Here is a 110,042-nt window from a genome sequence, read left to right as displayed (position 1 = left end):
GAAGGCCCGGTTGAGTGCCACGCGTGCCGGTTGCGCAGGCACAGCATCGAGGCTGCCCCACAGGACGCGCATGCGTTCGATAGCCACCGCATGGCGTGGATCGGCCTGGCACCAGGTGTTGAATGCCTGGCGCTCGGCGTCGCTGACGTCTTCGTCGTGCAGGCGTGTCAGCCAATTCGCCGCTTGTTGAATGATCTGTTCGGAGTTCATGCCAGCGGATCTGCCGCATGCAGGCTGTGGTAGCAGTGCACAAGGGCGCTGGAGATGTAGTTTTTGACGGTGCTGGAGGACACCTCCAGGCGCGTGGCGATTTCGCTGTAGGTCAGGCCGTCGAGGCGGCTCAACAGAAAGGCTTCGCGCGCCTTGGCCGGCAGGCCGGCGAGCATTTCGGCGATGCGCTCCAGCGCTTGCAGCGCCACATGGATGGCGGCCGGGTCGGGCATGCCGGCGTCTTCGCATTGGATTACCAGGGCTTCCATGTAGGCTTTTTCGATGCGCCGACGCCGCGCGCCGTCGATCAATAACCGCCCTGCCGTGGTGGCCAGGAACGCCCGTGGTTCCTTGATATTTTGCGGTTCGGCGAGCATCAACACGCGGATAAACGCGTCGTGGGCCAGGTCGGCAGCATACTGGGAGCAGCCGAGTTTTTTGCGCAGCCAACCGTGCAACCAGCCGTGGTGCTCGCTGTACATCGCCGTAAGGGTCTGCTGACGCTCTGAATCGCCCAGCGCGGCCGGAATGTCATGCATGCGCAAAAAGATCTCAAATGGGAAGAGTTACCAATTGCGCAAACAATGCCAGTAAATCGGTGTAGGAGCAAGAGCGCCCGCCCGATGCACCAGGGAAAGTTTCGCCTCCTTGTGGTGAGCGGGCTTGCCCCGCGTTGGGCGGCGAAGCAGCCCCTGTCACTGCTGGCGATGAGTGTCAGGTTTATTGCGTTGGGTCTTAATGGGGCGGCTTCGCCACCCAACGCGGGGCAAGCCCGCTCGCCACAACAAGCCTGCCAGCAACAACAAGCCAAGCCCTTCATCACAATGAGCCTATTCACCACAGGCGGCGGTCGCTGCAGGTGGATACTACGTTCACGCTCCGTCTGTGCCACGGCGCGCTGCAGAGATTAAATGGGCCATGCCCAGCCCCTTGTGGTGAGCGGGCTTGCCCCGCGTTGGGCTGCGAAGCAGCCCCTGTCACTGCTGGCGATGAGTGTCAGGTTTATTGCGTTGAGTCTTAATGGGGCGGCTTCGCCGCCCAACGCGGGGCAAGCCCGCTCGCCACAACAAGCCTGGCAGCCACAACAAGCGCATTCTTCACGACAAGTTCACCACAGGCGGCGGTCGCGGCGGGTTAACGCCAGCTCCATGAGACGCCGGTGTAGATGCCGCGACCGTCTGCCGGGGTCGAGCGGGCCGTGTCCAGGCCTTTGTCGTCGTAGCCGGGGGTCACGGTGTTGGCGTAGCGCCGGTTGGTGAGGTTGCGCAGGTCGACCCACGCTTGCCAGTCCTGCTTGGGCGCGTCGTAGCCGAAGGTCGCCCCCAGGGTCGTGTAGGACGCGGCGTAGTAGGAGTTGGCGTAGTCCACCGCCACACGCGAGGAATACTCGGTGTTGAGGCTGGTGTAGAAACCGGTCGGGTGGCTGTAGCGCAATTGGGCCTGGTAGTAGTGCTTGGGAATGCCCGGCAAGGTGTTGGCGCCGAAACGGTCGTCGTCGCGGTAGTGGAAGTCACTGAAGGTATAGGCCTGGCGCAGGGCCACCTGGCCGCTGCGGCCGCCTTCCCACAGCGGGCTGAGCAGGCTCAGCTCCACGCCCTGGTGCACGGTGGGGCTGGCGTTGGATTCGGCAATGATGGCATTGCTGGAAGAGGTCTGGGCCTGGGTTTCCACACTGAGCAGCTCGTGGCGCACTTCTGAACGGTACAGCGCGAGGTCCCACTGGCCGATCCACGCCTCGCCCCGACTGCCGACCTCCAGGGTGGTCGCGGTCTGGTTTTTCAGGCTGACGCCTTCACGCTGCAGGCCAGTAGCCGGGCCGCTGCCTGGGCCGAAGTATTTGTTGGAACCCCAGATCATCGACCAGGCGTGCGGCGGCTCGACCGAACGGCTCAGGTTGCCGTACACCTGCAATTGCGGGGTGAAGTCATAACGCAGGCCGATGCGCGGGGCGTAGTCCCAGTCATGCTGGCTCAGCGGCGCCTGGCCTTCGGGGTAGGTCACCTGGGTTTCCCGGCGGGTGTAGATCGCCGCAAGGCCTGTGGTCAGCCACAGGTCCGGGACCAGCTCCAGGTCGTTACCTATATGCAGCACGGTGTCGGAGCCCAGGTAGCTGTAGTCGCGGGTCTTGGTTCCGGGTGCGTAGGTGGCCGTGTTGCCGGCGGGCGTGCGTACATATTCCGACGCGCCGTTGTTGGGCATCGCCTGGGTGGTGCGCAGGCCGACTGTGGTGGTGCTGTCGTGGCCGAACAGCGTGTCCTGGCGGATGTAATTGAGGGTGCTGCTGATGTCGGTGTAGGCAACCTTCAGGCGGTTGGTGCCTTCACGCAGGTCCATCGGATAGTCGTGGTAGGCCAGTCCGACTTCGACGCGGGAGCTGTCGTCCAAGTGCAGGGTGGTCTTGTTGGCGATCCAGGTCGAGCCCGGTTGCAGGCGCTTGGAGTCGCGGGCGGCGTTAAGGCTGTTGGCCGCACGCGGGTCGTGGCTGATCTGCGCACGGGTAAGTTTGCCGGGGGTGTCGTTGGTGGTTTCGCGGTAGCGGAAGTAGAAACGGGTTTCCAGGTCAGGGTTGAAGCGGTAGCCGAAGTTGGCCGCCACGCCCTTGCCCGTGGCAGCGCTCTGGCGTTGGTAGCCGTCGGACTCGGAGTCGGTGAGGCTGATGTAGTAGTCGGCATCCCCCAGCACTCGCCCGGAGCTGATCTCGCGTTGGGCGTAGCCACGGCTGCCGGCCTCATAGCGCAGCTGCAGCTTGGGCGCATCGTAGCCGGTGCGGGTCACATAATTGACCGCGCCGCCCAGGGCCAATGCGCCCTGGTCAAAGCCATTGGCACCGCGCAGCACCTCGACGCGGCTTTGCCACAAGGGGTCCTTGAGCTCATAAGGGGTCCCGCCGGGGCCGGTCAGCGGCAAGCCATCGAACATTTCATACAGCCCCGAGGCATGCGAACCCGGGCTGCGATTGAGGCCGGAACCGCGAATCGACAGCTTCACCCCTTCATTATTCGCCGCCTTGGCGTACACCCCAGCCTGATACTTGAATACATCTTCGTTGGTGCTCACCCGCCCCTGCTGCACGCTGTTCATGTCGATGAAATTGGTGCCGCCGGGCACGCTCTTGAGTTGTGCCTGGGCGACTTCACCAGCACTCGCCTCGCTGCTGGTGACTTCGACCGGGGCCAGTTGCAGGTCTTCGGCTTGCACCAGCGAACTTAAGGTCAGGGCGGCAAAAAAGAGCGGGGGTTGGCGCAGCAGCATCGAGGCAGGTCCTTGGAATTCGGGAGCGTGGCAGGCTGGACCTGGCACGCGAACAGTGTTGGGAAGGCAGGCGCGCCCGCCAGGTCACGCCTTATTAACGGACCAGACGCTTCCCACAACAGTGTCGGACCCAATTTATGGGTTAAGTCCAAAATCGAATTACCACATGCAAACTCAGTATTTAAAGAAATAACCGGCAGGCATTACTGTGGAGCCACTGAACCAACCACGCCGCACGAGACTGCCCCCATGCAAACATCCGCCACCGTCATCGACTTCACGCTCCATCGCAAACGCCGCCAGGCGCGTGCCGCGGCCGAGCTGATGTGGGCGATGTACGCGGCGCGTGCCGGGCTGGCGGTGTTTACCGCACAGGTGACGCCGTCCAGCGATACTCGCCGGGCGTAAGGCCAATGAATTTCCTGCACGTGCTTCCCGAACCACCCGCCCCCCTGCCCAAACCCACTGTTGACGACGACGTGATCAGCTTGTGCGTCGCGCACAACCTGCAACGCCTGCGCAGCAAGCGCCATCTGTCACTGGATGGCCTGGCGCGTGTGTGCGGGGTCAGCCGGGCGATGCTGGCGCAGATTGAATCCGGGCGCAGCGTGCCGTCGATCAAGGTGCTGTGCAAGATCGCCAAGGGCTTGAAGGTGTCGGTCGCGGCGTTCCTGGAGGACCGCGCGTTCGAAGGCGTCGAGGTGCTGCCGGCACACCAGAGCAAACGCCTGGTGAGTGCCGACGGCGCGTTTACCAGCCGCGCGTTGTTTCCCTACGATACGGCGCGCCAGTCGGAGTTCTACGAGATTCGCCTGCGTGCGCTTGGCGAGGAAGTCTCCGAAGGCCACGGCCCCGGCATCCAGGAGAACCTGGTCGTGGCGCAAGGTGTGCTGGAGGTCAGTGTCAACGATGAGCGCTATCTGCTTTCCACCGGCGACTCGATCCTGTTCTATGCCGACCAGCCCCACCGCTACCGCAACCCGGCGGACAGCGAAGCCGTGGCGTTCCTGGTGATCACCTACCCCGAACGCCTGGATTAATCCCGGCAAAAAAAACGCCCCGAATCATCGGGGCGTTTTTTATTGCGCTACCTGTCAGCAGGTGCAGCACATCATCGGCATACCGTTGCAGCTCATCATCATCGGCATGGCGCAGTCGTTCATCATTTTATTCATGAGCATGCAGCAGTTTTTCATCATGTCCATGCTCATGCCCGGCATCGGCATCATTTTGCACATCATGCCGTCAGCCTGCAGGGTGCACTCCATCACGCACTTCATCATCGGCATCATCATGCCCATCGACATCATCGGCATGTTCATCGGCATATTCATGCCCGACATCATCGCCATGGTCTCGGCGGACATGCACATCATCGACATGTTGGCGCACTGCATCATCATCGGCATGCCGCAGTTCATCATCATCGCCATCATTTCGGCGTTGGTCTTGAACTGAGCCATGTCCATGCCCGCCGCCGGCTTCATGGTGCACATCATGGCGTCAGCGGCCATTTCGCATTTCATGGTGGCCATCATCATCGGCATGCCCATCATCGGCATCATTGGCATGGAAGTGTTCATCGGCATCTGCATTGCATTCATCATGTTCGAAACTCCGTAATCGACAGGAAATGAGTAAGTTCTGGGGCCGATTCTAGAGACGCCAGGCAGCGGCGCAAGACGGCGACAGAGCAGCAGGATCGGATGTTCGGAGGGAAGCTTAGTCGATCAAGACAGCTGTGCCGGCTGTGATGGTGGGCATTTCGTTGTTATCGCGTCGTGGATATCCGTGACACGCACCAATTCGACGTCATGGATATTCGATCCAGGCATGTCGTCCAATCTTATGGAAATAAACGGTCTAACGACGGCGTTCAATCGCTAGGCTGCGCCAGTAAGTCCAGCAATTCCTGCGCTTCTGATCCCGGCGCAAACCTGAACCCGTACATTTCTTCGGCGCCGAGGATTTCAACCAGCGCACCCAGCAGCTGCGCTTCGGTTGGCGAACCTTGCAGCAGTGCGTGCGCGGGCAGTAACAGCTCCGCTGAAACACCCTGGACACTCGCGGCATCGATCACGGCAAAGAGCATAAAGCGCAGGCGTATTTCGCGGTCTGTCGGCCAAACCGTTTTTCGCTTACCCAAGGGAGGGCCTCATTTTTTCGGAAAAGTCCGAGGCTATTGCGCACTGAGGGGTGATTCAAGCGGCGGGATGCAAGATAGGCCGTTTCCTACAGAGAAAAGAGACATAACCCAGCAAACCACCTTGATGGACTCAGGATCTGCTGCGCTGCAATTCCAGTGTAGTGCCGATGAGCCGCGTGAAGATGCTCAGGATTTCGAGCATTTGGGTGTTTTCAAACTGCCTGGGCAACACGTCCAACGCGCACAAGGTGCCAAAAAAAGTGCCATCGGAGAACACGATGGGTAACGAGATATAGCTCTCGAAGCCATGCTCCTTGGGCAACGGGTGCTCCCAGAATACCGGGTCGCGACTGGCATGCTCGATGACGATAGATTTGCGATTGGCGCGTAACTGGTTGCACAACGTGGCCTCCACGAGCAACTCGTCGCCGGCCTCCAGCCCGAACTGCAACTCGTCATGAACCGCACACGCCACCCAGTGCGTGTCCGTCATCTTGGAAATGGCTGAAAAGCGCATTCCGGTCAAACGCGAAGTCAGTCGCAAGATATTTGAAGTGGTTTCGATCTCTGTGATCGCGTCCAGCTCTTCAATGGTTAGATGTTTGATAACACGCTCCTCACATGACAGGTCTCACCCCTGCATCGGCCATTGGCGATGAGGCTTAAATCCACGCCGACGAAATGCATCACTGCACCGGCAGGAAATTCATCAGCAACAGGCTCTGCGCGTAATTGAGCCCAATGCGCCGGTAGCGTTCATCCAGCATCTGGGTCAACAGGTCGAGGCGCGCGACGATCTTGCCGAACTCCACGGCGAAGCTCAGGTTGCTGCCCTCCTCCGAAATTTCGTTGGAAAACAGCAACAGCACGCCATTCGCATCCTGGCGCTTGCCGAGCAGCCAGGTGGCCTTCTCGATATTGCGCGCGGCGTTGCTGACGAACTGCGGGTTGATCGAGTCGGTGATGTAGAACTCGGTGCGGCCACCGTGGGCCGTCACAATCATGCTGCCGATGGCATAGATAAAGGCGCCGACCCGGTCGCCTTTGAACTCCGGACTCAGCGAATAACTCAACGCGGCCAAATCGCGGCGGTCGCCAAGGGCCGGCAGTGAGCGACGCTGCTCAATGGCCTGGCGTATTTCCCGCGCGGCGCTCACTGCATCCGGGTAACCCGACTGGCGCCACTGGTTGGGGTTGCGCAGGTAGAGCTTGTTCATCAGCAAATACAGGCTCTGCAAGTTGTCGCGCATGCCCAGGGTGGCCATGCGATCGACACTCGTCTGGAAAAACTCATCGGGTTTACCATTGCTGAACTGCTTGGCGATATCTTGCCCTTGCTGCTGCGTACACCCGCCGACACAGAGCATTAACATTGCCGCCAGCCACAGTGGCTGGCGCCTCCATCGAATCTTGAATAACAGTAACGTGCGATCCATCGGCACCCGATCTGGTTCTCATGCCCCGCGCGGGGGATCGGCGGGGCTGCGACAAAGATAGATAGGAGAAATGCAAAAAAGTGCAATAGGGGCCGGCAGATAGTTGTAAACCGTACGCAGGGGGATCAAACGTGAAGAATTCGGCGCAGGCACTATACTCAGAGGAACAGTTGCGAGTGACTTTGGCGAGCCAAGGAAGATTGACAACACCCATCTCTCTCTTAACAGCAACTGTACTGGAGGGTCGCGGCGATGAAACACCCCATTAGAGCTCAAATCTTTGTTCAGGTAATTTGCTTGCTTTCGGTGGCTCAGCTTTTCTGCTGAGCAGTGCGTCACTGCCTTTTAACTCTGCTGCTGGTGCGGCATGGAGGGCTGTTGCCGTTTACCTGGAATCGCGCGGATTACGCCCGCCAGGCAAACTGGCGCGTAGTGCGGTCCAAAGGATGTTAAGAACATGCACGCCAACCGCAGGCCCCGTTGAAGATTGCCCAATGGCGCTGGACTCGAACCAGCCCCGGGCGAGCGTAGACACCACTTCAGCGTCGCGGGGCTCGGGAGCCATGGTTTAGATAAATTGCCGGGGTTCCTCGGATGAAGCCGAAATCCTTTTCAGGCATCAAACTTCGAACGACTCCGTCACTGCGAGGAGAACTTCTCCGATTTGATAAGGCAATTACAGGAGCCTTCCTTAGATAGTGGCGTAATGACACTCCTGCGGCCGTGCGTCGTGTACAACGTGAAAGGATTCACACTTATGGAACTTCAGCGTTGAAGGCCAATAACCGACCCAATAGTATTTTTCCCGCCCGGGCGCACCTCTTATACGGATATTGTTCTGCGCCAGCTCGGGACTTCTGCGTTGCGCAGGCAATAAAACATTGAGGTTTGCCATGCGTCTTTCCAAACTCGCACCCGCCGCCGCCCTGTTCAGCCTGTTCACCCTGCCCGCCCACGCCGCCGACCTGAGTGCCCTCACGGGTGCGCTATCGTCTGCCCTCGGTGGTGCCAACAACAGCACCGTCAACGCCAATAACAGCAACAGTGCCTCCTGCCAGCAACAGGTTCGCGACCTGCAGGCAAACATCAATGCCGCCAATGCCAAGGGCGACACCTTGCGCGCAACCGCTTACCAGGCGGCGCTCACGCAAACCAACAAAAGCTGCAGCAACTCTACCTACAACGCCCAAGCGCAGGTCGACACCAACCCGCAACGCCAGCAGAACGTCAACAAGGCGGCGGATGCTATCAACGCCTTTGGCGGATTGTTCAAGTAGTCCGTAACACGCAGTGAAAAAGGCCCGCGAATGCGGGCTTTTTCATGGGCATCCGTCCACCCTGGACACCGCTGGAAGCGATAGATCTGGCGCGCTGTGTGGTGCGATTTGGAAACTTCGTCTGCCGGCGGCCAGCGTTCTGGGGCTGCGTAGATGCCTTGGCCAAAAGGATGTGATCGGCGCATCCGTCACCCCTAGGTATCAACATGCCACTAGCACATCTGTTCTATGTTACTGCCCCCATCATGATGCTAGCTTCTTGACCCCTTAGATAGCCACTTCGCAAGTTCAAGGAGTTGAACAACCGATGTCTTTTTATTCTGGAATCAATCAACGTCGTCTCCTATTGGTTGCGCTCCTATCAGTGTTTACTTGCGCATGGGCCAATGACTCAAGTCCCACCGGAGATTGGTGGATCATCTACGGGGATGGCGCGCCCGGCAAGAATGTGACCTATGTCGCAGATCGAACTTCCGTGACGCCCTCTAAAAAAACCAAGGGAGCCCAGTTAGTCGCCGTCACTTTAGTTTATGAAGAACTGGGCAAGCCCATGATTGATGTCTACAACATGGAGGTCCAGTGCCCAACGCATAAGTTTCGATTTATCAATGGTCAATCTGTCTCGCGCATGGGTAGCCTACGGCACTTGAAAGTATCGGAAAAATGGCAGGACGTGAAAGACCCCTGGGTCCAGCGCAGTGCTGAATTCGTTTGCTCGCCGAAGAGCAAAGATATGATTGCGATGGGCAAGATGGAATATATGCAGATGATTAATATTACCCAGCAGATGTTCTTTAAGCTGGCGCCCATCCGCGAGAAAAGTCAGATGATGGAGGACCTGGACTCCATACTGGGCAATAAATAGCAAATCGATCCGCACGCTGACGGAGACGGATACTTAGGGGTTGCGAGCGCGTCAACTTGAACGGGCATCGCGATGGATAAGTATCCGCTAAACCTCAATACAGACATCAGATGTAGTTTTTTACTTTAAGCGAGACAGAGGGCATCGGGATGGAGAAGTTGGCTAAAGCAGTGTTGCTGGGGGTGGTCATTTCATCAGTACTGCTTTTGAATGGTTGTAGCACTATTGCCCAGTCCCGCTGGGAAGGGCGAGACCTCCAGGAGGCACTGGATTTATTTGGCAAGCCCGATTCAATGAAAAAGCAAACAGGCCCGAACGGCGAGGCGCTCGCGGTACTGACTTGGTATAAGTCCTCAAGTTGGACCAATACTGAAGCAGCAGGAACCTCGATGAACCACACGGGCAATGGCATGGTGTACACGGAACATTATCAAACGGTCGGACATAGCTCTTCCTGCAAACTTGAGGCGACGGTCAACAAAGCCAAAAAAATCGTACTGTTTAGAATCGAGGATGGGCGCATCCTCCATGGCAAGTGCACGAACGTCCCCTACGTACCTGGGTATATCCCCCCAGGCTTTTAAAACTGAGCCATCCAATGATAGATGGCTCACCGCGAGTTCCTGAACGCCCCGCCCTTTTTATAGAGTGTGAGTCTGTCGATCTGAATAAAGCCCTTACAAGCGTCCATAGAGAAGATAACTGCAACTGCGTTTGGGGTTTCGCCACCCACAGGTCCTGAGTATCCAAGCCAGAATTCCACTCCATCCTCCTCAAAACGAGGATACCGGCCTATTGAGGCACTCTCTAGCGTCGGGCACACTTAAGCGGACTCGTCGGTAAAAAAGGAATTCACAGTGCCGTTTTCATTGGATGAAAGAACCGCTCTGCTCGCACTCAAAGGTATAGGGCCAACGGTAATTACTCGACTTGAGCAAATGGGTATCGAATCGCTCGCCGAACTTCGAAAATCAGATGTGGGTGACATCCTGGCTCGAGCATCCGCGGCATTAGGCTCGACTTGCTGGAAGAACAGCCCTCAAGCCAGAGCAGCCATCACCGCCGCAGTGGAGCTTGCGAAGAGCTCTACAGATTAAATCCCGGCCCGGTGCAGACGTGTTTGGGGAGTCCCTGAAACCGACCCGCTGACATCGAGTTGCGGAAACTGCCTGAGATAATGCGTAACCGACAAGATCAGCGTCAACTGCCAAGCCAAGCTCTCCGAGGTCATCACCAAAATCAGCGCCATGTACAAAGACAAGAAGTATGTCGTCGTGACCCTGCGCGAGGCCGAAGCGAAGCGCATCGCCGAAGAGCAGGAAGCCCAGCGACTGGCAGCTATCAAGCCAGAGCCATTCGTGGAGAAGGTGGCGGCGCCCGAGCCCGTCCGCGCCACGCCAGTCCACACAGCGGCACCCGTCGCCAGGCTACAAAGCCAGTAACGAGCCACGTGGTCGAGCAGGTAGCGCTGCAGGCCAGCGTGACGGACTTCGAGGCACTGATCAAAGCGGTGGCATATGGTCAGGCGCCGGTCTCGCTGCTTTTGGTCAACTGGGAAGCGCTCGACGCGATGGTCGCAGCGCAGGGTGCAAACTTCAGCATGGCCGGGGTGACACTCGGCAAGGCGGCAGCATGATCAGCAACCTCAGATCTGATATCGAGTTCCGGCGCGAGAAAGCGCTGGAACTTTCCAGCCAGGTACATCAGCACCTGGCCGCCGGCGGTAAATACAGCATCGGCGATAGCCCGGCGATCAATCCGTAGCCGGCGAAGCGTTCGGAATTCATCGACCCGACAACCATCCTCAAGCGCCGCAAGCCGCCCATCACCCGGGCCGAGCGTGAAGCGCTGCGCAAACTCGCGGAGGCATTATGAGCAAGCGCAAGGCGCATAACCTGCAGGCGCGCATCACGCGGTCGTGCCGCTCGCTACTGGCATCCAATCACGTCGCCGTGGTCAACATCGACCCCAGTGGCCGCCAGGGCAAGATCAACTACAAGTCGCTCAAGAACATCGCCCCGGGGAAGATTGGCCAGGCCCTCTGCGGCATCCCCCACCAATGGACGATCTACCTCAGCGCCCTCTGCATCGACGCTTGCGGCGACCGCTACAACAAGTCGGTGGAGGTAGCGCCTGATGGCGTCTACCTCTCCGACCATCTGGAGGACGTAATCGAGCATTGCTACAAGAAGCTGCGCGACGAGGCCAATCAAAGCCAGATGGTGGCTTCAGGTTGGATTGCCATACCTGAATCGATGTCGCTCGATGAGGCACACGCCGCGCGGATCTTCGAAGCAATCGGCGCCTGTCGCCAGGTCAAGGTCGATTCATGCGCCGCATAGCCCGCATCCAGCAACGCAAACGTCAAACCTGGTTCGCACTGCCGGCCAGCGAAATAGAAGAGGTAGGCCATGGCTGCCGAACAGAAGGAACGCACAGCCAAGCTTGCCGAGAATCGGCAGGAACTGGGCGAGCAAGAGTTGCGGCACACGGTCCCGTATGGCACCCCGCAGATGCTCGACGAGCTGATGCTCTGGCATAAGATTGGGGAAGTTAGCGAGGCAGTGCAACTGCTAGCGCTGAATACCAAAGCTGAAGATCTGCCGCCGGCACCGCAGAAGGCCATAGGGCCGTCCGACATCATCCGCCACTACTTCCGCCAAGGGATGCGTGATCGTCTGGCAGCGCTCACCGCCGAGCTGGGCGAAACGAAAGACCGAGCGACCATCTGGAGACTGATAGCACATACCCACTCGATGGGCGCCGAGCAGTCCGCCACTTTCTTCGAAATTAAGCGCCACGGATTCGAGATATCAGAAAACGTAGCGCGCAAATTACGGCAAGCCGGGCTCGCCGAATCGCTCCAAATGGATGCCGAAGATGGGGATAGCTATTAATCATCAGCATCCGGCGATTACTAATTCCTCCGCAGATGTGTTGAGCACGCGATTAGCGATAGCAATCATGAGCCTGAAGCTGAAGCTTGGTGAATTTCCGTCGATTATCAATTCTCCGTCTGCAGCAAGGATCGATCCATTGGGCGCAAAGAGAAAGCGATCAATCACGACCGGATCACCTTTTCCCAGGCTATAAATCAACAAAACTGCTTCCAGCACACCGTTTTCATCTCTGCCTAGAGGACCGTAATGGATAGAGAACTTTTTTCCAAGCACTTGGCCTTCTACCCGGTTATCCCCAGCCAAAGCTGAAACTGAAATTGCGCCGCCCAAAAATTGTTTTCCGAGTTCCTCCCAATGCTCAATGCGCTCTAGCAGATTTGTTTGTGCGCCTTTTAAAGCCCACCGAGTCTTCGCAACTTTATTGGCAAAGAGATCCGCATCGTATTCAAAATCCGTCTTATTCATTTCTTATTTCCAGTTGGCCGGCCCTATGCCGGCACTGCTTCCCTAATACCCCAGACCAAACCAAATTGCCACCTTCGGTCACGGAGGTGGGGTCACACCGTCAGCTGAGCTTTATCTCTTTCACAAATTTAGATTCAATTACCGTTCCTAACACTGTTGTCAGCGTCAGGCAGTCCATTAAATCTTTGCGCGCTTTGAGTACTTGATCATCAGCGCTCGCTCGGTGCGATTCCAAGTCGGCGCCGGTTAAGCCTGTTTCCTCGTTTGCTATAAGTCGTGCGTAATCGCGATTCAGTTCGAGGCAGGTGTGTAAGTTTTCTACCTGAAAGCAACCATCGTAGAACTTAAGCAGTTCCCCAGAAAGCGCCTCGCTAACGTAAAGCGAGGACGACCGAAGAATCATTCCATACGGAGCTAAATCCTGCTGTTTCAAAAATAGTCCGCGGCCACTCAAGAGTTTTCGAACTTCGCAGAACGCGCGATGAAGCTCCTTTTGGTATTGATGAATGGCGATGCAATTAGCCCGCTTCGCCTGTGATACGGACCTCCATGAAAATACAGCAGCTGCTACAGATACAAAAAGGGCTAGACCTGCGATCACATTCGCCCATGTTGCTGCTTCCAAAATTATCTCCTTGAGCTGGCCCCATGCTGGGCTGAACACAAATACCCCAAGCCACCCCAAATTGCCACCACCGGCCACCGGAGGACGGCGCTTACCCGAGGTAAACGAAATGCCCGTACGTCATAGCGTCATCCACAAGATCGACAAGAAGCCCGACGGCAGCCCGGCTGTTCTCTTCCTGGGGGCATCCGAGCAGGTCGAAAGCCAAGCCCGCGACGACCTGATGAGCCAGCTCAACGAAAGCTACAACGCCACTGCCGGTAAGGGCTGGGGGTTCTTCCATCAAGAGTCAGGCGCGTACCCGTTCAGCGGCTGGCTCGGCAAGTACTTGGCCGGCGTTACCAACTTCCTGGCATTCAGCGCCATGGCCGTCGAGCACCTGACCAAGCTTATGGAGGAGTCGAACCTCACCACCGGTGGACACGCCCTCTTCTGCCACTACCAGCAAGGCCTGACCGATTAATTGGTCATCGCCCTGGTGCAGGAAACCGAAGCGGTGACCATGACTGAAGAACTGGCCCTGATGATAGTTAAGCGCCTGGACCTGGATCACATCCGTCTGGCCGCGCGCATCAACATCAGCGAATGGCAGGCCAACCGCCAATCGAAACAGTACATCTCGTACCTGAAGGGCAAGCAGGGCCGGAAGCTCAACGACTATTTCCGCGACTTCATCGGCTTTCAGGAAGGGATCGACGCCCCGGGCGAAACCCGCACGCTGCTGAAGGCGTTCAGTGACTTCGTTGAAAGCGAGGACATAGTCGAAGATGCGGCCCGCGAGAAGACGCACACTTTGGTCAGTTATTCGATGGCCCAGGCCAAGCTAGGCGAGCCCATCACTCTCGATGAACTGTCAGGCCTGATCGACGAAGACCGGCCGAAAAGCTTCTACGACTTCATCAAGGCCAAGGACTACGGTATTTCCGAAAGCCTGCCGCCGGACAAAAAGACGCTCAAGAAATTCCGGCGCTTCACCGGCAGAGCTGAAGGTATGTCGATCAGCTTCGAAGCGCATCTTTTGGGCGACAAGATCGAGTTTGACGAAGCCGGCGGCACGTTGACGCTGCGTGGGCTGCCCACTCAATTGACCGAGCAGCTCAAGCGCGCATAGAGCGAAGCCCCCAAGGGCTTCTCAGGGAGAGGTTAATTAGTATCCCCGCTTGACCTCTCTTTGGAATCCGCCGCCCGGCCCGGATGGATAGAGACTGAAAGACGCGATGTTCGCATTCAGAAAATCTTTTATAGCCTCCACCTCTTCCATCGAAGATCCGGGTGTCACCTCGAAGACTGCGGGGTGATTTGGCATACCTTCAATCAAAGCATCTACCCACATCTGAATGTTTGGTGTTCCACCTTCTTGCTCGCAGACAGTAAATGTGACGCCTGTTGAATTGATCATCTTCTGCTCCTTGATCCGGCTCCATGCCGGTCACCCGTAATACCCCATATCAACGAAAACACCAACACCTGAACAAGTCACCGGCTGTTGAGGATGTCCTCAACATTGCTCGCGTGGCTACTGGCGGATTCCGCTGCCGAGTAAGCATCATCGGCAATGTCCCGGGCATCCATGGCGTAGTAGGCAGACACTCCCGCCAAAGTCAGCGTGAGCAAGTTGGTGGCAATCAGAATTTTGAGCAGCTTGTTCGTTTCCATACCGGCTCCTTTGCGACTCGCACCAATACCCCATATCGACGACTCACGCCAGCCGTAAGGCGGCGTCTAAAGAACTATGAATCAAATCAAATATTCATCGTATTTCGTCGGAAGTAAGGCCACTTCACCCCATCCAATATTTTTCACACTCAACCCTCCGCCATTCACACTAATTTTTCCGTAAAAAATGGCAAACCGACCAATCGATTGAGTATTAAGATCATGAAGATCAGCCTCGCGTTGTGAAATCATGATAGAGAAGTCCCCGTATCCGTTCTTTGCTTTAAAAGCCAACTTAACAAATCGGGTGCTCTGCGGGTACTTACCTGGCTCCCAAATGCTAACGATTCTACCAAATCCAAGAATTGGACTACTGGTAATAGAATCAAGCGTGTTCACGTTACGGAGAGCGTCGAAGAGTAGTTGGGCGTGCTGCTGCTCTGGAAAAACATAGTATCTATAAAGGTTTTGATCAAAGTTTGTGCATAGCCCTCGTACCGTTGTGAGAGTGCTTGGAAGATTAAATTTTTCTCCACGATGGCGTCCTATTGCAACCTCAGAGACTTCACCTTGCTCATCTTCAACAGCCGTCTGATCATATTCTTTGGCTTCTCTATCGGGGGAAACCGGCTTTTCTTTCAGAAAACCTTTTACGATCACTAGCTTCCCATCAACAATTGCCTGACTTGCCTCTTCTTCAGTAAGGTATTTTTTGCCCTCCGCCGGCTTTGTTCTTAACCCGCACTCCGTTTTAATATTTCTGCGATGCGCATAGTAGGCGTTACGCCCATTTTTGTTAGCTTCAACTTCTACCGGCGACCTAAACAACGGGCAGGTACATTCAGGACAGAATATCTCGCCCTTCATTTCTTTTTGATACTCAGATACCAGCACCGGTTTGCCGGTAAGCCTCAGCACCGACTCATTTGCGACCTTAAATATCCAGCCAGGTAAATGTAATGCGTGCTTGATCCGGTTGCGGTCCCAGTCCGTTCCTATCTTTTTGCTACCTGCCATTACGACGCTCCTATGTCGATATAGGCTTTGTAACTACACGAAGTAGCGGCACATTGCCACCCTAAGGCACCGAAACATCGCCGCCCAGGCATGACCAGTCAAGGATTCCCCATGGCTACAGAAGGTCTATAGGTCTGCGCCAGCAATCAGTCTGGTCCCAACCTCGCGCCCAGCAACCTGCGCCAGGCCACGGTCAACATAGGTACGGTCCCCCGCAACAACCGGCACCACCATATCACCACCGCACTTCACCTCGACGTAGATACGCCAGGTCTCCCGGCCTTCCTCGTTCTTGTCGCACTCCATGTAGTTCCAAACCTGAAAGCCTTCGATCTCATCGTAAATATCGTGCTTTGTCATGGTCCAGCCCATTTAGAGGAAGGGGCCATCGTAGCACCACACCGCCCGGGCATGGCCCGGCAGGGACTCCCCATGCTCACAGCAATTGACTTGTTTTCCGGCTTCGGCGGATGGACCCGGGGCGGGAAAGACGCCGGCCTCAACGTCCTCTGGGCAGCCAACCACTGGCCATCCGCCGTGGAGTGGCACACCAGGAACAACTTGGAGACGCAGCACGTCTGCCAGGACTTGCACCAGGCCGATTGGTCGCAGGTGCCAAAGCATGACGTGATGCTGGCCTCTCCTTGCTGCCAGGGCCACACCAAGGCGCGCGGCAAGGCGTCAGGCAACCCGCAGCACGACAACTCGCGCTCGACGGCCTGGGCGCCAGTGGCGAATGCAGAGGTCAACCGACCAGACTTTGCAATCATCGAGAACGTGCCGGAGTTCATGGACTGGATTCTCTACCCGGCCTGGGCCGACGCGATGCAGCGCCTGGGTTACTCGCTGGCTCCGCACATCGTGGACTGCGCCGACCTCGGCGTTCCCCAGCACCGGGTGCGTCTATTCATGGTCTGTTCCCGCAGCAAGGCTCCACTTAACCTGCAGCTCCAGCAGCATCAGCATGTGCCCGCCAGCGAGATTATCGACTTCAACGCCGGCAAGTGGTCGCCGATCATCAAGCCAGGTCGTACCGAGTCGACGCTGACCCGCGTGAAGAATGGCCGGGAGCGGTTCGTGATGCCTTTCCGGGTCTGGGCTCACCGGCCGCAGTCTGGACCGCCCGATCGGCACCATTACTACTTTGGACCGATGGGCCGTGGTCGACGGTGACCGGATGCGCATGATCACTGCCGATGAGGCCATGACCGCGCAATCCTTCCCGAAAGACACGCAGCGCCCGGACAACCATCGGCTGACTATGCACATGACTGGCAACGCAGTACCACCGCTGGCTGGTCAGCGTGTCATTGAGGCGCTTACGGCTGCTGCTTAGTCTCCGTACTAGCTTGGGCAAAAGTAAAGTGAGGGTGCATTCTCTATTTATACCGGTCCTTTAGCGTTATTAATCGCTGCGGCAAGCTCATGAAGTTCTCGGCGTCGATTACTGAATAGCTCCTCCAATAAAAGCTCCATAATTTCGAACGCTTGCAACGCCTGCTCATTTCCTATCGCATCTCCCGGGTGACTCCCATGGTTACCCAACCACCTTAATGCATCAAACAAAACAGTAGCTTGCTGTCGATCAGCAGGAAGCAGATCAATCCGCCGTTTAAAGCCAAGCCGTTCGCCGCTTTCAACCCTGATTTCAGGTATACCAAGCGAAGTAAGAATTTCTTCAGCAGCAATACGAATGTTATTACAACATGCGGATGGGTTAGAAAAGTAAGTGCTGGAAGCTTTCCTTAGTGATAAAACGACATCCTCTGGGGTATTCGCTGCATAATCGATTATCTGGAGCGGGGGCTGAAAGAATTTTGGCGTGTACGATTCAATGATTTCACGACCCCATCCATTGGGACTGCTCTCATCATCATAATAGAACTCACTTACTCGCCCTTCACCCACAACAAACACACTTTCTTCGCAATTGCCACAACGCACAGTACAGGAAAAGTTAAGCTGAACATGATCAGCCTCAAACCACTCTTCGCCATGAAGGCCTCTAGTTTCGACTGACTCCTCCGACAATAGCTCTCCATGAAGCTTTAATATCCCAGTAGAGCATGACGGGCACCGATATGGGTGCACAGCATTAGCATTAAAACCTCGCACATACAATTCTTTATTCAAAATACTCTCCAACTCAAAGAATGAAAAACACTCTAGTATAAACAGATCTTACCCCTGCCTGAAATTGCCCCATCCCTTCAAAGTTAGCCGCTATAGCGACAAGGACGAAGTCATGCCTGAACAAAAGATTACGTTCGTCAACTGCGAACCCGCCAAGTGCGGCTGCAAGATGGAATTCAGCTCTGGCGGCGGGCACTACTCCGACGTGCTTTACGTCACTCCGTGTGAGGCGCACAGCGGCAGCAAGTCGTTCGGGCCGGTCGAGGTGAAGCGCGATGCAGGCGGCTGGTGATATCACCCGAACATTCCAAGCTTTGGCCAAGGCGAAGACCCGGCCCCCGACATTACCTGGGTCAAGGAACACGGACTGGAGCTGAAAGGCTGGCACTCTGGCGACGAACTCAAAGATCTACCTGACGATGATGCTGCGCGCACCGCCTGGAATCCCGAATCGCCAGGGCCTGAATGGTTCCTGATGGGGATCTTCGATACGGATGACGGACCGTATGTTCAGTGGGAGCGCCGGGAGGTGAAGCCGTGAGCCAGATCAAAGAACGCCCCATCCTGTTCTCGGCGCCGATGGTGCGCGCCATCCTGGAAGGCCGGAAGACGGTCACGCGGCCGCCAGTGAAAGATTTCCAAGTCCCTACCGAGGACACTGCCATTCCGACTGGCGATCGTCATCGCTGGAGCGCAATAGGCCAGCGTGACCCGCGCTATGGCTTCTGCGTGTTTGGCTCGACAGAAGCAGAGTGCGCAAAGGAACTGGAAGTGTACGCACCTTGCCCCTACGGCAAGCCCGGCGACCGGCTTTGGGTGCGAGAGACCTGGGCAGCGGACGCACAGGTTGATGCAGTCGCACCGCGGGACCTGAGCCAAGGCGAGCCCATCCATTACCCGGCAGATGGGGAGGTTCGGCAGACCGGGTGCGCGATGATCACTCCAGAGAAGCGCCGCCCACCCATCCACATGCCCCGCTGGGCCTGCCGCATCCTGCTGGAGGTCATCGCCGTTCGCATCAAGCGCCCGCAGGACATCACCGAGGACCAGGCGCAGGCGGAAGGGATTGGCCACCATGAGTTCGGGCATGAGCGACCGTGCGAGCCGAACGGGTACCCATCCTGCAACTGCGACAGCCTCTCCTACATCGATTCCTTCCAGCAGGCGTGGTCATCATTGGGTGGCGAATGGAACTCTAATCCTTGGGTGTGGGTTGTTGAATTCCGAAGAATAGACACTTACGAAAATATGATTCAATAAATTCATCGTTTCCAGCGACTACTGCGCCAGCGACATCGTCCTCAAGGATTTTAAAAGCAATAACTCTCAAAAATTCAAACATCTTCTCACTCAGTGATGAAACCTCTCCCACCAAAGACTTACTGACGGGTGCCCCGTGCGTAACCTGCGAGCGGACGGCATAAACCTTTTTCATAAATTGATAGTTTGATTCCATTTCAACCGGACTACCGCCAACAAAAAAAGAAACTCGCTCGGACAGGCGATGTGTCAGTTCAGTGGTTGTTGTAGAGAAAAGACTCTCTAGAGCGCTACACATTTGCGAGATTTTCATTGCGGGTGCAGAAGCACACCGTCCTATGTAGACGAAGTTTAAAAACCTAGCAAACCTAGTCACTGTTTTCTCTACCACCGGCTGGATAATAGAATATCCAGTGTCATTGAGTCGAGTACGCAACAGAAGGCTGCTAGACGCCCACAAATTAAGCTCATCGCAATCGAACTTAACAACCGCGCGTCTGGATCCATTAGCGGTCGACGCTTGAGAATATAGGTTGTTGTTTGCCCAGCTAACAGTTCCTAGTTCTCTCAAACGACAGTATGCGATTTCACAAATAAAACAGTTATCTTTGACAAGCCAAGAATCTTGAAGTGCCCACTCCACAAATATCATCCACAAGTGAAGTACCTGGTCAGCACTTAGATCATCATCCCAATTATTCAAGTCTTCAGTTTCGCAAATTACTAGATGATTTGCATTGGAGAAATAATTTGACTCTATAATTCCGGCAAACAACTCAAAATCGGATGGGAGGTGCCGCGCTATATTCTCCGGACCAACCACTAGACTCACAGTTGGCATTAGCTTGTAGATCCCTGGTGGCGCGTCAATATTCAACCACCTCAACGTAGTGATAAGAAAAATATCCCTCACAAGCTTTCCCTCTTCCAAACCAGTCACTCCTTCGCTTTAAAACGTTAAACCATGTTCACACAGCTATAGACAAGTTGGCGAGAAAATCCCATGTCGAGAACAAACGCGGCACCGGCATGCGCGCCATCTGCAACAAGACGGAATGCCAAGAACATGGCTGCCAGGGTGGTGGCTGCTCACGAACCGCCGAAGACTACCGAATCCAGCAGTTGCACAAATCGCGAGCGGAGGCAAAGCCATGATCGCCACCCTTTGGTTCGCCTACGTCTTCATCTACAAGGGGCCTAGGCGGTGAATGCCAACTGCAAATAGTCGGGAAACCGTCAGTTCGCCGCGTTGAACATAGGGGCTCATCACACTAGGAGTACCTCATGAAAAACTTTGCAGAAGCAGTCATTGCCATTGCCCCTGTGGCCAGCCGCAAATCCAGAAATCGCTTCTTCCGCGACTACGACAGATGGACTAACCGCCTGCTTATGCGGCGCCTCATCAACCTTCACGAGCGTCAGGATCTGCGTAAGCAAATCGCAGAGGCCTATTTAGCCTCCTTGATGTAACAACCCCCACTAAAGCCTGCCGCCTAGCGGCAGGCCCACCTTCTGCCGCCCGGCGCGGCAAGGACACCACATGTTCGCTATTAAACTCACCCTGATCCTGCTGGGCGCTTTGCTGTACCTGGTCGGCAGCGGCTACTGGTTCTTTTGGATCGGCCCATGCCTTCTTGAGTACGGCGAAACAGCCGACATCCTCTACGCCTTCGCCGGCACCTGCGGCTGGCTGCTGATCACATTCGGTTTCATCATCCACATCATCAAGACAGCGCGGCCCACGGCGGCCGGCAGGAGGTAAGCATGCAAGCAGAGATCCTGTCGGACGACGAACTCGCCGAGATCACCGGCTACAAGCAGCGTGCACACCAGCGAAAATGGCTGAAGGATCGAAACTGGGTATTCATCGAGAGCCGCGGCGGCCGCCCGCTGGTTGGCCGGATGTTCGCCCGCATGAAACTGGGCATGGTGAACGCCACAATCGCAGACCCAAACCCGCCGCCGGCGCGCCTGGCTTGGACACCTGACTTCTCCAGGGTGAACTGATATGCGCCCCCGTAATACTGAATACCGCCACCTCCCGCCGCGCATGTACAAACGCACCAGGAAGCGTAAGAACGGCACTACCTGGACCGCCTTCTACTACAGGGATGCCTCCGGCGAGGACATCCCCCTTGGTAAGGACCTGGACAAAGCTCGACTCAAATGGGCAGAACTGGAGGCTAAAGATAAACCTGGTGATCTGACCATCATGAAAGGCATCTTTGACCGCTATGTTCGCGATGTCATTCCGAAAAAGGGTGCTCGGACACAGACCGACAACCTGGCAGAGCTCAAACAACTCAGGCCAACGTTCGATAGCGCTCCCATTGACTCGATCACGCCAGCCAATATCGCCGGCTATCGCGATGCCCGAACGGCCAAGGTTCGAGCCAATAGGGAGATCGCCCTTCTGTCACATGTGTTCAATATGGCTCGCGAGTGGGGGCTCACCGAGCGGGAGAACCCTTGCCAAGGCGTAAGGAAAAATAAAGAAGTCCCGCGCGACTACTACGCCAACGCGGTGGTTTGGGATGCGGTTTACGGGATGGCAGAACCTGAACTGAAGGAAGCCATGGATCTTGGCTACTTAACCGGCCAGCGGCCAGCTGACGTGATCATCATGCGCAGCGATGACACTGAGGGCGATTACTTCCTGGTCACGCAAGGGAAAACCGGGCAGAAACTGAGGATCCTGATGCGCACAGAATCGGGGGAAAACAGTCTTGGTAAATTGGTCAGGGAGATAACTGAAAGGAATGTCGGCCATCCATCCAAGTACCTGCTGATCAACAGGCATGGAAAGCGGATGACGAAAGGGATGCTGCGCTTGCGCTGGGAAAAGGCAAGGGAGAAGGCTCGACTGAAGGCAATCGACCAGGGCGACCCACTGCTTGCAGCCAAGATCGCCGGGTTTCAGTTTCGGGATATTCGGCCTAAAGCGGCGTCGGAAATCCTCGATATCGGGGATGCAAGCCTGCTGCTGGGGCACAGCAAGCAGGAAATCACGAAGAGGGTTTACGGGAGGATTGGAGCGACCGCGAAGCCTTCAAAGTAGGAAAGTTATGGAACACTTCCACAATAGTAATGGAACGCCTGCGAAAATCGGTGACGAAATCCCCGTACCCCAGAAACACAAAAGCCCCGCAATCGCGGGGCTTTCGTTTGAATCTTGGCGGGAAACCAGGGATTCGAACCCTGGAGACGCTATTAACGTCCGCCGGTTTTCAAGACCGGTGCATTCAACCACTCTGCCAATTTCCCTTGTGCATCACAGGATTATAGTAGCCTATCCCGTCTCAGCGGGCGCCATAATACCCGAATGAAACACACTGTCAAACTCTCGCCATCGCTTGTTACAGAGCGTCTGTTATGATCTTTGCGACTGAACGTTTCAAAACCGAAGGAGTGTCGCCATGCGCGAACAGAATTACGCAGTGAATGGTAACGCGCAGGCTGAGCAGCTTGAAGTCAGCCGCGTGTTGCGCAACACCTATGGCTTGCTTGCCCTCACCCTCGCCTTCAGCGGCGTGATGGCGTTCGTGGCCCAACAGATGCGCGTCGGCTACCCGAACATCTTTGTCGTGCTGATCGGCTTCTATGGTCTGTTCTTCCTGACCAACAAGCTGCGTGACTCGGCCTGGGGCCTGGTGTCGGCGTTTGCCTTGACCGGTTTCATGGGCTTTATCCTCGGCCCGATCCTCAACCGTTACCTCGGCATGGCCGGCGGCGCGGAAGTGGTCAGCTCGGCGTTTGCCATGACGGCCCTGGTGTTTGGTGGTCTGTCGGCCTACGTGCTGATTACCCGCAAGGACATGAGCTTCCTGGGTGGCTTCATCACCGCGGGCTTCTTCGTACTGCTGGCCGCCGTGCTCGCCAGCATGTTCTTCCAGATCAGCGGCCTGCAACTGGCGATCAGCGCAGGTTTTGTGCTGTTCTCCTCGGTGTGCATCCTGTTCCAGACCAGCGCCATCATCCACGGCGGTGAGCGCAACTACATCATGGCGACCATCAGCCTGTATGTGTCGATCTACAACCTGTTTATCAGCCTGTTGCAGATCTTCGGCATCATGAGCCGCGATGACTGATTCATCCGCGCAATAAAAAATGCCCCGTATCGAAAGATACGGGGCATTTTTGTTTTCAGCGGTTCAGTACTGGTTGGGTTCCATTTCCAGGTCGACCTTGAAGCGCTCGGCGATATCCTGCTGGATACGCCTGGCCAGGTTGGCAATGTCGTGCCCTGACGCAGCGCCATAGTTGACCAGCACCAGCGCCTGCAACTTGTGCACGCCCGCATCGCCTTCGCGAAAGCCCTTCCAGCCTGCCTTGTCGATCAGCCAGCCGGCGGCGAGTTTCATCTGCCCATCGGCCTGGGGATACGCCACCAGGTCCGGATACAGCTCCTGCAGTTGCGCAGCCAGCGCCTGGGACACCAACGGGTTCTTGAAGAAGCTGCCGGCATTGCCAAGTTCCGCCGGGTCCGGCAGTTTCTCGCGACGAATGCTGCAGATTGCCCGACTGACATCACTTGGCGTCGCCTCGGTGATGCCCTGCCCGGCCAGGCGCTGCTGCACCGGGCCGTAGTCGAGCTTGAGGTGGCTGGCGCGACTCAGGGCAAAGCGCACCCGCAGGATCAGCCAGCGCCCGGTCTCGTGCTTGAACAGGCTGTCGCGGTAGGCAAAGTTGCACTCTGGCAGGCTGAAATCGCGCAGCTCGCCCGTGTGCCGGTCCAGGGCAGTCAGGCCGGCGAATACGTCCTTGATCTCTACACCGTAGGCACCGATGTTCTGCATGGGGGCAGCGCCCACCGTACCAGGGATCAGGCTGAGGTTTTCCAGGCCGCAGAAGCCCTGCGCCAGGGTCCACAGCACGAATGGGTGCCAGCCTTCGCCCGCTTCGGCTTCAACCACCACCTGCACGCCGTCATCGCTGAGCACACGGATGCCTTGGGTGGCCATACGCAGGACCAGTGCAGGAATATCCTGGGTCAGCAGCAGGTTGCTGCCGCCACCGATGACCAGCACCGGCAATGCCTTTGCGGCGCCGTAGGCCAGGGCCTCGCGCACATCGTCGTCGCTGTGCGCTTCGGCGAACAGTTGGGCACGCACATCAATGCCAAAGCTGTTGAATGGCTTGAGCGATACCTGCGAAAGCACCTGCAAGGTCATAACCGCCCCTTCAATTCGATCACCAATAAGTCACAGGCTCGCTCGATCAGGTCCAGCACCCGCTCGAAGCCTTGCTCGCCTTCGTAGTAAGGGTCTGGCACTTCATCGACTTCAGCCTCGAAGCGGCGCAGGAACAGGTCCAGCTCGGCCTTGCCCTGCGCTGGCTGCAGGGCCTTGAGGTTGCGCAGGTTGCTGTTGTCCATCGCGAGGATCAGGTCATAGCGCGCAAAGTCGGCACGTGATACCTGCTGGGCACGCTGCGCCGACAGGTCGTAGCCGCGAACCAACGCTGCACGCTGGCTGCGCTGGTCGGGCGGGTTGCCGATATGCCATTCACCGGTACCGGCCGAGGCCACTTCCACCTGCCCCGCCAGCCCGGCTTCGCGCAATTTATGGCGCAGCACACCTTCGGCAGTCGGCGAGCGGCAGATATTGCCCAGGCAGACAAACAGAACTTCCATCAAGCCCCCAGCAGGCGCCGGACGCGCTCAAGGTCTTCCGGGGTATCGACGCCGGCAGGAGGCGCTTCCAGGGCATCGCCCACGTGAATACGCACGCCGTGCCACAGGGCACGCAGTTGTTCCAGCGATTCGGTGTTTTCCAGCCAGCACGGCCCCCAACTGACGAAGTCATGCAGGAAGCCGGCGCGATAGGCGTAGATGCCGATATGGCGGCGATACGGCACGCCTTGCGGCAACACGTCAGGCTGCTTGGCAAAGGCATCGCGGGCCCACGGCAAGGTCGAACGGCTGAACGTCAGCGCCAGGCCGTTGATGTCACTGACCACCTTGACCACATTGGGGTTGAACAGTGTGTCGATGTCTTCGATCGGCTCCGCCAGCGTGGCCATGCGCGCTTCGCCATGGGCGGCCAGGTTGGCGGCCACCTGATCGATCACGCTCGGCGGGATCAGCGGCTCGTCCCCCTGCACGTTGACTACGATCGCATCCGGGGCCAGGCCCAGCTGGGTGGCCACTTCAGCCAGGCGGTCGGTGCCGGAGTTGTGGTCCTCGCGGGTCAGCACCGCTTCGGCGCCGAAACCTTTGCAGGCGTCGATGATGCGTGGATCATCGGTAGCCACCACCACGCGCTCGGCGCTGCTCTTGCAGGCCTGCTCCCACACCAGCTGGATCATCGGCTTGTGGCCGATCAGTTGCAGCGGTTTGCCCGGCAGACGGGTCGAGGCGTAGCGCGACGGAATGACAACGGTAAAGGCTGTGGTCATTTATCCAGGCGCTCGTCGGTGGTCAGGGTGCGGGCTTCGCTTTCCAGCATCACCGGGATGCCATCACGGATCGGGTAAGCCAGGCCGGCGCCTTTGCTGATCAGCTCGGTTTTGTCGGCGCTGAGCTTGAGCGGGCCTTTGCAGATCGGGCAAGCGAGGATGTCGAGCAATTTGGTGTCCATGAGTGTTTCCTGGATAGCAGCGTTTAAGGCAAGAGACGAGCGGGCAGCAGACGCATCAACTGCGTGTCGAACCAGGCGACGAACGCTGGCGACGGCACGGCATCCACTGCAAGGTACCACCAGTCTGGCCGTGCAAAGGCGCGGCACTTCACCGCGTCCTTCTCGGTCATGACCAGCGGCAATGACGGCGTAAAGTTCAGGACCTCGGCGCTGTAGGGCGCGTGGTCGGCAAAAGCATGGGGTATTGGCTGCCAGTGTAGCGTTTCAAGGGTATTGAAGAAACGTTGCGGGTTGCCGATGCCGGCGACCGCGTGTACCTGCTGGCCCGCCGGGAAGTAATCGACCGGCTGGCGCTCGCCGCTCTGCAGGTTGACCAATGCGCTGGGTTGCAGGCGAAAGGCGAAGCCGTCCTCACGGTCCGAGACGGCGCCGTTGTACAGCAACGCATCGACACTCTGCAGGCGCTCCACCGGCTCGCGCAACGGTCCGGCCGGCAGGCAGCGGCGATTGCCCAGGCCACGGGCGGCGTCGATCAGTACCAGTTCCAGGTCACGGGCCAGGCGGTAATGCTGCAGGCCGTCGTCGGAGAGGATCAGGTCCAGGGTTTCACTCGCCAGCAGGGCCCGGACCGCGCGACTGCGGTCGGGGTCGATCATCAATGGGACACCGCAGCGCTGCACGATCAACAGCGGCTCATCACCTGCCACGTCGGCGCTGTGGCTGGCCTCGACCCGCCACGGCAACTGCGGCGGCTTGGCACCATACCCACGACTGACCACGCCAACGCGCAAACCGCTGCGCCGGCAGTGTTCGATCAGCCACAGGATCAACGGCGTCTTGCCGGTGCCACCCACGGTGATATTGCCGACCACCACCACCGGCACAGGCGACTGGTAGATCTCGCCCTCGCCCGCCAGGAATCGCGCACGCTTGCGCTGCACCACGCGGCGATACAGGGATTCCAGCGGCCGCAACAAGGCGAGCGCCGGATGGCCGGTGTACCAGGCCTTGAGCAAACGATCGGACATGGCCATCAGGGTTGGCTCGCCGCCTCGACAGTGGTCATGCGCAGATGGCTGAAGCCGAGCTTGCCGGCCGCGTCCATGGCGGTGATCACGGCCTGGTGCTGGGTCTTGCCGTCTGCACTGATCGAAAGCGGCATCTTGGTATCACCGCCGGATTCCTTCTGCAGCGCGTCCATCAGGCTGTTGAGGTCGTTTTTCTCGAGCAACTGGTTATTCACCGAGAACACCCCGTCGGCGCTGATGGCGATGTCGAGCTGCTTGACCTCCTGGTCTTCGGCCGGCGAACCGCTCACGGCTTCCGGCAGGTCGACACGCAGCTGGGTTTGCCGGGTGAACGTGGTGGTGACGACAAAAAACAGCAGCAGGATGAACACCACGTCGATCAGCGACGCGAGGTTGATATCGACATTTTCCCGTTGCTTGCGGCGAAATTTCACGCTCTGCCCTCGACCAGGTCCACATCACGGTCGCCCTGCACCACTTCCACCAACTTGATGGCTTCCTGCTCCATGCCAACCACCAGTTCATCGATGCGGCGTTGCAGGAAGCGATGGAAGAACACCGAAGGAATACCGACCATCAGGCCTGCGGCCGTGGTGATCAAGGCCTTGGAAATACCACCGGCCAGCACCGCGGCGTTGGTGGTCATGCCCGAGCCCATGAACGAGCTGAAAATATCGATCATGCCCAATACCGTGCCCAGCAGCCCCAGCAACGGCGCCATGGCGGCGATGGTGCCGAGGGCGTTGATATAGCGTTCCAGTTCATGGATGACGCGGGCCGCGGCTTCCTCGATGCACTCCTTCATGATCTCGCGACCATGCTTGGAGTTGGCCAGGCCCGCGGCGAGGATCTCACCCAGCGGCGAGTTGGCCCGCAGCTCCTTGAGCTTGTCCTTGTCCAACTGTTTGTTCTTGATCCAGCCCCAGACCTGCCCCAGCAGATGCTCGGGGGTGACGCGACTGGCGCGCAGGGTCCACAGGCGTTCGGCGACGATGCCGAGTGCGGCGATGGAACTCATGATGATCGGCAACATCATCCAGCCGCCGGATTTGACCAATTCCCACACAGTGAATGTCCCCTCGAAAAAGTGCGCCACTTTACCATATAGGTTCGCCGGCGGGGTCCGCCGGCCATGCAGCGGTCGACGGTACGATCAGGGTAACCCCTCGCGCCAGAACCGGCGTTGACTGCGCGCAACAACCGGTGCTGCAAAGGCCCCCAGCTGCAGGCGCACGGCCCCCTGCTCGGCACTATCGTAGACCTGGCTGCCCAGCGCCTGATAGCGCTGCAGCACCTGCGGATGGGGATGGCCGAACGCGTTGCCACGCCCCCGCGATATCAGCACCGAACCGGGTGCCAATCGTTGCAGGAAGGCCTTCGACGACGAACTGCGGCTGCCATGGTGGGGCGCTTGCAGCCAATCGGTCGGCACGGCCAGCGGCGAAGCGAGGAAAGCCTGTTCGGCGGCGCGATCAATGTCGCCGGTGAGCAACAGGCGCTCGCCATTCGCCTGCACCTGCAGCACGCAGGACTTCGCGTTACCGTTGTCGGCGCCTGACCATTGCCACAGCTCGAATGAAACACCGTCCCACTGCCATTGCTTACCGCTGACGCAAGGCTGGGTGCCGAGGAACGCCGGCAGGCCTTCGACTTCACCGCCCACCACACGCTGGATCGGCATGCCCCCGGCAATCGCCGCCGCGCCGCCCGCGTGATCCGCATCGGCATGGCTGAGCAACATCATGTCGAGCCTGTCGACCCCGAACTTTCGCAGCGACGGCAGCACCACCCGCGCGCCCAGGTCAAATGTTCCGGTACGCGGGCCGGCATCGTAGAGCAAGGTGTGATGGCGGGTTCGCAGGATCAGGGATTGCCCCTGCCCGACATCCAGCTGAACCACGTCCACCTGCCCATGGGGCACCCGCTCCTGCGGCGGAAACACGGCAAGCAGCAGCATCGGCAACCCCAGCAGGCGCAACGGCACACCGTTGGGCAACAACAGCAGCACCGTGCCCAGCAGGCTCAACCACCAGTAACCCAGCGGCACCTCGGCCGGGACCCACGCCGGCAGCAGTCCGGCGAGCCAGGCCAGGCCCTCGAACAGCCCGGCCAATGCACCGCCGGCCAGCCACAACAGGCTCTCCCCCAACCACGGCAACGGCAGCAAGGCAGTCCCCAGCAAGGCCAGCGGCAATACCACCAGGCTGATCCAGGGCACCGCCACCAGATTGGCCAACGGTGCACTCAGGCTGATCGGCAACCCCAGCACCAGCAATACCGGAAACAGGCCGATGGCGATCAGCCACTGCGGTCGGATCCATGCCTGCCACACACTCCAGGGCCCCAGCCGCCCGGCGAAGGCCAGGATCAGCACCGCCACCGCGGCAAAGGACAACCAGAAGCCTGGCTGCAAACTGGCCAATGGCTCCAGGATCAGCACGCCATCAAGCGCCAGCAACAATGGCCACCAGACCCCCAGGTGACGAAAGCGCAAACGCCACACCAGCACCAACCCGACCATCACACACGCACGCTGGACCGGCACGCCGAACCCTGCCAGCAGGCCGTACCCCAGGGCTGCGCCGAATGCCAGGCCGCACGCCCATGGCAGCCACGGCCAGGTGCGCGGCCAGCACCCGTAGCGCGCCAACCCGGCGATCAGTCCGTAGACCAGCCCCGCCAGCAGGCCGATATGCTGGCCGGAAATCACCAGCAGGTGCACGGTGCCGGTAGCCTGCAAGACCTGCCAATCTTCGGCCGCCAACCCCGAACCGTCGCCCAGCACCAACGCGGCCAGGCCCGCCTCGCGACCTTGGGCATCCACCGCCATCAGGCGTTGGCGCACGCTGTCGCGCCAGGCATTGCGCGCCGGCGCCAGGCGCTCGCCGTCCTTCACCGACGCGGTGGCACCGATGCGCTGGGCCAACAGCCAGGCCTCTTGATCGAACCCATGAAAATTCAGCAGGCCCGAGGGCCGCTTGAGGCTGACTGCCAGGCGCCAGCGCTCGCCACTGCGCACCTCGGGCCCGCCCCGCCAGGACACGCGAATACGCTTGGGCAGCCGCGCCTTTCGCGAGCGGCTGTCGGTCAGTTCAAAACGTACGCCCTCGCCGGTTCGTTGCGGTAACCCGGTGATCCGCCCTTCGACCCAGCGGGTCTGGCCGTCCAGCGCCGGGTCGAGACGATTATCCAGGGCCGATTGCGCGCTGAGGCAAGCCCAGCTCAAACCGAACAGGAAGAACGCCAGCGGGTAGGTGCGAAACGGCAACAGCATCAGCGCCACCACCAGCAGCATCACCAGCCATCCCGTCGACGGCAACGCCGGTAACCAACGCAAGGCCAGTAACCCCAGCGCCAGCGCAAACATCCCTGTCTTCATGAATCATCCTTTGCAAGTGATCCACTCAGTCTTAGCGGGTTGCCGGGCAGCGCCTATGATGTTTTGTCACAAAGTCTGAATTTTCTGTTTATAGAATGCGGGCATACTTGCCACTCGAACTGACCTGGACCCCTTATGCCCCGGCGCTTATTCAAACGGTACATGCCCGACCCGACCAGTATCAGGGAACACAAGTCATTACAGTTTCTCGGCACGCTGCTGCATGACCCGAACCTCTGGCACCTGAACCGGCACTCGGTGGCCCGGGCCATGGCGGTCGGCCTGTTCGCGGCCTTTATCCCGATCCCGTTGCAGATGCTGCTCGCGGCCATCCTGGCGATTACGGTGCGCGGCAATATGCCCATCGCCGTCAGCCTGGTGTGGCTGACCAACCCGATCACCATGCCGGTGGTGTTTATCTGCACCTACCTGACCGGTGCGTGGTTGATGAATGTACCGCCACGCAGCCTGCCCGATGACCTCACCTGGGAATGGATCAGCAGCCAACTGAGTACCTTGTGGCAGCCCTTCCTGCTGGGTTCGGTGGTATTGGGGCTGGTGTTGGGGGCGCTGGCCTATTGCCTGACCATGCTCTATTGGCGCTGGTGGGTGGCGCACCAATGGAAGAAACGCAAACAGCGTCGCGCGTGAGGGTCAGCGCGCCCGCAGACGCAGGTGCACGCGCAGGCCGCTGCCGGTGTTTTCCGCCCACAGGCTGCCTTCCTGGCGCTGCACGGCGTTGCGCGCGATGCTCAAGCCCAGGCCGAAGCCACCGTCGCCGGGGCGTGAACCGTCCAGGCGGGTAAAGGGCGCGAAGATTCGCTCCAGGTCCTGCTCGTCGATCCCCCCGCCCTGATCTTCGAGCCAAAGGTGCCAGTACTCGCCATCACGCTGCCCGTCCAGGCTGACAATACCGTCCACTGGCGAATGCCGGATGGCATTGCGCAGGATATTTTCCAGGGCCTGGGCCAGGGTATTCAGGTTGCCACGCACCCAGCAATCGGCGCCCAGCAGACACGGCAGGCGCGACGGCGACCAGTCACTTTCAAAGCACGCGTTTTCGCGCAACATGTCCCACAGCGCCTGGAGCTGGATGTCTTCCTGCGGCAACGGCGCCCGCTCGGTGTCCAGCCAGGCCAGTTGCAGGCTGTCTTCCACCAGGCGCTGCATGGCGTCAATCTCGCGGCCGAGTCGCTCGCGCAGTTGCGCCAGGTCCTGCTCACTGTCACAGGCCACGCGCAGGCGGCTTAACGGGGTGCGCAGTTCATGGGACATGTCTCGCAGCAATTGCTGCTGCAGTAGCACGGTCCCTTGCAAGCGCTCGGACATCTGGTCGAAAGCCCGGCCCAGCTCGCCCAATTCATCCTGACGGCTGGTGGCCGCGTGGGACAGCCGCGTATTCAACTGATCGGCACGCCAGGCATTGGCCTGCTCGCGCAGTTGGTTGAGCGGCATGATCAGCAGCCGGTACAAGCCCACACACAGCAGCAAGGTAAACAGGCCGGGGATCACGCCGTTGGTCACCACCCGCCAGAACAGTTGATAACGCCCCGGCACGAAGCGCTGCGGCAACTCGATCACCAGAGAGCCGGCGTTGGGATCCACGGGGAATGGGATTTTCAACCACGGCAGGCCTTTGACATGCCGGCTGACCGGCCATTCCAGGCCACGCAGGAAAGTCAGGCGCTGGCTTTCCTTGACCGTCAGCGGCTTGCTGCTCAGCGATTGCAAGTCGTTGCCGATCACACCGACCCAGGTCGACTCGCGCTTGGCCATGACCTGCAACCACGCGTCCACTCCGGCACGTCCCTGGGTACTCCAGGCCAGCTCGGCGCCTGCCGCGTAGCCCTTGAGAATTTCGCGGGGTTCCTCGGCCAGATAGGCATTCTGCTCTTCCATGTAGCGGCCCCAGGACCAACTGAGCCAGATCATCAGCAGACAGAAGGCGATCAGCAGGCAAGCCAATTTCCAGAATAACGAGTGCTTGCCCGGCAACCGCTGCAACGGACGATCAAAGTCCGTCATCAAGAGCACTCAGCACATAACCCTTGCCCCACACCGTGCGCACTTCGCGCTCGGCATAGCCGATGGCCTTGAGCTTGCGGCGGATCTGGCTGATATGCATATCGAGACTGCGGTCGTGAGGCGCATAGCCACGTTGCAGCACATGCTGGTAGAGGAAGGCCTTGCTGAGCACTTCGTCGCCATTGCGGTGCAGGGTTTCGAGCAGGCGGTATTCGCTGCGGGTCAGCCCGGCCCAGTGTTGCTGGTAGAAGACGTCGCACAGTTCATCGTCAAAACGCAGCGTGCGTGCATCATCGCGCGCCAGGGTCAGGCTCGGCAGCGGGCGCCGATCCAAGGCCACTCGGCGCAGGATGGCTTCGATGCGCACGCGCAACTCGATCATGCTGAACGGCTTGGGCAAGTAATCGTCGGCGCCCAGGCGAAAACCACTGACGCGGTCGGCTTCGGCGCCCAGGGCCGACATCAGGATCACCGGGATCGAATGGCTCTGGCGCAGGTGGGTCAGGATCGACAGGCCATCCAGCCCGGGCAGCAGGATATCCATTAACACCACGTCGAACGCCTGGTCGCGGGCCATCTGCAGGCCTTGCTGGCCGTTCTGGCACCAGGTGACCTGGAAACCACAGCGGCCCAGGTGCTCATGCACGTAGGCGCCGAGCACGGGATCGTCTTCGATGGTCAGGATACTGGGTAGGCCAACTGCTGCGGGATTCATTAGCGTCTGCAAGTCATTCTCAATGACTGATTATTCAAGATTACCCCGCGCCAGGCAATCGCCACCCGGCGCCAAATGGCGCGAAGATTGCCGTATGTCATTAATTTGCAAGATTCCTCGCCGTGCAAATGGCTACACTGCGCAAGTGGTGCGGGCCGGATGCCCGTGCAGAAATTCGATAACACTGTGGTAGCAGGAGAGTGGCGTGCTTAGAAGAATGGGGATAAAGGGCCGCGTACTGTTGCTGACCTTATTACCGACCAGCCTGATGGCCTCGTTGTTGGGGGGCTATTTCACCTGGATGCAGCTCTCGGAACTGCAGTCGCAATTGCTGCAGCGCGGCGAAATGATCGCCGAGCAGCTGGCACCGCTGGTGGCACCCGCCCTGAGCGCGCGCAACACGGATCTGCTGGAACGCATTGCCACTCAATCCCTGGAACAGCCGGACGTACGCGCCGTGTCCTTCCTCGCCCCGGACCGCGCGTCCCTCGCCCACGCCGGCCCGACCATGCTCAACCAGCCGCCGGTCGGCAACAGCTCGCACTTGCTGCAGCGCACCGGCAATGACGCCACGCGGTACCTGCTGCCAGTGTTTGGCCGCCATCGCAACCTCGCCGGCGACCTGATTCCCGATGAGGCCGACCGTCTGCTCGGCTGGGTCGAGGTGGAGCTGTCCCACAATGGCATGTTGCTGCGTGGCTACCGCAGCCTGTTCGCCAGCCTGCTGCTGATCGCCATCGGGCTGATCTGCACCGCGGCCCTGGCGCTGCGGATCAGCCGCACGATCAATTCCCCGATCGGCTTGATCAAACAAGCCGTGGCCCAGCTCAAGGACGGCAACCTGGAAACCCGCCTGCCCGCCCTCGGCAGCCAGGAACTGGACCAGCTCGCCTCGGGCATCAACCGCATGGCCGAGACCCTGCAGAACGCCCGGGAAGAGTTGCAACACAGCATCGACCAGGCCACTGAGGACGTGCGCCAGAACCTGGAAACCATTGAAATCCAGAACATCGAGCTGGACCTCGCGCGCAAAGAGGCGCTGGAAGCCAGCCGCATCAAGTCCGAGTTCCTGGCCAATATGAGCCATGAAATCCGCACGCCGCTCAACGGCATCCTCGGCTTTACCCACCTGCTGCAAAAAAGTGAATTGACCCCGCGGCAGCTGGACTACCTGGGCACCATCGAAAAATCCGCCGACAACCTGCTGGGCATCATCAACGAGATCCTCGACTTCTCGAAAATCGAAGCCGGCAAGCTGGTGCTCGACAGTATCCCGTTCAACCTGCGCGACCTGCTGCAGGACACCCTGACCATCCTCGCCCCCGCCGCGCACGCCAAGCAGCTCGAACTGGTCAGCCTGGTGTACCGCGACACCCCGCTGGCACTGGTCGGCGACCCGCTGCGCCTCAAGCAGATCCTGACCAACCTGATCAGCAACGCGATCAAGTTCACCCGTGAAGGCACCATCGTCGCCCGGGCGATGATCGAGGACGAGCAGGAAGACAGCGTGCAACTGCGCATCAGCGTGCAGGACACCGGCATCGGCCTGTCCAACCAGGACGTGCGCGCGTTGTTCCAGGCCTTCAGCCAGGCCGATAACTCGTTGTCGCGCCAGCCCGGTGGTACTGGGTTGGGCCTGGTGATTTCCAAGCGCCTGATCGAGCAGATGGGCGGTGAAATCGGCGTCGACAGCACGCCTGGCGAAGGCTCGGAATTCTGGATCAGCCTCAACCTGCCCAAGACCCGCGACGATGTCGAAGACCTGCCGTGTGCGCCGCTGCTGGGCCATCGCGTGGCTGTCCTCGAAAACCACGAACTGGCGCGCCAGGCCTTGCAGCACCAACTCGAAGACTGTGGCCTGCAGGTCACCCCGTTCAACAGCCTCGAAAGCCTGACCAACGGCATCACCAGCGCGCATCAGACCGACCAGGCCATCGATCTTGCGGTGCTCGGCGTGACCGCCAATGACATTCCGCCGGAACGCCTCAACCAACACCTGTGGGACCTCGAACACCTGGGCTGCAAAGTGCTGGTGCTGTGCCCGACCACCGAGCAGATGCTGTTCAACCAGTCGGTGCCCAACCCCAACAGCCAGTTGCAGGCCAAGCCGGCTTGCACGCGCAAGCTGCGCAGGGCGCTGTCCGACCTGATCAGCCCCCGCCCTTCGCGCAGCGAACCTGGCGAGCCGCTGTCCAGCCGTGCACCGCGCGTGCTGTGTGTGGATGACAACCCGGCCAACCTTTTGCTGGTGCAAACCCTGCTCGAAGACATGGGCGCACGGGTGCGTGCCGTGGAAAGCGGCTATGCGGCCGTCGACGCGGTGAAGCAGGACACCTTCGACCTGGTGCTGATGGACGTGCAAATGCCCGGCATGGACGGTCGCCAGAGTACCGAGGCGATTCGCCAGTGGGAAAGCGAGCGGCACGGTACGCCGTTGCCGGTGGTCGCCCTCACCGCCCACGCCATGGCCAACGAAAAACGCGCGCTGCTGCAAAGTGGCATGGACGATTACCTGACCAAACCCATCAGCGAGCGGCAACTGGCGCAAGTGGTGTTGAAATGGACCGGCCTGGCCCTGCGCAACCAGGGCCCTGAACGCAGCGCCGATGGCCTCGGCCCTCGCGAGCAACTGCCGGTGCTGGACCACGAAGAGGGCCTGCGCCTGGCCGCCGGCAAGACCGACCTCGCCGCCGACATGCTCGCCATGCTGCTGGCGTCGCTGGAAGCCGACCGCCTGGCTATCAACGTCGCCCGTGATGCCAATGACAACAACGCCCTGATCGAACGCGTCCACCGCCTGCATGGCGCCACTCGCTATTGTGGCGTGCCACAGCTGCGCGCGGCCTGCCAACGTGCCGAAACCCTGCTCAAGCAGGACGACGCCAAGGCCATGCACGCGCTGGACGAACTGGACATGGCTATCGCCCGGCTCGCCAGTGAAGCGCGGGTCAGCGCCTGAACACCGCTGTAGGAGCGCGATTGCTGTGACAAGGGAGGTGGCGAGAGCGCTTGCTCGCCACGACAGGCACACCTGCAACACACTTGCTGCAGCAAGTTGCGCCTACGAGCAACGCAACCATTCTACGATCGCAGGGAGCTATTCAATGCGCGTGATTCTTTTCAGCAGCCAAACCTACGACCGCGACAGCTTTCTCGGCGAGCCCTTGCCCGATGGCCTGGAGCTGCAGTTCCAACCGGCCCGGCTCAACCTCGACACCGTGGCCCTGGCCGAACATCACGAAGTGGTCTGCGCATTTATCAATGACGACCTCAGCGCGCCGGTGCTGGAGCAATTGGCCCAGGGCGGCACACGGCTGATCGCCCTGCGGTCGGCCGGCTATAACCATGTGGACCTGCCGGCCGCCCAGCGCCTGGGCCTGACCATCGTGCGTGTGCCCGCCTACTCGCCCCATGCGGTGGCCGAACATGCAGTGGCGCTGATCCTCGCCCTCAATCGCCGCCTGCACCGCGCCTATAACCGCACCCGCGATGGTGATTTCAGCTTGCACGGCCTGACGGGTTTCGACCTGGTGGGCAAGACCGTCGGTGTGGTCGGCACCGGGCAGATCGGCGCCACGTTCGCCAAGATCATGGCCGGCTTCGGTTGCCAGCTGCTCGCCTACGACCCCTTCCCCAACCCGCAGGTCGAGGCGCTCGGCGCCCGCTACGTGAGCCTGCCCGAACTGCTCGCCGAAGCGCAGATCATCAGCCTGCACTGCCCGTTGACTGCCGACAGCAAACACCTGATCAACGCGCGTTCGCTGGCACAGATGCAACCCGGCGCGATGCTGATCAACACCGGTCGCGGTGGCCTGGTCGACACGCCAGCACTGATCGAGGCGCTCAAGGACGGCCAGCTCGGCTACCTCGGCCTGGATGTGTATGAGGAAGAAGCCCAGCTGTTTTTCGAGGACCGCTCCGACCTGCCGCTGCAGGACGATGTACTCGCGCGCCTGCTGACCTTCCCCAACGTGATCATCACCGCGCACCAGGCTTTCCTCACCCGCGAGGCCCTGGCGGCGATTGCTGGCACGACCCTGGCGAACATTGCAGCGTGGGCCGATGGCCGCGCCCAGAACCGTGTCGAAGGATGATCAGCGGTCATATACCAGGCGCATGATCGGCAGGCACCCGTGATAGGATGCCGCGCCTATTTGGAGGATCCATGGCCGAACACGATTTCCGCTTCAGCTTGCTGAGCCCGCAACACACCCTGATCGAATGCCGCGCCCTGGTGCCGGGCCGTTACCAGGTCACCGGCAACGGTGGCTCGATCAAGCACGGCGACGTGCTGATCGTCACCCTGCGAGGCAGCAAAACCCTGTCGATGCGCCTGACCGTCGAAGGTGACGCGCGCTACTCCATCCGCCCGGCAGGCCAGTGGGTCGCCATGGCCCAGGGGCCGAAATTCGGCGAACTGGAAATTCACACCTGGAAGGTCAACTGCGACAGCTGCGACGCCGTGCTGGAGTTTGAATTCGCGGTGGAAACCAAGCTGACCAAAGAGCCGCTGCAACCGGCCGCCAATGCGCGCATCAAGGAACTGGGTTGGGCCAGCGAGGGCGACAAACACCGCTGCCCGAAATGCCAGCAGGCCGCGCAATGAAAGGCCTGCTTCTGCTCGCCGCCCTCGGTGCGGCCCTGACGGGTTGCGCCGGTGACGCGGTCCGGCTCAAGCAGGATCACAGCTATGTAGTGGAGTGGATTGGTGAGCGGCCGCTGATGGATTACGCGCACCTGACCGTCACCCTCGGTGCCGACGGGCGCGCCTACGGCAATGGCGGTTGCAACCACTGGTTTGCGCCGTACACCGTCGACGGCGACAAGCTCAGCTTCGGCAAGATCGGCAGCACCCGCAAACTCTGCGCCGAGGCGCTGATGGAGCAGGAACACCGCTTCTTCCAGGCCCTGCAAGGGGTGCAGCGCTGGGACATCTCGCCGATCGAACAGACGCGCTTCTGGCCAGCCGAGGGCCAGCCCATCCGCCTCTGGCTGGAAGAAGGCTGACCCACTCCATCCAGAGATGGCTGAGGTCTAAATGTGGGAGGGGGCTTGCTCCCGAAGGCAGTGTGTCAGTCAGCACGTGTATTGGCTGAGCCACCGCATTCGGGAGCAAGCCCCCTCGCACATTTGATCGGGGACCGCCTTTAGCCGCGCAGGGCCTTGAGCTTGGCCAATACGCCTTCTGCAGTCTGCTCACCCATCAACTGCTCGCGCACCTTGCCCTTGTCATCGATGATGTAGGTCACCGGCAATGCTTCGCTGCGCGGAATATCGAAGATCCCGTCCGGGTTCTGCGCCAGCACCGTGAACTTGATGCCCAGCTTGTCGCTGGCTTCCTTCAGCTCTGCGCCTTGCACATTGTCGAAGTTGACCCCGAACACACCCACGCCCTGCCCCTTCAACTGCTCCGCCAGGGCGTTGAGTTCAGGGATTTCCGTGCGGCACGGGCCACACCATTCCGCCCAGTAGTTGACCACCAGCCATTGCTTGTCCAGGCGCTCGGCCGCCACCTTCTGGCCGTTCTGGTCAACGCCGTAGTCATTACCGCAGCCGCTGAGCAGCAGGGTTGTGATGATCGCCAATGCACCGATCAGTCGCCTAGTCATGGGGTAATCCTTCGCAAAAATGAACGTAGGCTGCGACCTAACGCCTCTAACGGTTTAAGGACCGGGCGCAGCGCAGGTAGAATACCTGCCACCTTACGCAAGATGCGACCCGCACATGACCGATCTGACGCTTTATCACAACCCGCGCTGCTCGAAATCCCGCGGTGCGCTCGAACTGCTGGAAGCCCGTGGCCTCGCCCCGACCGTGGTGCGCTATCTGGAAACCCCGCTCGACGCCGCGCAATTGCGGGCCTTGCTGGCCAAGCTCGGCATCAGCGCCCGGCAACTGCTGCGCACCGGTGAAGACGAATACAAGGCCCTGGGCCTGGCCGACGCCAGCCTCAGCGAAGCGCAATTGATTGCCGCCATCGCCGCGCACCCGAAGTTGATGGAACGCCCGATCCTGGAAACCGCCGACACAGCCATCATTGGCCGCCCGCCGGAAAACGTGCTGGAGATCCTGCCGTGACGTCGCCGTATGTGCTGGTGTTGTATTACAGCCGCAATGGCTCGGTGAGCGAAATGGCCCGGCAGATTGCCCGGGGCATCGAGCAAGGCGGGATGGAGGCGCGCTTGCGCACCGTGCCGGCGATCTCCACCGAGTGCGAAGCCGTGGCGCCGAGCATCCCGGAGGAAGGCGCGCTGTATGCCAGCCTCGATGACTTGAAACACTGTTCCGGCCTGGCCCTCGGCAGCCCGACGCGCTTCGGCAATATGGCCGCGCCGCTCAAGTACTTCCTCGACGGCACCAGCAACCTGTGGCTCACCGGCGCGCTCGTCGGCAAGCCGGCCGGGGTGTTCACCTCCACCGCCAGCCTGCACGGCGGCCAGGAAACCACGCTGATGTCGATGCTGCTGCCGCTGCTGCACCACGGCATGCTGATCACCGGCCTGCCGTACAGCGAACAGGCACTGCTCGACACCCAGGGTGGCGGCACCCCGTATGGCGCCAGTCACCATGCCGGGCCGGATGGCAAGCGCCTGCTCGATCAACACGAAATCAGCCTGTGCCGCGCCCTCGGCCTGCGCCTCGCCACCACCGCCACGTTGCTGGAGAACGGCCGTGGCCAGAAAGCCTAAGGTCCTGCCGCCCCAGGCGTGGCTGGAGCCACGGGTCAAGCTCGCGCGCACGCTGAGCCTGCTGGCGTTTTTCGCCCTGGTGGGGTTGCTGTGCGTGTACTACCTGTTCATCGCCGACCTCCACGGCGCCCGCCCGTGGGTGATCCTGCTGATCGAACTGGTGCCGCTGCTGATCCTCGCGCCGGGCATGTTGCTGGCCAGCGCGCGCGGACATTCGTGGATGTGCTTTGTGGTGAACCTGTATTTCATCAAGGGCGCGCTGGCGGCGTACGACCCGAACCGCCAGTGGTTCGGGGTGCTGGAGATGCTCGCGAGCCTGGCGGTGTTCTGTACGGCGTTGCTGTATGTGCGCTGGCGGCATCAGTTGAATCGAAGACTGGCAGAATAACGTTGTGGCGAGCGGGCTTGCCCCGCGTTGGGCTGCGCAGCAGCCCCCGAAATAGTCACCGCATTCTTTCTGATAGAAAGCAGGGCTTGGTTTTGGGGCCGCTACGCAGCCCAACGCGGGGCAAGCCCGCTCGCCACGATAGAACTCGGTCAGTGATTTACTGTGTAAGCCAGCATCATCGACAACTGGCACATCGGCCGGCCGCTCTCGGCATGCCATTGGTTGAACGCGCCCTGCACCGTCGCCAGGTCGCGCAGGCTGGTCGGCGCCTTGTCGACGATCTTCTGCGCATTCAGCGCGGCCACCACGTCATAACTCGGCACAAACGTATCCTTGCCGACCATGCGCAAAAAGCGCGGCGCCGACAGCCCGCCCAATTGGTGGCCGTGCTTGCTCAGGTACTTCCACAACCCAACGATATCGGTCACCGGCCAGTCGGCGACGAACGCACCAAAGCTGCCCTTTTCCTGCTCGATGTCGAGGATCATCTGCGCGTTGCGCGGCACACTCTTGAGCTTGCCCAGGTGGCGGATGATGCGCGTGTCCTGCATCAGCCGCTCCAGGTGCTCGGCGCCCATCAACACGACTTTTTCCGGATCGAAGCCGAAGAACACTTGCTCGAACGCCGGCCACTTGGCGTCGACCACGCTGTGTTTCAAGCCAGCGCGAAAGACCCGCAGCGCCAGGGTCGACAGGTAGCGGTCATCACTGATCTTGCGCAACTGCGCCGGGGTCTTGGGTACAGGCAGGTGGGCTTCCAACTCGGCCGCTGAACCGAAGCGGTTCAGACAATATTCGTGCAGCCACTTGTAATCGCGCATGCCCTCTCCTGGCAATGGAATTGAAAACGGCGCCCGCAAGCGCCGTGTGTCAGAGCGTTGAATCGGCTCAGAGGTTCACAACATTGACGAAGCGCGACGCGGCGGTTTCATCAATCTTCAGGCTGGTGAAGTCAAACAGGTTGCGGTCGGCCAGCTGTGACGGGATCACGTTCTGCAGGCTGCGGAAGATGCTTTCAGTACGGCCTGGGGTCTTGCGCTCCCAATCCACCAGCATCTCCTTGACCACCTGGCGCTGCAGGTTTTCCTGGGAGCCACACAGGTTGCACGGGATGATCGGGAATTGCTTGAAGTCGGAATAGGCCTGGATGTCCTTCTCATTGCAATACGCCAGCGGGCGAATCACCACGTTGCGCCCGTCATCGGCACGCAGTTTGGGCGGCATGGCCTTGAGCGAGCCGTTGAAGAACATATTCAGGAAGAAGGTCTCGACGATGTCGTCACGATGGTGCCCCAGGGCCATCTTGGTCGCGCCGATCTCATCGGCGAACGTGTAGAGCGTGCCACGGCGCAGGCGCGAGCACAGCGAGCAAGTGGTCTTGCCTTCCGGGATCAGCTCCTTGACCACCGAGTAGGTGTCTTTCTCGACGATGTGGTACTCGACGCCCAGCTCCTTGAGGTAGGCCGGCAGCACGTGCTCAGGGAAACCCGGTTGTTTCTGGTCCATGTTGACGGCGACGATCTCGAACTGGATCGGCGCGACCTTTTGCAGGTGCAGCAGCACGTCAAGCATGGTGTAGCTGTCTTTGCCGCCGGAGAGGCAGACCATGACCTTGTCGCCATCCTCGATCATGTTGAAATCGGCGACCGCTTCACCGGCCAGGCGACGCAGGCGTTTTTGCAGTTTGTTCTGATTGACCGTAAGAGTGCCCATGGCGCTTGGATCCGCTAGAGGTGTGTGACGAAAAGCGCGGTATTTTACCGATAAGCACCACCGAGTTCCATTGTAGGCGCTGGCTTGCCGGCGATAGAGATGGTTGCCGTTCCGTGGCAGCCCGTTATAGCGCAATCGCCGGCAAGCCGACGCGTACACAGACCTCACCGCGATTAGGGCCAATGTTTACAGCGCGATTTGCTCTAAAGCCCTACAGTTTTTCCGGTCATCCCTTCCTATACTGCGACTTGAGGTCGCACATCACTATCCAGACCTTTCAGGCCAATTGGCCGGTGGGCGCTCCGATGGGGGGCGATGGTAATAACGACAGGAGTGACTGGCATGATCCATCACGTCGTGGGGCTGTTTACCCATCCCGACCAGGAATGGCGGGAAATTCGTGGCGATAAAGAAGAAAGCATCAGCCACATGTACCTCACTCACACCTTGATTCTCGCGGCGATCCCCGCCGTGTCCGCCTTTATCGGTACCACCCGGGTCGGTTGGGTGATCGGCAGCCGCGCGCCGGTCATGCTGACCCAGGAAAGCGCGTTGTGGATGACCATCATGTCGTACGCGGCCATGCTCGGCGGCGTGGCAGTGATGGGCGCGTTCATTCACTGGATGGCCCGCACCTACGACGCCAACCCCAGCATGGCGCGGTGCGTAGCCTTTGCCACCTACACCGCGACACCGCTGTTTATCGGCGGGCTGGCGGCGCTCTACCCACATATGTGGCTGGGCATGGTGGTCGGGACGGCGGCGATTTGCTACACGGTGTACCTGCTATATGTGGGGCTGCCCACCTTCATGAGCATTGATCCCGACGAGGGCTTCCTGTTTTCCAGCTCGGTACTGGCCGTGGGCCTGGTGGTCCTGGTGGCAATCATGGCGTTTACCGTGATTGTCTGGGGGCTGGGCGTCGGCCCGATCTATACCAACTGACCGGTCAAAGGGGTAGGCAAAGCCGCCGCAAGGTGGCTTTGTGCGTTATGCATGACCATTCGGCGCCTGACAGATTCGGAAACACCCGGTTTTGCGGCATACTGGACGTCTCTGGAGATATGGTCAGCATGCCCGAGCAACTCAATACCCGCGTCGAAGATTGTTTCCTGCAAGCCGAATCCTTTTTCAAACGAAGCTTCAAACGCCCCCAGGTCAGCCTCAAGCTGCGGGGCCAGAAGGCCGGTGTCGCGCATTTGCACGAGAACCTGCTGCGCTTCAACCCACAGCTCTACCGCGAAAACAGCCAGCACTTCCTGAAGCAGACCGTGGCTCATGAAGTGGCGCACCTGATCGCCCACCAATTGTTTGGCGAGCGCATCCAGCCGCATGGCGAGGAATGGCAACTGATCATGCGCGGGGTCTACGAACTGCCGCCGGACCGTTGCCACACCTATGCAGTCAAGCGCCGCCAGGTGATGCGCTATATCTACCGTTGCCCGTGTGCGGACAGTGATTTTCCGTTCTCGTCACAGCGCCACGGGATGGTGGCCCAGGGGCGGCGGTATTTGTGCAGGCGGTGCCGGCAGACCTTGGTGTTTACCGGCGAAACCCGGGTGGAGTGAGGCCCCTTCGCAGGCACGCCCACGCCCCCCGTTTGAATGCATTACGAGGATAGGGCGCGGTCAACATGTGGCAACGGGCTTGGCCGCGAAAGCCCCCGCCCAATCACCCCACAACTTTGGCCTGCCGCAAATCGGCTATCCGCTGCGCACTCAAGCCCAGCTCCGCCAGCACTTCATCACTGTGCGCCCCTACGGCGGCGCCGATATGCCTAGGCTGCGGCAACGCCTCGGAAAACTTCAACGGGCAGGCAATCTGCGCCTGGGTCGAGCCATCGCCCCGTGGCACCTGGGTGACCAACGCCCGTGCCTTCAACTGCGGATGCTCCACCGCCTCACTTAAAGCGAGGACAGGCTCCACACACGCGTCCACCCCGGCAAACAACGCGCACAGCTCATCAAAACTGCGCTTCTCGAACTCGACCTGCAGCGCCAGCTTCAAGGCTTGTTGGGCCTCCGGTTTGGGTGACAAGCCTTGCGCCGCCAGCTCCGGGCGGCCCAATGCCGCGCAGAGTTGTTGCATAAACCCGGGTTCCAGGCTACCGACTGACATCCAGCGCCCATCCCGCGAGCGGTAATAGTCGTAGAAACTGCCGCCATTGAGCACATGCCCCTCCCACGCCGGCTCGACGCCACACGCCAGGTAACCGGCGCCAGCCATGGCATTCAGGCTGAACGAACAGTCGGTCATGCTCACATCCAGGTACTGGCCGAGGCCACTGGTTTGCCGGGCAATCACTGCCGCCAGCAGCCCCACCACCGCATGCAGCGAACCGCCGCCCACATCCGCCAATTGCACGCCCAAGGGCAGCGGCCCGCTGTCCTGGCGACCGGTATAGCTGGCGACGCCGGCCAGGGCGAGGTAATTGATGTCATGCCCGGCGCGATCCTTGTAGGGGCCGGTCTGCCCGTAACCCGTGATGGAGACGTAGATCAGCCGCGGGTTGATCGCCTTCAACGCCTCATATCCCAGGCCCAGTCGCTCCATCACCCCGGGGCGGAACTGCTCGAGCACGATGTCGTACTCCTTGACCAGCGCGTGCACGATCTCCAGCGCTTCGGCTTGCTTGAGGTCCAGCGCCAGGCTGCGTTTGTTGCGATTGAGGTAGGCGTGGCTCGCCGATGTGCCTTGATCGTGCGGCGGCAGTACCCGCAACAGGTCCATGCGCGTGGGCGATTCGATACGCAGCACCTCGGCGCCCATGTCGGCGAGCATCAATGACGCAAACGGGCCGGGCAGCAAGGTGGAAAAATCCAGCACTTTGAGGGACGCCAAGGGACCTGACATGAACACTCCAGTTGTGTTTCGGGTTCCCACAGACTAGGCAGCCTGGCGCCGACCGGCAATCGTCAGAACGATCAGCGGGGGTGACCGTTTTGATCACGGCGGGCTTTTTCGTGCAGGCGGCTTTATCATTGGCCCACGTTTGCTTGCAGAGTGTTCCATGAAGTTTGCGATTGCAGTGTTTTCCGCCGCCCACGCGCCCTCCTCGCGCCGCGCCCTGCGCTTTGCCCAGGCGGTGCTGGCCGGTGGGCATGAGATTGTGCGGCTGTTTTTCTATCAGGACGGCGTCTACAGCGCTGCCAATAATATCGTCGCGCCCCAGGACGAGCAGGACATCGCCCGCCAGTGGCGCGAGTGGGTCAGTCAGCACCAACTCGACGGTGTGGTCTGCATCGCCGCCGCGTTGCGCCGTGGCGTGCTCAACACCGAGGAAGCCACGCGTTATCAACGCAGCGCAGTGAACCTGGATGCGCCGTGGGCGCTGTCGGGCCTGGGGCAATTGCACGACGCCGCCCAGGCCGCCGACCGCCTGATCTGTTTTGGAGGGCCGTGAGATGTCCAAATCCTTATTGGTGATCAGCCGCCAGGCACCGTGGTCCGGGCCGGGCGCGCGCGAAGCACTGGATATCGTGCTGGCCGGCGGCGCGTTTGATCTGCCGATCGGCCTGCTGTTCCTCGATGACGGCGTGTTCCAGCTGGCGTCGCACCAGGACGCCAAGGCCGTGCAGCAGAAGGACCTCAGCGCCAACCTGCAGGCACTGGGCCTGTTCGGCATCGATGATGTGTTCGTCTGCAGCCACAGCCTGGCCGAGCGCGGGCTTATCTCCCCGGCCAGCGCCCAGCCATTGGACAGCGCCGCCATTTCCACGCTGATTGACCGTTATGACCAGGTGATGACCCTCTGATGTCGACTTTACATGTGGTTTCCCACTCGCCGTTCACCGACAGCCGCCTCGCCAGTTGCCTGCGCATCTGTGGCGCCGACGATGCAATCCTGCTCTGCGGCGACGGCGCCTATGGGCTGCACAATCCGGCCCTGCAGGCCAAGGGTGTGAAGGTCCTGGTGCTGGCCGAAGACCTGCTGGCGCGCAATCTGCCGCTGCCGGATTGGGCCGACAGCGTCGACTACCCGGGTTTCGTGCAACTGTCGATCGACTACGACAAGGTCAACACCTGGCTATGAACACCCTGACCGTCGGCGCACGCACCCTGGAACTGGACAAGGACGGCTACCTCGTCGACCTGAACGAGTGGTCGACGGAGGTGGCCCACGCCCTGGCCGCCGCCGAAACGCTGGAGTTGACCGCGGACCATTGGGAAATCCTCACGCTGCTGCGCCAGTTCTATGCCGAATTCCAGCTGTCTCCCGCCACGCGCCCGCTGATCAAGTACACCGCCTTGAAGTTGGGCCCGGAAAAGGGCAACAGCCTGCACCTCAACAAACTGTTCAACGGCACTCCCGCCAAACTCGCCGCCAAGCTGGCGGGCCTGCCCAGGCCGACGAATTGCTTATGACCGACTTTGCCCCGCTGACCCTTGAAACCCCTGCCGAGCACCCATTTGCGCAATTCGTGCGCATCCTGGGCAAAGGCAAGCGCGGCGCGCGCAACCTCACCCGTGAAGAAGCCCGCGAGGCCATGGGCATGCTGCTCGACGAAAAAGTCGAAGACACCCAGATCGGCGCCTTCCTGATGCTGCTGCGCCACAAGGAAGAAAGCCCGGAAGAACTCGCCGGATTCACCGAAGCGGTGCGCGAACGCCTGCACGCCCCGGCCTTGAACGTGGATGTCGACTGGCCGACCTATGCCGGCAAGAAGCGCCACCTGCCGTGGTACCTGCTGGCGGCCAAGTGCCTGGCGCAGAACGGTGTGCGCATCCTCATGCACGGCGGCGGCGCACACACCGCCGGCCGCTTGTACACCGAGCAGTTGCTGGAGGGCTTGCAGATCCCGCTGTGCCGCAACTGGCAGCAGGTCGGCACCGCGTTCGAACGAGGCAACCTGGCATTTATTCCCCTGGGCGACTGGGCGCCGCAACTGCAGCGCATGATCGACCTGCGCAACACCCTGGGCCTGCGCTCGCCGATCCACTCCCTGGCACGCCTGCTCAACCCGCTGAATGCACGCTGCGGTCTGCAAAGCATCTTCCACCCCGGTTATCAGGGCGTGCACCGCGATGCCAGCGGCCTGCTCGGCGACAATGTGATTGTGGTCAAGGGGGATGGCGGCGAAGTCGAGATCAATCCCGACACCATCAGCCACCTGTACGGCACCACCGGTGGCGAAAGCTGGGACGAAGAATGGCCCGCCCTCTCCGCCCAGCGCCATGTCAAACCCGCGAGCCTTGAGCCGGAACATTTAAAAGCCGTGTGGCGCGGCGACGCCGAAGACAGCTACCCGCAACTGGCGCTGATCGCGACCATGGCCCTGGCGCTGCGTGGCCTGGGCCACCCACGGGAACAGGCGTTCACATTGGCGCAGCAGTACTGGGATGCACGGGATAAATCGATTTAATCGATGATTCACGCCCGGTCTTTGCGCTTTTAGTTCGAACTCATCCCTTTAGACTGGGCTCCAACGCTTATTAGCCAAGGAGCCAGTCATGGGTTTGCTGATCGAAGGGCACTGGAAGGACCAGTGGTACGAAAGTAGCGCCGACGGCGCTTTCCAGCGTGAACAGGCGCAACGCCGAAACTGGGTGACCGCCGATGGCGCGCCCGGCCCCAGCGGCGAAGGCGGCTTCAAGGCCGAAGCCGGTCGCTATCACCTCTACGTCTCCCTTGCCTGCCCTTGGGCGCATCGCACGCTGATCCTGCGCAAGCTCAAGGGCCTGGAAAGCCTGATCGACGTGTCAGTAGTCAGCTGGTTGATGCTGGAAAACGGCTGGACCTTCGACAAGACCCACGGCTCCACTGGCGACACGCTGGATGGCTTCGACTTCATGCACCAGCGTTACACCGCCGACACCGCCGACTACACCGGGCGCGTCACCGTGCCGGTGTTGTGGGACAAGAAACTGCAGCGCATCGTGAGCAATGAGTCAGCGGAAATCATCCGCATGTTCAACAGCGCCTTCAACGAGCTGACCGGCAATACCCTGGACTTCTACCCGCAGGCACTGCGCCCGAGCATCGACGCGCTGAACGAGCGGATTTACCCGGCCGTGAACAATGGCGTGTACCGCGCCGGCTTTGCCACCGCGCAAAAGGCCTACGAAAGCGCATTTGATGATGTGTTTGCCGAGTTGGATCACCTGGAGCAGCACCTGCAAGTACATCGCTACCTGGCCGGTGAGTACCTGACCGAGGCGGATGTGCGCCTGTTCACCACGCTGATCCGTTTTGATGCGGTGTATTACAGCCACTTCAAATGCAACCTGCGGCGGATTGCCGATTATCCGAACCTGTCGAATTGGTTGCGGGAGATGTATCAGTGGCCGGGCGTGGCCGAGACGGTGGATTTTGCGCATATCAAGGGGCATTACTATACGAGCCACCGGACCATCAATCCGACGGCAATCGTGCCGAAGGGGCCGTTGCAGAGTTTTGATGCCGCCCATGATCGGGCTCGCCTTGCGGGGAAAGGCGTCTTTAGCTGAGACGACCCGGTGTCTGTGGGGTGGGGCTTCCTATGGCAGCAAGCTTGTCGGAGCTAGTGGGCATCTTGAGGCTAGTGGGATTCTTGAGGTCAGTGGGCTTCTTGAGGTCAGCGGGCATCTTGAGATCAGTGGGCTTCTTGAGATCAGTGGGCTTCTTGTGGCGAGCGGGCTTGCCCCGCGTTGGGGCGCGAAGCGGCCCCAAAACCTGCCTACACGGTCTTCCTGAAACTGCGCGGCGAGTGTACTGGGGCCGCTTCGCGCCCCAACGCGGGGCAAGCCCGCTCGCCACAGGAATCTCCACTGGCCTCAGAAATCTCCACTGGCCTCAGGAATCTCCACTGACCTCTGGAATCTCCACTGACCTCTGGAATCTCCACTGACCTCTGGAATCTCCACTGACCTCAGAAATCTCACTGGCCACAGGAATCTCCACTGACCTCAGGAATCTCCACTGACCTCAGGAATCTCCACTGACCTCAGGAATCTCCACTGACCTCAGGAATATCACTGGTCTCAGGAGTCTCCACTGACCCCAGGAATCTCACTAGCCTCAGGAATCTCCACTGACCTCAGGAGTCTCACTGACCTCTGGAATCTCCACTGACCTCAGGAATCTCACTGGCCTCAGGAATCTCCACTGACCACAGGAATCTCACTGGCCACAGGAATCTCCACTGATCACAGGAATCTCACTGGCCACAGGAATCTCACTGGCTCAGGAATTTCCACTGGCCACAGGAATCTCACTGACCACAGGAATCTCCACTGCCCATAGGAATCCCACAGGCCTCAGAAATCTCCACTGCCCACAAAAATCTCCCCGGCCTCAGAAATCTCACTGGCCTCAGAAAGCCCACTAGCCACAACAACTGCGCAGCCTCAACAAGCCCGGCAGTCACACAGGCCTAAACCTGCGACTGCGCGCCCTCAAACCACTTCAGCTTCTCGCGCAACACCACCACTTCACCGACGATTACCAGTGTCGGTGCATGCACTTCATGCTCCGCCACCATGCGCGGCAAGTCCGCCAGGGTGCCGGTGAATACGCGCTGGTTGGAGGTGGTGCCCTGCTGGATCAACGCAGCGGGGGTGTCAGCCGCGCGGCCATGCTTGATCAGTTGTTCGCAGATGATCGGCAAGCCAATCAAGCCCATGTAGAACACCAGGGTCTGCGACGGTCCCACCAGGTCATGCCAGGGCAGGTCCGAAGTGCCGTCCTTCAGGTGCCCGGTGATAAACCGCACCGACTGCGCATAGTCACGGTGAGTCAGCGGAATCCCGGCATACGCCGCGCATCCGCTCGCCGCCGTGATGCCAGGCACCACCTGGAACGGAATGCCATGGGCCGCCAGTTCCTCGATCTCTTCGCCACCCCGGCCAAAGATGAACGGATCGCCACCCTTGAGCCGCAATACACGCTTGCCCTGCTTGGCCAGGTCCACCAGTTGCTGGTTGATCTGATCCTGCGGGACGGCGTGATCGGCGCGACGCTTGCCGACATAAATACGCTCGGCATCGCGGCGGCACAGTTCGAGAATCGCCGGGGCCACCAGGCGGTCGTACAGCACCACGTCGGCCTGCTGCATCAGGCGCAAGGCGCGGAAGGTGAGCAGGTCCGGATCACCCGGCCCTGCCCCCACCAGGTACACCTCGCCCGGTGCATACGGCGGCGCGCCGTTGACCTTTTCGATCAGCAGGCGCTCGGCCTCGTCACCCTGCCCGGCCAATTGACGGTCGGCAATCGGGCCCTGGAACACTTCTTCCCAGAACGCACGGCGTTGTTGCACATCCGGGTACAGGCCTTTGACCTGGGCGCGAAAACGCGCCGCGAGCCCGGCCAGTTGCCCGTAGGTGGACGGAATCCAGGTTTCCAGCTTGGCCCGGATCAAGCGTGCCAGCACCGGCGCATCGCCGCCGCTGGACACCGCGATCACCAACGGTGAACGGTCGACAATCGCCGGGAAGATCACGCTGCACAAGGTCGGCGCATCCACCACATTGACCGGCACGCAACGACGCTTGGCATCGCTGGACACTTGCGCGTTCAGCGGCTCGTCATCGGTGGCGGCGATAATCAGGGTGCAGTCGTCGAGATCGGCCTCCTGATAACCGCGCAAAATCAATTCCCCGCCACTGCCCAGCACCAACACACGCAGCTGGTCTTCGATCTGGGGAGCAACCACCCGCAGCACTGCACCGGCGTCGGCCAGCAGCCGGGATTTGCGCAAGGCAATCTCCCCGCCACCGACGACCAACACACGGCTGCCGCGCAGGTTATGAAACAGCGGCAGAAACTCCATTTAGCGGATGACCTCGACGCCCGCCATATACGGCTTGAGCACTTCCGGCACACGGATCGAGCCGTCGGCCTGCTGGTAGTTTTCCAGCACGGCCACCAACGTACGGCCTACCGCCAGGCCCGAACCGTTGAGGGTGTGGACCAGTTCCGGCTTGCCGGTTTCCGGGTTGCGGAAGCGCGCCTGCATGCGACGGGCCTGGAAATCGCCACAGTTGGAACACGACGAAATCTCGCGGTATTTGTCCTGGCTCGGCACCCACACTTCGAGGTCGTAGGTCTTCACGGCACTGAAACCCATGTCGCCGGTGCACAGCGCCAGCACGCGGTACGGCAGCTCCAGCAGTTGCAGGACGCGTTCGGCGTTGGCGGTCAGGCCTTCCAGGGCTTCCATGGAAGTCGACGGCTCAACCACCTGCACCATCTCGACCTTGTCGAACTGGTGTTGGCGGATCATGCCGCGGGTGTCACGGCCCGATGCACCCGCCTCACTGCGGAAGCACGGGCTGTGGGCGACAAACTTGATCGGCAGTTGCTTAGCGTCGAGGATCTCGCCGGCGACGATGTTGGTCAGCGACACTTCGGCGGTCGGGATCAGGTACAGATCGGCTTCGCCATCGCGGCTGATCTTGAACAGGTCTTCCTCGAACTTCGGCAACTGGCTGGTGCCCATCAGCGCCGGTGCCTGCACCAGGTACGGGGTGTAGGCCTCTTCGTAGCCATGCTCGCCGGTGTGCAGGTTGATCATGAACTGCGCCAGGGCGCGGTGCATGCGTGCGATCGGGCCGCGCAGCAAGGCAAAGCGCGCGCCGGACATCTTCGCGGCGGTTTCGAAATCCAGGCCGCCGGTCAGTTCGCCCAGGGCGACGTGGTCCTTGATTTCGAAATCAAAAGACGTCGGCGTACCCCAGCGGCGCACTTCGACGTTGCCGTCTTCGTCTTCGCCGACCGGTACGGACTCATGGGGAATGTTGGGAATGCCCAGCAGGATCGAATCCAGCTCGGACTGAATCTTTTCCAGCTCGACTTTACCGTCGGACAGCTCGGTGCCCATGCGCTCGACATCCGCCATCAGCGGCGCGATGTCTTCGCCGCGCTGCTTGGCCTGACCGATGGATTTGGAACGCGCATTACGCTCAGCCTGCAGTGCTTCGGTGCGGGTCTGGACGGTCTTGCGCTGTTCTTCCAGCGCTTCGATGCGCGCAACATCCAAGGCAAAGCCACGGAATGCCAGGCGGTCCGCTACGTCCTGAAGGTTGCTACGTAACAGTTTGGAATCGAGCATGTCGGTCTCTCGTTTATCAAAGTTTGGTCAAGGACAGGCCGGCCCAGGTGGCGAGCAGCCCGCCGAACACGCTGATGCCCAGGTACCCGAAGGCGACCAGGGCCTGCCCGCTTTCCAGCAGTCGCAGCGTGTCCAGTGAAAAGGATGAAAAGGTCGTCAGACCGCCTACAAAGCCGACAATCAAGCCGGCGCGAATTTCAATCGGCACTTCCGGGCGCAACAGGAACCAGCCGTACAACAACCCGATGATCAAACAGCCCACCAGGTTGACCGCCAGGGTCGCCGCATAAAAATGCTTGGGCCAGTTAGCGCTGACCCAGTTACCGGTGGCGAAACGCAATAATGTACCAGCGATGCCGGCTGCGGACACGGCAAGAATCGTCTTGAGCACTACTTTCTCCGCTGTTTAGGGCTGAGGCGATCGAGTTGGGCCAGGTGATTGAGCTTTTCGCCGATCTTCAGCTCCAGGCCACGCGGCACCGGCTGATAGAGCGGCAGCGGCTCAAGCTCATCGGGGAAATAGTCTTCACCGGCCGCGTAGGCATCCGGCTCATCGTGGGCATAGCGGTATTCGTCGCCGTAGCCCAGTTGTTTCATCAACTTGGTGGGCGCGTTGCGCAGGTGCAACGGCACTTCGAGGGAGCCGTACTCGGCAGCGGCGCGCAGCGCGGACTTGAAGCCCATGTACACCGCGTTGCTCTTGGGCGCACAGGCCAGGTAGGTAATGGCCTGGGCCACGGCCAATTCGCCTTCGGGGCTGCCGAGGCGCTCCTGCACGTCCCACGCGGCCAGGCACAGGCTCAAGGCGCGCGGGTCGGCGTTGCCGATGTCTTCGCTGGCCATGCGCACCACGCGGCGGGCCAGGTACAGCGGGTCGCAGCCGCCGTCGATCATCCGCGCAAACCAGTACAACGCGCCGTCCGGGTTGGAGCCGCGCACGGATTTATGCAGCGCCGAGATCTGATCGTAGAAAGCTTCGCCGCCCTTGTCGAAGCGCCGACGCGTATCGCCGAGCAGGCTTTGCAGGAGGTCGACGCCGATTTCGCTGCCGTCTTCGGCCAGGTCGGAGGCGTTTTCCAGCAAGTTGAGAAAGCGCCGGCCATCGCCATCGGCGGCAGTCAGCAAAATCTTGAAGCCTTCGTCGCTGACGCTCAGTTGGCGCTTGCCCAGGCCCTTGTCTTCGTTCAACGCGCGGTGCAGCAGCTTTTGCATCGCCGCTTCGTCCAGGCTCTTGAGCACATAGACCCGCGCCCGCGACAGCAAGGCGTTGTTGAGTTCGAACGAAGGGTTTTCGGTGGTGGCGCCGATAAAGATCAGCGTGCCGTCTTCGACATAGGGCAAGAACGCATCTTGCTGCGACTTGTTGAAGCGGTGCACTTCATCGACAAACAGGATGGTGCGCTTGCCGTATTGCCCGGCCTGCTGCTTGGCGACCTCGACCGCCTGGCGGATCTCCTTGACCCCGGCCAGTACCGCCGAGACCGTTTCGAAGTGCGCATCCGAGACTTTTGCCAGCAGCCGCGCCAGGGTGGTCTTGCCCACGCCCGGCGGCCCCCAGAAAATCATCGAGTGCAGCGCACCCTGCTCCAGGGCTTCGCGCAAAGGCTTGCCGCGAGCGAGCAGGTGTTCCTGCCCGACATACTCATCCAGGTTGGTCGAGCGCAAGCGCGCGGCCAGTGGCTGAGCAATCGGGTCACTTCGAAACAGGTCCATGGGCAGCGTTTGAAACCTCTTGGCAGATTATTCCTGGATCACGTCGGCACCCTTGGGGATGTCGAACTTGAACTTGGACGCCGGCACCGGCTCATTGGCCTTGACCCCGGAGAACAGGATATCGGTGCGCTGGCCGACGCTGTCGACCAGGCGCATGTTGTTGATCACGCCATTGCCAAACGACAGGGACAGCGTGTCAAAGAGCGTGTCCTTGGATTTCGGCTTGAGGGTGAACTCGATCACGTTGCTGGTTTGCTTGGAGGTGATGTCGAAACTCTCGTTGATTTTCGACACATCACCCGACAGCAGCAGCGCTGGCGTCTGGTTCAGGCGCGGGTCGAGCTTCTTGATGGTCGCCTGCTCCAGGTCCGGGTCCCACAGCGTGACTTTCTGGCCGTCGGAGACGATGGTCTGCTCCGCCTTGCCTTCGGTGTGCCAGTAGAACAGCCCAGGGCGCTGCACGGCCATTTCGCCGGCGGTTTCCTGCAACTGGGTGCCGCCCGCGTCCAGGGTCAGCTGGGAGAAGCGCGCGGTCAGGGTCTTGGATTTGTCCAGCAGGTTGGTCAGGCTGGCCACGGAGGCCGGGTCGGCGTGCGCCGAAACAGCAGTCAGGGCCAGTGCTGGCAACAACAGCATGCGGATAAGACGCATGGGAGTCCTCATTGAGTCGTTAGGGCGTGCCGCGTGCTGCCACGCGGCACGTGATCAGTCGCGCATCTGCCCGGGGGCGATGACTTCGCGCGAGCCGTTGGTGTTCATTGCGGTCACGACGCCAGCCATTTCCATGGCTTCGATCATGCGCGCGGCGCGGTTGTAGCCGATTTTCAGCTTGCGCTGCACCGCGGAAATCGAGGCGCGGCGACTTTCCAGCACAAACGCGACGGCCTCGTCGTACAGCGCGTCGGTCTCGGCATCGTCGTCGCCACCGCTGCTGCCGCCGTCGAAGCCGCTGCCGGCTTCCTCGACGCCCGCGAGGATGTCGTCGTTGTATTCCGGAGCGCCACGCAGTTTCCAGGCTTCCACCACGCGATGCACTTCGTCATCGGAAACGAAGGCGCCGTGCACCCGAATCGGCAGGCTGGTGCCCGGCGGCATGTAGAGCATGTCACCGTGGCCGAGCAGCTGCTCGGCGCCACCCTGGTCGATGATGGTCCGCGAGTCGATCTTGCTCGACACCTGGAACGCCATCCGCGTCGGAATGTTGGCCTTGATCAAGCCGGTGATCACATCCACCGACGGACGCTGGGTCGCGAGGATCAAGTGAATACCCGCCGCCCGCGCCTTCTGGGCGATACGGGCGATCAGTTCTTCGACCTTCTTGCCGACGATCATCATCATGTCGGCGAATTCGTCGACCACCACCACGATGGTCGGCAGCTTGCTCAGCAGCGGCGCTTCGTCGTGGATGCTCTCGCGCTTGTACAGCGGGTCGGTCAGCGGCGTGCCGGCGTCCTGGGCTTCCTTGACCTTGGCATTGAAGCCCGACAGGTTGCGCACGCCCATCTTCGCCATCAGCTTGTAGCGACGCTCCATCTCGGCCACGCTCCAGCGCAGGGCGTTGGCGGCGTCCTTCATGTCGGTGACGACCGGGCACAGCAGGTGCGGAATGCCTTCGTAGATCGACAGTTCGAGCATCTTCGGGTCGATCATGATCAGCTTGGCGTCTTCCGGGCCGGACTTGAACAGGATCGACAGGATCATCGCGTTCACACCCACCGACTTACCCGAACCGGTCGTACCGGCAACCAGCAAGTGCGGCATTTTCGCCAGGTCGGTAATCACCGGCTTGCCGCCGATGTCATGACCCAGGGCCAGGGTGACCGGCGATTTGAAGTTGTCGTATTCCGGCGTCGAGAGTACTTCGGAGAAGCGCACGATCTGGCGGTCCTCGTTGGGAATCTCGATACCTACGGTGGTCTTGCCGGGAATCACTTCGACCACGCGCACGCTGGTCACGGCCAGGGAGCGCGCCAGGTCCTTGGCCAGGTTGGCGATACGGCTGACCTTGACGCCTGCCGCCGGCTGGATTTCGTAACGGGTAATCACCGGGCCGGGGTGGATCGAGTCCACCGACACTTCGACGCCGAACTCCTTGAGCTTGATTTCCAACAGGTGGCCGACAGCCGCCAGGGACTCGGGGGAATAGTTGAGTTGCTTCTTTTCGGCCGGATCGAGGATCGAGATCGGCGGCAAGGTGCCTTCGACGGCGCTGTCGACAAACAACGGCGCCTGTTTCTCTTTCTGCACGCGATGGCTTGGCTCGGCGGGCTTGGGCGGTGCCGGAGCAATCACCGGCGGCACCTGCTTCTCGCGGTCCGACATGTGCTTGCTCAGGGCCTGCTCGCGCTCGATCAGGCGCTCCTTGACCTTGGCCTGCTCGCGGCGGTCCGGCGTGCTCGGGGCGACCACCTCGTTGACGCGGGTGTCGACCTCACGCAACTGGGCGACCATGCGCTTGCGCTCGACCCGGGCCGCCCACCAACGGTTGGCAGCGCCCTGGAACAGCTCCAGCAGGTCGAGGGTGATCTTGCCGGTCACGTCCATCACCTTGAACCACGACAGGTCGGTGAACACGGTGAGGCCGAACAGGAACAGCGCGATGAACATCAAGGTGCTGCCCTGGATATTCAGGGTCCTGCGCGCCAGGTCGCCAAGGCTTTCGCCCAACGCCCCGCCCGCGCCCGCCGGCAGGCCGGTAGGCGCATGGAAATGGATATGCGCCAGCGCCGCGCCGGACAACACCAGGAACACCAGGCCGATCAGGCGCCAGGAAAACAGCCAGCCGCTCCACTGCCACGGCTCATGCCGCTGGCGGAAGATCTGCCAGGTCTTGATCGCCAGCAGCAAGGGGAAGATATACGCGAAGTAACCGAGCACCATGAACAGGATATCGGCGCTGTAGGAGCCGGCAGGTCCACCGAAGTTCTGCACGTCTTCGATCTTGCTGTTGTGGCTCCAGCCCGGATCGTCCTTGCCATAGGTGAGCAAGGCCATCATCAGGAACAGGCACAGCGCGCCGATAGCGATCAGCGCACCTTCCTTGAGTCGGTAGTGCAGGTGCTGGCGCCAGGCCGGCACGACTGCTGCTTTGGGTGTTGCGGCGGATTTCTTCAAAACGGGTCTTTTCCTGCGCCTTTAGCGCGTCCATCTGTTGAATAACTGTAAATACTGCCCAATCCGAGCAGCTGAAAAATGAACGAACGTCATTGAATCTACTTTTAACACTGGGCGATTGCTGGATGAAATGGCGATAACGCCACAATCGCCGCATTGTACGGGTTTGTGCCCCTGATGCCACACCACTTGGCGCTCTTCAAGCAGCATAGCCAATTGTGTGTCACAAGATGTTCAATTTGAGCATGCATTGTCTTTGCTGACAAAGGCTTATGAGCTGTTTTTACCAATCCAGGCAAGCTTGGCAAATGGCCTGCATCGGCCAGACCCGATTACGACCACGCCTCAGGCACAGAGTTGCAGAAACACGCGCTCACGCTAATGCGCGCCGATGGCCGATTCGGGCTGGCCCCACAGCGCTGTGTCGACAATAATCACGCTCTCGGTGCAGGCGACATTCCTGCCACTCCCCTCCCCTTCCGTAAGCCTGGATGCCATGCTGACCTGGTTACAACGCGACACCCTGACATTCCCGCCACTGGCCAAAGCCATGCGCGAACCCAATGGCCTGCTCGCTGCCGGCGGTGACCTGTCGGCCGAACGCCTGGTCCAGGCCTATCGCCACGGTTGCTTCCCGTGGTTCTCCGAGGGCCAGCCGATCCTCTGGTGGTCGCCCGACCCGCGCACGGTGATCTTCCCCGACGAACTGCACGTCTCGCGCAGCCTGGGCAAATTGTTGCGCCAGCAGCGCTACAGCGTGACATTCGACCAGGATTTCGCTGCCGTCATCCAGGCCTGCGCCGCGCCGCGCGCCTATGCCGATGGCACCTGGATCACCGAGGGCATCCAGCGCGCCTACCTCGAGCTGCACACGCGCGGCTATGCGCACTCGGTGGAGGTATGGGACGACGGCGAACTGGTAGGCGGCCTGTATGGCCTGGCGATGGGCCAATTGTTCTTCGGCGAATCCATGTTCAGTCGCGCCGACAACGCCTCGAAATTCGGCTTTGCCACACTGACTCGGCAACTGCAGGCCTGGGGATTTGTGCTGATCGACTGCCAGATGCCCAACGATCACCTGCACAGCCTGGGCGCCCGCGCCATCCCCCGCAGCGAATTCGCGGGCCTGCTGCGCGACCATCTGGATCAACCCAACACTGGACCGTGGGTTTCCTAGGCGACTTGCGCGCACCTGGCTTACACTTATTTCAAAGCTTACCCGAGGGTTGATCATGACCGAGTTGGCGCGTTTGAAGTTTTATGCCACTCAACCCCACTCTTGCAGCTATCTGCCCGACGAGCAGGCCACCACGCTGTTCCTCGATCCCAGCCAGCCAATGGACGTGCATGTGTATGCCGATCTCTCGGAAATGGGCTTTCGGCGCAGCGGCGACCACCTGTACCGGCCCCATTGCCAGAACTGCAATGCCTGCGTCCCGGCGCGCATCCCTGTGACGCAGTTTGTACCGGACCGCAACCAGAAACGCATCCTCAAGCGCAACGCCGACCTGACGGTGACCTCGGCCAAGCCGAGGTTCAGCGAAGAATATTTCGACCTTTACCAGCGCTACATCGAGCAACGCCATGCTGACGGCGACATGTTCCCGCCCAGCCGCGATCAGTTTTCCACCTTCCTGGTGCGTGAGCTGCCGTTCTCGCGATTCTACGAGTTTCGCCTCGACGGTCGCCTGGTGGCCGTCGCCGTGACCGATTTGCTGCCTAACGGCCTGTCGGCGGTCTACACCTTCTACGAACCAGCCGAAGAACGCCGCAGCCTGGGGCGCTTCGCGATCCTCTGGCAAATTGGCGAAGCCATGCGCCTGGAACTCGAGGCGGTGTACCTCGGATACTGGATCAAGAACTGCAAAAAGATGAACTACAAGACCCAATATCGGCCTATTGAACTGCTGATTAATCAAAGATGGGTCACGCTTAACTAGAACCCCTTGGCTTAAACACCCTTTTTCGGGCACAATGCACGCCGCTTTTGCCTGGCGCAGTTGCACCGGGCCATTCACTGGATACCGAGGGCTTTACTGCATGTCGAAAGAAGACAGCTTCGAAATGGAAGGCACTGTCGTCGACACCCTGCCCAACACCATGTTTCGTGTGGAGTTGGAAAATGGGCACGTCGTAACCGCGCATATCTCCGGCAAGATGCGCAAGAACTACATTCGTATTCTTACCGGTGACAAAGTGCGCGTCGAGCTGACGCCCTATGACTTGAGCAAAGGGCGCATCACTTACCGCGCTCGTTAAGCAAGTCAATACAAAACGCCCGGTTATGCCGGGCGTTTTTGTGTGCGCTATTTATGCAGGGCTGCAGGACTCATGTGGGAGCTGCGTACACCCGGGGTATAGGCCTCACCTCCAATCCCCTGTGGGAGCGGGCTTGCCCGCGAAGGCGATCCGTCAGTTGATGCATTCGCTGGCTGACCCACCGCCTTCGCAGGCAAGCCAGCTCCCACATTTGATTTGCATACACCCGGGGTCTCAGGCCCCACCCCAATCCCCTGTGGGAGCGGGCTCGCTCGCGAAGGCGGTGTGTCAGTTGATGCATTCGCTGGCTGACCCACCGCTTTCGCAGGCCAGCTCCCACATTTGATCTGCGTACACCCGGGGTCTCAGGCCCACCCCAATCCCCTGTGGGAGCGGGCTTGTCCGCGAAGGCGATCCGTCAGTTGATGCATTCGGTGGCTGACCCACCGCCTTCGCAGGCAAGCCAGCTCCCACATTTGATTTGCATACACCCGGGGTCTCAGGCCATACCCCAATTCCCTGTGGGAGCGGGCTTGCTCGCGAAGGCGATCCGTCAGTTGATGCATTCGCTGGCTGACCCACCGCTTTCAAAGGCAAGCTCCCACATTTGATCTGCGTATACCCGGGGCCTAGACCTAACCCCAATCCCCTGTGGGAGTGGGCTTGCCCGCGAAGGCGATCCGCCAGTTGATGCATTCGCTGGCTGACCCACCGCTTTCGCAGGCAAGCCAGCTCCCACATTTGATTTGCATACACCCGGGGTCTCAGGCCCCACCCCAATCCCCTGTGGGAGCGGGCTTGCCCGCGAAGGCGATCCGCCAGTTGATGCATTCGCTGGCTGATCCACCGCTTTCGCAGGCAAGCCAGCCCCCACATTTGATCTCCACCAACATCAAGACAGCAAAAAGGCGCCTTTCGGCGCCTTTGCTTTATTGCAGCCAACGATCAGGCCATTTCCGCCGTGGTTTCGAAGTCGAAGGTCAGCTCGCCATCCTTCAGGTCGATATGCACCACGCCGCCATGGTCGGACAGTTCGCCGAACAGGATCTCTTCGGCCAATGGCCGCTTGATCTTGTCCTGGATCAGACGCGCCATCGGGCGAGCGCCCATTGCCGCGTCGTAACCACCTTCGGCCAGCCAGTTGCGCGCCGCGTCCGTCACGTCCAGCTGCACGCGCTTGTCTTCCAACTGCGCCTGAAGCTCGGTGAGGAACTTGTCCACCACGCTCTTGATAACCTCATGGCTGAGGCGACCAAACTGGATAATGGTGTCCAAGCGGTTGCGGAACTCCGGCGTAAAGCTCTTCTTGATCACTTCCATGGCATCGGAAGAGTGATCCTGATGGCTGAAGCCGATCGAAGCCCGCGCGGCCGTTTCGGCACCGGCGTTGGTGGTCATGATCACGATCACGTTGCGGAAATCCGCCTTGCGCCCGTTATTGTCGGTCAGGGTGCCGTGGTCCATCACCTGCAGCAGCAGGTTGAAGACTTCCGGGTGCGCCTTCTCGATTTCATCGAGCAGCAATACGCAATGCGGCTGCTTGGTGATCGCTTCGGTCAACAGGCCGCCCTGGTCGAACCCGACATAGCCCGGAGGCGCACCGATCAGGCGCGACACAGTGTGACGCTCCATGTATTCGGACATGTCGAAACGCACCAGCTCAATGCCCATGGCCTTGGCCAACTGCCGTGCCGCCTCGGTCTTGCCGACGCCGGTAGGACCGGCGAACAGGAACGAACCCACAGGCTTGTCCGGCGACTTGAGGCCCGCACGCGACAACTTGATCGCGGTGGACAGCGAGTCGATGGCCGCATCCTGGCCGAACACGGTCAGCTTGAGATCACGCTCCAGGTTACGCAGCAGTTCCTTGTCAGAACTGGTGACGTGTTTTGGCGGAATCCGCGCGATCTTCGCCACGATGTCCTCGACCTGAGGCACGTCGATGCGTTTCACACGCTTCTCGACCGGCTGCAGGCGCTGGTAGGCACCCGCCTCGTCGATCACGTCGATGGCCTTGTCCGGCATGTGCCGGTCATTGATGTAGCGCGACGCCAGTTCAGCGGCCGAACGCAGGGCTTCATCGGTGTACTCGATGCCATGGTGCGCTTCGAAACGCCCCTTGAGCCCGCGCAGGATGCCAATGGTGTCTTCAACCGAAGGCTCGGACACGTCGACTTTCTGGAAGCGACGCGCCAAGGCGCGGTCTTTCTCGAAAATGCCGCGGAATTCCTGGAACGTGGTCGAACCGATGCAGCGGATATCACCCGACGACAGCAGCGGCTTGAGCAGGTTCGAGGCGTCCATTACCCCACCGGATGCCGCACCGGCACCAATGATGGTGTGGATTTCATCAATGAACAGGATCGCCTGCGGACGTTTCTTCAGCTCACCGAGCAACGCCTTGAAGCGCTTCTCGAAATCGCCACGGTACTTGGTCCCGGCGAGCAAGGCGCCCAGGTCAAGGGAGTAGACGACACTGTTGGCCAGCAGGTCAGGCACCTGATTGTCGACAATGCGCTTGGCAAGGCCCTCGGCAATCGCGGTTTTACCCACGCCGGCCTCACCCACCAGCAACGGGTTGTTCTTGCGACGACGCGCGAGGATCTGCGCTACACGCTCGACCTCAAGCTCACGCCCCACCAGCGGATCGATCCGCCCCTGGCGCGCCAGCTCATTAAGGTTACTGGCATAGGCATCCAGTGGATTGCCCGAAGAAGAAGACTCACCGCCCTCGTCGTCCTGCATATCCTGTTCACCCTCGGAATGATCGCCGTGCCCAGGCACCTTGGAGATACCGTGGGCGATGTAGTTGACGACATCAATACGGGCAACGCTCTGCTGCTTGAGCAGGAACACTGCCTGGCTTTCCTGCTCGCTGAAAATTGCCACCAGCACGTTGGCGCCTGTGACTTCACGCTTACCGGAGCTCTGTACGTGGAAAACAGCACGCTGCAATACCCGCTGGAAGCCCAGGGTTGGCTGGGTCTCGCGGTCCTCGTCATGCACGGGGATCAGTGGCGTGGTGGAGTCGATAAACTCCTGCAGGTCATGCTTGAGTTTGTCGAGGTTGGCGCCGCACGCACGTAGAACGGTGGCGGCAGCTTCGTTATCCAAAAGTGCCAGCAGCAGGTGCTCGACGGTCATGAATTCATGACGCTTCGAACGGGCCTCCTTGAAGGCAAGATTGAGGGTGACTTCGAGCTCGCGGTTTAACATAGCTTCACCTCATACCCAAGTGGTCGGCGTTAACCGTCCTTCTCGATTTCACAGAGTAGCGGATGCTGGCTTTCCCTGGCGTACTGGTTGACCTGCATGGCCTTTGTCTCGGCGATGTCGCGGGTAAACACTCCACATACTGCCCGTCCTTCTGTGTGAACGGCCAGCATTACCTTGGTCGCCAACTCGCGGTTCAGGTTAAAAAACACCTCGAGTACTTCGACCACGAAATCCATCGGTGTGTAGTCATCATTGAACAAAACCACCTTGTACATCGGCGGCGCCTGTAAAGCAGGCTTGGCCTCCTGAACAGCAATGCCTGCAGAACCGTCGTCATCGTGTTCGTGATCCGGTCGATCCTGATTGAATGTTAGTCGAATCTGGCTGATTGCATGCATGGAAAGAAAGGTTCGTCAGTGGTTCAAATACAGTGGTGGGGGCGACCTGTCAGAATTTCAACTACTGACCGGCCAGTCGCCTTGACTATCGGCAAAACGGTGTTACAACCAATAGAACCCACAGTGGGTAAAAAAGGTCCGCGCAGTCAACCTTATTTATTCGGGTTAGGACGGATAAACTGGATGATACTCCAGTGATGGAGTCTGGTGCAGAGGGATATGGGCATGGCAAGTGGTAAGGTCAAGTGGTTCAACAATGCCAAAGGCTACGGTTTCGTCGTAGAGGACGGTAAGTCCGAAGATCTCTTTGCGCATTTTTCAGCGATCAAGATGGATGGGTACAAGACGCTGAAAGCGGGCCAACCTGTAAGTTTCGAAATCATTCAAGGACCGAAAGGGTTGCATGCCGTGGAAATCATCGCCAAGGCACCTGAACCCACCGCGGGGTCGACCGCTCATAACGAAAAGAAGCAAACGGCCTGATCCGCCGTCGAGCGCTCAAACGCAATAAAAAACCGGCCACCCCAGCAAGATTGGGACGGCCGGTTTTTTTATGCCTGCGCCTTACATATGCGAAATCAGCGCATCACCAAAGCCCGACGACGACACCAACTTCGCGCCATCCATCAGGCGCTCGAAGTCATAGGTCACGGTCTTGGCCGAAATCGCGCCATTGGTGCCCTTGATAATCAGGTCAGCCGCCTCGGTCCAGCCCATGTGGCGCAACATCATCTCCGCCGACAGGATCAATGAACCCGGATTGACCTGGTCCTTGCCCGCATACTTGGGCGCGGTGCCGTGGGTCGCCTCGAACATGGCCACGGTGTCGGACAGGTTGGCCCCCGGCGCAATGCCGATACCGCCGACCTCCGCCGCCAGCGCGTCGGACAGGTAGTCGCCGTTCAGGTTGAGTGTCGCAATCACGTCATATTCGGCCGGGCGCAGCAGGATCTGCTGGAGCATGGCGTCGGCAATTGCATCCTTGACCACCACATTCTTGCCGGTTTTCGGGTTCTTGAACTGCATCCATGGACCGCCATCGAGCAGGGTCGCGCCGAATTCCTGCGCCGCCACTTCGTAGGCCCATTCCTTGAAGGCCCCCTCGGTGAACTTCATGATGTTGCCTTTGTGCACGATGGTCAGCGAGTCGCGGTCGTTATCCACTACATATTGCAGGGCTTTACGCGCCAGGCGCTGGGTCCCCTCTTTGGAGACCGGCTTGACGCCGATGCCGCAATCCTGGTCGAAACGGATCTTGGTCACGCCCATTTCTTCCTTGAGGAACTTGATCACCTTGATCGCTTCGGGCGAGCCGGCTTTCCACTCGATCCCGGCGTAGATGTCTTCGGAGTTCTCACGGAAGATGGTCATGTCCACATCGCCTGGCTTCTTGACCGGGCTCGGCACGCCTTCGAACCAGCGCACCGGGCGCAGGCACACATACAAGTCGAGTTGTTGGCGCAGGGCCACGTTCAGCGAACGGATGCCGCCACCGACCGGGGTGGTCAGCGGGCCCTTGATGGACACCACGTAATCCTTGACCGCATCCAGGGTTTCCTGGGGCAGCCAGGTGTCCTGGTCGTAGACTTGAGTGGCTTTCTCGCCGGCGTACACCTCCATCCAGGAGATCTTGCGCTTGCCGCCGTAGGCCTTTTCAACAGCCGCGTCGACCACCTTGATCATCACCGGGCTGATGTCGACGCCAATACCGTCACCTTCGATATAAGGGATGATCGGTTGGTCAGGAACATTGAGAGAATGGTCTGCATTGACGGTGATTTTGTCGCCGACTGCCGGAACCTGAATCTTCTTGTATCCCATGCTGAACTCCATCTATGGATTGAACATCTGGCTGCGTTCGAGCCTACTCCAGATAAATGGCGACTGAAACCTCACGCCATGCTCATTTGCATCGAAAACAGCATAAATTGTCGCCTACAAGCCTGAAAGCAAAGGCAAAATCGCCAATCTTGAGCACTGCATGCGACCTTGGTAGCACGTTGGGCCCTGCGACCTTTAGACCAATGGACGACACACCTTTTGTATGAAGGCTCGGCGTAAGCATAGCGACCTATGTATAATGCCGCCGCTGACCAAAGAGTCACGACGGCGGACCGCTCTAGAACATAGCCTTCCGCTACAAAGCAGGACTAATACAATAGTCCACCCGCTTGACGCTCGACTGATGCAACCCAACATCACCGCGAAGAAACCTCGACATTTCGCTCATGGATGACTTTGAACGAACGCGCTCCACCCGGCGCATCTCGAGTTTCTGCGCACGCTTTCAGCAAAGAAGAGAGTTAATCCGAATATGCCCACCCGCTCGAAGATCATCTACACCTTCACCGACGAAGCCCCAGCCCTCGCCACCTATTCACTGCTGCCTATCGTAGAGGCCTTCACCGCTTCCGCTGATATTGCCGTGGAAACCCGCGACATCTCCCTCGCCGGGCGCATCCTCGCAAGCTTCCCTGAGCAACTGGGTACCAAGGCCATCCCGGACCACCTCGCCGAACTGGGCGACCTGGCCGTTACGCCTGAAGCCAACATCATCAAGCTGCCTAACATCAGTGCCTCGACGCCTCAGCTGCAGGCTGCGATCAAGGAACTGCAGGCCCAGGGCTACGCCCTGCCGGACTACCCTGAAACCGTAACCACCGACGCGGAAAAAGAAACCCGTGCACGTTACGACAAGGTCAAGGGCAGCGCCGTGAACCCGGTCCTGCGCGAAGGCAACTCCGACCGCCGCGCCCCGCTGTCGGTCAAGAACTACGCGCGCAAGCACCCGCACAAGATGGGCGCCTGGGCCGCCGACTCCAAATCCCACGTGGCTCACATGAGCAGCGGCGACTTCTACGGCAGCGAAAAAGCCGTTCAGATCGAAGCCGCCGATGCTGTCAAAATCGAGCTGATCGCCAAGGACGGTACCGCGACCGTCCTCAAGGAAAAGACTTCCGTACAGGCTGGCGAGATCATCGACAGCGCCGTACTGAGCAAGAACGCCCTGCGCAGCTTCATCGCCGCTGAAATCGAAGACGCCAAGAAGCAAGGCGTGCTGCTGTCGGTTCACCTGAAAGCCACCATGATGAAGGTCTCCGACCCGATCATGTTCGGCCAGATCGTTGCCGAGTTCTACAAAGACGCGCTGGCCAAGCACGCCACCGTGCTGGAGCAGATCGGCTTCAACCTGAACAACGGCATCGGCGACCTGTACGCTCGCATCAAGGCCCTGCCGGCCGACCAGCAAGCACAGATCGAAGCCGACATCCAGGCGGTCTACGCCGCTCGCCCTTCCCTGGCGATGGTCAACTCCGACAAAGGCATCACCAACCTGCACGTGCCGAGCGACGTCATCGTCGACGCCTCGATGCCAGCCATGATCCGTGACTCCGGCAAGATGTGGGGCACCGACGGCCAGTTGCACGACACCAAGGCCGTGATCCCGGATCGCTGCTACGCCACCATCTACCAAGCGGTCATCGAAGACTGCAAGGCCAATGGCGCTTTCGACCCAACCACCATGGGCAGCGTGCCAAACGTTGGCCTGATGGCGAAGAAAGCCGAAGAGTACGGCTCCCACGACAAGACCTTCCAGATCAAGGCTGACGGCGTCGTCCGCGTCACCGACAGCAAGGGCAACCTGCTGATGGAACAGAACGTCGAGGCCGGCGACATCTTCCGCATGTGCCAGACCAAAGACGCGCCGATCCAGGATTGGGTCAAACTGGCCGTCAACCGTGCCCGCGCCAGCAACACCCCAGCCATTTTCTGGCTGGACCCGAAGCGCGCGCACGACGGCGTCGTGGTCGAGAAAGTTCAGGCCTACCTGAAAGACCACAACACCGAAGGCCTGGACATCCGCATCATGTCGCCGGTCGACGCGATGAAGTTCACCCTGGAGCGCACCCGCAAGGGCCTGGACACCATCTCGGTGACCGGTAACGTACTGCGTGACTACCTGACCGACCTGTTCCCGATCATGGAACTGGGCACCAGCGCCAAGATGCTCTCGATCGTGCCGCTGATGAACGGTGGCGGCCTGTTCGAAACCGGCGCCGGCGGTTCGGCTCCCAAGCACGTGCAGCAGCTGCTGGAAGAAAACTTCCTGCGCTGGGATTCCCTGGGCGAGTTCCTGGCCCTGGCCGCTTCCCTGGAACACCTGGGCGTCACGTACAACAACCCGAAAGCCCTGGTGCTGTCGAAAACCCTGGACCAGGCGACTGGCCAGTTCCTCGACAACAACAAGTCGCCATCGCGCAAAGTCGGCAACATCGACAACCGCGGCAGCCACTTCTACCTGGCGCTGTACTGGGCTCAAGCCCTGGCCGCCCAGACCGAAGACACTGCACTGCAAGCGCAGTTCGGCGAACTGGCCAAGACCCTGGCCGCGAACGAAGCAACCATCGTTGCCGAGCTCAACGCCGTGCAGGGCAAGCCCGTGGACATCGGCGGCTACTACGCGCCGAACCCTGAGCTGACCAGCAAGGCCATGCGTCCAAGCAACACCCTCAATGCGGCGATTGCTGCACTGGTGTGATGCGCTGATGTGACGATGCTTGATTGGTCGTCGCACCACAGCAAAATCCGGAATTCGAAAGGGTTCCGGATTTTTTTTGCGCTTTTTTCCGTAAGTGGGCGCAGGACTTGCTTTGTGTTTTTGCTCAAGCCATTCCAGAAAACAACAAATAAGGAAGTTTTTATGCAAAGAGCTCACTTCCAGGCGCTGGCCTGGGCCTCGGCAATCGCCCTGCTGACCGCCTGCGCGAGCCACTCGCCACCCTACCCGCATGCACAGGAACCGATTGGCGACGTGCAGACCATGTACGACGGCAAACTCAGCCCCGACGCCGCCGTCAGCACCTTTCGCAATATCGACCGCTTGTTTCCGGTGCGCACCATCAAGGCCGGCGGCCACCCTTTCCCACTGCCGCACAGCAGCCGGGCGTTGGGACCGGTTGCATTCGATTACGAAGGCAAACGCTATAGCCTCGATGACTACGTCACCCTCAACCGGGTAACAGGCCTGCTGGTGATCAAGGACGGCCAAGTCGTTACTGAACGCTACGAAAAAGGCAACACCGCCGAAACCCGCTGGATGTCGATGTCGGTGGCCAAGTCGATTACATCGACCCTCGTCGGCGCGGCCTTGCAGGACGGTTCGATCAAGAGCCTGGATGACAAAGTGACCGAGTATTTGCCTGCACTGGCCGGCAGCGGCTACGACCAGGCCACCGTGCGCCAAGTGCTGGCGATGCGTTCGGGGGTCAAATGGAGTGAGAAATACGCCGACCCGACGTCGGATCGACGCATGATGCTCAAGCTGCAGACCGAACAAGTGCCCGGCTCCGCCCTCAAGTTCATGGCGAGCCTGCCCAGCGCCGCGCCGCCTGGCACCCGCACCAACTACAGCACCGGCGAGACACAAGTGCTGGGCCAACTGGTCAGCGCCGCCGTGGGCAAGCCCCTGGCGAACTACCTCAGCGAGAAAATCTGGGCGCCGTATGGCATGCAGACCGATGCGAACTGGTGGCTCGACGGCCCGAACGGCAACGAAGTGGGCGGCAGCGGCATCAGCGCAACACTGGAAGATTACGGGCGCTTCGGACAGTTCGTACTCAGTGGCGGCAAAACCGGCGACAAGCAAGTACTGCCCAAAGGCTGGATGAGCTTTGCCAGCGCCACCACCGGCACCGATGCCGCCTACGGCGACTTTGCCTCAATGTGGTGGCCGGCCTGGACTGCCGCGTCCAAAGCCGACAAAGCCTTCACGGCTGCCGGCATTTTCGGCCAGTTCATCTACATAAACCCTACGCAAAACGTGGTAATCGTCGTGTGGCAAGCGCAGACCAAAGCCACCGGCGGTGAAGTCATTGACGACATGGTCGCCTTCGACGCCATCACCAAGGCCGCCCGGTAACCAAGCGCAACACCCGGCGGGCGCCCCTGTATGATGGGCGCCTGCCCCACTGATCGCTTGAGAGCCCTCCATGACCTGGCAACCCCACATCACCGTCGCCACCCTCGTAGAAGACAACGGCCGCTTCCTGATGGTCGAGGAACTCAAGGGCGGCCGCGCCGTGCTCAACCAGCCTGCCGGCCACCTCGACCCGCACGAAACCCTGACCGAAGCCGCCGTGCGCGAAACCCTCGAGGAAACCGGCTGGGACGTGGAAGCCACCGGCATCGTCGGCATCTACCTGTACACCGCCCCCAGCAACGGCGTGACCTATCAGCGGGTATGTTTTATCGCCAAGGCGCTGAAACACCATCCCGACTATCAGCTCGACGAAGGCATCCTGCGCGCCCGCTGGATGACCCGCGACGAACTGATGGCCGTGCGCAATGACTGGCGCAGCGAGCTGATCATCCGCTGTATCGATGATTATTTGGCCGGCCAGTGCCACAGCCTCGAACTGATCCGCCCTTCTCTTTAGCCTTGCGGGCCCAGGCCTGCTAGAATCGCGTCCTTTTTCAAGACACCCGTTGAAATCCTATGCGTGATCCAGCCCCTTCTGACACACAAAAGAAGCGCGTCATCGTCGGTATGTCCGGCGGCGTGGATTCTTCCGTTTCCGCCGTTCTGCTCATGGAGCAGGGTTATGAGGTGGAAGGCCTGTTCATGAAGAACTGGGAAGAAGACGATGGAACGGAATATTGCACCGCCATGGACGACCTGGCAGATGCCCAGGCCGTCTGCGACAAGATTGGCATCAAGCTGCACACCGCCAACTTCGCCGCCGAGTACTGGGACAATGTGTTCGAGCACTTCCTGGCCGAATACAAGGCCGGCCGCACGCCGAACCCGGACATCCTGTGCAACCGCGAGATCAAGTTCAAGGCGTTCCTCGACTACGCCATGATGCTCGGCGCCGACCTGATCGCCACCGGCCACTATGTGCGCCGCCGCGACGTTGATGGTCGCACCGAACTGCTCAAGGGCCTGGACCCGAACAAGGACCAGAGCTATTTCCTGCACGCCGTCGGCGGCGAACAGATCGCCAAGACCCTGTTCCCGGTGGGCGAGCTGGAAAAACCCGAAGTCCGCAAGATCGCCGAGAAACACGGCCTGGCCACTGCCAAGAAGAAGGACTCCACCGGTATCTGCTTTATCGGCGAGCGCCGCTTCAGCGACTTCCTCAAGCAGTACCTGCCCGCGCAACCCGGCGAGATCAAGACCACCGAAGGCGAAGTGATCGGCCGCCACCATGGCCTGATGTACCACACCATCGGCCAGCGCCAGGGCCTGGGCATCGGCGGTTTGAAAGACGCCGGCGAAGAGCCGTGGTACGTGCTGGTCAAGGACCTCGAGCACAACGTGCTGATCGTCGGCCAGGGTAATGAGCACCCGTTGCTGTTCTCCGGTGCGCTGCTGGCGTCGGAGATCTACTGGGTCAACCCGATCGACCTGAGCACTCCGCGCCGCCTGACCGCCAAAGTGCGCTATCGCCAGAGTGACCAGCCCTGCACCCTGGAAAAAACCGCCAGCGGCTACCGTGCCACCTTCGATGACCCGCAACGCGCGGTCACGCCAGGCCAGTCCGTGGTGTTCTATGACGGCGAGATTTGCCTCGGCGGCGGCGTGATTGAAGTCGCCGAGCCCTGGAGCAACCCGGCATGAGCCCGACCCAGGAGCAATTGACCGCCCTCGGCGGGGTATTCCTCGCCGCGGTGCTGGTCGACAAGATCGCCAAGACCGGCCAGGTCACCGAGGCAGGCCTGACCTGCATGCTCGGCAGCCTGCTGATCCGCGACCCCAAGGACACACTGGAAGTGTATGGCGGCGACGACCTGGCGCTGCGCGAAGGTTACCGCGCGCTGATCGGCGCCCTGGAACGCGACCCGAGCACCTTGCAGCGCGAGCCGCTGCGCTACGCCCTGTCGATGCTCGGCCTGGAGCGCCAACTGGCCAAGCGTGAAGACATGCTGGAAGTCATCGGCAAGCGCCTGCCGCAGATCCAATCCCAGGTAGAGCACTTCGGCCCGGCCCACGAGAACGTGATTGCCGCCTGCGGTGCGCTGTACCAGGACACCTTGAGCACCTTGCGCCAACGGATTCAGGTGCACGGCGACATGCGCAACCTGCAGCAACCGAACAACGCCTCGAAAATCCGCGCCCTGCTCCTGGCCGGTATTCGTTCGGCACGATTGTGGCGCCAGTTGGGCGGTCATCGTTGGCAACTGGTGATCAGCCGACGCAAATTGCTCAAAGAGCTTTACCCGTTGATGCGCAACGAATAAGTCGCAACAGCCACGTTTTTTATAGCCCCACGCGTAATACGCCGGTCAGTTGGCAACGGACCGGCGGATTTTTTCATGTATGATACGCGCCCCATTTCGTTGCCCGACTGTCCGAGAACACCCCATGCAGCTTTCTTCGCTCACTGCGGTTTCCCCTGTTGACGGCCGCTACGCCGGCAAAACCCAGGCCCTGCGCCCTATTTTCAGCGAATACGGCCTGATCCGTGCTCGTGTATTGGTTGAAGTGCGCTGGCTCCAGCGCCTGGCCGCTCACCCCGCCATCAGCGAAGTGCCGGCGTTCTCCGCCGAAGCCAACGCTGTGCTCAACACCCTGGCGGAAAACTTCTCCCTGGAGCACGCCGAGCGTGTGAAAGAGATCGAGCGCACCACCAACCACGACGTCAAGGCCATCGAATACTTGCTCAAGGAGCAAGCGGCCAAGCTGCCGGAATTGGCCCAGGTCAGCGAGTTCATCCACTTTGCCTGCACCAGCGAGGACATCAACAACCTGTCCCACGCCCTGATGCTGCGCGAAGGCCGTGATGACGTGATGCTGCCGCTGATGCGCCAGACCGCCAACGCCATCCGCGAACTGGCCATCCGTTTCGCCGACGTGCCGATGCTGTCGCGCACCCACGGCCAGCCGGCGTCGCCGACCACCCTGGGTAAAGAACTGGCCAACGTGGTGTACCGCCTGGAGCGCCAGATCGCTCAAGTGGCTGCCGTCCCGCTGCTGGGCAAGATCAACGGCGCTGTCGGCAACTACAACGCCCACCTGTCGGCCTACCCCGAGATTGACTGGGAAGCCAACGCCCGCGCCTTCATCGAAGACGAACTGGGCCTGGGCTTCAACCCGTACACCACGCAGATCGAACCGCACGACTACATCGCCGAGCTGTTCGACGCCATTGCGCGCTTCAACACCATCCTGATCGACTTCGATCGCGATATCTGGGGCTACATTTCCCTGGGCTACTTCAAGCAGCGCACCATTGCCGGTGAAATCGGTTCGTCGACCATGCCGCACAAGGTCAACCCGATCGACTTCGAAAACTCCGAAGGCAACCTCGGCATCGCCAACGCGCTGTTCCAGCACCTGGCCAGCAAGTTGCCGATCTCCCGCTGGCAGCGCGACCTGACCGACTCCACCGTACTGCGTAACCTCGGCGTGGGCTTTGCCCACAGCGTGATCGCGTACGAAGCCAGCCTCAAGGGCATCAGCAAGCTTGAGCTCAACGAGCAGAAGATCGCCGCCGACCTGGACGCGTGCTGGGAAGTATTGGCCGAGCCGATCCAGACCGTGATGCGTCGCTATAACATCGAAAACCCCTACGAGAAGCTGAAAGAATTGACGCGCGGCAAGGGCATCAGCCCCGAGGCGTTGCAGACTTTCATCGATGGCCTGGACATGCCAGCCGCGGCCAAGGCCGAGCTGAAACTGCTGACCCCGGCCAACTACATCGGTAACGCTGTAGAGCAAGCCAAGCGCATCTGATCCACGCACGACCCTTTGAGACGCCCGGCCGCGCCGGGCGTTTTTATTCCAGTCTGAAAAGTGCTTTTTTTCAATAGGTTACACATGAATCCTGATATCCCTCTTCAACTTCTGGGCGGCATCACGGCACGGGAATTCCTGCGCGACTACTGGCAGAAAAAACCACTGCTGATCCGCCAGGCCATCCCTGACTTCGAAAGCCCGATCGACGCCGACGAACTCGCAGGCCTCGCGCTGGAAGAAGAAGTCGAATCGCGCCTGGTGATCGAGCACGGCGAGCGCCCGTGGGAACTGCGTCGCGGCCCGTTCGCCGAAGACGCTTTCAGCACCCTGCCCGAGCGCGAGTGGACCCTGCTGGTACAGGCCGTCGACCAGTTCGTGCCGGAAGTCGCCGAATTGCTCGAACACTTCCGCTTCCTGCCTAGCTGGCGCATCGACGACGTGATGATCAGCTTCGCCGCACCGGGCGGCAGTGTCGGTCCGCACTTCGACAATTACGATGTGTTCCTGCTGCAGGCCCAGGGCAAGCGCAACTGGAAGATCGGCCAGATGTGCAACGCCGAAAGCCCGCTGCTGCAACACGCCGACCTGCGCATCCTCGCCGAATTCGAAGAGAGCGCCGAATGGGTCCTGGAACCGGGCGACATGCTCTACCTGCCGCCGCGCCTGGCGCATTTCGGCATTGCCGAAGATGACTGCATGACCTACTCGGTCGGCTTCCGCGCGCCGAGCGCAGCTGAAGTGCTGACCCACTTCACCGACTTCCTCAGCCAGTACCTGACCGACGAAGAGCGCTACACCGACGCCGATGCCCAGCCGGTCAGCGATCCGCACCAGATCCAGAGTGATGCACTCGACCGCCTCAAGAGCCTGCTGGCCGAGCACATGAGCGACGAGCGCATGCTGCTGACCTGGTTCGGCCAGTTCATGACCGAACCGCGCTACCCGGAACTGGTAGCCGGCGAAGAGCTGGGCGAAGACGACTTCGTCACCAGCCTGCAAGACGGTGCGATCCTGGTACGCAACCCGAGCGCGCGCCTGGCCTGGTCCGAAGTCGACGACGACGTGCTGCTGTTCGCCAGCGGCCAGAGCCGTTACCTGCCGGGCAAATTGCGTGAGCTGCTGAAGCTGGTGTGCTCTGCCGATGCGCTGCACAGCGAGAACCTTGGCGAATGGCTGGCCGACGAAGATGGCCGCGACCTGCTGTGCGAGCTGGTCAAGCAAGGAAGCCTGGGGTTTGCCGATGAATAAGATTCACGTAAGTGTCGCGGACTGGCAAAAGGATATCGCCGAGATTCGGCGCATTCGTGAAGCGGTCTTTGTCGCTGAACAATCGGTCCCACCTGAGCTGGAGTGGGATGCGGACGACGCAGACGCAGTGCATTTCCTAGCCTTCGAAGGCGACTTTCCGATCGGTACTGCGCGCCTGCTGCCCAGCGGCGAGATCGGCCGCGTGTCGGTACTTAAGGACTGGCGCGGCCTGAAGGTCGGCGACAAGCTGATGGAAGCGGTAATTGGCGCGGCCGAGCAACGCGGCCAGACCCGGCAATTTCTCAGCGCACAGGTGTATGCGGCGCCATTCTACGAGCGCCTGGGTTTCAAGATCGTCAGTGACGAGTTCCTTGAAGTCGGGATTCCGCATGTGGATATGGTGCGCGGGGATTGATCCAATACCGCGCCGCTGCTATCGCCGGCAAGCCAGCTCCCGCATTTGACCGAGTACATACTTTGAATGCGGCCAAGTGTGGGAGGGGGCTTGCCCCCGATAGCTATTTCAGCAAAACCAACAATGCCCTGCCTTGCCAGGGCATTTTGCCGTCTACGATTCAACTTGCGCCCTGCCAGGCCGACAAACTGGCACTATCACGCCCAAATGACTCGCAGAGATAACGGACATGTCCCTACGCACCCTGCTCACCGCCCTCCTCCTGGCTGCCAGCTGTTCGGCCATGGCCGACACCGAAGTCGTCAACCTCAGCAACCGTACCAGCGCCGACCTGCTGCCGGTGGCGCAGAATTTCATCGGCAAGGACGGCACCGTCAGCGCCTACGGCAACCAGCTTATTGTTAACGCCGACCCCGGCAAGATCCAGGACCTGCGCGCCCTGCTCGCGCAGCTGGACACGCCGGCCAAGCGCCTGCTGATCACGGTCGACAGCAATGAAAACAACCAGCAGAACAGCGGTGACAGCCAGACCCGCATCATCAGCTACGGCACTGCCAGCCGCGACGGTGGCATCCAGCAGATCCAGGCGAGCGAGGGTGTGCCCGCGCTGATCCAGGTCGGCCAGAGCGTCCCCCTGACCACCACCCAGCCGGATGCCTACGGCCGCCCGCAAAACCAGACCCAGTACCGCAATGTCACCCAGGGTTTCTATGTCACCGCCAGCGTTACCGGCGAGACCGTGCACCTGGCGATCAGTACCAACCGTGACCGCATGAGCCAGGAACGTCCCGATGTAGTGAACGTGCAAAGCACCGACACAACTATCAGCGGCCGCCTTGGCGAATGGATTCCACTGGCCGGCATCAATCGCGAGACCCAGGCCGACAAATCCTCTACAACCCGCAGCTACTCTACTCAAGGCCGCGATGACCTGACTGTGCGGGTCAAGGTCGACACCCTGAACTGAAGCACCAAAAACTGACTGATGAGTCGTATTAGACTAAAGATGTAGTGCTTGAAAAAAAGCACTACAAAACATTTGACGATCCAAAAAAGCATGGGCATGATGGCCTCGCTCCCGCTAATCAGGGGCCCTGGCAAGGGCCTTCGGATCGCCGCTCTAAGCTACCCACCTGAGCCGATTCGTGTCTGTACCGCCCACAAGGTGTGTTTGACGAGGTTGCGACTGGAACGAAGTTGTCCCGAGGGACGGAAGCTAACCAGGTAACCCGGCAACACGCTGTTGGATCGTACAAAGGCCCACGACGCCCGAAGACCGTTCGCAGTTCGCCCTTACCTGCTCAACTCTCCCTTGAGCCCCATCGTTCATCCCGTCGCCTTCTCCGTCGAACCTGTCTTGAGCGCCTACGCTTCTGATCAGCGAGCAGCCCTGCCCACGCAATGAATGCATGGCTGGCAAACGGATACTTCAAACAAGACGCGACGAGGTTTTTCCCCATGGCACTGACACGCGAACAGCAAATTGCAGCCCTTGAAAAAGACTGGGCTGAAAACCCACGCTGGAAAGGCGTGACCCGCGCTTATTCCGCTGCTGACGTCGTCCGCCTGCGTGGCTCGGTTCAACCTGAGCACACCTTTGCAAAACTCGGCGCCGAGAAGCTGTGGAACCTGGTCACCCAGGGCGCCAAGCCGTCCTTCCGTCCCGACAAAGATTTCGTCAACTGCATGGGCGCCCTCACTGGCGGCCAGGCAGTCCAACAGGTAAAAGCCGGTATCCAGGCGATCTACCTGTCCGGCTGGCAAGTGGCAGCGGACAACAACTCCGCTGAATCCATGTACCCCGACCAATCGCTGTACCCGGTGGACTCCGTGCCAACCGTGGTCAAGCGCATCAACAACTCGTTCCGCCGCGCCGACCAGATCCAGTGGAAAGCCGGTAAAGGCCCGGGCGACGAAGGCTACATCGACTACTTCGCACCGATCGTGGCTGACGCCGAAGCCGGTTTCGGTGGTGTGCTGAACGCTTACGAACTGATGAAGAGCATGATCGAGGCAGGCGCTGCCGGCGTGCACTTCGAAGACCAACTGGCCTCGGTGAAGAAATGCGGCCACATGGGCGGCAAGGTACTGGTTCCTACCCAGGAAGCCGTACAGAAGCTGACCGCTGCTCGCCTGGCTGCTGACGTTGCCGGTACCCCGACCATCATCCTGGCCCGTACCGACGCCAACGCCGCTGACCTGCTGACCTCGGACTGCGACCCGTACGACCAGCCGTTCGTGACAGGCGAACGCACCCAGGAAGGCTTCTACAAGGTGCGCGCCGGTCTCGACCAGGCCATCGCCCGTGGCCTCGCCTACGCGCCGTACGCCGACCTGATCTGGTGCGAAACCGCCAAGCCGGATCTGGACGAAGCGCGCCGCTTTGCCGAAGCGATCAAGAAGGAATACCCGGACCAACTGCTGTCCTACAACTGCTCGCCTTCCTTCAACTGGAAGAAGAACCTGGACGACGCGACCATCGCCAAGTTCCAGCGCGAACTGTCCGCCATGGGCTACAAGCACCAGTTCATTACCCTGGCCGGCATTCACAACATGTGGCACAGCATGTTCAACCTGGCGCACGACTACGCCCGCAACGACATGACTGCCTACGTGAAGCTGCAGGAGCAGGAATTCGCCGACGCCGCCAAGGGCTACACCTTCGTGGCGCACCAGCAGGAAGTGGGCACTGGCTACTTCGACGACATGACCACCGTGATCCAGGGCGGCACCTCGTCCGTGACCGCGCTGACCGGCTCGACCGAAGAAGAACAGTTCCACTAAGCACCGCGTACACGGCCACTGCGGCCCCAAGGAAGACCTAACCGCAGTGCCGCACCACAATCACGCCCCGACTGGTTCGGGGCGTTTTTTTTATTTAAAGAACACCAAAATCCAAGGTGGAGCTGGCTACAGGGAGTTGGGGATGAGGCCTAAGTCCCCGGGCGCATGGAGATCCAATGTGGGAGCTGGCTTGCCTGCGAAAGCGGTGAATCAGTCACCGAATGCATCAACTGACGGATCGCCTTCGCGGGCAAGCCCGCTCCCACAGGGGATTGGGGGTGAGGCCGAGGTCCCCGGGTGCATGGAGATCGACTGTGGGAGCTGGCTTGCCTGCGAAAGCGCTGGGTCAGTCACCGAATGCATCAACTGACGGATCGCCTTCGCGAGCAAGCCCGGCTCCCACAGGGAATGCTGGCTACCTGGGGATTTTGCGCAAAACATTGATCCAGAGCGGTATTTACTCGACTCAAATCAGTTAAAAGATCCCCTCCACCAACTAGCGCCACTCCAGCAAGTAACGGCAACTTCCCCCGCCACATGAGAAACAATCGCTTAAACCCCACGCAAACAATATTCATTATCATTTAGCGCATGAAAACTTCGTTACAGGTTAAACAAAACATAATTGGTGAAAAGCCCGCTAATGCCCACACCGCAAGGGCTGCAGCCCCACAAAGGTGCACTATGTCCTTATTCCATCGAATAATTTCGCTATAGGAATTTTACTTGCCCGGTGTTTAGCCATAAAATCACCGCGATTGATTGCAGTGCGACATATCGTCACTGCATCGTTACTTTTTCGAGCTCAGAGACCTTTGCTCTCTGTTAAGGATTTCCAGCATGACCGAAGCGACAGGACTCATGGCCCACAACTGGGGCTTTGCCATTTTCCTCCTCGGTGTTGTCGGCCTCTGCGCCTTCATGCTCGGCGTCTCCAGCCTCCTCGGGTCAAAAGCCTGGGGCCGCAGCAAAAATGAACCGTTCGAGTCCGGCATGCTCCCTACAGGTGGCGCCCGCTTGCGGCTCTCAGCCAAATTCTATCTGGTCGCGATGCTCTTCGTGATCTTCGACATCGAAGCCCTCTTTCTCTTTGCCTGGTCTGTGTCCGTCCGCGAAAGCGGCTGGACCGGATTCGTCGAAGCCCTCGTTTTCATAGCAATTCTGTTGGCAGGCCTTGTCTACCTATTCCGAGTGGGCGCCCTTGACTGGGCTCCGGAAGCTCGTCGTAAGCGGCAAGCGAAGCTGAAACAATGAGGCTTTGGCGATGCAATACAATCTCACCAGGATCGACCCGGATGCTCCTAACGAGCAGTACCCCATCGGCGAACGGGAAACCGTTTCCGACCCGTTAGAAGACCAAGTCCACAAAAACATCTACATGGGCAAGCTGGAAGACGTGCTGAGTGGCGCGGTCAACTGGGGGCGTAAAAACTCCCTGTGGCCGTACAACTTCGGTCTTTCGTGCTGCTACGTGGAAATGACCACCGCCTTCACGGCGCCCCACGACATCGCGCGCTTTGGCGCCGAAGTTATCCGGGCATCGCCGCGCCAGGCGGATTTCATGGTTATCGCCGGAACCTGCTTCATCAAGATGGCGCCGATCATTCAGCGTCTCTACGAGCAAATGCTCGAGCCGAAGTGGGTTATCTCCATGGGTTCGTGCGCCAACTCCGGTGGCATGTACGACATCTACTCCGTGGTTCAGGGGGTGGACAAGTTCCTGCCCGTGGACGTCTACGTGCCTGGCTGCCCGCCTCGCCCTGAAGCTTTCCTGCAAGGCTTGATGCTGTTGCAGGAGTCGATTGGCAAGGAGCGTCGCCCGCTTTCCTGGGTCGTCGGCGATCAAGGCGTGTACCGCGCCGAGATGCCTTCGCAAAAGGAACAGCGCCGCGAACAGCGAATCGCAGTCACCAACCTGCGCAGCCCCGACGAAGTCTGATCCAGCCCCGCTTCTTTTATAGAACGAAAACCTGGCTTCATTCTTTACGTTGACCGAAAGCGATAAAAAACCATGACTACAGGCAGTGCTCTGTACATCCCGCCTTATAAGGCAGACGACCAGGATGTGGTCGTCGAACTCAATAACCGTTTTGGCCCTGACGCCTTCACCGCCCAGGCCACACGCACCGGTATGCCGGTGCTGTGGGTGGCGCGTGCCAAGCTCGTCGAAGTCCTGACCTTCCTGCGCAACCTGCCCAAGCCGTACGTCATGCTCTATGACCTGCATGGCGTGGACGAGCGTCTGCGCACCAAGCGCCAGGGGCTGCCGAGCGGCGCCGACTTCACCGTGTTCTATCACCTGCTGTCGATCGAACGTAACAGCGACGTGATGATCAAGGTCGCCCTGTCCGAAAGCGACCTGAGCGTGCCGACCGTGACCGGTATCTGGCCGAACGCCAGCTGGTACGAGCGTGAAGTCTGGGACATGTTCGGGATCGACTTCCCGGGCCACCCGCACCTGACGCGCATCATGATGCCGCCGACCTGGGAAGGTCACCCGCTGCGCAAGGACTTCCCTGCGCGCGCCACCGAATTCGACCCGTTCAGCCTCAACCTCGCCAAGCAACAGCTTGAAGAAGAGGCTGCGCGTTTCCGTCCGGAAGACTGGGGCATGAAGCGCTCCGGCACCAACGAGGACTACATGTTCCTCAACCTGGGCCCGAACCACCCTTCGGCTCACGGTGCGTTCCGCATCATCCTGCAACTGGACGGCGAAGAAATCGTCGACTGCGTGCCGGACATCGGCTACCACCACCGTGGTGCCGAGAAGATGGCCGAGCGTCAGTCCTGGCACAGCTTCATCCCGTACACCGACCGTATCGACTACCTCGGCGGCGTGATGAACAACCTGCCGTACGTGCTCTCGGTCGAGAAGCTGGCCGGCATCAAGGTCCCGGACCGCGTCGACACCATCCGCATCATGATGGCCGAGTTCTTCCGGATCACCAGCCACCTGCTGTTCCTGGGTACCTATATCCAGGACGTCGGCGCCATGACCCCGGTGTTCTTCACCTTCACCGACCGTCAGCGCGCCTACAAGGTCATCGAAGCCATCACCGGCTTCCGCCTGCACCCGGCCTGGTACCGCATCGGCGGTGTCGCCCATGACCTGCCTAACGGCTGGGAGCGCCTGGTCAAGGAATTCATCGACTGGATGCCCAAGCGTCTGGACGAGTACCAGAAAGCCGCGCTGGACAACAGCATCCTCAAGGGCCGCACCATCGGCGTCGCCCAGTACAACACCAAGGAAGCCCTGGAATGGGGCGTCACCGGTGCTGGCCTGCGTTCCACCGGTTGCGATTTCGACCTGCGTAAAGCGCGCCCGTACTCCGGCTACGAGAACTTCGAATTCGAAGTCCCGCTGGCGGCCAATGGTGATGCCTACGACCGTTGCATCGTGCGCGTCGAAGAAATGCGCCAGAGCCTGAAGATCATCGAGCAGTGCATGCGCAACATGCCGGCCGGCCCGTATAAGGCGGATCACCCGCTGACCACGCCGCCGCCGAAAGAGCGCACGCTGCAGCACATCGAAACCCTGATCACGCACTTCCTGCAAGTTTCGTGGGGCCCGGTGATGCCGGCCAACGAATCCTTCCAGATGATCGAAGCGACCAAGGGTATCAACAGTTATTACCTGACGAGCGATGGCGGCACCATGAGCTACCGCACCCGGATTCGTACCCCAAGCTTCGCGCACTTGCAGCAGATCCCTTCGGTGATCAAAGGCGAGATGGTCGCGGACTTGATTGCGTACCTGGGTAGTATCGATTTCGTTATGGCCGACGTGGACCGCTAAGCATGAACAGCACGCTTATCCAGACAGACCGTTTCACCCTCAGTGAAACCGAGCGCTCGGCCATCGAGCACGAGCTGCATCACTACGAAGACCCGCGCGCGGCGTCGATCGAAGCCCTGAAGATCGTCCAGAAGGAACGTGGCTGGGTGCCGGACGGCGCCCTCTACGCCATCGGCGAGATCCTCGGCATCCCGGCCAGTGATGTTGAAGGTGTGGCAACGTTCTACAGCCAGATCTTCCGCCAGCCCGTGGGCCGCCACATCATTCGCGTGTGCGACAGCATGGTCTGCTACATCGGTGGCCACGAGTCGGTGGTCAGCGAAATCCAGAACAAGCTGGGCATCGGCCTTGGCCAAACCACCCCGGACGGCCGCTTCACGCTGCTGCCGGTGTGCTGCCTGGGCAACTGCGACAAGGCGCCGGCGTTGATGATCGACGACGACACATTCGGTGACGTGCAGCCTGCTGGCGTGACCCAATTGCTCGAGGGCTACCCATGACCCTTACATCTTTCGGCCCGGCCAACCTGATCAAGCGTTCGCCTGAGACCCACCCACTGACCTGGCGCCTGCGTGACGATGCCGAGCCGGTATGGCTCGACGAGTACCAGGCCAAGAACGGCTACGCCGCTGCGCGCAAAGCCTTCGCCGACATGGCCCAGGACGATATCGTCCAGACCGTGAAAGACGCCGGCCTCAAAGGTCGCGGCGGTGCAGGCTTCCCCACGGGCGTGAAGTGGGGCCTGATGCCCAAGGACGAATCCATCAACATCCGCTACCTGCTGTGCAACGCGGATGAAATGGAGCCGAACACCTGGAAAGACCGCATGCTGATGGAGCAACTGCCCCATCTGCTGATCGAAGGCATGCTGATCAGCGCCCGCGCGCTGAAAACCTACCGCGGCTACATCTTCCTGCGTGGCGAATACACCACCGCCGCCAAGCACCTCAACCGTGCCGTGGCAGAAGCCAAGGCCGCTGGCCTGCTGGGCAAGAACATCCTCGGTTCGGGTTTTGACTTCGAACTGTTCGTGCACACCGGCGCCGGGCGTTATATCTGCGGTGAAGAAACCGCACTGATCAACTCCCTCGAAGGCCGCCGCGCCAACCCGCGCTCCAAGCCGCCCTTCCCTGCCGCCGTGGGCGTGTGGGGCAAGCCGACCTGCGTGAACAACGTCGAGACCCTGTGCAACGTGCCGGCGATCATCGCCGACGGCGTCGACTGGTACAAATCGTTGGCCCGCGAAGGCAGCGAAGACATGGGCACCAAGCTCATGGGCTTCTCCGGCAAGGTCAAGAACCCGGGCCTGTGGGAGCTGCCTTTCGGCGTGACCGCCCGCGAGCTGTTCGAGGACTACGCCGGCGGCATGCGCGACGGCTACACCTTGAAAGCCTGGCAGCCAGGCGGTGCCGGTACCGGCTTCCTGTTGCCCGAGCACCTCGACGCACAGATGTATGCCGGCGGCATCGGCAAGGTGGGCACCCGGATGGGTACCGGCCTGGCGATGGCGGTGGACAACACCGTGAACATGGTCTCGCTGCTGCGCAACATGGAGCAGTTCTTTGCCCGTGAATCGTGCGGTTTCTGCACCCCATGCCGCGACGGTCTGCCGTGGAGCGTCAAGCTGCTGATGGCCCTGGAAAACGGCGAAGGCCGCGAGGGTGACATCGAGACCCTGCTGGGTCTGGTCGGTTTCCTCGGCCCAGGCAAGACCTTCTGTGCTCACGCACCGGGCGCCGTGGAGCCATTGGGCAGCGCAATCAAATACTTCCGCTCGGAGTTCGAAGCCGGCATCGCGCCTACCAGCGCCGCCGTCCCGCCTCTGGCGAGGCCGATCGTAGTCGGCGCGTAACGCTTAAAGAGCGAAGGGTCCGTGCCCTTCGCTTTCTCATGTGCTGACGCCGTCAAGGCTGTGTAGATGCACATGAATAACAAGATTCCATTAGCCACGCCCGCTGACAACGGGCCAACGAAGAACTTTGAACCATGGCCACTATCCACGTAGACGGCAAAGCGCTCGAAGTCGATGGGGCGGACAACCTGTTACAGGCGTGTCTGTCACTAGGCCTCGACATCCCTTATTTCTGCTGGCACCCCGCGCTTGGTAGCGTCGGTGCCTGTCGCCAGTGTGCGGTCAAGCAATACACCGACGAGAACGACACCCGTGGTCGTATCGTCATGTCCTGCATGACCCCAGCCACCGACAACACCTGGATTTCCATCGACGATGATGAATCCAAGGCGTTCCGCGCCAGCGTTGTCGAATGGCTGATGACCAACCACCCCCACGACTGCCCGGTCTGTGAGGAAGGCGGTCACTGCCACCTGCAAGACATGACGGTGATGACCGGCCACAACGAGCGTCGTTATCGCTTCACCAAGCGTACCCACCAGAACCAGGACCTCGGCCCGTTCATTTCCCACGAGATGAACCGCTGCATCGCCTGCTATCGCTGCGTGCGCTTCTATAAAGACTACGCCGGCGGCACCGACCTGGGCGTCTTCGGCGCCCACGACAACGTGTACTTCGGTCGCGTTGAAGACGGCGTGCTCGAAAGCGAGTTCTCCGGCAACCTCACCGAGGTCTGCCCGACCGGTGTGTTCACCGACAAGACTCACTCCGAGCGCTACAACCGTAAATGGGACATGCAGTTCTCGCCGAGCATCTGCCATGGCTGCTCCAGCGGTTGCAACATCTCCCCGGGCGAGCGCTACGGCGAACTGCGTCGGATCGAAAACCGCTTCAACGGGTCGGTCAACCAGTACTTCCTGTGTGACCGTGGCCGCTTCGGCTATGGCTACGTCAACCGCGAAGACCGCCCACGCCAGCCGCTGCTGGCCGGTGGCGCCAAGCTGAGCCTGGACGCGGCGCTGGATAAAGCCGCCGACCTGCTGCGCGGGCGCAACATCGTCGGTATCGGTTCGCCACGCGCCAGCCTCGAAAGCAACTACGCGTTGCGCGAGCTGGTCGGTGCCGAGCACTTCTACTCCGGTATCGAAGCCGGTGAACTGGAGCGCATCCGCCTGGTGCTGCAAGTGCTGAACGACAGCCCGCTGCCCGTGCCGAACATGCGCGACATCGAAGACCACGACGCCATCTTCGTGCTTGGTGAAGACCTGACCCAGACCGCTGCTCGCATCGCCCTGTCGCTGCGCCAGTCGGTCAAGGGCAAGGCTGAAGACATGGCCGAGGCCATGCGCGTACAGCCGTGGCTCGACGCCGCCGTGAAAAACATCGGCCAGCACGCGCTGAACCCACTGTTTATCGCCAGCCTGGCTGAAACCAAGCTCGACGACATCGCCGAAGAATGCGTACACGCAGCCCCCGACGACCTGGCCCGCATCGGTTTCGCCGTGGCCCACGCCCTTGACGCCAGCGCGCCTGCCGTCGACGGCCTGGACACTGAAGCCGTCGAACTGGCCCAGCGCATCGCCGACGCCCTGCTCGCGGCCAAGCGCCCGTTGATCATTGCCGGGACCTCGCTGGGTTCCAAGGCGCTGATCGAGGCGGCTGCCAACATCGCCAAGGCCCTGAAGCTGCGCGACAAGAACGGTTCCATCAGCCTCGTCGTGCCGGAAGCCAACAGCCTTGGCCTGGCCATGCTCGGTGGCGAATCGCTGGACGCGGCGCTGCAAACCGTAATCGACGGCAATGCCGACGCGATCGTGGTGCTGGAAAACGACCTGTACACCCGCACCGATGCCGCCAAGGTTGACGCTGCGCTCGACGCCGCCAAGGTGCTGATCGTTGCCGACCACCAGAAGACCGCCACCAGCGAACGTGCCGACCTGGTCCTGCCAGCCGCCACCTTCGCCGAAGGCGACGGTACCCTGGTCAGCCAGGAAGGCCGCGCCCAGCGCTTCTTCCAGGTGTTCGATCCGAAGTACATGGACGCCAGCATCCTGGTTCACGAAGGCTGGCGCTGGCTGCATGCCCTGCGCGCGACCCTGCTGAACCAGCCGATCGACTGGACCCAGCTCGACCACGTCACCGCTGCCGCCGCCGCAAGCGCACCGCAGCTGGCACGTATCGTCGATGCTGCACCGTCCGCCTCGTTCCGCATCAAGGGCTTGAAACTGGCCCGCGAACCGCTGCGTTACTCCGGTCGTACCGCCATGCGTGCTGACATCAGCGTGCACGAGCCGCGTACCCCGCAAGACCCGGACACCGCGTTTGCCTTCTCCATGGAAGGTTACTCGGGTTCGGTCGAGCCGCGTCAGCAAGTGCCATTTGCCTGGTCGCCGGGCTGGAACTCGCCGCAGGCCTGGAACAAGTTCCAGGACGAAGTCGGTGGTCACATCCGTGCTGGCGACCCGGGCACCCGCCTGATCGAAAGCACAGGTGATTCGCTGAACTGGTTCGCCGCGGTACCGCGTCCGTTCAACCCGGCCCAGGGCACCTGGCAGGTTGTGCCGTTCTTCCACCTGTTCGGCAGTGAAGAAACCTCTTCCAAAGCCGCGCCGGTACAAGAACGCATTCCAGCCGCCTATGTGTCCGTGGCCAAGTCCGAAGCCGACCGCCTGGGCGTCAACGACGGCGCCCTGCTCAGCCTCAACGTGGCTGGCCAGACCCTGCGCCTGCCGCTGCGCATCAACGAAGAGTTGGGTGCCGGCCTGGTTGCACTGCCCAAGGGCTTCGCCGGTATTCCAGCGGCGATCTTTGGCAAAACCGTTGACGGTCTGCAGGAGGCAGCGCAATGACCTGGTTCACCCCTGAAGTGATCGACGTGATCATCGCGGTCGTCAAGGCCATCGTGATCCTGTTGGCCGTGGTCGTCGCGGGCGCCCTGCTCAGCTTCGTCGAACGTCGCCTGTTGGGCTGGTGGCAGGACCGTTATGGTCCGAACCGCGTTGGCCCATTCGGTATGTTCCAGATCGCCGCCGACATGCTGAAAATGTTCTTCAAGGAAGACTGGACCCCGCCGTTTGCCGACAAGGTGATCTTCACCCTGGCACCCGTCGTGGCCATGAGCGCCTTGCTGATCGCCTTCGCGATCATCCCGATCACCCCGACCTGGGGCGTCGCGGACCTGAACATCGGCTTGCTGTTCTTCTTCGCCATGGCCGGCCTGTCGGTCTACGCGGTGCTGTTCGCCGGTTGGTCGAGCAACAACAAGTTCGCCCTGCTGGGCAGCTTGCGGGCCTCGGCCCAGACCGTCTCCTACGAAGTGTTCATGGGCCTCGCGCTGATGGGCATCGTGGTGCAGGTCGGCTCGTTCAACATGCGCGACATCGTCGAGTACCAGGCGCAGAACCTGTGGTTCATCATTCCGCAGTTCTTCGGCTTCTGTACCTTCTTCATCGCTGGCGTGGCCGTGACTCACCGTCACCCGTTCGACCAGCCGGAAGCGGAACAGGAACTGGCCGACGGTTACCACATTGAATACGCCGGCATGAAATGGGGCATGTTCTTCGTCGGTGAGTACATCGGCATCATCTTGATCTCGGCCCTGTTGGTCACGCTGTTCTTCGGCGGCTGGCACGGTCCGTTCGGCATCCTGCCGCAGTTGGCGTTCTTCTGGTTCTTCCTGAAGACCGCGTTCTTCATCATGTTGTTTATCCTGCTGCGCGCTTCCATCCCGCGTCCACGGTATGACCAGGTGATGGATTTCAGCTGGCGTTTCTGCCTGCCGCTGACCCTGATCAATTTGCTGGTGACGGCTGCCGTTGTGTTGTTGAACACGCCAGCCGGCGCGGTTCAGTGAGGATTTGACCCATGTTCAAATATATTGGCGACATCGTTAAGGGTACCGGTACCCAGTTGCGAAGCCTGGTGATGGTTTTCGGCCATGGCTTCCGCAAACGCGACACCCTGCAATACCCGGAAGAAGCGGTGTACCTGCCGCCGCGCTATCGCGGCCGCATCGTGCTGACCCGTGACCCCGATGGCGAGGAGCGTTGCGTAGCCTGCAACCTGTGCGCCGTGGCGTGCCCGGTGGGTTGCATCTCCCTGCAGAAAGCTGAAACCGAAGACGGTCGCTGGTACCCGGACTTCTTCCGCATCAACTTCTCGCGCTGCATTTTCTGCGGCCTCTGCGAGGAAGCTTGCCCGACCACCGCAATCCAGCTGACACCGGATTTCGAGATGGCCGAGTTCAAACGTCAGGACCTGGTGTACGAGAAAGAAGATCTGCTGATCTCTGGTCCCGGTAAAAACCCTGATTACAACTTCTATCGTGTTGCGGGTATGGCCGTTGCCGGTAAGCCGAAAGGCGCCGCACAAAACGAAGCCGAGCCGATCAACGTGAAGAGCTTGCTGCCTTAAGGAAGAAAGATGGAATTCGCTTTCTATTTCGCATCGGGTATTGCAGTGGTGTCCACGCTTCGCGTGATCACCAACACCAACCCCGTGCACGCCCTGCTCTACCTGATCATTTCGCTGATCGCCGTGGCCATGACCTTCTTCAGCCTCGGCGCACCGTTCGCCGGTGTACTGGAAGTGATTGCCTACGCCGGCGCCATCATGGTGCTGTTCGTGTTTGTGGTGATGATGCTCAACCTGGGGCCGGCCTCGGTCGCCCAGGAACGCGTCTGGCTCAAGCCCGGCATCTGGCTCGGCCCGGTGATCCTTGCAGCCCTGCTGCTGGCTGAACTGCTGTATGTGCTGTTCGCTCACCAGAGCGGCCAGGCCATCGGCCACACCACCGTGGACGCGAAAGCCGTGGGCGTCAGCCTGTTCGGCCCGTACCTGCTGGTGGTCGAACTGGCTTCGATGCTGCTGCTCGCTGCAGCCATCACTGCCTTCCACTTGGGCCGCAACGAAGCCAAGGAGCAATGACGATGCCTGCTATCCCTTTGGAGCATGGTCTGGCGGTCGCCGGCATCCTGTTCTGCCTTGGCCTGGTCGGCCTGATGGTCCGCCGTAACATTCTGTTCGTGTTGATGAGCCTGGAAATCATGATGAACGCCGCTGCACTGGCATTCATCGTGGCCGGTAGCCGTTGGGGCCAGCCGGATGGACAAGTGATGTTCATCCTGGTGATCAGCCTGGCAGCCGCCGAGGCCAGTATCGGCCTGGCGATCCTGCTGCAGCTGTATCGTCGCTTCCACACGCTTGATATCGACGCTGCCAGTGAGATGCGCGGATGAACATGATCTTTCTGACTTTCGTATTTCCCCTGATCGGTTTCCTGCTGCTGTCGTTCTCCCGTGGACGCTGGTCGGAAAACCTGTCTGCCCTGATCGGCGTGGGTTCCATTGGCCTGTCGGCGATTGTCGCCGCCTACGTCATCTGGCAATTCAACGTGGCACCGCCGGAAGGCGGCCACTACACCCTGGTGCTGTGGCAGTGGATGTCGGTGGAGGGCTTCAAGCCCAACTTCGCCCTCTACGTCGACGGCCTGTCGATCACCATGCTCGGCGTGGTCGTCGGCGTGGGCTTCCTGATCCACCTGTTCGCGTCCTGGTACATGCGCGGTGAAGCCGGTTACTCGCGCTTCTTCTCGTACACCAACCTGTTTATCGCCAGCATGCTGTTCCTGGTGCTCGGCGATAACCTGTTGTTCCTGTACTTCGGCTGGGAAGGCGTGGGCCTGTGCTCGTACCTGTTGATCGGTTTCTACTACAGCAACCGCAACAACGGTAACGCGGCACTCAAGGCCTTTATCGTGACCCGGATCGGCGACGTGTTCATGGCCATCGGCCTGTTCATCCTGTTCCAACAAGTGGGCACGTTGAACATCCAGGAACTGCTGGTGCTGGCACCGCAGAAATTCCAGGTCGGCGACTTCTGGATCACCCTGGCGACCCTGATGCTGCTGGGCGGCGCCGTGGGTAAATCGGCGCAACTGCCGCTGCAAACCTGGCTGGCGGATGCCATGGCCGGCCCTACCCCGGTTTCCGCACTGATTCACGCGGCAACCATGGTGACCGCCGGTGTCTACCTGATCGCACGTACCCATGGCCTGTTCACCCTGGCGCCGGAAATCCTGCACCTGGTGGGCCTGGTCGGCGGCGTGACCCTGGTACTGGCCGGCTTCGCCGCGCTGGTGCAGACCGACATCAAGCGGATCCTCGCCTACTCGACCATGAGCCAGATCGGCTACATGTTCCTGGCCCTGGGCGTCGGCGCCTGGGACGCGGCGATCTTCCACCTGATGACCCACGCCTTCTTTAAAGCCCTGCTGTTCCTTGCTTCCGGTGCGGTGATCGTTGCCTGCCACCACGAGCAGAACATCTTCAAGATGGGCGGCCTGTGGAAGAAACTGCCACTGGCCTACGCCAGCTTCATCGTCGGTGGTGCCGCACTCGCTGCCCTGCCACTGGTGACCGCAGGTTTCTACTCGAAAGACGAAATCCTCTGGGAAGCCTTTGCCAGCGGTAACCAGAACCTGCTGTACGCAGGCCTGGTCGGTGCCTTCATGACCTCGCTGTACACCTTCCGCCTGATCTTCATCACCTTCCACGGTGAAGCCAAGACCGAAGCACACGCAGGCCACGGCATCTCCCACTGGTTGCCACTGTCGGTGCTGATCATCCTGTCGACCTTCATCGGCGCCATGATCACTCCGCCACTCGCCGGCGTCCTGCCGGAAAGCGCTGGCCATGCCGGCGGTGCTGCCAAGCACAGCCTGGAGATCGCCTCGGGCGCCATCGCCATCGCCGGTATCCTGCTGGCGGCCCTGCTGTTCCTCGGCAAGCGCCGCTTCGTCACGGCCGTTGCCAACAGTGGCATTGGCCGCTTCCTTTCGGCCTGGTGGTTCGCCGCCTGGGGCTTCGACTGGATCTACGACAAACTGTTCGTCAAGCCCTACCTCGCCATCAGCCATGTACTGCGCAAAGACCCGCTCGACCAGACCATCGGTTTGATCCCGCGCGCCGCCAAGGGTGGTCACACTGCCCTGAGCCGCAGCGAGACTGGCCAATTGCGTTGGTATGCAGCTTCCATGGCGGCTGGTGCCGTCCTGGTGATCGGCGCCATTGTTGTGGTAGCGGTCTGATATGAACTTTGCGAACTTGCGAAAGGAAACGAGCCCGTCATGATTCTGCCCTGGCTAATCCTGATCCCCTTTATCGGCGGCCTGCTCTGCTGGATGGGTGAACGCTTCGGCGCCACCCTCCCCCGCTGGATTGCGTTGCTGACCATGTCCCTGGAACTCGCTCTCGGCCTCTGGCTGTGGGCCCACGGTGACTATTCATTTGCTCCGGCGCCTGGCGCCGATCCGACCTGGGCGCTTGAGTTCAAGCACGTCTGGATCCAGCGCTTCGGCATCAACGTGCACCTGGCCCTCGACGGCCTGTCGCTGTTGATGATCCTGCTGACCGGCCTGCTGGGTATCCTCTCGGTACTCTGCTCCTGGAAAGAGATCCAGCGTCACGTGGGCTTCTTCCACCTGAACCTGATGTGGATCCTGGGCGGTGTGGTCGGCGTGTTCCTCGCCCTCGACCTGTTCATGTTCTTCTTCTTCTGGGAAATGATGCTGGTGCCGATGTACTTCCTCATCGCGCTCTGGGGTCACAGTTCTTCGGACGGCAAGAAAACCCGGATCTACGCGGCGACCAAGTTCTTCATCTTCACCCAGGCTTCCGGCCTGATCATGTTGGTGGCGATCCTGGGCCTGGTACTGGTCAACTTCAACAACACCGGCGTGATTACCTTCAACTACGCCGACCTGTTGAAAACCAAGATGTCGCTCACCACCGAGTACATCCTGATGCTGGGCTTCTTCATCGCTTTCGCGGTGAAGCTGCCGGTGGTGCCGTTCCACTCCTGGCTGCCGGATGCGCACGCCCAGGCGCCAACCGCAGGTTCTGTGGACCTGGCCGGTATCCTGCTGAAGACCGCTGCTTATGGCCTGCTGCGTTTCGCCCTGCCGCTGTTCCCGAATGCCTCGGCCGAGTTTGCGCCGATCGCCATGACCCTGGGTCTGATCGGGATCTTCTACGGTGCCTTCCTGGCCTTCGCACAAACCGACATCAAGCGCCTGATCGCCTTCTCGTCCGTTTCCCACATGGGCTTCGTACTGATCGGCATCTACTCCGGCAGCCAACTGGCGCTGCAAGGCGCGGTGATCCAGATGTTGGCCCACGGTGTTTCGGCCGCTGCCCTGTTTATCCTGAGTGGCCAGCTGTACGAGCGCCTGCACACCCGTGACATGCGGGAAATGGGTGGCGTGTGGTCGCGCATCGCATACCTGCCGGCGATCAGCCTGTTCTTCGCCGCCGCGTCCCTGGGCTTGCCGGGTACCGGTAACTTCATCGGCGAGTTCCTGATCCTGATGGGGTCGTTCGTCCAGACGCCTTGGATCAGTGCCATCGCGACGTCCGGCCTGGTGTTCGGTTCGGTCTACTCGCTGATCATGATCCACCGCGCGTACTTCGGCCCGGCCAAGTCCGACACCGTCCTGCAAGGGATGGATGCTCGCGAACTGATCATGGTGCTCGGCCTTGCGGTATTGCTGATCTACATCGGCGTGTACCCGCAACCGTTCCTGGACACTTCTGCCGCAACGATGCATGGCGTGCAGCAGTGGTTCGGCACCGCCTTCTCTCAACTCGCTTCGGCCCGGTAAGAGCGCTATGGAATTCACGATCCAACACTTTATCGCGCTTGCGCCGCTGCTGATCACCAGCCTCACCATCGTGGTGGTGATGCTGGCGATCGCCTGGCGCCGCAATCACTCGCAAACGTTCCTGCTGTCCTGTGCCGGTTTGAACCTGGCCCTGCTGTCGATCATCCCGGCCCTCAAGGTCGCGCCACTGGCGGTCACCCCGCTGATGATGGTCGATGACTTCGCGCTGCTGTATATCGCGTTGATCCTGGTGGCGACACTGGCTTGCGTCACCCTCGCCCACGCCTATCTCGGCGAAGGCGGCACCGGCTACCCAGGCAACAAGGAAGAGCTGTACCTGCTGATCCTGCTGGCTGCGGCCGGCGGTATCGTGCTGGTCAGCGCGCAGCACCTGGCTGGCTTGTTCATCGGCCTGGAACTGCTGTCGATCCCGACCTACGGCCTGGTGGCCTACGCCTTCTTCAACAAGCGCTCCCTGGAAGCCGGCATCAAGTACATGGTGCTGTCTGCGGCCGGTTCCGCGTTCCTGTTGTTCGGCATGGCCCTGCTCTACGCCGAAGCCGGCAGCCTGAGCTTCACCGGTATCGGCCACGCCCTGGCCGCCACCAACAGCCCGGCGCCGATTGCCCAGTTGGGCCTGGCGATGATGCTGATCGGCCTGGCGTTCAAGCTGTCGCTGGTGCCGTTCCACCTGTGGACCCCGGACGTGTACGAAGGCGCCCCGGCGCCGGTGGCCGCGTTCCTGGCGACCGCGTCGAAAGTGGCGGTATTTGCGGTGATGGTGCGTCTGTTCCAGATCTCGCCAGCGGCCAACACCGGGGTGCTGAGCAACGTGCTGACCGTGATCGCCATCGCGTCGATCCTGTTCGGTAACCTGCTGGCCCTGACCCAGAACAACCTCAAGCGTCTGCTCGGTTACTCGTCCATCGCCCACTTCGGCTACCTGCTGATCGCCCTGGTGGCGAGCAAAGGCCTGGCCGTGGAAGCCATCGGCGTGTACCTGGTCACCTACGTGATCACCAGCCTCGGCGCGTTCGGCGTGATTACCCTGATGTCCTCGCCGTACAAAGGCCGTGACGCCGACGCCCTGTACGAATACCGCGGCCTGTTCTGGCGCCGTCCGTACCTGACCGCCGTACTGACCGTGATGATGCTGTCCCTGGCCGGTATCCCGCTGACTGCAGGTTTCATCGGCAAGTTCTACATTGTCGCTACCGGTGTCGAAGCCCACGAATGGTGGCTGGTTGCCTCGCTGGTGCTGGGCAGCGCCATCGGCGTGTTCTACTACCTGCGCGTGATGGTCACCCTGTACCTGATCGAGCCAAACCTGCGCCGTGTGGACGCCGAGCTGCATTGGGAACAGAAGGCAGGCGGCGTGATGCTGCTGGCCATCGCCCTGCTCGCGTTCTTCTTGGGCGTGTACCCACAACCGTTGCTCACCCTGGTGCAGCACGCGGTACTGGGCGTTTGATCGCTTAGCAGGATGCAGTCAACAGAAACGGCACCTTCGGGTGCCGTTTTTGCGTTCTGGGCAATCACCAGGCAAAGCTTACGCGACCGACTACGCCGCCCCTCCCCCGTCACCGCGAAACGCACTGGGGCTCACCCCCGTCCAGCGCTTGAACGCCCGCCGAAAACTGCGCACGTCGCTGTAGCCAACTTCCTCGGTGATGCGCTCGATAGACAATCCCGGATTTCCCAGCAGCCCCATGGTCCGGGCGCGACGAACCTGCTCCAGCAAGGCCTCGAAGGTCAGCCCGTGTTCGGTCAGGCGGCGACGCAGGGTACGCCCGCTCATGTTCAGGTCACTCGCGACCTTCTCCAAGTGGCTGCCCTGCAAGTCGCGGGAAATTGCGCGCTCCACCGCCTGGATCAGGTCCATCTTCTGGTGCAGCTGGGCACTCTCCAGCTCCAGCAACTCCAGGGCCTGGCGCAGCGCCAGGGCATGGTGATTGGGCAGGCGCACATCCAGCCAATGGGGCGCCAGCACCATGCGGTTGTGCAGGCAGCCAAAACGCACATCGGCGCCAAACAGCTGCGGGTACTGCGCCGCATAAGGCGGTGCGGCATGCACGAACTCCACGCGCAGCGGCATGAATTCAGCCCCCACGAGCGCGCGGCCGTACACCATCAGGCTGGCGAAGAACTCCTCGGCGGCAAACACCTGGACCTCGGCATACGGCAGCAGGCACTCGACGTCGATAAACACCTCGTGGGGCCCTTCATGCGTGCGGGTGGTGGCGATGCCCCCGGAGGTGTGCTGATGGCGCTCGCCGATGGCAAACGCATCGCGCAAGGTCTTGCACAAGGAAATCACGTGGCCGAGCAAGCCGAGGGTGCCGAGCACATTCTGATGGCCCACCCACAGCCCCAGGCCCTGGTCGGGCAACACCCTCAGCGCACGCTGGATCATCGCCACCGCCTGACGATAGGAAATGCGTTGGGCCGGGTCATCCAGGTCGGCCAGGGTGAACCCCAGGCCACGGCACAGGGCCTCGGCATTGGCGCCTTTCTGCGCCACCACCTGCCCGAGCGTCTGCAACAGGAACGGCGACACGAGCGCCAACTCGAAGTGCGGGTCTACGGCTTTCCTTTGCATGGCTCACGGGTTCCTGACTGAGTGCTTCAGTTCTTGTTTTGGAAACATCCTGTTAATCATAGGCGCTTGCAAGAGCCGCTGCACCATGAGTGAAAACTGTCCGGCAAAGTCCCCCTATCTGGCCGCCAAAACCCTGCCCTGCCGGGCGTCCAGGGCTTATTTCTATGGGCCAGCGGTGCCCTAACAATAATAAAGAGGCCAGACATGAACCCCACCCGTGCGTTTCACCCACTGCCGTTCGCCCTGTTGAGCCTGATCAGCCTGCCGGCCCTGGCCACCGAAGGCGGCGTTGACAACATCGGCCCCGGCACCGACGGCTTCTACATCCTGCCCCTGGATGTGAACAACCTGCCGGACCATATGTTCGCCTTCAACCTGTACTACAACCACTACGAAGCGCGGAAATTGGACATCAGCTCCCTGGGCGGCAAGGTGCCGGACGTGCGCATCAAGTCCGACGCGATCATCCCGCGCCTGGACTACCTGAGCCCGGTGCGCATTTTCGGCGGGCGCCTGGGCGGCTACATTGCCCAGCCCTACCTCAAGCAACAGGTGGCGCTGTTCGGTATGTCGGACCAGCGCGAAAGCATGGGCGACACCACGGTGGCGCCGATCATCCTGTGGGACATGGGCCCCCGCCTGACCTTGGCCACCGCCGTGGAGATCACACTGCCCACCGGCGAATACGACGCTTCGCGGTTGGCCAACACCAGCAACAATTTCTACACCTATAAACCGTTGGTCTCGGCGACCTGGATGCCTGACGATCGCACTGAACTGTCGATCAAGGCTACCTACAGCTTCAACCAGGAAAATCACGACACCGACTACCGCTCCGGGCAGATTTTTCACTTCGATTATTCGGCCAGCTACAAGGTCACTGACAACCTGAGCCTGGGGGTGAATGGTTACTACCTCAAGCAGACTACCGACGATAAGCAGTACGGGCACACGGTGGTGAATATTTTTGGCGAGGAGGTGAACGACGGGGTGCGCGGACAGGTTTTTGCGATCGGCCCGGCGGTGTATTTCACCTTTCTCAAGTACGCCAGCGCAGAGGTGCGGTGGGCCAAGGAGTTTGATGTGGAGAATCGGCCGGAGGGGGATATGTTGTGGGCCAAGGTGACGATTCCGTTTGCTTTGTGAGGGGTGGTGTACATATCCGATGTTGCGGTAATGGCTGACATTGGTTCCGCTCTTACAGCGGGTCACTTTTGGAAAAGCCCCAAAAGTAACCAAAAGGGCTCTTGCCCCAACACTCGGCACCTCGCCTAGGCTCGGTGTGCCCTCACTCCGGCCAGCGTGTTTAATGGGGCGCCTAGATCAAGATCAAGGTCAAAAGCGGCTCGCTTCGCATCGTGGGTTGTGTTTGTTTGCGCCAGGCCGGTATTGAGGCCGACACCGCCGATTCCCTGTGGGAGCCGTCGAGCCCCGGCGAGGCCGCGAAAGCGGTGTGTCAGGCACTAAATTCATTGGCAATGCCGCCGCCTTCGCGGCCTCGCTGGGGCTCGACGGCTCCCACATTTGGTCTTCGGGGCGGCGGATTATGGGGGGTGACTCAAGGCTGCTTGCGACAGGCCGGTATCGAGGCCAACACCGCCGATCCCCTGTGGGAGCCGGCCCCTACAGATTTCTGCTCTTGATCTAACCACTCAGGCCGGCTGTCAGGCCGCCGTGCTTTTGCTTTTGATCTTGATCTAGGCGCCCCATCAAACACGCTGGCCGGAATTCGATATTGATTTGGGGGGTAAACCGGCAGGGATGCCGGTTTAGCCGCCCCGCGCCATGGATGGCGCGTGGCGGCGGCCCCCCAAATCAATGTCGGATTACGGGCACACCGAGCCTAGGCGAGGTGCCGAGTGTTGGGGCAAGAGCCCTTTTGGTTACTTTTGGGGCTTTTCCAAAAGTGACCCGCCGTAAGGGCGGAACCATAACTCGCCATTACCGCAGCAATGGATATGTACACCACCCTCCCCCCAACCGTCAGCCATAAACAGCCCAAGCATCAACAACCCTCCCCCCCCGAACCGCCAGCAAATCCCCAAACTGCAACAACACAAACTCACTCTGGGTCGGCCGCAAAAACACCTGGTCCTCCACCCTCAAGCCCACCGCAGGCGAGCCATTGACCATCTCCTGGTTAGAGCTACGCCCAAACACCTCATTGCTCTGCAACCCCTGGGGCGATTCAAACTCCGCCATCCAGTTCCCGCCATAAATAAACAACGTCTCCCGCTGGTTCGGGTCCCACCACGAAAACAACCGCGACACACCCTCCAGCGCCGGAATATCCACCGGGCCCGTGCTTTTCAACACCGGCGTGGCAATAAACGCCGCCGGCACATGCTCAGTCAGCGATGGCAAATCGTAATGCGTAGGCTTGAGCAACGCCGTGCCCACCGACACCTCGGTACTCAAGCGCTCCTGCTCATGAATGCGATAACTCGGACTGCCCGCCGTGTTCAGCGTCAACCCGTCGCGCCATAACCCGGGGAACTGCTGGCGAGTAAAATCCACAGCGCCGTTGTAGCGTTGCATCACCTGCTCGAACAACGCCTGGGGCGAGCCGAGGATACCCGGCACCCCCATGCCCACGAACGGGTCATAACCCATGAAACCCGCAAACACCAAGTGCTGCGGGTGCGCGCCGATCAGCGTGAGCATCTGCCCCAGCACCGCGTTGTCACGGATACCGCCGCGGTGCAGCCCCACATCCAGTTCGATATTCACCCGCAGACGCGTGCCCAGGCCCTGGGCCAGCGTCAGGTACTGCTGCAACCGCTCAGGCGTATCCAGCAGCCACTGCAACTGCCGCGAGGGGTCGAACGGCCCTTTATGCGTTTGATAAAACAGCTCGGCCGAGCGCACCGGCAACGGCTTGCCCATCAGGATATCGGCGTCGGGAAATACCTGCGCATCGTGATTCAGAAACGGCTGGTGAAACGACATCAACCGCTGAGTACCAGCGCGCTTGGCGATATACGCCAGCAGCCCCGGCGACGGCAGTGACTTCTCCACCAGCCGCAGCTGCTTGCCGCCGCGCTGCACCGATTGCATGACCACGTCGATATTGTGATCCAGGCGGTCCAGGTCGATCAGCATCACCGGCCGCATCGGGCCATGGGCCTTCAACTCATTATTGAGGTTGCGAAAGTATTCGCTGTACGGCGCGCCGCGATCACTCGGACGCAGCAGCCAGGCACCTGCCGCGACTAAAGCCGCGGTGCCCAGCACAAAATGTCGGCGATTCATCGGGCCACTCCCAGGATCGATTGCAGGTGCGCATTGAGGAATTTGCCGCTCGGGTCCAGCTCGCGGCGCACGCAGGTGAATTCATCCCAGCGCGGGTACAGCGGCTGCAGCGTGCGGGCATTGAGGGTGTGCAACTTGCCCCAGTGCGGGCGTCCGGCGTATTTCCAGAAGATCGGCTCCACGGCGGCGAAGAAGTTGTGGTGGTCCATGGCGTAATGCTGGTGCACGGAGATCGAGCAACTGTCGCGGCCCTCGAACATGCTCAAGGGAATGTCATCCGCCTTGACGTAGCGGTACTCGATGGGAAACCAGGTGCGCAGGTCCTTGTCGTTGATCAGCTTGAGGATCTCGCGCAGGCACGCCGGGCCGTGTTCGGCGGGCACCGAATATTCCATCTCGTTGAAACGCACGTTGCGCACATTGGCGTAGACCTCGAACGACTCGGCCACCCGGTCCTCGAAACTGGCGAAAAAACGCAGGCTGTTGAGCAAGGTGCGACGCGTGTCCGGGAAGTCGCTGGCGTACTTGTCGAGCTTTTCGATGATCGACACGAATTCGTTGCCGCCCGCCTCGGCCGGGTCGATGGGCGGCGTCGGCGCATCGCCGGTTTCGTTGAGGGCGATGGACAGCGCGTAGTCGGAATGGGTCACCACGAGCATTTCCCAGTGCTGGTTCTCGCGGGTGTTCTTCTCGACGTCTTCCAGCAGCTCTTCGGTCCTGGCGATCCATTGGCGTTCGCGCAGGCGGTAAGGCGCGCGGTTCTGCGAGCGGATCCGGGTGGCCACGCCCAATGCGCCAAGGGAGACCCGGGCGGCGTTGAACACCTCGGCATGGCGCTGGGCGTCGCAGTCCAGGACCTCGCCCTGGGCAGTGACCAGTTGCAGCCCGGTGACGCAGCCGGAATACGAGGTAAAGCCGACGCCGGTGCCATGGGTCGAGGTGGAAATCGCGCCGGCCAGGGTCTGGTAGTCGATGTCCGCCATGTTCGGCAGCGCCTGGCCCACGGCCTTGAGCGCCGGGCCCATGCGCGACATCGGCGTGCCGGCGGCAAAGGTGGCCTGCAACGTGGCCGGGTCGTGGTCCAGCAGCCCGTTGAAATAACTCAACGACAGCAACGTGCCGTCGGTGGGCACCAGCGCACTGAAGGAATGCGCCGAGCCCACCGGGCGGATCTGCCCCGGCGCCTGGCGAATCACCTGCACCAGTTCGTCCAGGTCCTTGGGGGCCAGCCGCGCCAGGGGCAGGCAGGTCTGCGCCCCCGACCAGTTGCGCCACGGAATCAGGCGCGGCGCCCGCGCCAACTGGGCGAGTGTCGGGTTACTCGCCAGTGCCAGGAATGCCCCGGCGAGTGCCGAGCCTTGCAAGAGTTGCCGCCGTGAAAGCGTCATCCACCACCCCTTTTATTCTTGTTGGAGTTGAACACCGGCCATAAAGCTGATCAGCGCCACAAACTGCTGTTCAGAACACTGCATGCACAGGCCCATCGGCGGCATGCCGTTGTAGCCGTTGATGCTGTGGTCCAGCAGCGTGTCCACGCCTTGGGCAACACGCGGGCTCCATGCGGCCTTGTCGCCGCTCAGCGGCGCGCCGGACGCCGGGTTGGCGTGGCACAGCTTGCAACTGCTGTCGTAGACCTGGGCCAGTGCCGGGTCGACGGGCATGGCAATCGCGGCCGTGGCACGTGCGGGGGGATGTCTGGGGGTGTCGTCACAGGCGGCAAGCAGGCCGGATACGGCCAACAACAAGGCAATGCAACGCATGGCCAGCCTCTCTTCTTATACGGTGGAAAGCGATTCCACACTAAGGCAGCGGCGGCGCGGCGTTGAGGGTTTTGCGGGACACAAAGGGGGGCATTACCGGACAGCCGGATGCGGGGCGTTGGCCTCCCCGCATCCGGCAGTGGGGCTTAGAACGCGATACCGACCTTGAAGCCGTATTCATCACGCTTGAGCTTGGTGTTGTCGGCCACTGCCGAGTCTTCGTCAAGCTTGTACTCGGTGCGGGTGTAGTACAGGCCCGCCATCACTGGCAGGTCGCCCTTCTGGTTCATCAGCAGGCTGACTTCGGCATACGGGTTGGTGCGGTCCTTGAGGTCGACGGTGTCGCTGCCGACGTCTTCCACCTTGAGCTTGGCGCGCCCGTCGAGGGTGCGGCGCGCACCGGCTTCGACACGCAGGGTCATGTCATCGAACTGGTGGTTGTAACCCAGCGCGGCCTTGGCGAACGGCGATTTGTTGGTGAGCTTGACGTCGTAGTCGTTGGTGTCCGGCTCGTAGCGGGTCCAGCTGTAGCCACCGCCCACGATCACGTCGACGAAGTTGCGCGCATCCAGCGCGGCACGCCAGCCGAGGTCCAGGTCGGCCTGGCCTTCCTTGAGTTTGTTGTCGCTCTTTTCGCCGTATTTGGCCTCGATACCGGCCTGGTAGATAAACCCGGATTCACCGGTCAGCTTGTTGCCGAAGGTGTAGAACAGGCCCGCTTCAGGCATGTGGTCCTTGTCGCTTTCGCTGCCGCCTTCGAGTTTGAAGTCGTTGTAGCTGCCCTGGATCCCGAAGGTCGAAATCGGGTCGGTGGACGGGGCCGCAAACACCACGGCAGGCGCGGCAACCAGTGCCAGTACCGAGGTGTTCTTGAGGAATTTTCCGAATAGCTTGGACATCGTTTTACATCTCCTTGTCTGGTGAGCAAATTATTCAGGAACCGGTTCGAACCCCCGCTCGCGCCAAAGGTTCGAATTAATTTGCCCGGTTGTGGAGGTAAAACGGTTCAGCGCAGGCTCTAGATCAATACTCTTACGCGGTTGCCACTATTAAGCCATCAAGCGCCGGGCGCAACACAGCCGCAGGCGGCAGACGAATACCAAATGTCTCGCTGAGCAACGTCGACAGCTCATCCGCGCTCTCAAGCGTGCGCTTGTCACTTGGACGATCCAGGTAATGCACCGCGTAGTGGGCGTTGTTCAGGGTATGGCGTTTGCCCGCGGCCAGGCGCGCGACTTTCAGTTGGCCCACAAACGGCGATTGCGGGTGCGTGGAGACGTACCAGTTGCCGATTTCGTAGTCGATGGCCGCCTGCACTTGCAGGTCGAACACATACAACCCACGCCACTCCCCGCCCACCTGCGCCCACAAGGTGTAACTGCCCTGCCCGTCGCGGCTCAGCCGATAGGGTTCGTGGGCGGTGGCCTGCACCGCCTCGCTGTCCAGTTGCAACGGGCTGCTGGGCACCATGCCGCCGAAACCGACATCGGTGATGTAGCGCACGCCGTCCAGGGTCACCAGGCTCAGGCGGTGGGTGCGCGCGGTGTGCGCATCCGGCGGCCCGCCCATGACCACGCGGCCGGTGATGCCGCGCGCGTCGAAACCCAGCTCCTGCAACAACGCGAGGAACATCTGGTTGAGTTCATAGCAATAGCCGCCCCGCCCATCGAACAGTACTTTTTGCTCGACGCTGGGCAGGTCGATCGGCACCGGCAGGCGCAGCAGGGTCGACAGGCTTTCAAAGGCGAAGGTGCAGACGTGGCGCAGCTGCAACTCCTGCAGTGTCTGCAAGGTCGGCGGTGGCACGGTGTCGTAGCCCAGGCGTTGCAGGTATAGCTGGCTATGAATCAGTCGCGGCATGACACGGTCCTTGGGCACGGGGCGGGTGCGTCACTATGCCGTGCCGACGTGCGGATTGTCATTTTGAATGAACCTTTTTGAACACTCCCATATCCATCTATAACAAGACAGGGAGGCAACATGAGTACCGCAAAAATCTACACCATCCACTATCAGCTGCACGGTCAACCGAAGTCCTTTGTAGTGCGCGCCGAAGTGATGAACAACGCCGAGGCCTGGCACTGGGCGGCCGTTGATGCCGACATTGCACACGTCAGCCGAATCGGCCGCGTGGGTCACGAGCAGGTGAAGAAAACCACGCGTCCCTGGGCAGAAAAATACGGGATTACCGAAGTGACCTGGACACCACCCAAGTAAACAAAAGCCCCGCTCAATGGCGGGGCTCGTTTACTTCTTCAAGTCGCCCAACGGATCGTAGGGCGGCTTTTTTTTTGCCTCATCCTTATCCTTCTGATCCAACGGCGCGATTGCCGCACCGATGGGGTCGACCTGCGGGTCGGACACGTCCGGCGAGTCCGGGTCGAAGCCCAACTCATCCTTGTCACGCACCTGTTCGTTGGAAGCCGGGCCATCTGGGCGTTTGTTCATTACCGTCTCCTGTTACAGCGGGCGAGCCTGGTCGTGGAGGTTTTCGAGGTCTTCCTCGACGCGCTCGACATCATCGTGTTCGTCACGCTCTTTCGGGTCATTGGGGCGCAACGCATCGTTGTCGCGCTCTTCTTCACCGGGTGTGCGATCGGGGTCGGGGGTACCGGGTGGCGGCTGCTTGTAGTCGGGCATGATGGTTCACCTCACGGGGGTTGTGGTGTACCCAGGTTTAGAGAAAGCCCTGGGAACCATCGTTCAACTTGATTGCGCAAAGCATGCGAAGATGCCAGCCCTATGTGGAGAAATGACCCGGATGTTCGAACTCAAACCCTGCGACCCCGTCACCTACCGCCAACAGACCCGCCGCAGTACGCTGATCGTGGCGGTGCTGTTCCTGGCCTTGGCGATGCTGCTGTCGAGCCTGGCGGTGATGCTGTTCGGCGAGCCCGGCGGTGACAACATGCGTTTCAATGTCGGGGGAGTCTTTGCCGGGGTGCTGGTCACCGTCGCCCTGGTGCGCGGGCTGTTCTGGAACCAGCCGTGGCTGGCGGCAGCGGTGTATGGCTGGCAGCTCAAGCGCAGCCTGATGAGCGTGACCAATGTGATGCACACCGTCACCGCGCGCGTGCAGGCCGATGACCCGACGGCGATCAAGCTGCTGCGCTTCTACCACCTGGGGCTGACGCAGATGCACGCGTTGGACGCCAACTCCAGCGCCCAGGCGCAACTGGCCGGGGAGATCCAGGCGCACGCCGCAAAGATGCAGGCACTGGGGATCGACACCGAGCAAACCCGCCTCGATCCCGCCTGGCTGGAACGTCTTAAAAGCGCTTAAGCCAATACGCCGATACGTTGCCGATCCGGCCAGAACAGCGCCGCCTGGCCGCAGGGCCGGTCCGCCGCATCGAGCAAGGTCCACACCACCCCGGCATAAATCATGAAGGGCTGGTTATGCGCGTCCACCCGCCAACCGCTGTAGCCCTCGGCGATGCCATGGGCGCTGACCTGTTCCAGCAGCGCCTGGCGCGCGGCGCGGTCCAGTTCCGAGGCACTGAACCGCGACGGCATGCCGATGAAGCGCTCGCGCGGGTATTTGAAGCACTGCAAGGCGCATTCATTCACGTAGGTAAAACACGGGTCCGCTGCGCCATCATGGGCCAACAGACTGTAGGGCGCCTGGGTGTGCAGCCAGTCCAGGCGTTGTTGCGGATCCAGGTGAGCGGGCGCCGGCAGTCCCTGGCCGGTCCAGTGGCGATAGGCAGCGTCCAGCACCTGTATCAAGGGTTCTTGTCGGGACACACACAACCTCAGCTTGTCAGTTGGAAATCCTCGCGCGCCAGCAGAACACCGCGCTCACGGCAATCGCCGCGCCGGCCACGCCGAACACCCACGGTGCCGAGGCGATCGGCAGCAGCAGGCCCGCCAGCAACGGCCCCAGGCCCGCGCCGATATCACGCCACACCGCATTGGACGCCAGGGCCGACACGCGCATCGAACCGGGGTTGCGCTCGGCCACCAGGGTGGTCACCAACGGCAATTGCAGCGCACGCAACACCAGCACCGCCGCTGCACCGACAATCACCCAATAGCTGCCGAACGCGGTGAGGGCCAGGGCACTCAGGAACGAAAACAGCAACAGCATCGACGTCGCACCAAAGCGCTGGGCCGCATGGCCGCCGAGGGGGCTCAGGAGCATTTCGGAGACATAACGCAGCGCCATCAAGCCACCGGCGATCAACACCGCATCGCCGCCGAGCAGCTTCTGCGCCTGGATCGACAGGCCAAAGATAAACAGCCCGTCGAGTGCCACCCCTTCGATAAACGACCACAGCGCCACGCTGTCGGGCCACTTGAAACGCCGCCCCGGGGTGCTGTGCAAATTATGTCCGACAGTAGGCAGGCCGCGCGCCATCCACAAGCCCACCAGGCAGCACCCGGCCAGAATCAGAAAAATCGGACGCGGCCCGGCCCACATTGTCAGCCAGCCCCCCAGTGGCAACGCCAGCATCGGTCCGAGGGCGATCAACGCCCGCGACCGCCCTGCCCGGCGCGCGGCACCGGCCGGTTCCGCGGTCGCCAGCACTTGGGTCGAGAGGTTCAGCGCGGCAAAACACAAGCCCCAGACCAGCCGCAGCCCGAGCAGCGCCGCAAAGCCCGACAATACCGAATTGCCCAGCGCACACAGCGTGGCGGCCCCGGCGGCGATCATGCAGGTCAGCCGGTCGCCGTTGCGCGCGTAGAAATTCAATACATGGCGGTAACCGAAAATCCGCACCAGGCGGTTGGCTGCCAGCAGCACCCCGGCCTGCGCCAGGGTGATGCCGAAGGCCTGGGACTCCATGGGCAGCAACAGGTAGAGCAACACGTCACTGGGCAGGCATAAGGCGAGGGTCAGCGCGGCGCGGCGGGACTGGGTATCAGCGGTACGGAGGGCCAGGCTGGACATAAATCTGAAACATCCCGAAATATTCAGGTCGCCACGGTAGCCTTCCCACCGCGGGTTTTACAACGGCTTTTTCCCGTAGGGCAGCAAACGCAAGCCACTGGCCACGGCGCCCACCAGCGCGAATGCACAGCCCAGCCACAAGGCATACTGCGGGCCGCTGCCGACAAACAGGTGGAAACACAAGGCCACCAACGACGCCCCCAGCGTCTGCCCGAGCAAGCGTGAAATCGCCACGATACCGCTGGCACCGCCGCTGCGTGCCAATGGCGCGCTGGTCATCAACGCCTTGAGGTTGGGCGACTGGAAGAACCCGAAACCGGCCCCGCACAACGCCATGCGCCAACCGATATCGAACGCCGAGGCGCCGCTGCCCAGGCTCGCCAGTGCGGCCATGCCCACACTCAGCATCAGCAGGCCGATGCCGCACAACGCGCCCAGCGACACGCGGTCCGCCAGGCGTCCGGCCACCAGCGCCATCACCGCAACCACCGCCGGCCACGGCGTCATCAGGAAACCGGTTTCTACCTGGCTATGCCCCAGCACCGCCTGCAACAGGAACGGCAGTGACACAAACGCCAGGCCCTGGGCGCTGAAGGCACAGATTGCCGTCAGGGACGACAAGGCAAACACCGGCCGCTTGAACAGGTCCAGGGCCAGCATCGGCGCCGGGTGCCCGGCCTGGCGACGCAACAGCAACGCACCGCACACCAGCGCCACGGCGATCAGGCCCAGGGTCAGCGCGCCCTGGGCGCCATGCACCGCCGTGCCCAGGCCCAGCACCAACAGGGCAAACAGCCCGGCACACAGCACCGCCGCCCACCGGTCGAAGGCGTGCCCGGTCATCGGCAGGGTCGGCAATGAGCGCAATCCCAACGCCAAGGCCAGCAGCCCCAAAGGCACGTTGATCAGGTACAGCCAGTGCCAGGTCGCCACCGAGAGGATGGCCGACGCTGCGGTCGGCCCCAAGGTAAACGCCAACCCCACGACCAGCGAGTTATAGCCGAGGCCACGCCCGAGCATTTTCGACGGGTAGATATGCCGCAGCAGCGCGGTATTCACGCTCATGATCGCCGCCGCCCCCAACCCTTGCACCACCCGCGCAGCGGTCAGCGTGACCAGCGAACCGGCCAGCCCGCAAAACAGCGACGAGAGGATAAACACCAGCAACCCGCCGAGGTACACGCGGCGATGCCCCAGCACATCACTCAGGGACGCGAACGGCAGCACCGTGGCGATAATCGCCAGTTGATAGGCATTGACCACCCAGATCACCGAGGCGGAATCGGTGCCGATCCCTTCGGCCAGGGTCGGCAGTGCGGTATTGACGATGGCCGTGTCCAGGGTGGCCATGCCGATCCCCAGGGAGATCGCGATCACGGCCGGCAGGCGTTTGTTGAGGGGCAGCCCATCGGCAACAGAAGACATGAACAATCCGCACAGGTGGCAAAGGTGTCTAGATTACGGGCAGATCGGGATTTTTTCAGTGAGTGATTGCCTGGCTGTCGAAATTTTCATGTTCGCCAGTGCGCGGTGTTCGCCATCAATGCCACCGCTTCGGCGAAGCCGGCCTGTGCCGAGGTGTTGAGCGTGACCATCCCCACACACCGACTCGGCTTCAGGCTGGCCGTCCGGGCCGCCACCCGCGCGCCCAGTTCCAGGCCGGCCAGCAGCGCCTCGGGGATGTGCAGGGCGTTCATCAGTTCCAGCACGTCCTGGCCCAGCACCGCCTCATCGGCGCTGCGCAGGGAAGGCACGATCACGCGAAAACCCTGGGCCGCCAATGGCGCTGTCATTTCGGCGAACGCGCCGACATCCGCCGCCAACAACAGGATCGCGTGGCCCTCCTCCGGCCCTGCGGCTTCATAACGCAGCTCGAATTCATCGGTGCTGACCTGTTGCAGCGCCAACGTCGGCATCGACACGGTCACGCTGGCCAACAGTAAAAAACCACGCCGATCAACCATCACTCACCTCCACGATCAATTCACTGCCCAGCCATCCGGCCAGGTATTCACCGGCCCGCGCCACGCCGGCTTCTTCGCCCAGCCGCGCTACCAGCCATTCGCACAACCCGGCAAAACTGCCGTCGCCCTGAAGCTGCGCCAGCGCTTGAAACTCCAACGCATCCACCTGGCGCAAACGCGAGGTGAACTGGCGCCGCCACACCAGCACGCCGCCCGCCGCCTCCAGCATCTGCGCCGGCGTTGCGGGCTGCGCCTGCCAGAGCGCCGACCAGATGGCATCGGCATTGGTGGTCAGGGCGTGGCAACGCAGGGACGGCGCGAGGCGCAGTACCGCCGTGTCCCACTCCAGCGTGGCCAGCGCCTCCAGTGCCAAAGGTTGGGCATCGGCGGCGACAAAGGCCTGGTTGAGGGCCGATTCGATCCAGGCCAGCTCATGCACATCCGGGTTGTGGGGGAACACCTCCAGCAACGTCGGGTAAAACCCCTCGGGATAGGCATCCAGGGTCCAGGCGTGCGGCGGATGCCGGTCGATATGGGTAATGCTGGCGGCCAGGAAGGCCTCGTCACCGAGCCAACGGCGCAGGTGTGGAAACGCCTGCTCCAGGCACGCGACCAATTGCGCGCGATAGTTGTTCTGGTACACCGCCAGGCCCGCGCGGTGATTGCCCAGCGCGCTCGCAGCGTCATCCGCCGCACTGACCAGCCAGTGGCGAAAGGTCTGTTGGAATTCGGCCAGGTTCATCGCCGCGCCCCCACCGCACGCGCCATCGACAACTCATGCAGCAGCTCGGCGAGAGGCGGGAGGTGATCGTCGCGCTCGATCATGGTCGCCACCGGCCCGACCCGTGCGATGGCCTCGGCGTACAGGTCCCAGACCCCGCTGCATACCGGGCTGTCATGGCTGTCGATCAATAACTCGGCGCCCCGGCTGTGGCCGGCCAGGTGAATCTGGCGCACGCGCTCGGCCGGGATCCCGTCGAGAAAATCCCGTGCATCAAAGCCATGGTTGCTGGCACTGACATACACATTGTTGACGTCCAGCAGCAGCTCACAACCGGTGCGCTGGGCCATGGCGGTGATAAAAGCCCACTCACTCATGGACGCGCCCTCGAAGGCCAGGTAGCTGGAGGGGTTTTCAAACAACAGGGTGCGGCCCAGCGCTTCCTGGGCCTGGTGGATATTCGCGCACACGCGGTCGAGTGCTTCTTCGGTGTAGGGCACGGGCAACAAGTCGTGGGCGTTAAAGGCGCCGCTGCGCGACCAGCTCAGGTGGTCGGAGACGAACAGCGGGTCAATCTCGTCCACCAGCGCCTTGAGGCGCCGCAGGTAGTCCGGGTCGAGCCCTTCGGCGCTGCCAATCGACATCGATACACCGTGCAGCGCCACCGGGTGCCGCTCGCGGACCTGGCGCAGGATATGCCGTGGCTGGCCGCCCGCGACCATAAAATTTTCGGAGATCACTTCGACGAAATCCACCGGCACCGAGGTTTCCAGGAAGTCGCAGTAGTGCTCCTTGCGCAGCCCCAGGCCGTAGCCTGCAAAGTGCGCGGTCGAATTCGACATGATCGCTTCTCCATCAAAAACGGTGGCGAGGGAGCTGGCTCGCCACCCAGGGGCGTTACTTCGGCTCAGTCAGGGTGCCGCCGGCCTTGAGGCATTCGGAAGGGGTCTTGACGATCACGCCTTCGCCCTTGCAACTGTTGAGGCCCTTGCAGTCGTTCTTGGCGGTGGCGCACAGGCTGGTGCCCTTGCAGGTGTTGACGCCGTAGCAGCGGCCGGGTTTTTCCTGCTGGTCGGCGGCGCTGGCGGCCGTGGCGAATGAAGCAGACGCCATGGCGATCAGGGCGGCGGCGGCGGCAAGGCTCAAGCGGGATTTGAGTGCAGTGTTCATGGTGTTTTCCTTTTGGGGGTGTGGGTTATTTGATGACCGCAGCCGCGTCTTCGATGACCTTCGCCACGGCTTCGGGCTGGGAGATGTACACCGAATGGCTGGCCTTGATTTCCGTGACCTTGGAGCCGGCACGCTGGTACATCCAGCGCTGCAGGTCGGGGCTCAGGGCGCGGTCTTCGGTGGAGACCACCGCGTAGCTCGGCTTCTTGTGCCAGGCCGCGGCCCACACGGTGCCGCCGAACAACGCCGTGGTCGCCGGTACCTGCGAGGCGGCCATGAAATCGGTGCGGTTGGTGGTCAGGTCGGCGGCAAAGTCGGCATTGAACCGGGCGCGATCAAAGAACAGGTGACCGTCGCGGCTCGGCTTGATGTCATCGCTCGGCGCCGGCATCGAGCCGATCAACTGGGCCATGTTTTCGCCGACTTCCGGCTGCAGGGCCGCGACGTACACCAGTGACTTGACCTTGTCGCGGTCGCCGGCAATCGAGATCACCGCGCCACCGGAACTGTGGCCCACCAGCACCACCGGGCCGACCTGCTGCTCCAGCACTTCACGGGCTTCGGCCACATCGGCGGCAAGGTTTTCGTGGCCCTGGTGCACCACGGTGACCTTGTAGCCCTTGTGAATCAGGATGTCGTGGACCACGCGCCAGCCAGAGCCGTCGACGAACGAGCCGGGCACGATCACCACGCTCTTGCCGGTACCGGGTTGAGGTGCGTCGGCCGCCTGGGCCAACAGCGGAACAGTCATGGCCATGGCAATGGCCAGGGAAGAAAGCATGCGCATCAGGATGTCTCCATTAAGGGTTGCAACGTTTAGCCCGGATCACGCGGTCCAACGACCAGGCCCCACCGCCATACGCCAGCAGCGGCAGCAACAGGCCCGCCCAGGTCAGGTGCACCGGCCAGGCGTCGGGGTACACGAAGACCTCGATCACCAGGGTCATGCCCAGCAGCGCGGCGGCGGCAGGACGGGTCAGCAGGCCCAGTACCAGCAGCAGCGGGAACAGGTGCTCGGCGTAGGTCGCCAGGTGGGCGGCCCACTCCGGCGGGATCAACGGCAAGGCGTATTCCGAGCGAAACAGCGTGTAGGTCGAAGGCTTGAGTTCAAGAAAACCTGTGACCTTGGTGCGTCCCGACAGGAAGAACACCGCCGCGATCCCCAGCCGCGCGACCAGCAACAGCAGTGCCGGTGGCAGCAGGCGCTGGATCACGGCTGCTCCGTCAGGCTGCCGTAGCCTTTGGGCGTCTTGATCTGGGTGCAGGTGCCTTTGTCCACCAGTACCCAGGCGTTGCCCTGGTAGTCGGCGGTGGCGGTGCCGGCGCACGAGGTGCCTTTGCCGGCGGCGCAGTCGTTGGCCCCGGCCAGGGACACGCCGAAGCATTTTTCCTGGGGCTTGGGTTCATCGGCGTGGGCCACCGCCGCAAAGGCGCTGAGGGACAGCGCAAGGGTGGCCGCGAGGGCTGCGTAGGAACGCTTCATCGGTGTATCTCCTGGCTTGACTAAGTGTGACCAGGGCGCGAGTGGCGGTACGTGACCGCCGGCGCCGGCTGGTGGACAGAGTTAAAGCCAGGCGTGTATCCGCTCTGTGTCGCGAACACGCCAGAACGTCATGCCGGTGTATCAGCAAGGTCCAGGGATACAGTGGGATACACGGCAGCAGCCATTGCCGTGGTACGCGGCTGAGGCCGGCGTTTGCGCAGAGGGGGAATCTGCTGGGCGGACGGCCTGCAGAGGCAAGGCCCGGCACACTCAAGGTGTGAACGGGCCTGGCGAGTGCACAGGGTCAAACCCGCCGGCAGCGCCTTTTCAGAGCGGCGCGGTAACCGCCATCGCACTCAGGTCCAGGTGCCCGTCCTTGACCGGCGGGCACCAGTAATAGCCGCCGGTCAACGGCGTGCTGATGCGGTACAACCCGTCGACAATGCCATCCTCCAACCCGCTCATGCGGCGCAGTTGCGCTTCAAACGCATCGAAGGAATGGCCGAACGCGAGGAACATCAATCCCGCCTGGCCGTTCTCGGCCCATGGCATCGAGCGGCGCACCACGAACGCTTCCGGGGTGAAGCTCTCCTGGGCAGTGCGCTTGGTGTGGGCGGATTCGGGGGCGTCCTCCAACTCTTCGTTGTCGCCATGGCGACGGCCGATGATGTGGTCGCGCTCCTGGGCGGGCAACGCGGCAAACCCATCAAGATCGTGCTGCCATTGCTGGATCGCGGCAAAGCTGGCACCGCTGTCGGTCAGGGCGGCGTCAACGGCGGCGTCGTCGTGTGGGTTTTCGGTACCGTCCTCGTAGTCGGTGAGGTCAAAACCGGTCTTGAAGCGGAACCCCTCCGTCGATTGCTCCAGGCGAAACGCCGGCGCCAGGGCCTTCTCCAGCGCACGGCTGCGCAACAGCAACTCACCGCGATCCACGCCGTGCAACCACACCCACAACGCCTGCTGGGTCGACGGGTTGTGCGCCCCCGGACCACTGACCGCCGGGAATGCACGCAAGCCGTCAATGCGCGCGCCCAGCGCGTTTACCAGCGGTTCACCCAACCCGACCACTGCCGCCGAATCGGCCAGTTGCACCAGCGCGTCAAGCGCAGCGGGCACGGCTGCCAGGGTATCCACGGCAAAAAACAGGTGGCGCGCCTGCAAAGGCACCGGTGCGGCAAGAATGCCCGGCTGGTACTGACTCATGTGAACTCCTTCTGAAAA

The 110,042-nt window shown here is 60.9% G+C and carries 121 protein-coding genes, 1 tRNA gene and 2 pseudogenes (1 of these 124 running past the window's edge); 66 read left to right on the top strand and 58 right to left on the bottom strand.

Going from position 1 to position 110,042, the window contains the following annotated elements:
* The 3 genes from AC07OJ_RS25565 to AC07OJ_RS25555 form a co-directional block, all read right to left on the bottom strand.
* Positions 1–210 carry the 5' portion of a FecR family protein gene (locus AC07OJ_RS25565; protein ID WP_495095436.1) on the bottom strand. 723 nt of this gene lie to the left of the window's left edge, so the window shows 210 of its 933 coding nt (coding positions 1–210); the start codon lies at positions 208–210; its stop codon lies beyond the left edge, outside the window.
* Positions 207–749 (bottom strand): sigma-70 family RNA polymerase sigma factor, encoded by a 543-nt coding sequence (locus AC07OJ_RS25560; RefSeq protein WP_065907399.1) that lies wholly within the window; start codon positions 747–749, stop codon positions 207–209. Before AC07OJ_RS25560 ends, AC07OJ_RS25565 begins: the two co-directional genes overlap by 4 nt.
* A gap of 595 nt (positions 750–1,344) precedes the next feature.
* Complete coding sequence (locus AC07OJ_RS25555; protein ID WP_495095435.1) at positions 1,345–3,462, bottom strand: TonB-dependent receptor family protein; 2,118 nt, start codon at positions 3,460–3,462, stop codon at positions 1,345–1,347.
* Positions 3,463–3,711: 249 nt separating this feature from the next.
* On the opposite strand from AC07OJ_RS25555, the gene AC07OJ_RS25550 reads away from it, so the two are divergent.
* Together AC07OJ_RS25550 and AC07OJ_RS25545 are read left to right on the top strand one after the other, a co-directional pair.
* Positions 3,712–3,870 (top strand): hypothetical protein, encoded by a 159-nt coding sequence (locus AC07OJ_RS25550; protein ID WP_162946103.1) that lies wholly within the window; start codon positions 3,712–3,714, stop codon positions 3,868–3,870.
* 5 nt (positions 3,871–3,875) lie between these two features.
* Positions 3,876–4,502 (top strand): helix-turn-helix domain-containing protein, encoded by a 627-nt coding sequence (locus tag AC07OJ_RS25545; protein ID WP_495095434.1) that lies wholly within the window; start codon positions 3,876–3,878, stop codon positions 4,500–4,502.
* 54 nt (positions 4,503–4,556) lie between these two features.
* Here AC07OJ_RS25545 and AC07OJ_RS25540 read toward each other — a convergent pair whose 3' ends face one another.
* From AC07OJ_RS25540 to AC07OJ_RS25525, 4 genes are all read right to left on the bottom strand, one after another.
* Positions 4,557–5,069, bottom strand: coding sequence for a hypothetical protein (locus AC07OJ_RS25540; RefSeq protein WP_083221464.1), 513 nt, complete (start codon positions 5,067–5,069; stop codon positions 4,557–4,559).
* Positions 5,070–5,338: 269 nt separating this feature from the next.
* Positions 5,339–5,608, bottom strand: a complete 270-nt coding sequence (locus AC07OJ_RS25535; RefSeq protein ID WP_495095433.1) for a hypothetical protein — start codon at positions 5,606–5,608, stop codon at positions 5,339–5,341.
* 130 nt (positions 5,609–5,738) lie between these two features.
* Positions 5,739–6,215 carry a GAF domain-containing protein gene (locus AC07OJ_RS25530; protein ID WP_495095455.1) on the bottom strand — a complete coding sequence of 159 codons (477 nt, stop codon included), beginning with the start codon at positions 6,213–6,215 and terminating at the stop codon, positions 5,739–5,741.
* Positions 6,216–6,294: 79 nt separating this feature from the next.
* Positions 6,295–7,044 carry a hypothetical protein gene (locus tag AC07OJ_RS25525; RefSeq protein WP_495095432.1) on the bottom strand — a complete coding sequence of 250 codons (750 nt, stop codon included), beginning with the start codon at positions 7,042–7,044 and terminating at the stop codon, positions 6,295–6,297.
* An 893-nt stretch (positions 7,045–7,937) separates the two neighbouring features.
* Between AC07OJ_RS25525 and AC07OJ_RS25520 the strand changes: the two genes are divergently transcribed.
* The 9 genes from AC07OJ_RS25520 to AC07OJ_RS25480 all read left to right on the top strand — a co-directional run bounded on the left by AC07OJ_RS25520 (position 7,938) and on the right by AC07OJ_RS25480 (position 12,083).
* On the top strand, positions 7,938–8,321 hold the full coding sequence (locus tag AC07OJ_RS25520) for a DUF1090 family protein (RefSeq protein ID WP_495095431.1): 384 nt from the start codon (positions 7,938–7,940) through the stop codon (positions 8,319–8,321).
* Between the two features lie 307 nt (positions 8,322–8,628).
* Complete coding sequence (locus AC07OJ_RS25515; RefSeq protein ID WP_201145130.1) at positions 8,629–9,186, top strand: hypothetical protein; 558 nt, start codon at positions 8,629–8,631, stop codon at positions 9,184–9,186.
* Positions 9,187–9,335: 149 nt separating this feature from the next.
* Positions 9,336–9,770, top strand: coding sequence for a hypothetical protein (locus tag AC07OJ_RS25510; protein ID WP_315419418.1), 435 nt, complete (start codon positions 9,336–9,338; stop codon positions 9,768–9,770).
* Between the two features lie 273 nt (positions 9,771–10,043).
* Complete coding sequence (locus tag AC07OJ_RS25505) at positions 10,044–10,283, top strand: helix-hairpin-helix domain-containing protein (RefSeq protein ID WP_495095430.1); 240 nt, start codon at positions 10,044–10,046, stop codon at positions 10,281–10,283.
* Between the two features lie 150 nt (positions 10,284–10,433).
* Positions 10,434–10,628: a hypothetical protein gene (locus AC07OJ_RS25500; protein ID WP_495095429.1), complete on the top strand. Its 195-nt coding sequence runs from the start codon at positions 10,434–10,436 to the stop codon at positions 10,626–10,628.
* Between the two features lie 8 nt (positions 10,629–10,636).
* The gene (locus tag AC07OJ_RS25495; RefSeq protein ID WP_495095428.1) at positions 10,637–10,822 is read left to right on the top strand and encodes a hypothetical protein; all 186 of its coding nucleotides are present in this window, start codon (positions 10,637–10,639) and stop codon (positions 10,820–10,822) included.
* Positions 10,819–10,950: a hypothetical protein gene (locus AC07OJ_RS25490; protein ID WP_495095427.1), complete on the top strand. Its 132-nt coding sequence runs from the start codon at positions 10,819–10,821 to the stop codon at positions 10,948–10,950. Before AC07OJ_RS25495 ends, AC07OJ_RS25490 begins: the two co-directional genes overlap by 4 nt.
* A 107-nt stretch (positions 10,951–11,057) precedes the next feature.
* Positions 11,058–11,528: a hypothetical protein gene (locus AC07OJ_RS25485; RefSeq protein ID WP_495095426.1), complete on the top strand. Its 471-nt coding sequence runs from the start codon at positions 11,058–11,060 to the stop codon at positions 11,526–11,528.
* Positions 11,529–11,597: 69 nt separating this feature from the next.
* Positions 11,598–12,083 carry a hypothetical protein gene (locus AC07OJ_RS25480; RefSeq protein ID WP_495095425.1) on the top strand — a complete coding sequence of 162 codons (486 nt, stop codon included), beginning with the start codon at positions 11,598–11,600 and terminating at the stop codon, positions 12,081–12,083.
* 3 nt (positions 12,084–12,086) lie between these two features.
* Here the strand turns inward: AC07OJ_RS25480 and AC07OJ_RS25475 are convergent, their stop codons facing one another.
* On the bottom strand, positions 12,087–12,551 hold the full coding sequence (locus tag AC07OJ_RS25475; protein WP_495095424.1) for a hypothetical protein: 465 nt from the start codon (positions 12,549–12,551) through the stop codon (positions 12,087–12,089).
* 100 nt (positions 12,552–12,651) lie between these two features.
* The gene (locus AC07OJ_RS25470) at positions 12,652–13,176 is read right to left on the bottom strand and encodes a hypothetical protein (protein ID WP_495095423.1); all 525 of its coding nucleotides are present in this window, start codon (positions 13,174–13,176) and stop codon (positions 12,652–12,654) included.
* Between the two features lie 109 nt (positions 13,177–13,285).
* Here AC07OJ_RS25470 and yejK point away from each other — a divergent pair.
* Positions 13,286–14,287, top strand: a pseudogene (gene yejK, locus AC07OJ_RS25465) (nucleoid-associated protein YejK).
* A 36-nt stretch (positions 14,288–14,323) separates the two neighbouring features.
* Here yejK and AC07OJ_RS25460 read toward each other — a convergent pair.
* The 4 genes from AC07OJ_RS25460 to AC07OJ_RS25445 all read right to left on the bottom strand — a co-directional run bounded on the left by AC07OJ_RS25460 (position 14,324) and on the right by AC07OJ_RS25445 (position 16,209).
* Positions 14,324–14,575: a hypothetical protein gene (locus tag AC07OJ_RS25460; RefSeq protein WP_495095422.1), complete on the bottom strand. Its 252-nt coding sequence runs from the start codon at positions 14,573–14,575 to the stop codon at positions 14,324–14,326.
* 77 nt (positions 14,576–14,652) lie between these two features.
* A complete protein-coding gene (locus tag AC07OJ_RS25455) occupies positions 14,653–14,832 on the bottom strand; it encodes a hypothetical protein (protein ID WP_495095421.1) in 180 nt (59 codons plus the stop codon).
* Positions 14,833–14,913: 81 nt separating this feature from the next.
* Positions 14,914–15,849, bottom strand: coding sequence for a hypothetical protein (locus AC07OJ_RS25450; protein WP_495095420.1), 936 nt, complete (start codon positions 15,847–15,849; stop codon positions 14,914–14,916).
* A gap of 126 nt (positions 15,850–15,975) precedes the next feature.
* Positions 15,976–16,209: a hypothetical protein gene (locus tag AC07OJ_RS25445; RefSeq protein ID WP_495095419.1), complete on the bottom strand. Its 234-nt coding sequence runs from the start codon at positions 16,207–16,209 to the stop codon at positions 15,976–15,978.
* A gap of 72 nt (positions 16,210–16,281) precedes the next feature.
* On the opposite strand from AC07OJ_RS25445, the pseudogene AC07OJ_RS25440 reads away from it, so the two are divergent.
* Positions 16,282–17,185 (top strand): annotated as a pseudogene (locus AC07OJ_RS25440) (DNA cytosine methyltransferase).
* 47 nt (positions 17,186–17,232) lie between these two features.
* Here the strand turns inward: AC07OJ_RS25440 and AC07OJ_RS25435 are convergent.
* Complete coding sequence (locus AC07OJ_RS25435) at positions 17,233–17,982, bottom strand: DUF8608 domain-containing protein (RefSeq protein ID WP_495095418.1); 750 nt, start codon at positions 17,980–17,982, stop codon at positions 17,233–17,235.
* Between the two features lie 112 nt (positions 17,983–18,094).
* Here AC07OJ_RS25435 and AC07OJ_RS25430 point away from each other — a divergent pair, with 112 nt between their 5' ends.
* Both AC07OJ_RS25430 and AC07OJ_RS25425 read left to right on the top strand, forming a co-directional pair.
* Positions 18,095–18,274 (top strand): hypothetical protein, encoded by a 180-nt coding sequence (locus tag AC07OJ_RS25430; RefSeq protein WP_495095417.1) that lies wholly within the window; start codon positions 18,095–18,097, stop codon positions 18,272–18,274.
* Positions 18,275–18,519: 245 nt separating this feature from the next.
* Complete coding sequence (locus AC07OJ_RS25425) at positions 18,520–19,242, top strand: hypothetical protein (RefSeq protein WP_495095416.1); 723 nt, start codon at positions 18,520–18,522, stop codon at positions 19,240–19,242.
* On the opposite strand, the gene AC07OJ_RS25420 is transcribed toward AC07OJ_RS25425, so the two are convergent.
* A complete protein-coding gene (locus AC07OJ_RS25420) occupies positions 19,178–20,173 on the bottom strand; it encodes a hypothetical protein (RefSeq protein WP_495095415.1) in 996 nt (331 codons plus the stop codon). The two genes, AC07OJ_RS25425 and AC07OJ_RS25420, sit on opposite strands and share 65 nt — an antisense overlap.
* Positions 20,174–20,526: 353 nt before the next feature.
* Here AC07OJ_RS25420 and AC07OJ_RS25415 point away from each other — a divergent pair, with 353 nt between their 5' ends.
* The 4 genes from AC07OJ_RS25415 to AC07OJ_RS25400 all read left to right on the top strand — a co-directional run bounded on the left by AC07OJ_RS25415 (position 20,527) and on the right by AC07OJ_RS25400 (position 22,300).
* On the top strand, positions 20,527–20,712 hold the full coding sequence (locus tag AC07OJ_RS25415; protein ID WP_495095414.1) for a hypothetical protein: 186 nt from the start codon (positions 20,527–20,529) through the stop codon (positions 20,710–20,712).
* 70 nt (positions 20,713–20,782) lie between these two features.
* Positions 20,783–21,004: a hypothetical protein gene (locus tag AC07OJ_RS25410; RefSeq protein WP_495095413.1), complete on the top strand. Its 222-nt coding sequence runs from the start codon at positions 20,783–20,785 to the stop codon at positions 21,002–21,004.
* A gap of 2 nt (positions 21,005–21,006) precedes the next feature.
* A complete protein-coding gene (locus tag AC07OJ_RS25405) occupies positions 21,007–21,249 on the top strand; it encodes a DUF4224 domain-containing protein (RefSeq protein WP_495095412.1) in 243 nt (80 codons plus the stop codon).
* Position 21,250: 1 nt separating this feature from the next.
* A complete protein-coding gene (locus tag AC07OJ_RS25400; RefSeq protein WP_495095411.1) occupies positions 21,251–22,300 on the top strand; it encodes a tyrosine-type recombinase/integrase in 1,050 nt (349 codons plus the stop codon).
* A 115-nt stretch (positions 22,301–22,415) separates the two neighbouring features.
* On the opposite strand, the gene AC07OJ_RS25395 is transcribed toward AC07OJ_RS25400, so the two are convergent.
* A tRNA-Ser gene (locus AC07OJ_RS25395) sits at positions 22,416–22,506 on the bottom strand.
* Positions 22,507–22,658: 152 nt separating this feature from the next.
* On the opposite strand from AC07OJ_RS25395, the gene AC07OJ_RS25390 reads away from it, so the two are divergent.
* Positions 22,659–23,330, top strand: coding sequence for a Bax inhibitor-1/YccA family protein (locus AC07OJ_RS25390; RefSeq protein ID WP_065907428.1), 672 nt, complete (start codon positions 22,659–22,661; stop codon positions 23,328–23,330).
* Positions 23,331–23,393: 63 nt separating this feature from the next.
* On the opposite strand, the gene murB is transcribed toward AC07OJ_RS25390, so the two are convergent.
* The 8 genes from murB to AC07OJ_RS25350 form a co-directional block, all read right to left on the bottom strand.
* Positions 23,394–24,413, bottom strand: coding sequence for a UDP-N-acetylmuramate dehydrogenase (murB, locus tag AC07OJ_RS25385; protein ID WP_495095410.1), 1,020 nt, complete (start codon positions 24,411–24,413; stop codon positions 23,394–23,396).
* Entirely contained in the window at positions 24,410–24,874 is a 465-nt protein-coding gene (locus AC07OJ_RS25380) for a low molecular weight protein-tyrosine-phosphatase (protein ID WP_106803449.1), read from the bottom strand. Before AC07OJ_RS25380 ends, murB begins: the two co-directional genes overlap by 4 nt.
* The gene (kdsB, locus tag AC07OJ_RS25375; RefSeq protein ID WP_106803448.1) at positions 24,874–25,638 is read right to left on the bottom strand and encodes a 3-deoxy-manno-octulosonate cytidylyltransferase; all 765 of its coding nucleotides are present in this window, start codon (positions 25,636–25,638) and stop codon (positions 24,874–24,876) included. Before kdsB ends, AC07OJ_RS25380 begins: the two co-directional genes overlap by 1 nt.
* The gene (locus AC07OJ_RS25370; protein WP_003174668.1) at positions 25,635–25,820 is read right to left on the bottom strand and encodes a Trm112 family protein; all 186 of its coding nucleotides are present in this window, start codon (positions 25,818–25,820) and stop codon (positions 25,635–25,637) included. Before AC07OJ_RS25370 ends, kdsB begins: the two co-directional genes overlap by 4 nt.
* A 23-nt stretch (positions 25,821–25,843) precedes the next feature.
* Positions 25,844–26,854 carry a tetraacyldisaccharide 4'-kinase gene (gene lpxK, locus AC07OJ_RS25365; RefSeq protein ID WP_065907436.1) on the bottom strand — a complete coding sequence of 337 codons (1,011 nt, stop codon included), beginning with the start codon at positions 26,852–26,854 and terminating at the stop codon, positions 25,844–25,846.
* Positions 26,854–27,282, bottom strand: coding sequence for an ExbD/TolR family protein (locus AC07OJ_RS25360; protein WP_495095409.1), 429 nt, complete (start codon positions 27,280–27,282; stop codon positions 26,854–26,856). The genes lpxK and AC07OJ_RS25360 overlap by 1 nt, the downstream gene beginning before the upstream one ends.
* Positions 27,279–27,914: a MotA/TolQ/ExbB proton channel family protein gene (locus tag AC07OJ_RS25355; protein ID WP_065907440.1), complete on the bottom strand. Its 636-nt coding sequence runs from the start codon at positions 27,912–27,914 to the stop codon at positions 27,279–27,281. The genes AC07OJ_RS25360 and AC07OJ_RS25355 overlap by 4 nt, the downstream gene beginning before the upstream one ends.
* Positions 27,915–28,001: 87 nt before the next feature.
* Complete coding sequence (locus AC07OJ_RS25350) at positions 28,002–30,227, bottom strand: DNA internalization-related competence protein ComEC/Rec2 (protein ID WP_495095408.1); 2,226 nt, start codon at positions 30,225–30,227, stop codon at positions 28,002–28,004.
* Positions 30,228–30,362: 135 nt separating this feature from the next.
* On the opposite strand from AC07OJ_RS25350, the gene AC07OJ_RS25345 reads away from it, so the two are divergent.
* Positions 30,363–30,878, top strand: coding sequence for a DUF2062 domain-containing protein (locus AC07OJ_RS25345; protein WP_065907443.1), 516 nt, complete (start codon positions 30,363–30,365; stop codon positions 30,876–30,878).
* Between the two features lie 3 nt (positions 30,879–30,881).
* Here AC07OJ_RS25345 and AC07OJ_RS25340 read toward each other — a convergent pair whose 3' ends face one another.
* Together AC07OJ_RS25340 and AC07OJ_RS25335 are read right to left on the bottom strand one after the other, a co-directional pair.
* The gene (locus tag AC07OJ_RS25340; RefSeq protein ID WP_495095407.1) at positions 30,882–32,252 is read right to left on the bottom strand and encodes a sensor histidine kinase; all 1,371 of its coding nucleotides are present in this window, start codon (positions 32,250–32,252) and stop codon (positions 30,882–30,884) included.
* Complete coding sequence (locus tag AC07OJ_RS25335; protein ID WP_201145150.1) at positions 32,239–32,967, bottom strand: response regulator transcription factor; 729 nt, start codon at positions 32,965–32,967, stop codon at positions 32,239–32,241. The genes AC07OJ_RS25340 and AC07OJ_RS25335 overlap by 14 nt, the downstream gene beginning before the upstream one ends.
* A gap of 205 nt (positions 32,968–33,172) precedes the next feature.
* Here AC07OJ_RS25335 and AC07OJ_RS25330 point away from each other — a divergent pair, with 205 nt between their 5' ends.
* The 4 genes from AC07OJ_RS25330 (at position 33,173) to AC07OJ_RS25315 (ending at position 37,974) form a co-directional block, all read left to right on the top strand.
* Positions 33,173–35,926, top strand: coding sequence for a response regulator (locus AC07OJ_RS25330; RefSeq protein ID WP_495095406.1), 2,754 nt, complete (start codon positions 33,173–33,175; stop codon positions 35,924–35,926).
* Positions 35,927–36,071: 145 nt separating this feature from the next.
* On the top strand, positions 36,072–37,061 hold the full coding sequence (locus tag AC07OJ_RS25325; protein ID WP_201145152.1) for a 2-hydroxyacid dehydrogenase: 990 nt from the start codon (positions 36,072–36,074) through the stop codon (positions 37,059–37,061).
* A 71-nt stretch (positions 37,062–37,132) separates the two neighbouring features.
* Positions 37,133–37,573, top strand: a complete 441-nt coding sequence (locus AC07OJ_RS25320) for a hypothetical protein (protein ID WP_032880639.1) — start codon at positions 37,133–37,135, stop codon at positions 37,571–37,573.
* On the top strand, positions 37,570–37,974 hold the full coding sequence (locus AC07OJ_RS25315; RefSeq protein WP_065907455.1) for an META domain-containing protein: 405 nt from the start codon (positions 37,570–37,572) through the stop codon (positions 37,972–37,974). The genes AC07OJ_RS25320 and AC07OJ_RS25315 overlap by 4 nt, the downstream gene beginning before the upstream one ends.
* 140 nt (positions 37,975–38,114) lie before the next feature.
* On the opposite strand, the gene AC07OJ_RS25310 is transcribed toward AC07OJ_RS25315, so the two are convergent.
* A complete protein-coding gene (locus tag AC07OJ_RS25310) occupies positions 38,115–38,576 on the bottom strand; it encodes a TlpA disulfide reductase family protein (protein ID WP_106803443.1) in 462 nt (153 codons plus the stop codon).
* Positions 38,577–38,691: 115 nt separating this feature from the next.
* Between AC07OJ_RS25310 and arsC the strand changes: the two genes are divergently transcribed.
* The 3 genes from arsC to AC07OJ_RS25295 are packed head-to-tail and all read left to right on the top strand — an operon-like array spanning position 38,692 to position 40,044.
* Positions 38,692–39,045 carry an arsenate reductase (glutaredoxin) gene (gene arsC / locus AC07OJ_RS25305; protein WP_106803442.1) on the top strand — a complete coding sequence of 118 codons (354 nt, stop codon included), beginning with the start codon at positions 38,692–38,694 and terminating at the stop codon, positions 39,043–39,045.
* Positions 39,042–39,656, top strand: a complete 615-nt coding sequence (wrbA, locus tag AC07OJ_RS25300; RefSeq protein WP_065907460.1) for an NAD(P)H:quinone oxidoreductase — start codon at positions 39,042–39,044, stop codon at positions 39,654–39,656. The genes arsC and wrbA overlap by 4 nt, the downstream gene beginning before the upstream one ends.
* Positions 39,640–40,044 carry a DUF2069 domain-containing protein gene (locus AC07OJ_RS25295; protein ID WP_282397627.1) on the top strand — a complete coding sequence of 135 codons (405 nt, stop codon included), beginning with the start codon at positions 39,640–39,642 and terminating at the stop codon, positions 40,042–40,044. The genes wrbA and AC07OJ_RS25295 overlap by 17 nt, the downstream gene beginning before the upstream one ends.
* 149 nt (positions 40,045–40,193) lie before the next feature.
* Here the strand turns inward: AC07OJ_RS25295 and AC07OJ_RS25290 are convergent, their stop codons facing one another.
* Both AC07OJ_RS25290 and ttcA read right to left on the bottom strand, forming a co-directional pair.
* The gene (locus AC07OJ_RS25290; protein WP_010209632.1) at positions 40,194–40,865 is read right to left on the bottom strand and encodes a DNA-3-methyladenine glycosylase I; all 672 of its coding nucleotides are present in this window, start codon (positions 40,863–40,865) and stop codon (positions 40,194–40,196) included.
* A 67-nt stretch (positions 40,866–40,932) separates the two neighbouring features.
* Positions 40,933–41,757, bottom strand: a complete 825-nt coding sequence (gene ttcA, locus AC07OJ_RS25285; protein ID WP_065907464.1) for a tRNA 2-thiocytidine(32) synthetase TtcA — start codon at positions 41,755–41,757, stop codon at positions 40,933–40,935.
* A gap of 342 nt (positions 41,758–42,099) precedes the next feature.
* Between ttcA and AC07OJ_RS25280 the strand changes: the two genes are divergently transcribed.
* Together AC07OJ_RS25280 and AC07OJ_RS25275 are read left to right on the top strand one after the other, a co-directional pair.
* Positions 42,100–42,702 carry a Yip1 family protein gene (locus AC07OJ_RS25280; RefSeq protein ID WP_065907465.1) on the top strand — a complete coding sequence of 201 codons (603 nt, stop codon included), beginning with the start codon at positions 42,100–42,102 and terminating at the stop codon, positions 42,700–42,702.
* A 128-nt stretch (positions 42,703–42,830) separates the two neighbouring features.
* Positions 42,831–43,325 carry a SprT family zinc-dependent metalloprotease gene (locus AC07OJ_RS25275; RefSeq protein ID WP_065907486.1) on the top strand — a complete coding sequence of 165 codons (495 nt, stop codon included), beginning with the start codon at positions 42,831–42,833 and terminating at the stop codon, positions 43,323–43,325.
* 103 nt (positions 43,326–43,428) lie between these two features.
* Here the strand turns inward: AC07OJ_RS25275 and AC07OJ_RS25270 are convergent, their stop codons facing one another.
* Positions 43,429–44,610, bottom strand: coding sequence for a CaiB/BaiF CoA transferase family protein (locus AC07OJ_RS25270; RefSeq protein WP_495095405.1), 1,182 nt, complete (start codon positions 44,608–44,610; stop codon positions 43,429–43,431).
* A 157-nt stretch (positions 44,611–44,767) separates the two neighbouring features.
* Between AC07OJ_RS25270 and tusD the strand changes: the two genes are divergently transcribed.
* From tusD to AC07OJ_RS25240, 6 genes are all read left to right on the top strand, one after another.
* The gene (tusD, locus tag AC07OJ_RS25265) at positions 44,768–45,160 is read left to right on the top strand and encodes a sulfurtransferase complex subunit TusD (RefSeq protein WP_065907471.1); all 393 of its coding nucleotides are present in this window, start codon (positions 44,768–44,770) and stop codon (positions 45,158–45,160) included.
* 1 nt (position 45,161) lies between these two features.
* Complete coding sequence (tusC, locus tag AC07OJ_RS25260) at positions 45,162–45,512, top strand: sulfurtransferase complex subunit TusC (protein WP_120448963.1); 351 nt, start codon at positions 45,162–45,164, stop codon at positions 45,510–45,512.
* Complete coding sequence (gene tusB / locus AC07OJ_RS25255) at positions 45,512–45,790, top strand: sulfurtransferase complex subunit TusB (protein ID WP_106803439.1); 279 nt, start codon at positions 45,512–45,514, stop codon at positions 45,788–45,790. The genes tusC and tusB overlap by 1 nt, the downstream gene beginning before the upstream one ends.
* On the top strand, positions 45,787–46,122 hold the full coding sequence (locus AC07OJ_RS25250) for a TusE/DsrC/DsvC family sulfur relay protein (RefSeq protein WP_120448964.1): 336 nt from the start codon (positions 45,787–45,789) through the stop codon (positions 46,120–46,122). The genes tusB and AC07OJ_RS25250 overlap by 4 nt, the downstream gene beginning before the upstream one ends.
* Positions 46,119–47,120: a glycosyl transferase family protein gene (locus tag AC07OJ_RS25245; protein ID WP_495095404.1), complete on the top strand. Its 1,002-nt coding sequence runs from the start codon at positions 46,119–46,121 to the stop codon at positions 47,118–47,120. The genes AC07OJ_RS25250 and AC07OJ_RS25245 overlap by 4 nt, the downstream gene beginning before the upstream one ends.
* Positions 47,121–47,208: 88 nt before the next feature.
* Complete coding sequence (locus AC07OJ_RS25240) at positions 47,209–48,204, top strand: glutathione S-transferase family protein (RefSeq protein WP_495095403.1); 996 nt, start codon at positions 47,209–47,211, stop codon at positions 48,202–48,204.
* A gap of 905 nt (positions 48,205–49,109) precedes the next feature.
* Here the strand turns inward: AC07OJ_RS25240 and cysG are convergent.
* From cysG to AC07OJ_RS25210, 6 genes are read right to left on the bottom strand one after another with little or no spacing between them, the layout of a single operon-like run.
* A complete protein-coding gene (gene cysG, locus AC07OJ_RS25235) occupies positions 49,110–50,504 on the bottom strand; it encodes a siroheme synthase CysG (RefSeq protein ID WP_495095402.1) in 1,395 nt (464 codons plus the stop codon).
* Complete coding sequence (serS, locus tag AC07OJ_RS25230) at positions 50,505–51,785, bottom strand: serine--tRNA ligase (protein ID WP_495095401.1); 1,281 nt, start codon at positions 51,783–51,785, stop codon at positions 50,505–50,507.
* A 16-nt stretch (positions 51,786–51,801) separates the two neighbouring features.
* Positions 51,802–52,176, bottom strand: coding sequence for a fluoride efflux transporter CrcB (gene crcB / locus AC07OJ_RS25225; RefSeq protein WP_065907493.1), 375 nt, complete (start codon positions 52,174–52,176; stop codon positions 51,802–51,804).
* On the bottom strand, positions 52,176–53,498 hold the full coding sequence (locus AC07OJ_RS25220; RefSeq protein WP_065907495.1) for a replication-associated recombination protein A: 1,323 nt from the start codon (positions 53,496–53,498) through the stop codon (positions 52,176–52,178). Before AC07OJ_RS25220 ends, crcB begins: the two co-directional genes overlap by 1 nt.
* Before the next feature lie 27 nt (positions 53,499–53,525).
* Positions 53,526–54,149, bottom strand: coding sequence for an outer membrane lipoprotein periplasmic chaperone LolA (lolA, locus tag AC07OJ_RS25215; protein ID WP_065907498.1), 624 nt, complete (start codon positions 54,147–54,149; stop codon positions 53,526–53,528).
* 54 nt (positions 54,150–54,203) lie between these two features.
* Entirely contained in the window at positions 54,204–56,612 is a 2,409-nt protein-coding gene (locus tag AC07OJ_RS25210) for a DNA translocase FtsK (RefSeq protein WP_065907501.1), read from the bottom strand.
* A gap of 496 nt (positions 56,613–57,108) precedes the next feature.
* Between AC07OJ_RS25210 and aat the strand changes: the two genes are divergently transcribed.
* The 3 genes from aat (at position 57,109) to infA (ending at position 58,871) form a co-directional block, all read left to right on the top strand.
* A complete protein-coding gene (gene aat, locus AC07OJ_RS25205; RefSeq protein WP_495095400.1) occupies positions 57,109–57,789 on the top strand; it encodes a leucyl/phenylalanyl-tRNA--protein transferase in 681 nt (226 codons plus the stop codon).
* A gap of 55 nt (positions 57,790–57,844) precedes the next feature.
* Positions 57,845–58,552, top strand: a complete 708-nt coding sequence (locus AC07OJ_RS25200; RefSeq protein WP_495095399.1) for an arginyltransferase — start codon at positions 57,845–57,847, stop codon at positions 58,550–58,552.
* A 100-nt stretch (positions 58,553–58,652) separates the two neighbouring features.
* The gene (gene infA, locus AC07OJ_RS25195) at positions 58,653–58,871 is read left to right on the top strand and encodes a translation initiation factor IF-1 (RefSeq protein WP_002553999.1); all 219 of its coding nucleotides are present in this window, start codon (positions 58,653–58,655) and stop codon (positions 58,869–58,871) included.
* 945 nt (positions 58,872–59,816) lie between these two features.
* On the opposite strand, the gene clpA is transcribed toward infA, so the two are convergent.
* On the bottom strand, positions 59,817–62,087 hold the full coding sequence (gene clpA / locus AC07OJ_RS25190; RefSeq protein WP_065907505.1) for an ATP-dependent Clp protease ATP-binding subunit ClpA: 2,271 nt from the start codon (positions 62,085–62,087) through the stop codon (positions 59,817–59,819).
* Positions 62,088–62,116: 29 nt separating this feature from the next.
* Positions 62,117–62,485 carry an ATP-dependent Clp protease adapter ClpS gene (gene clpS / locus AC07OJ_RS25185; protein ID WP_010567912.1) on the bottom strand — a complete coding sequence of 123 codons (369 nt, stop codon included), beginning with the start codon at positions 62,483–62,485 and terminating at the stop codon, positions 62,117–62,119.
* Positions 62,486–62,704: 219 nt separating this feature from the next.
* Between clpS and cspD the strand changes: the two genes are divergently transcribed.
* Entirely contained in the window at positions 62,705–62,968 is a 264-nt protein-coding gene (gene cspD, locus AC07OJ_RS25180) for a cold shock domain-containing protein CspD (protein ID WP_495095398.1), read from the top strand.
* Between the two features lie 81 nt (positions 62,969–63,049).
* On the opposite strand, the gene icd is transcribed toward cspD, so the two are convergent.
* A complete protein-coding gene (gene icd, locus AC07OJ_RS25175; protein ID WP_201145170.1) occupies positions 63,050–64,306 on the bottom strand; it encodes an NADP-dependent isocitrate dehydrogenase in 1,257 nt (418 codons plus the stop codon).
* A gap of 493 nt (positions 64,307–64,799) precedes the next feature.
* On the opposite strand from icd, the gene AC07OJ_RS25170 reads away from it, so the two are divergent.
* From AC07OJ_RS25170 to nuoN, 23 genes are all read left to right on the top strand, one after another.
* Positions 64,800–67,025: an NADP-dependent isocitrate dehydrogenase gene (locus tag AC07OJ_RS25170; RefSeq protein WP_065907507.1), complete on the top strand. Its 2,226-nt coding sequence runs from the start codon at positions 64,800–64,802 to the stop codon at positions 67,023–67,025.
* Positions 67,026–67,187: 162 nt separating this feature from the next.
* Positions 67,188–68,405, top strand: coding sequence for a serine hydrolase domain-containing protein (locus tag AC07OJ_RS25165; RefSeq protein WP_495095397.1), 1,218 nt, complete (start codon positions 67,188–67,190; stop codon positions 68,403–68,405).
* Between the two features lie 70 nt (positions 68,406–68,475).
* Positions 68,476–68,922, top strand: a complete 447-nt coding sequence (locus tag AC07OJ_RS25160) for an NUDIX hydrolase (protein ID WP_065907512.1) — start codon at positions 68,476–68,478, stop codon at positions 68,920–68,922.
* A gap of 59 nt (positions 68,923–68,981) precedes the next feature.
* Positions 68,982–70,106 carry a tRNA 2-thiouridine(34) synthase MnmA gene (gene mnmA / locus AC07OJ_RS25155; RefSeq protein ID WP_106803428.1) on the top strand — a complete coding sequence of 375 codons (1,125 nt, stop codon included), beginning with the start codon at positions 68,982–68,984 and terminating at the stop codon, positions 70,104–70,106.
* Positions 70,103–70,726: a high frequency lysogenization protein HflD gene (gene hflD, locus AC07OJ_RS25150; protein WP_058425015.1), complete on the top strand. Its 624-nt coding sequence runs from the start codon at positions 70,103–70,105 to the stop codon at positions 70,724–70,726. Before mnmA ends, hflD begins: the two co-directional genes overlap by 4 nt.
* Before the next feature lie 124 nt (positions 70,727–70,850).
* Positions 70,851–72,221 (top strand): adenylosuccinate lyase, encoded by a 1,371-nt coding sequence (gene purB / locus AC07OJ_RS25145; protein WP_010209589.1) that lies wholly within the window; start codon positions 70,851–70,853, stop codon positions 72,219–72,221.
* Positions 72,222–72,305: 84 nt separating this feature from the next.
* Positions 72,306–73,472 (top strand): ribosomal protein uL16 3-hydroxylase, encoded by a 1,167-nt coding sequence (locus tag AC07OJ_RS25140; protein ID WP_065907517.1) that lies wholly within the window; start codon positions 72,306–72,308, stop codon positions 73,470–73,472.
* Positions 73,465–73,887 (top strand): GNAT family N-acetyltransferase, encoded by a 423-nt coding sequence (locus tag AC07OJ_RS25135; RefSeq protein WP_065907519.1) that lies wholly within the window; start codon positions 73,465–73,467, stop codon positions 73,885–73,887. Before AC07OJ_RS25140 ends, AC07OJ_RS25135 begins: the two co-directional genes overlap by 8 nt.
* Positions 73,888–74,116: 229 nt before the next feature.
* Positions 74,117–74,854: a secretin N-terminal domain-containing protein gene (locus AC07OJ_RS25130; protein ID WP_120448970.1), complete on the top strand. Its 738-nt coding sequence runs from the start codon at positions 74,117–74,119 to the stop codon at positions 74,852–74,854.
* A 491-nt stretch (positions 74,855–75,345) separates the two neighbouring features.
* Positions 75,346–76,671, top strand: coding sequence for an isocitrate lyase (gene aceA, locus AC07OJ_RS25125; RefSeq protein WP_025858968.1), 1,326 nt, complete (start codon positions 75,346–75,348; stop codon positions 76,669–76,671).
* An 840-nt stretch (positions 76,672–77,511) separates the two neighbouring features.
* Positions 77,512–77,925 carry an NADH-quinone oxidoreductase subunit A gene (locus AC07OJ_RS25120; RefSeq protein ID WP_003219575.1) on the top strand — a complete coding sequence of 138 codons (414 nt, stop codon included), beginning with the start codon at positions 77,512–77,514 and terminating at the stop codon, positions 77,923–77,925.
* Positions 77,926–77,935: 10 nt separating this feature from the next.
* Positions 77,936–78,610 carry a NuoB/complex I 20 kDa subunit family protein gene (locus tag AC07OJ_RS25115; protein ID WP_003174719.1) on the top strand — a complete coding sequence of 225 codons (675 nt, stop codon included), beginning with the start codon at positions 77,936–77,938 and terminating at the stop codon, positions 78,608–78,610.
* A 72-nt stretch (positions 78,611–78,682) separates the two neighbouring features.
* On the top strand, positions 78,683–80,467 hold the full coding sequence (gene nuoC, locus AC07OJ_RS25110) for an NADH-quinone oxidoreductase subunit C/D (RefSeq protein WP_025858969.1): 1,785 nt from the start codon (positions 78,683–78,685) through the stop codon (positions 80,465–80,467).
* Between the two features lie 2 nt (positions 80,468–80,469).
* Complete coding sequence (gene nuoE / locus AC07OJ_RS25105) at positions 80,470–80,967, top strand: NADH-quinone oxidoreductase subunit NuoE (RefSeq protein ID WP_003174721.1); 498 nt, start codon at positions 80,470–80,472, stop codon at positions 80,965–80,967.
* Positions 80,964–82,319, top strand: coding sequence for an NADH-quinone oxidoreductase subunit NuoF (nuoF, locus tag AC07OJ_RS25100; RefSeq protein ID WP_099587018.1), 1,356 nt, complete (start codon positions 80,964–80,966; stop codon positions 82,317–82,319). Before nuoE ends, nuoF begins: the two co-directional genes overlap by 4 nt.
* A gap of 134 nt (positions 82,320–82,453) precedes the next feature.
* Positions 82,454–85,168: an NADH-quinone oxidoreductase subunit NuoG gene (nuoG, locus tag AC07OJ_RS25095; protein WP_213553244.1), complete on the top strand. Its 2,715-nt coding sequence runs from the start codon at positions 82,454–82,456 to the stop codon at positions 85,166–85,168.
* Positions 85,165–86,172 carry an NADH-quinone oxidoreductase subunit NuoH gene (gene nuoH, locus AC07OJ_RS25090; protein ID WP_003219563.1) on the top strand — a complete coding sequence of 336 codons (1,008 nt, stop codon included), beginning with the start codon at positions 85,165–85,167 and terminating at the stop codon, positions 86,170–86,172. The genes nuoG and nuoH overlap by 4 nt, the downstream gene beginning before the upstream one ends.
* Positions 86,173–86,183: 11 nt before the next feature.
* Complete coding sequence (nuoI, locus tag AC07OJ_RS25085; protein ID WP_003174725.1) at positions 86,184–86,732, top strand: NADH-quinone oxidoreductase subunit NuoI; 549 nt, start codon at positions 86,184–86,186, stop codon at positions 86,730–86,732.
* Between the two features lie 9 nt (positions 86,733–86,741).
* The gene (gene nuoJ / locus AC07OJ_RS25080; RefSeq protein ID WP_065907526.1) at positions 86,742–87,245 is read left to right on the top strand and encodes an NADH-quinone oxidoreductase subunit J; all 504 of its coding nucleotides are present in this window, start codon (positions 86,742–86,744) and stop codon (positions 87,243–87,245) included.
* 2 nt (positions 87,246–87,247) lie between these two features.
* A complete protein-coding gene (gene nuoK, locus AC07OJ_RS25075; protein ID WP_003219560.1) occupies positions 87,248–87,556 on the top strand; it encodes an NADH-quinone oxidoreductase subunit NuoK in 309 nt (102 codons plus the stop codon).
* Entirely contained in the window at positions 87,553–89,406 is a 1,854-nt protein-coding gene (nuoL, locus tag AC07OJ_RS25070; protein WP_495095396.1) for an NADH-quinone oxidoreductase subunit L, read from the top strand. Before nuoK ends, nuoL begins: the two co-directional genes overlap by 4 nt.
* Before the next feature lie 39 nt (positions 89,407–89,445).
* Positions 89,446–90,978 (top strand): NADH-quinone oxidoreductase subunit M, encoded by a 1,533-nt coding sequence (gene nuoM / locus AC07OJ_RS25065; protein ID WP_065907529.1) that lies wholly within the window; start codon positions 89,446–89,448, stop codon positions 90,976–90,978.
* 7 nt (positions 90,979–90,985) lie between these two features.
* The gene (gene nuoN, locus AC07OJ_RS25060) at positions 90,986–92,449 is read left to right on the top strand and encodes an NADH-quinone oxidoreductase subunit NuoN (RefSeq protein WP_003192122.1); all 1,464 of its coding nucleotides are present in this window, start codon (positions 90,986–90,988) and stop codon (positions 92,447–92,449) included.
* Positions 92,450–92,539: 90 nt separating this feature from the next.
* Here the strand turns inward: nuoN and AC07OJ_RS25055 are convergent, their stop codons facing one another.
* A complete protein-coding gene (locus tag AC07OJ_RS25055; protein ID WP_065907530.1) occupies positions 92,540–93,577 on the bottom strand; it encodes an AraC family transcriptional regulator in 1,038 nt (345 codons plus the stop codon).
* A 204-nt stretch (positions 93,578–93,781) separates the two neighbouring features.
* Between AC07OJ_RS25055 and AC07OJ_RS25050 the strand changes: the two genes are divergently transcribed.
* Positions 93,782–94,723 carry a SphA family protein gene (locus AC07OJ_RS25050; RefSeq protein WP_120448974.1) on the top strand — a complete coding sequence of 314 codons (942 nt, stop codon included), beginning with the start codon at positions 93,782–93,784 and terminating at the stop codon, positions 94,721–94,723.
* A gap of 837 nt (positions 94,724–95,560) precedes the next feature.
* On the opposite strand, the gene AC07OJ_RS25045 is transcribed toward AC07OJ_RS25050, so the two are convergent.
* From AC07OJ_RS25045 to AC07OJ_RS25025, 5 genes are all read right to left on the bottom strand, one after another.
* Positions 95,561–96,769 (bottom strand): DSD1 family PLP-dependent enzyme, encoded by a 1,209-nt coding sequence (locus tag AC07OJ_RS25045; RefSeq protein ID WP_495095454.1) that lies wholly within the window; start codon positions 96,767–96,769, stop codon positions 95,561–95,563.
* Positions 96,770–96,825: 56 nt separating this feature from the next.
* Entirely contained in the window at positions 96,826–98,157 is a 1,332-nt protein-coding gene (locus AC07OJ_RS25040) for a D-arabinono-1,4-lactone oxidase (protein ID WP_495095453.1), read from the bottom strand.
* 72 nt (positions 98,158–98,229) lie between these two features.
* Positions 98,230–98,589 (bottom strand): c-type cytochrome, encoded by a 360-nt coding sequence (locus AC07OJ_RS25035; RefSeq protein WP_065900917.1) that lies wholly within the window; start codon positions 98,587–98,589, stop codon positions 98,230–98,232.
* 146 nt (positions 98,590–98,735) lie between these two features.
* Positions 98,736–99,488 carry an outer membrane beta-barrel protein gene (locus AC07OJ_RS25030; RefSeq protein ID WP_495095395.1) on the bottom strand — a complete coding sequence of 251 codons (753 nt, stop codon included), beginning with the start codon at positions 99,486–99,488 and terminating at the stop codon, positions 98,736–98,738.
* A 133-nt stretch (positions 99,489–99,621) separates the two neighbouring features.
* On the bottom strand, positions 99,622–100,449 hold the full coding sequence (locus AC07OJ_RS25025; protein WP_495095394.1) for an arylamine N-acetyltransferase family protein: 828 nt from the start codon (positions 100,447–100,449) through the stop codon (positions 99,622–99,624).
* A 120-nt stretch (positions 100,450–100,569) separates the two neighbouring features.
* On the opposite strand from AC07OJ_RS25025, the gene AC07OJ_RS25020 reads away from it, so the two are divergent.
* On the top strand, positions 100,570–100,806 hold the full coding sequence (locus AC07OJ_RS25020) for a DUF6555 family protein (RefSeq protein WP_065900922.1): 237 nt from the start codon (positions 100,570–100,572) through the stop codon (positions 100,804–100,806).
* 30 nt (positions 100,807–100,836) lie between these two features.
* Here AC07OJ_RS25020 and AC07OJ_RS25015 read toward each other — a convergent pair whose 3' ends face one another.
* Both AC07OJ_RS25015 and AC07OJ_RS25010 read right to left on the bottom strand, forming a co-directional pair.
* A complete protein-coding gene (locus tag AC07OJ_RS25015) occupies positions 100,837–101,037 on the bottom strand; it encodes a DUF6021 family protein (RefSeq protein ID WP_495095393.1) in 201 nt (66 codons plus the stop codon).
* A gap of 12 nt (positions 101,038–101,049) precedes the next feature.
* Positions 101,050–101,229, bottom strand: coding sequence for a hypothetical protein (locus tag AC07OJ_RS25010; RefSeq protein ID WP_065900931.1), 180 nt, complete (start codon positions 101,227–101,229; stop codon positions 101,050–101,052).
* A gap of 121 nt (positions 101,230–101,350) precedes the next feature.
* Here AC07OJ_RS25010 and AC07OJ_RS25005 point away from each other — a divergent pair, with 121 nt between their 5' ends.
* Positions 101,351–101,872 (top strand): DUF3087 family protein, encoded by a 522-nt coding sequence (locus tag AC07OJ_RS25005; RefSeq protein ID WP_495095392.1) that lies wholly within the window; start codon positions 101,351–101,353, stop codon positions 101,870–101,872.
* On the opposite strand, the gene AC07OJ_RS25000 is transcribed toward AC07OJ_RS25005, so the two are convergent.
* The 11 genes from AC07OJ_RS25000 to AC07OJ_RS24950 all read right to left on the bottom strand — a co-directional run bounded on the left by AC07OJ_RS25000 (position 101,869) and on the right by AC07OJ_RS24950 (position 110,024).
* Positions 101,869–102,309, bottom strand: coding sequence for an MEKHLA domain-containing protein (locus AC07OJ_RS25000; RefSeq protein WP_262135411.1), 441 nt, complete (start codon positions 102,307–102,309; stop codon positions 101,869–101,871). The two genes, AC07OJ_RS25005 and AC07OJ_RS25000, sit on opposite strands and share 4 nt — an antisense overlap.
* 43 nt (positions 102,310–102,352) lie before the next feature.
* A complete protein-coding gene (locus AC07OJ_RS24995; RefSeq protein WP_495095391.1) occupies positions 102,353–103,483 on the bottom strand; it encodes an MFS transporter in 1,131 nt (376 codons plus the stop codon).
* Positions 103,484–103,540: 57 nt separating this feature from the next.
* On the bottom strand, positions 103,541–104,908 hold the full coding sequence (locus AC07OJ_RS24990; protein ID WP_495095390.1) for an MFS transporter: 1,368 nt from the start codon (positions 104,906–104,908) through the stop codon (positions 103,541–103,543).
* 86 nt (positions 104,909–104,994) lie between these two features.
* The gene (locus AC07OJ_RS24985; protein WP_495095389.1) at positions 104,995–105,447 is read right to left on the bottom strand and encodes an alpha/beta fold hydrolase; all 453 of its coding nucleotides are present in this window, start codon (positions 105,445–105,447) and stop codon (positions 104,995–104,997) included.
* Positions 105,440–106,189 carry an HvfC/BufC family peptide modification chaperone gene (locus tag AC07OJ_RS24980; RefSeq protein WP_495095388.1) on the bottom strand — a complete coding sequence of 250 codons (750 nt, stop codon included), beginning with the start codon at positions 106,187–106,189 and terminating at the stop codon, positions 105,440–105,442. The genes AC07OJ_RS24985 and AC07OJ_RS24980 overlap by 8 nt, the downstream gene beginning before the upstream one ends.
* Complete coding sequence (gene bufB, locus AC07OJ_RS24975) at positions 106,186–107,010, bottom strand: MNIO family bufferin maturase (protein WP_495095387.1); 825 nt, start codon at positions 107,008–107,010, stop codon at positions 106,186–106,188. Before bufB ends, AC07OJ_RS24980 begins: the two co-directional genes overlap by 4 nt.
* Before the next feature lie 55 nt (positions 107,011–107,065).
* Positions 107,066–107,338: a BufA2 family periplasmic bufferin-type metallophore gene (gene bufA2 / locus AC07OJ_RS24970; RefSeq protein WP_016979675.1), complete on the bottom strand. Its 273-nt coding sequence runs from the start codon at positions 107,336–107,338 to the stop codon at positions 107,066–107,068.
* 25 nt (positions 107,339–107,363) lie between these two features.
* Entirely contained in the window at positions 107,364–108,125 is a 762-nt protein-coding gene (locus AC07OJ_RS24965) for an alpha/beta fold hydrolase (protein WP_065900946.1), read from the bottom strand.
* Between the two features lie 13 nt (positions 108,126–108,138).
* Positions 108,139–108,552 carry a DoxX family protein gene (locus AC07OJ_RS24960; protein WP_065900948.1) on the bottom strand — a complete coding sequence of 138 codons (414 nt, stop codon included), beginning with the start codon at positions 108,550–108,552 and terminating at the stop codon, positions 108,139–108,141.
* A complete protein-coding gene (locus tag AC07OJ_RS24955; protein WP_106803409.1) occupies positions 108,549–108,821 on the bottom strand; it encodes a BufA1 family periplasmic bufferin-type metallophore in 273 nt (90 codons plus the stop codon). The genes AC07OJ_RS24960 and AC07OJ_RS24955 overlap by 4 nt, the downstream gene beginning before the upstream one ends.
* 327 nt (positions 108,822–109,148) lie before the next feature.
* The gene (locus tag AC07OJ_RS24950) at positions 109,149–110,024 is read right to left on the bottom strand and encodes a Dyp-type peroxidase (protein ID WP_065900950.1); all 876 of its coding nucleotides are present in this window, start codon (positions 110,022–110,024) and stop codon (positions 109,149–109,151) included.
* Between the last annotated feature and the right edge of the window lie 18 nt (positions 110,025–110,042).

This window comes from Pseudomonas sp. GW821-FHT09C08 (assembly GCF_059418125.1).
This window is presented reverse-complemented; position numbering and strand designations above follow the sequence as displayed.

Coding starts and splice junctions, on each gene's coding strand:
- AC07OJ_RS25560 (WP_065907399.1), bottom strand. CDS start 749: ATGCATGACATTCCGGCCGCGCTGGGCGATTCAGAGCGTCAGCAGACC.
- AC07OJ_RS25555 (WP_495095435.1), bottom strand. CDS start 3,462: ATGCTGCTGCGCCAACCCCCGCTCTTTTTTGCCGCCCTGACCTTAAGT.
- AC07OJ_RS25550 (WP_162946103.1), top strand. CDS start 3,712: ATGCAAACATCCGCCACCGTCATCGACTTCACGCTCCATCGCAAACGC.
- AC07OJ_RS25545 (WP_495095434.1), top strand. CDS start 3,876: ATGAATTTCCTGCACGTGCTTCCCGAACCACCCGCCCCCCTGCCCAAA.
- AC07OJ_RS25540 (WP_083221464.1), bottom strand. CDS start 5,069: ATGATGAATGCAATGCAGATGCCGATGAACACTTCCATGCCAATGATG.
- AC07OJ_RS25525 (WP_495095432.1), bottom strand. CDS start 7,044: ATGGATCGCACGTTACTGTTATTCAAGATTCGATGGAGGCGCCAGCCA.
- AC07OJ_RS25520 (WP_495095431.1), top strand. CDS start 7,938: ATGCGTCTTTCCAAACTCGCACCCGCCGCCGCCCTGTTCAGCCTGTTC.
- AC07OJ_RS25515 (WP_201145130.1), top strand. CDS start 8,629: ATGTCTTTTTATTCTGGAATCAATCAACGTCGTCTCCTATTGGTTGCG.
- AC07OJ_RS25510 (WP_315419418.1), top strand. CDS start 9,336: ATGGAGAAGTTGGCTAAAGCAGTGTTGCTGGGGGTGGTCATTTCATCA.
- AC07OJ_RS25500 (WP_495095429.1), top strand. CDS start 10,434: ATGTACAAAGACAAGAAGTATGTCGTCGTGACCCTGCGCGAGGCCGAA.
- AC07OJ_RS25490 (WP_495095427.1), top strand. CDS start 10,819: ATGATCAGCAACCTCAGATCTGATATCGAGTTCCGGCGCGAGAAAGCG.
- AC07OJ_RS25485 (WP_495095426.1), top strand. CDS start 11,058: ATGAGCAAGCGCAAGGCGCATAACCTGCAGGCGCGCATCACGCGGTCG.
- AC07OJ_RS25480 (WP_495095425.1), top strand. CDS start 11,598: ATGGCTGCCGAACAGAAGGAACGCACAGCCAAGCTTGCCGAGAATCGG.
- AC07OJ_RS25475 (WP_495095424.1), bottom strand. CDS start 12,551: ATGAATAAGACGGATTTTGAATACGATGCGGATCTCTTTGCCAATAAA.
- AC07OJ_RS25460 (WP_495095422.1), bottom strand. CDS start 14,575: ATGATCAATTCAACAGGCGTCACATTTACTGTCTGCGAGCAAGAAGGT.
- AC07OJ_RS25455 (WP_495095421.1), bottom strand. CDS start 14,832: ATGGAAACGAACAAGCTGCTCAAAATTCTGATTGCCACCAACTTGCTC.
- AC07OJ_RS25450 (WP_495095420.1), bottom strand. CDS start 15,849: ATGGCAGGTAGCAAAAAGATAGGAACGGACTGGGACCGCAACCGGATC.
- AC07OJ_RS25445 (WP_495095419.1), bottom strand. CDS start 16,209: ATGACAAAGCACGATATTTACGATGAGATCGAAGGCTTTCAGGTTTGG.
- AC07OJ_RS25430 (WP_495095417.1), top strand. CDS start 18,095: ATGCCTGAACAAAAGATTACGTTCGTCAACTGCGAACCCGCCAAGTGC.
- AC07OJ_RS25415 (WP_495095414.1), top strand. CDS start 20,527: ATGAAAAACTTTGCAGAAGCAGTCATTGCCATTGCCCCTGTGGCCAGC.
- AC07OJ_RS25410 (WP_495095413.1), top strand. CDS start 20,783: ATGTTCGCTATTAAACTCACCCTGATCCTGCTGGGCGCTTTGCTGTAC.
- AC07OJ_RS25405 (WP_495095412.1), top strand. CDS start 21,007: ATGCAAGCAGAGATCCTGTCGGACGACGAACTCGCCGAGATCACCGGC.
- AC07OJ_RS25400 (WP_495095411.1), top strand. CDS start 21,251: ATGCGCCCCCGTAATACTGAATACCGCCACCTCCCGCCGCGCATGTAC.
- AC07OJ_RS25390 (WP_065907428.1), top strand. CDS start 22,659: ATGCGCGAACAGAATTACGCAGTGAATGGTAACGCGCAGGCTGAGCAG.
- murB (WP_495095410.1), bottom strand. CDS start 24,413: ATGACCTTGCAGGTGCTTTCGCAGGTATCGCTCAAGCCATTCAACAGC.
- AC07OJ_RS25380 (WP_106803449.1), bottom strand. CDS start 24,874: ATGGAAGTTCTGTTTGTCTGCCTGGGCAATATCTGCCGCTCGCCGACT.
- kdsB (WP_106803448.1), bottom strand. CDS start 25,638: ATGACCACAGCCTTTACCGTTGTCATTCCGTCGCGCTACGCCTCGACC.
- AC07OJ_RS25370 (WP_003174668.1), bottom strand. CDS start 25,820: ATGGACACCAAATTGCTCGACATCCTCGCTTGCCCGATCTGCAAAGGC.
- lpxK (WP_065907436.1), bottom strand. CDS start 26,854: ATGGCCATGTCCGATCGTTTGCTCAAGGCCTGGTACACCGGCCATCCG.
- AC07OJ_RS25350 (WP_495095408.1), bottom strand. CDS start 30,227: ATGAAGACAGGGATGTTTGCGCTGGCGCTGGGGTTACTGGCCTTGCGT.
- AC07OJ_RS25345 (WP_065907443.1), top strand. CDS start 30,363: ATGCCCCGGCGCTTATTCAAACGGTACATGCCCGACCCGACCAGTATC.
- AC07OJ_RS25340 (WP_495095407.1), bottom strand. CDS start 32,252: ATGACGGACTTTGATCGTCCGTTGCAGCGGTTGCCGGGCAAGCACTCG.
- AC07OJ_RS25335 (WP_201145150.1), bottom strand. CDS start 32,967: ATGAATCCCGCAGCAGTTGGCCTACCCAGTATCCTGACCATCGAAGAC.
- AC07OJ_RS25325 (WP_201145152.1), top strand. CDS start 36,072: ATGCGCGTGATTCTTTTCAGCAGCCAAACCTACGACCGCGACAGCTTT.
- AC07OJ_RS25320 (WP_032880639.1), top strand. CDS start 37,133: ATGGCCGAACACGATTTCCGCTTCAGCTTGCTGAGCCCGCAACACACC.
- AC07OJ_RS25315 (WP_065907455.1), top strand. CDS start 37,570: ATGAAAGGCCTGCTTCTGCTCGCCGCCCTCGGTGCGGCCCTGACGGGT.
- AC07OJ_RS25310 (WP_106803443.1), bottom strand. CDS start 38,576: ATGACTAGGCGACTGATCGGTGCATTGGCGATCATCACAACCCTGCTG.
- arsC (WP_106803442.1), top strand. CDS start 38,692: ATGACCGATCTGACGCTTTATCACAACCCGCGCTGCTCGAAATCCCGC.
- AC07OJ_RS25290 (WP_010209632.1), bottom strand. CDS start 40,865: ATGCGCGATTACAAGTGGCTGCACGAATATTGTCTGAACCGCTTCGGT.
- ttcA (WP_065907464.1), bottom strand. CDS start 41,757: ATGGGCACTCTTACGGTCAATCAGAACAAACTGCAAAAACGCCTGCGT.
- AC07OJ_RS25280 (WP_065907465.1), top strand. CDS start 42,100: ATGATCCATCACGTCGTGGGGCTGTTTACCCATCCCGACCAGGAATGG.
- AC07OJ_RS25275 (WP_065907486.1), top strand. CDS start 42,831: ATGCCCGAGCAACTCAATACCCGCGTCGAAGATTGTTTCCTGCAAGCC.
- AC07OJ_RS25270 (WP_495095405.1), bottom strand. CDS start 44,610: ATGTCAGGTCCCTTGGCGTCCCTCAAAGTGCTGGATTTTTCCACCTTG.
- tusD (WP_065907471.1), top strand. CDS start 44,768: ATGAAGTTTGCGATTGCAGTGTTTTCCGCCGCCCACGCGCCCTCCTCG.
- tusC (WP_120448963.1), top strand. CDS start 45,162: ATGTCCAAATCCTTATTGGTGATCAGCCGCCAGGCACCGTGGTCCGGG.
- tusB (WP_106803439.1), top strand. CDS start 45,512: ATGTCGACTTTACATGTGGTTTCCCACTCGCCGTTCACCGACAGCCGC.
- AC07OJ_RS25250 (WP_120448964.1), top strand. CDS start 45,787: ATGAACACCCTGACCGTCGGCGCACGCACCCTGGAACTGGACAAGGAC.
- AC07OJ_RS25245 (WP_495095404.1), top strand. CDS start 46,119: ATGACCGACTTTGCCCCGCTGACCCTTGAAACCCCTGCCGAGCACCCA.
- AC07OJ_RS25240 (WP_495095403.1), top strand. CDS start 47,209: ATGGGTTTGCTGATCGAAGGGCACTGGAAGGACCAGTGGTACGAAAGT.
- cysG (WP_495095402.1), bottom strand. CDS start 50,504: ATGGAGTTTCTGCCGCTGTTTCATAACCTGCGCGGCAGCCGTGTGTTG.
- serS (WP_495095401.1), bottom strand. CDS start 51,785: ATGCTCGATTCCAAACTGTTACGTAGCAACCTTCAGGACGTAGCGGAC.
- AC07OJ_RS25220 (WP_065907495.1), bottom strand. CDS start 53,498: ATGGACCTGTTTCGAAGTGACCCGATTGCTCAGCCACTGGCCGCGCGC.
- lolA (WP_065907498.1), bottom strand. CDS start 54,149: ATGCGTCTTATCCGCATGCTGTTGTTGCCAGCACTGGCCCTGACTGCT.
- aat (WP_495095400.1), top strand. CDS start 57,109: ATGCTGACCTGGTTACAACGCGACACCCTGACATTCCCGCCACTGGCC.
- AC07OJ_RS25200 (WP_495095399.1), top strand. CDS start 57,845: ATGACCGAGTTGGCGCGTTTGAAGTTTTATGCCACTCAACCCCACTCT.
- infA (WP_002553999.1), top strand. CDS start 58,653: ATGTCGAAAGAAGACAGCTTCGAAATGGAAGGCACTGTCGTCGACACC.
- clpA (WP_065907505.1), bottom strand. CDS start 62,087: ATGTTAAACCGCGAGCTCGAAGTCACCCTCAATCTTGCCTTCAAGGAG.
- clpS (WP_010567912.1), bottom strand. CDS start 62,485: ATGCATGCAATCAGCCAGATTCGACTAACATTCAATCAGGATCGACCG.
- cspD (WP_495095398.1), top strand. CDS start 62,705: ATGGGCATGGCAAGTGGTAAGGTCAAGTGGTTCAACAATGCCAAAGGC.
- icd (WP_201145170.1), bottom strand. CDS start 64,306: ATGGGATACAAGAAGATTCAGGTTCCGGCAGTCGGCGACAAAATCACC.
- AC07OJ_RS25170 (WP_065907507.1), top strand. CDS start 64,800: ATGCCCACCCGCTCGAAGATCATCTACACCTTCACCGACGAAGCCCCA.
- AC07OJ_RS25165 (WP_495095397.1), top strand. CDS start 67,188: ATGCAAAGAGCTCACTTCCAGGCGCTGGCCTGGGCCTCGGCAATCGCC.
- AC07OJ_RS25160 (WP_065907512.1), top strand. CDS start 68,476: ATGACCTGGCAACCCCACATCACCGTCGCCACCCTCGTAGAAGACAAC.
- mnmA (WP_106803428.1), top strand. CDS start 68,982: ATGCGTGATCCAGCCCCTTCTGACACACAAAAGAAGCGCGTCATCGTC.
- hflD (WP_058425015.1), top strand. CDS start 70,103: ATGAGCCCGACCCAGGAGCAATTGACCGCCCTCGGCGGGGTATTCCTC.
- purB (WP_010209589.1), top strand. CDS start 70,851: ATGCAGCTTTCTTCGCTCACTGCGGTTTCCCCTGTTGACGGCCGCTAC.
- AC07OJ_RS25140 (WP_065907517.1), top strand. CDS start 72,306: ATGAATCCTGATATCCCTCTTCAACTTCTGGGCGGCATCACGGCACGG.
- AC07OJ_RS25135 (WP_065907519.1), top strand. CDS start 73,465: ATGAATAAGATTCACGTAAGTGTCGCGGACTGGCAAAAGGATATCGCC.
- AC07OJ_RS25130 (WP_120448970.1), top strand. CDS start 74,117: ATGTCCCTACGCACCCTGCTCACCGCCCTCCTCCTGGCTGCCAGCTGT.
- aceA (WP_025858968.1), top strand. CDS start 75,346: ATGGCACTGACACGCGAACAGCAAATTGCAGCCCTTGAAAAAGACTGG.
- AC07OJ_RS25120 (WP_003219575.1), top strand. CDS start 77,512: ATGACCGAAGCGACAGGACTCATGGCCCACAACTGGGGCTTTGCCATT.
- AC07OJ_RS25115 (WP_003174719.1), top strand. CDS start 77,936: ATGCAATACAATCTCACCAGGATCGACCCGGATGCTCCTAACGAGCAG.
- nuoC (WP_025858969.1), top strand. CDS start 78,683: ATGACTACAGGCAGTGCTCTGTACATCCCGCCTTATAAGGCAGACGAC.
- nuoE (WP_003174721.1), top strand. CDS start 80,470: ATGAACAGCACGCTTATCCAGACAGACCGTTTCACCCTCAGTGAAACC.
- nuoF (WP_099587018.1), top strand. CDS start 80,964: ATGACCCTTACATCTTTCGGCCCGGCCAACCTGATCAAGCGTTCGCCT.
- nuoG (WP_213553244.1), top strand. CDS start 82,454: ATGGCCACTATCCACGTAGACGGCAAAGCGCTCGAAGTCGATGGGGCG.
- nuoH (WP_003219563.1), top strand. CDS start 85,165: ATGACCTGGTTCACCCCTGAAGTGATCGACGTGATCATCGCGGTCGTC.
- nuoI (WP_003174725.1), top strand. CDS start 86,184: ATGTTCAAATATATTGGCGACATCGTTAAGGGTACCGGTACCCAGTTG.
- nuoJ (WP_065907526.1), top strand. CDS start 86,742: ATGGAATTCGCTTTCTATTTCGCATCGGGTATTGCAGTGGTGTCCACG.
- nuoK (WP_003219560.1), top strand. CDS start 87,248: ATGCCTGCTATCCCTTTGGAGCATGGTCTGGCGGTCGCCGGCATCCTG.
- nuoL (WP_495095396.1), top strand. CDS start 87,553: ATGAACATGATCTTTCTGACTTTCGTATTTCCCCTGATCGGTTTCCTG.
- nuoM (WP_065907529.1), top strand. CDS start 89,446: ATGATTCTGCCCTGGCTAATCCTGATCCCCTTTATCGGCGGCCTGCTC.
- nuoN (WP_003192122.1), top strand. CDS start 90,986: ATGGAATTCACGATCCAACACTTTATCGCGCTTGCGCCGCTGCTGATC.
- AC07OJ_RS25055 (WP_065907530.1), bottom strand. CDS start 93,577: ATGCAAAGGAAAGCCGTAGACCCGCACTTCGAGTTGGCGCTCGTGTCG.
- AC07OJ_RS25050 (WP_120448974.1), top strand. CDS start 93,782: ATGAACCCCACCCGTGCGTTTCACCCACTGCCGTTCGCCCTGTTGAGC.
- AC07OJ_RS25035 (WP_065900917.1), bottom strand. CDS start 98,589: ATGCGTTGCATTGCCTTGTTGTTGGCCGTATCCGGCCTGCTTGCCGCC.
- AC07OJ_RS25030 (WP_495095395.1), bottom strand. CDS start 99,488: ATGTCCAAGCTATTCGGAAAATTCCTCAAGAACACCTCGGTACTGGCA.
- AC07OJ_RS25025 (WP_495095394.1), bottom strand. CDS start 100,449: ATGCCGCGACTGATTCATAGCCAGCTATACCTGCAACGCCTGGGCTAC.
- AC07OJ_RS25020 (WP_065900922.1), top strand. CDS start 100,570: ATGAGTACCGCAAAAATCTACACCATCCACTATCAGCTGCACGGTCAA.
- AC07OJ_RS25015 (WP_495095393.1), bottom strand. CDS start 101,037: ATGAACAAACGCCCAGATGGCCCGGCTTCCAACGAACAGGTGCGTGAC.
- AC07OJ_RS25010 (WP_065900931.1), bottom strand. CDS start 101,229: ATGCCCGACTACAAGCAGCCGCCACCCGGTACCCCCGACCCCGATCGC.
- AC07OJ_RS25005 (WP_495095392.1), top strand. CDS start 101,351: ATGTTCGAACTCAAACCCTGCGACCCCGTCACCTACCGCCAACAGACC.
- AC07OJ_RS24995 (WP_495095391.1), bottom strand. CDS start 103,483: ATGTCCAGCCTGGCCCTCCGTACCGCTGATACCCAGTCCCGCCGCGCC.
- AC07OJ_RS24990 (WP_495095390.1), bottom strand. CDS start 104,908: ATGTCTTCTGTTGCCGATGGGCTGCCCCTCAACAAACGCCTGCCGGCC.
- AC07OJ_RS24985 (WP_495095389.1), bottom strand. CDS start 105,447: ATGGTTGATCGGCGTGGTTTTTTACTGTTGGCCAGCGTGACCGTGTCG.
- AC07OJ_RS24980 (WP_495095388.1), bottom strand. CDS start 106,189: ATGAACCTGGCCGAATTCCAACAGACCTTTCGCCACTGGCTGGTCAGT.
- bufB (WP_495095387.1), bottom strand. CDS start 107,010: ATGTCGAATTCGACCGCGCACTTTGCAGGCTACGGCCTGGGGCTGCGC.
- bufA2 (WP_016979675.1), bottom strand. CDS start 107,338: ATGAACACTGCACTCAAATCCCGCTTGAGCCTTGCCGCCGCCGCCGCC.
- AC07OJ_RS24965 (WP_065900946.1), bottom strand. CDS start 108,125: ATGCGCATGCTTTCTTCCCTGGCCATTGCCATGGCCATGACTGTTCCG.
- AC07OJ_RS24955 (WP_106803409.1), bottom strand. CDS start 108,821: ATGAAGCGTTCCTACGCAGCCCTCGCGGCCACCCTTGCGCTGTCCCTC.
- AC07OJ_RS24950 (WP_065900950.1), bottom strand. CDS start 110,024: ATGAGTCAGTACCAGCCGGGCATTCTTGCCGCACCGGTGCCTTTGCAG.